Below are 84512 nucleotides of genomic sequence, written 5' to 3'. Positions count from 1 at the left end.
CGGGGCGGCTCCCCCCCCCCCCCCCCCCCCGCGGGGCGCCCCCCCCCCCCGGGCCCCCCCCCCCGCCCCGCCCGCCCGTCGTCCACCCCTCCCGTCGTCCACCCCGCAAGGAGCCCTGTCCTCGTGAACGCCCACCCGTCCTCGGCCATCGCGCCCTGGGCAGACGCAGCCAGCCGGCGGCGGCTGCACGAACTGGAGACCCTGCACCGCGAGGAGGGCGCGGCGGCGGTCGCCGACGCGGTGAACCGCGCCCAGAGCGCGCACCGCCACCGCATGGCCGCCGAGGGCCTCGTGCTGTACGCCGGGACGAACGTGCTGTCGCCGGCCGTGCGGGCCGCGCACGACAGTGCCCTCTCCACCCGCCCGGCGCTCGGCTGGCCGGGAGGAAAACTCCAGACCGGTGTCGAGGAGATCGAGGCCCTCGAAGTCATCGCCACCACTCAGGTCGCCCGCGCCATGCGCGCCGCCCACGCCGAGGTCCGCTTCCTGACCGCGACCATGGCCAACCTCGCCCTCTACAGCGCCTTCACCCGGCCCGGCGACACCATCGCCGTACTCTCCCCGGAGGCCGGCGGCCACGCCAGCCATCACGCCCACGCCACCGCCGGGGTACGCGGTCTGAACGTCGTCCACCTCCCCTACAGCAGTACCGACCTCGATGTCGACGCGGACGCCCTGGACGCGTTCCTCGCCGTCCACCGGCCCAGGCTGCTCCTCGTCGGCGGCAGTGTGACCCTCTTCCCCCACGACCTCGGTGTCCTGCGGGAGGCCGCCGAACGCGTCGGGGCGCTGCTCGCCTACGACGCCTCCCATGCCGCGGGGCTCATCGCCGCGGGGTACGTGCAGGACCCGCTCGCCGAGGGCGCCCACGTCGTCACCTTCTCCACCTACAAGACCTTCGCCGGACCCGCCGGAGGCGCCGCCGTGACCGACGATCCCCGGCTGGCCGAGAAGATCTCGCACGCCGCCCATCCGGTCCTCAGCTCCAACTACGACCCCGCCAGGCTGGGCCCCCTGGCCATCGCCGCCGCCGAGGCCGCCGAACAGAGTCCGGCCTGGGCCGCCGCCACCATCACCGCCGCCCAGCACCTGGCCGCGCACCTGGCCGGCCACGGCCACACCCTCGTCGGTGCCGGCCGCGGCTACACCCGCACCCATCAGGTCGTCATCGACGCCACCGCCCTGGGCGGCGGCACCGGGGCGGTCGCCCGCCTCGCCGCACACGGCGTCCACACCGGCACCTGCCGTCTGCCCTGGCAGCGGCCCGGCACCCCCGCCCTGGGCATCCGCCTCGGCACCCAGGAGGTCGTCCGCCGCGGGGCCGACGACGCCACCATGCCGCACGTCGCCGCCGTCATCCACCACGCGCTGACCGGCCGGGGGCCGGCCGGCACCGGGGCAGCCGCCGAACTGCGAGCGAGTCTCGGCCCCGGCCTGTGGGCGGCGCCCGCACACGGCGGCCGGACCTGACCCCGGCCCGCTCGCCACGGATCTAGAGTGACCCGCACGCCGGGCACCCCGCCCTTCTCCCGTACGCCGTCACCCGAGGAACAGCGAAGCATGGCAAGCAGCGAGATCCAGGACATCGTGGACGGGATCGCCGACGCCCTCCGCAAAGGGGTGTCCGTCGACGATCTCAGCGGCCGTCTGGTCACCTACAGCGCCCAGCAGGGCCGCGCCGACGAGGCCCGTATCCGCTCCCTGCTCACCCGTGCCGTCCCCGACGACATCCGCGCGTGGCAGGACAGGCACGGAGCCATCACCGCGACCGAGCCGGTGGAGGTGCCGCCCAACCCCGGCCTGGGCATGCTCGCCCGCCTGTGTGTTCCCCTGCTGCACCACGGCGTGAAGACCGGCACCTTGTGGATTCTCCAGTCCGACGCCGCCTGGTCCGTGCCCGCCCTCCTCGATCAGCTCGCCCGCCTCGGCGACCGGATCGACACCCTGGCCGCTCTCCAGTACGACAAGGCCAACCCGCAGCTGGACGAACGCGGGCAGCGCGAGACCACCTTCCAGCACGCCTGCCGGGCCGACGCCGCCGCCCTCGACAGCCTCAGGTCATGGCCCGCCCTGTACGCGCTCGACACCGTGCACGTCCTCGTGTGCCTGACCGCGTACGGCGCCGCCCGCCGCAGCGACACCGCGGCGGCTCAGTTGCGGGTGGCCCTGCATCAGACGCTGGCCGCCCACAGCCATGTGCTCGCCGGGTCCGTGCAGGAGACACACACCACGGTCCTGGCCCGCTCCAGCCACGGCGCCGACACCCCGCTGCGGCTGTACCACGACCTCGCCGCCGCCGTGGCGACCACGGCCGCCCACGCGGCGGAGCCACCGGCCGTGTTCATCGGCGTCAGCAGCCCGCTCAGCACGCTCGACCGTCTCCCCGCCGTCTACCAGCAGGCCGTCACCGCCGCTCAGGCCGCCGCGGTCGACCCCGCGCTCGGCCCCCTCGCCACCTGGGACGGCATCGGCCCGTACCGCTTCCTCGCCCAGAACCTCCGGCGGGACCCGCTGCACCCGTCCGAGCTGTACACCCGCCTCCAGGCGGCCGACGAGAGCGGCGACCTCCTCCACACCCTGGAGGTCTACTACGACAGCACCAGCGTCAACCAGGTGGCCCAACGCCTCCACCTGCACCGCACCAGCCTCTACTACCGTCTCGGCCGCATCAAGGACGCGATCGGCACCGATCCCCTCGACGGCCCCACGCGGCTGGAACTCCACATGGCCCTCAAGACCGCCCGCTGGTCTCGCCGCCCCCGCCTCTAGTTCCGTCGCCGCAAGGCATCCCCTCCACCCCAGAGAGGGCCAGGTTTCCCATGGCCATCAGCGTCTTCGACCTCTTCTCGATCGGCATCGGCCCCTCCTCGTCCCACACCGTGGGTCCCATGCGCGCGGCCCGTATGTTCGCCGAGCGCCTGAGCACCGGCGGTGTCCTCACCGACACGGCCGCCGTGCGCGCCCAGCTGTTCGGCTCGCTCGGCGCGACCGGTCACGGTCACGGCACGCCCAAAGCCGTCATGCTCGGCCTGGAAGGACACCACCCCGAAACCGTCGACGTGGACCAGGCCGAACGCGACGTCGAACGCGTCACCCGCTCCCACCGCCTGCGCCTGGCCGGCGTCCGTTCCATCGGCTTCGACCCGGCCACCGATCTGGTCCTGCACCGGCGCCGTTCGCTCCCCCACCACCCCAACGGCATGATCCTCACCGCGTTCGGCGCCGACGGGCGGACGGTGCTGGAGAAGACGTACTACTCGGTCGGCGGCGGATTCGTCATCGACGAGGAGGCCGCCGGCGCGGACCGCGTCACCCCCGACACCACCCTCCTCACCCACCCCTTCTCCACCGGCGACGAACTGCTGCGCCGCTGCCACGAGACGGGGCTGTCGATCTCCTCGCTGATGCTGGAGAACGAGAAGGCATGGCGTACCGAACAGGAGATACGCGACGGCCTGTTGCGCATCTGGGCCGTGATGCGTGACTGCGTCACCGCCGGTCTGTCCGCCGAGGGCATCCTGCCCGGTGGCCTCAAGGTCCGTCGCCGCGCCGCCGCCTCGGCCCGACTGCTGCGCACCCAGGGTGACCCGCGGCGCCACGCCATGGAATGGATCACCCTGTACGCGATGGCGGTGAACGAGGAGAACGCGGCGGGCAGGCGCGTGGTCACCGCCCCCACGAACGGCGCCGCCGGGATCATCCCCGCCGTCCTCCACTACTACCGTGATGTCGTCCCGGGCGCCGACGAGGACGGCGTGGTCCGCTTCCTGTTGGCCGCCGGCGCCATCGGCATGCTCTTCAAGGAGAACGCCTCCATCTCCGGCGCCGAGGTCGGCTGCCAGGGCGAGGTCGGCTCCGCCTGCTCCATGGCCGCGGGCGCCCTCGCCGAGATCCTCGGCGGCTCTCCCGAACAGGTCGAGAACGCCGCCGAGATCGGCATGGAACACAACCTCGGCCTCACCTGCGACCCCGTCGGCGGACTCGTCCAGATCCCCTGCATCGAACGCAACGGCATGGCCGCGGTCAAGGCGGTGACCGCCGCCCGGATGGCGATGCGGGGGGACGGGGCGCACATGGTGTCTCTCGACAAGGTCATCAAGACGATGAAGGAGACGGGGGCGGACATGAGCGTGAAGTACAAGGAGACGGCTCGGGGTGGGCTGGCGGTGAACATCATCGAGTGCTGAGGAACGGGCCCTGCACAGCGCGTTCGCATCCTTCAACGCTGTCAGAGCCGTCCCTCCAGTTGCCTGATCAGCGCCCCTGCGACGGCAGCGTGCCCCGTCGTGTTCGGATGCATGATGGTCGGGGACGCCTCGTAGCCGGTCGTCCAGGGATCGCTCGAACACACGTCGTGGTGCCGGCTCTCCTTCGACGCCGCGACGAACTCGACGCCCGTGTGCCGCGCGGCCGTCCTGGTGGCCAGGCTGAGTTCGCGTGCCACGTTCAGCAGGAACCTCTGGCGCTCCTCGGGGATCGGCAGAACGGCGCACGGCTCGCCGTTCGCGGGCAGGATCGTCAGGTAGTCGACGAGGACGATGCGGGCCTGGGGTGCCCGGGACCGAACGGCCCGGACCATTCCCACGAACTCGTCGCGCAGACCGCGCAGGGCGGTCTTCACCTCCGCGTCCGACGGGGCGTCGCACGCCCCCAGGCTCGACAGCAGGTTGCCGAACTCGCTCTGGGGGTTCGCGGCGAGGTCTCCGCGGCAAGCCTGGGCGATCAGGTTCGTGACGTACTTGACGTCGTTGCCGCCCACCGTCACGGTGACGAGACGCGTGTCGGTGTCGACTGCCTGGATCTGCGGGGCGAGGGAGTGGGTCCCGTTCTGGTCGGTGAGCTGCTGAGGGACGCTCACGATGTTGTCGATGGTGGCTCCCCCGCACGTCGCGTTCTTGAGGGCGAGGCCGAGACGCTCCGCGACGAGGTTCGGATAGGCGCTGAGCGAACGGCCGCACAGCGCCCCCGTGTCCGCCGGATCGACGGGGAGGAGCCCGGCGCCCGCGGCGAAGGAACTGCCCAGCGCGACGTATTCGGAACCGGGGGACGTCGTCGCGGCGGGTGCCGCCATCGCCGTCAGGCAGGCCGCGCCCAGTGCCGTCGCGGCGATCAGTGCCGCCGTCTTCCGGCGCAGGAGCACGCGGGAACCCGGTATCGCGATCCGGTGTCTGCGCAAAGACCCGTCGGGAGATTTCGTCGTCGTCATTCCGCTCTCCTGGATGTGCGGTGTCGTGTCACAGGCAACGGTTCAGAGTTCAGACCCGGCGGAGTGGACCTGGTCGAGCAGGTCGCGCACCACGTCGGCGGGGTCGAGCCCGGGCTGGAGCCCGAACGAGATCATGGTGTGCAGCGGCATGGATTCCATCATCCTGAGCGCTTCGTCCGTGATGGCGGTGCTCGATGAGCCGAGCCGCGAGAGCACGGGGCGGAGTACGGACCTCGCCGTCTCGTCGGCGAACCACTCGCCGACCGTGGAGTCGGGGGTGAGGGCGACCGGAAGCCGGGGGACCGCGAGGGTGACCGTGGCTTCGAGGGGGAGGTTGCGCGAACTGGTGCCCACGGCGATGTCGAACCGGCCCGGCTCCACCGTCCATCCCCGCGGCCCCCAGAAGGCGAAGGCACGGGCGTCGAGTTCGAGGCGCACGACGCGCCGCTCGCCCGGTTCGAGCCGTACCTTGGCGAAGCCCTTGAGTTCTCGCGGGGGACGGTCGACGGAGCTGCTCGGGTCGCTCACGTAGACCTGCACCACTTCGCAGCCGGAGCGTCGACCGGTGTTCTCGATCGTCACCCGGCATTCCCCGTAGGGGTGTGCCGGGTCGGGGACGGTCACCTCCAGGTCGCTGAGCGCGAAGGTGGTGTAGCTGAGGCCGTGCCCGAACGGGTACGCCACGTCCAGGTCGGTCACGTCGTACCAGCGATAGCCGATGTAGACGCCCTCGCCGTAGCGGACGACGCCGTGAGATCCGGGCCAGTTCACGTGCGACGGGGTGTGCGCGAGCGTGAGAGGGATCGTCTCGGCCAGTCTCCCCCCGGGTTCGGCGATCCCGAAGAGCACGTCGGCGGCGGCGGACCCGGAAGCCTGTCCGCCGAGCCAGGTCTCCAGGATGGCCGGCACCTCGCCCGCGATGCCCTCCAGCGTGACGACTCCGCCGTTGCTCAGCACGACGACGACATCGCGGTTGGCCGCGAGAACCTCCTCGACCAGTTCGCGTTGCGCGGCGGGGAGACGCAGATCGGTGCGATCGTAACCTTCGGACTCGGCCTGATCCGGCAGGCCGAGGAACAGCACGACCACCGTCGCGTCACCGGCGAGAGCCACGGCGTCCTGCCGGAGAGCGGCGTCGTCACCGCCGTCGAGCGTGAACCCCGGCGCGAAGACGATGTCGCGGTCGGTGCGGCTGCGCAGCGCGGTCAGGGCGTCGTCGACCTTGCTGGGATTCAGGTGAGAGCTGCCACCGCCCTGGTAGCGGGGCGACCGCGCGAACTCCCCGATCACGGCGATGGTCCCGCCGGTGCTCGGGTCCAGGGGAAGGAGGTTCCCGTCGTTGGCCAGCAGGACGGTGCTCTCGGTCGCCACGCGTCGAGCGAGTTCGTGATGGGCTCCGTGGTCCACGGCGTCGGCTTCGCGACGCGCGCCGCGCAGCCGGTCGTGTACGTCGAGTATCCGGGACACGGCGGTGTCGACGATGGTTTCGTCCAACCGTCCGTCCTGGACCGCCGCGACGATCCGCGTCGGGCTGAGCTCCCCTGTGGAGGGCATTTCGAGATCGAGCCCTCCGGCTGCCGCGGCGACGGGGTCGGCTACGGCTCCCCAGTCCGAGACGACGTATCCGTCGAAGCCCCACTCGGTGCGCAGCACGTCGGTGAGCAGCCACTTGTTCTCGCTGGCCCTGACGCCGTTGATCTTGTTGTAGGAGCACATCACGACCGCCGCCTCCGCCTCCCGGACCGTGCGTTCGAAGGCCGGGAGGTAGATCTCGCGCAACGAGCGTTCGTCGACCTGCGCGTCGATGCGCATGCGGTTGGTTTCCTGGTTGTTCGCGGCGAAGTGCTTCACGCAGGCACCGACGCCTTGCGACTGGACGCCCTTCACCCACGCGGCGCCGATCGCGCCGGAGAGCAGGGGGTCTTCGGAGAAGTACTCGAAGTTGCGCCCGCACAGCGGGGAGCGCTTCATGTTCACCCCTGGTCCCAGGAGCACGTCCACGCCGAGGGCCCGGGCTTCCCGGCCCAGCGCCCGTCCCATCTCCTCCACCAGGCCCGGGTCCCAGCTCGACCCGGTCGCGGACCCGGTGGGGAAACTGGTGGCCGGCTCGCTGTCGTTGATCCCGAGGTGGTCCGCGGTGGCGCGCTGCAACCGGACCCCGTGCGGACCGTCGGTGAGGGTCGCCGCGGGGATGCCGGCATGCGGGATCGCTCTGGTGGCCCAGAACGTCGCCCCGGACAGGAGGCTCGCCTTCTCCGCCAGCGTCAACGAGGGAACCGAGTGGTGCATGGCTGCCTTTCGAGAGGTGTCGAGACGTACGGGTGCTGTCACGGTTCGAGGGGTCACGGCCACGCGATGAGCCCCTCGTGCTCGATCTGCCATCCGCCTCCGGCGCCGAAGCCGGAGCCGGGGCTGTCCGTCCCCGCGAGGATCAGCGAAACGGCCGACAGCAGGCCGCCGTTGCCGGGGAGGTAGACGGGGAGGAAGGAACCCATCTGGGGGTTGTGGCCGGCGTCGTCGTACTGGTTCTTGGCGCCGTCGTGGAGGAGCAGGTCGAGGGCCGACTCCGGTTCGCCGAGCCGGGCCGCCGTCATCGCGAGCGCGGGGAAGTCCCATCCCCATGCCGAGTCCCAGTCCCAGTTCTTCCGTATCCAGTGGAGGGTGTCGCGCATGACGGCCTCGTCGATCATCGCGGTGGCCGGGACGAACCCGAGGGCGAGCGCCATCGACGGATGGTCGTCGGCGCGGGTCGTCTCCTCGCCTTCGACGGCGGCGTAGTGACCGTCCGTCACCGAGGGGCGGGTGAGACGGGTGAGGACGTCTTCCCAGGCCGGAACCGGTTCAAGACCGCGACGCCGCCGGAAGGTCTGCGCGACGCCGAGAGCGAACGACCAGTACGCGAGCTCGAACGTCGGGTCGGCCGTTTCGGCGGCGGCGTAGAACTCCTGCGCCGGCATCACCGGCGGGCCCAGGTGGAAGCTGCCGTCGACGTCGTCGGCGAAGTCGGCCATGAAGGCGGCCGTGTCGTCCAGGAGCGGGCCGAGACGGTGGGCGAGGGCGTTCTGCTTCGCGGGGGCGTCGCGGTGCGCGCGCCACAGCAGTTCCGCGAAGTACAGCAGGTGCGGTTGTTGCCAGATGAGGAGACTGCCGATGTCGGAGGGGGACTCCCGGCCGTCGGGGCCTACTTGCTTCGGCCAGCGGGCTCCGTCGTACCCTTGCGTGCCGGCGGTGGCTCTGGCGGTCTCGTGCACGCGTTCGTACCAGCTCAGGCTCCTCTCCAGGAGCTCCGGCCGGCCCCATGCCGCGAAATGCGCGGCATGCCACCAGTGCATTTCGAGATGGAACTTTCCGAGCCAGGAGTTGGTGACGAATCCGGTCTCCTGTGGGGGTGTGACCCCTGCGCCGTGTACGCGCGTCAGATACTGCGACCACACGATCCGGCGTTCCAGCTCTCCCGCCAGCGGATGCGTGCTGCTCGACACGTCGACCGCGGCGCCCGACCGCCAGAACCTCTCCCATCCGGCCACCGACGAGGCTTCCACCTCGGCGAAGGTCTCGGCCGGCGGACCCGCGAAGGCGACCAGATCGCTTCCCGGCCCGGAGACGGGTTCGAAATCGACAAGGACCTCGACGGTATCCGTATCGGCGCCCAGTTCGAACCGGTGGGCCGCGGTCTGTGTCCAGGTGCCTTCGTTCCAGCGCACGGCGACGGTGTACTCCGACGTCGCGAGCCGCCGGCGGACGACGGCCGCGCCCGCCTCGGACTCTTCCCACTCGCTGGTGTGCCGGTCGGGAGCATCCCAGTCGACGGGGAGGACGAAGTGCGTGCTTCCGGCCCCGAATCGCAGGGTGACGCCGACCTGCCCCGTCGACAGCAGCGGCGAGCTCACCCGTGTGGCGACGGTCGCCCGGCCGGCGTGCGCGACGGTGACCACCTCGACGGGCTGCCCGAGGTAGGAGAACGTGCTCGTGACCACTCCCGTCCACGGGTCGAGCCGGGCCCGGACGTCGGTGACGGCCCAGGGAGTGGTTTCCGGTTCGGCATCCGGCCGGGGGCGAAGGATCAGGCCCAGGCGTCCGAGGTCGATGCGGTGCGGGTTGTCGATGAGCCATCGGCCCGCCAGGTCCCGGTGCTCGGTGGCCGGGCTCATCAACGCGGCCAGCGGCGGCCGGTCCGGGTAGCGGACGCCTCCGCGTCGCGTCCGGTACTCCGTCGTCGCGTCGGCGAGAACGTATCCGGCGTCGTTCGGTTGCTCGTCCCAGCCCCAGCTGGTCATGGTGCTGGTGCCGGTCACCCGGGGCGTTCCCGGGCCGGGCGCGGTGTCCGGGACGGGCTCGTGGAAGGGGGTGAACGTCTGTAGACCTGTGACGTCGGCGGTGAAGCCGAAGTCGCCGTTGCCGACGCTGAGCACGACGCCCGCGTCCGGGGCGTCGAGCACCGCATGGTGCCGGTTGACCACGGCGTGACGGTCGATGGTCATGTGAGTTCCCTCAAGCGTTCGTGGAGAGTGGAACGGAGTCGTCCTGCTGTCGGTGGTCGTGCGCCGTCCTGCGCCGCTGGGCTCGGCGTTGCTCCTGGAGAAGGGGGTCGGCGACCGGTGCCGCGAGGAGCAGACGCCGCGTGTACGGGTGTCGCGGGTCGAGCGTGACCTGTGCGGCGGGTCCGGTCTCGACGAGGTCGCCGCGCAGGACGACGCCCACCCGGTGGCTGATGTGGCGGACCACGGCCAGGTCGTGCGAGATGAAGAGGTAGGCGACCCCGGTCTCTCGTTGCAGTTCGATGAGCAGGTCCAGCACGCGCGCCTGGGTGGAGAGGTCGAGTGCCGACACCGGTTCGTCGCAGACGATCAGCCGAGGTGCCGGCGCCAGCGCACGGGCGATCGCCACCCGCTGGCGCTGCCCGCCGCTGAACTCGCGCGACATCCGGTTCGGGGAGTCGGCGGGCAGCCCCACCCGGTCGAGCAGTTCCCGCACCCGCTGCCTCGCGTCGTGTGCGCTACGGCCGCCCTTCACGAGTGGTTCGGTGAGGATGTCGCCGATCGTCATGGCCGGATTCAGCGAGGTGTACGGGTCCTGGAACACCACTTGGATGTCGCGCGACAGGGTCCGGCGAACCCGCCGGTCCGCGCGTGTGATGTCCCGCCCGTCGAACTCGATGGTGCCCTCGGTGGGGGTGACCAGTCCGAGAACCGCGCGGCCGATCGTGGTCTTCCCCGAGCCCGACTCCCCTACGATGCCGAGCGTTTCGGCGGGGGCGATGTCGAACGACAGCCCGTGGAGCACTTCGACGGGTTTCGCTCGGAAGCCCCGTCCCGGAAAGGCGACGCGTAGGTCGGACACGTTCAGCAGCGTCATGAGCGGCTCTCCTCGATGGCGGTGACAGGAGCCGGCGCGGGAGGGTCGGTCCGGACGGTCATCTCGTCCAGGATCGAGTCGAGCAGCGAGCGCGTGTACGGCGCTCGGGGCTCCCTGAAGACCGTCCGGGTCTGCCCCGTCTCGACGATCTTCCCGTCGGACATGACGGCGATCCGGTCGCAGAGGTCCGCGACCACGCCGAAGTTGTGGGTGACGAGAAGGATGGCGACCCCGAGGTCGTCCCGGAGATCACGCAGCAGATCCAGGATCTCGGCCTGCACCGTCACGTCCAGCGCGGTGGTCGGCTCGTCGGCGATGAGGAGCTTCGGCTCGCCGGCGACGGCCGCGGCGATCAGGGCACGTTGCGCCATGCCTCCCGAGATCTGATGCGGGTAGGCGTGGAACACGCGGAGCGGCTCACGTATCCCGCACCGCTCCAGCAGTCGCAGGACGCGCTCGCGGGCCTGCCGTCGGCCGATGCCCGCGGAGTGGCGCAGGGTCTCGGTCAGTTGGCTGCCGATGGTGTACGACGGGTCGAGATTCGACATCGGTTCCTGCGGGATGTAGGCCATCACCGACCCGCGCAGGCGGGACAGTTCGCGTTCGGGCAGGTCGAGCACCTCGACACCGTCCAGCCGGATGGAGCCGCGGGTGACGAGCGCTTCCTGCGGGAGCACTCCGAGCGTCGCGAACGCCGTCTGTGTCTTGCCCGAGCCCGATTCACCGACCAGGCCCACGGTCTCTCCGCCGCTCACCGAGAGATCGATCCCGCGGACCACCTCGCGGAGCTCGCCCGACGGCGTCGGGTACGCGATGGCGAGATCCCGGATCTCCAGCAGACCCGTCGCGGGGCCGAGTTCGGGTACGGCGCGGTTCTCCTTCATCGCTCTTCTGCGGCGTGCGGAGATCCGCTGGGGGCGAGGTCCCTCGAAGGCGTCGCGGAGCGCGTTGCCGAACAGGACCAGCGACGCGGTGAGAATCCCCAGTCCGAGGCTCGGCCAGACGAACTGGATCGGCTGTGTGTAGAGGTTGGTGAATCCCTGGCTGATCATCGAGCCGAAGCTCGGCACCGTGTTGCTTCCCAGGCCGAGGAAGGCCAGCCCGGCTTGCAGCGCGATCGATGTCCCGACCATGAAGGCGGCTGCGATGGTGACCGGGCCGCGGATGACGAGGAACACGTGCTTGGAGAGGATGCGGACGTCGCTCAGTCCGGCGACCCGTGCGGCGTCGACGAAGAGCTCGTTCTTGACGCCGAGGACCAGGTTGCGAACGATGCGGTAGATCCCCGTGGACAGGAGCACGCCGAAGATCAGCATGGTGACGCGCAGATCGCCGCCGGTGACCGGGAACAGCACGATCAGGAGCAGCAGCCCGGGGAACGTCATGATCAGGTTGAAGAGCCACTCGGTGCCCACCCGGACGCGCCGCCCGAAGTAGCCTCCGACGAGCCCGGCGCTCACGCCGACGATCAGGGCGACACCGGCACCGATGGCACCGGCGACCAGGCTGGTCCGGACGGAGTAGAGCAGGCGGCTCAGAATGTCGCGGCCCGACGCGTCACCCCCCAGGAGATGGCCGGCAGTTCCGATCGGCGCGTTGACGGCGTCGAGGGACGCGGCGTTCGGCTCGTGCGGGGCGACGAGCGGGGCTATGAGGCCGGCGACGACGTAGGCCGCGACGACGAGAGCGGTGGCCACGGCCTGGGGGTCTCGCCGAAGGCGGTGGAGGAGGCCGCGGCGTGCCGCGCCGGAGACGTCGGCGGCGAGCTTTTCCGTAGTCAATGCAGTCGCGCCTTCGGTTTGAGGTAGCCGTTGACGATGTCGACGACGAGGTTGACGATCACGACGAGCAGCACTCCGAACAGCGTGATGCCGAGGATCATCGGAATGTCGCCGCGCAGCGAGGAATTGAAGGCGAGGGTGCCGTATCCGGGAAGCGCGAAGATCTTCTCCATGATGAGCGCGCCCCCGAGCATGCCGATGAACTCGATGGACAGCACCGTGAGGGCGGGGCCCGCCGCATTGCGCAGCACGTGTTTGAGCACGATGTCCCGGGAACGGAGCCCGCGGGTGCGGAGGGTACGGACGTAGTCCTTGCGCAACTCGTCGGCCACCGAGCCTCGTACCTGTGCGGTCAGGGCCGCGGTACTGCCGACGGACAGCGAGATCACCGGGATCGTGATCGAGGCGAGCCATCCGCTGAAGCTCTCGGTGAGCGGTGTGTATCCGCCGGCGGGGAGTATCCCCCACTGGACGGCGAGTACGGCGACGAGCGTGATCGCGATGAGCAGGTTCGGCACGACGTACCCGAACAGCGACGCGCCCTGGGCGAGCCGGTCGACGATGCCTCCGCGCGTCGCGGCGAGAACGCCCAGAGCGACACTCACGACCGTGCTGAGAACAAGTGCGGAGAGCACGACGGAGAGGGTGACTCCCAGTCTGGCGACGATCGCGTTGCCCACGGGTTCGCTGCCGAACAGCGACACTCCGAAGTCGCCGTGGAGGACGCCTCCGAGCCAGTCGAGGTACTGGACGACGACGGGGCGGTCGAAACCCAGCTCCGCCTTCATGGCGGTGATGGAACGGGGATCGGCGCCGCTGCCCAGGACGGCGCGGACGACGCTGTCGAAGGACAGGCTGAGGAGCAGGAAACTGATGAGGGTGACGAGCGCGGCGAGGACGAGTCCGGCGCCGACACGTCTGACGATGTAGGCGAGCAAGTGGTGCTCCAGGCGTCGTTGACGTGGATGGGTCCGGGAGTCGGTCAGTTCTCCGCGGCGTAGGCGCGGAGGGAGTTCAGCAGGGTGGTCCTGTTGCCGGTGGCCGTGAACTTCACCCCGTCCTTCGTCGCCTTGTAGGTGCCGAAGGAGAAGATCGGTGCGCTGTAGGCGTTCTCGGTCAGGAACCGGTTGATGTCCTGGTAGGCGGCCGGGGTGTCCTTCAGGGATGCGCGGGCCGCCTTCTTGAACAGGGCGTCGAGTCCGGGCTCCGAGGGGTTGAAGACGTTCATGTACCCGCCCGGCGCGAACAATCCCTCGAGGTCCCGCTGCACGAAGCCGGCTCCGAGCATCCAGAAGGCCATCGGATACTGCTTCGTGTAGAGCGAGCTCACGATCTCCTGTGCGGGAACCGTCTTCCACTTGACGGTGATTCCGATGTCCGCGAGCGACTGCGTGATCGACGGCTCGTAGGCCGTGGACAGGACGGTGGAGGGCATCTTGACGGTGAATCCGTCGGGATATCCCGCCTTCGCCAGGAGTTGCTTCGCCGCTGCGGGATCGTACGGATACTCGCCGGCCAGGTCGTCGAGGTAGGCCGGCGTGCCCTTGCCCACGATCTGGTCGTTCGCCTCCCCGGTGCCCTTGAGCAGCTTCGTGACGTACTGCTGACGGTCGAAGGCCATGTTGATCGCCCGCCGGACCCGGACGTCCCGCAGTTCGGGCTGGACGGTGCCGGCGCGATCGAGGAACAGCAGCTCACCCACCGCGACCAGCGGATTGAAAGTGGTCCTGAACCCGGCGGCCTTGACCGCGTCGACCTGGTCGACCCCGATGTCCCCGACGTTCAGCTCCCCGGCGCGCAGGGCGCTGTAGATGGCGGTCGGGTCGTCCATCACCCGAATCCTGACCTTCTTGAACGGGAACGCCTTCGGGTTCCAGTAGTCGTCGCGACGGTTGAGTACGTACGTACTGCCGGTCACGGTCTCCGTCGTGTCGAGCGTGTAGGGGCCGGACCCCACGGGGGTCAGCGCGATGTCCTTGCTCTTGAACGTCTTGGGATCTCCGATCACCCCCAGCGCCAGGGTGAAGTCGGGCAGCAGGGTGGCATCGGGTTCGGACAGTCTGAGCACGACGGTGTCCTTGCCCGTCGCCTCGATGGACGTCACCGACGACAGCTTGCCCTGGTTGGGGCCGGGTGTCCTCTTGGTTCGGTTCAGTGTCGCCGCGACGGCCTCCGCGTCTACGGCGTCGCCGTTGCTGAAGGTCATTCCCGACTGGATCGTGAGCGTCAGCGTGCGCTTGTCCTCGGAGTACGTGAAGGCACTCGCCGCGTTGGGAGCGAGCGCCCCGTTCTCGTCGACCGTGAGCAGAGTGTCGTACAGACCGGACCAGACGTTTTGTGACGCGCCTTCGTCCAGTGCGGACGGGTCGAACGTCGGCGGGGCGGCGTTGATGGCCAGAACGAGCTCGTGATCCTTCGACGCCGCCGGCCCTGCGGCTGAGCATGCGGCACCCGTGAACAGTACGGATGCCATGACGAACGCGGTCGGAACACGCCGAGGACGGCGTCCACGAAGAGGTTGCACCACGGAACTCCCTTGTCCTAAAAACGCTGCACGCCGGACAATGAATCACAAGGCACCCATGTTTTCAATCCTGTGAACGTCAGATTTTCTCGCATGTAGTGCACATATCGGGCGTGAAAACATGGATGGACCCATGTCACCCTCCCCCAATACATGGTGCTACCGTGTTTTCGTTCCGCTCTGCCTCATGGGCGGCCTGATCTCACGCAGGAGGGGTATGAGCGCCGTCGCACCGAAAACATGCGGGACAGTAGTTTCGGGAGTCCGCCCGCTAGGATCGCGCCATGGCAGGCATTTCACGCGGACCGTATGCGAAGACCCAGCGTCGGCGAGAAGCGATCGAGACGGCGGCCCACTCCCTCGTGATCGAGAGGGGCCACGGGGCCATCACGATCGCCGACGTGGCCGAACGCGCGAAGGTCACGGAGGCGACCGTCACCTACCATTTCCCGACGAAGGACCACCTCTTCGTCGGTGCGCTGCGCGCGGACGACCGAGCCACCGAGAAGCTGACGCAGAAGCTGGGCGATCTCGAACACGTCGACATCGAGGCACTCCTGATCACTGTCACCCGGGAGACCTCGACGCACCCCAACACACTGAGGCTGCGGATGGCTCTGGGCGCGGAAGCCGCCGACGAGGCGCACCCCGCCCACGAATACATCCTCAACCGCCAGAACAGCGCCGCCGACTACTTCGCCCTGCTCCTCGACGCCGCCAAGGCGAACGGGCTGGCCCACCCCGATCTCGATCGAGCCGCCGTCGGACGACAGCTCATCGCGCTGTGGGACGGCCTCCAGGCACAGTGGCTCGTCTCCCCCTCCTTCGATCTCACCCAAGAGCTCGTCCGGGGTTTTCGAGCGCTGACGCTTCGCGACGTGATGGAGACACGCAAGGCGATGCAGCAGTTCGTCTCGCAGCTCTGACGCCGATCACCGGAGAGCATCCCCTTCAGATACCGCCCTGTTTCTACGCTCTGGGACTTCGGGGCGGCGTGAATTCAGCGGCCTGACCCCGCCGCGCCCTCGTTGAAGGCGCCGCGCCCGCGGGCGTGAACAGCCCGCGTTCCCCAGGCCGGACCGGAAGCGGCGATCACTCTCGGCGGTGACGCCGACGCGTCCGGCCTCATGGAGATGGCCACCGCCGTCCCGGCCCGCCAGCACCTCCTCTTCCCCGCAGTTCCCCTGACACCGCCGTTCCGAACAAGATCCTGGAGGCGAGCCGATGAGCCGCACCCCCGACCTGCGCCCCGACTTCCTGTGGGGGGCTTCCACCTCACCGCACCAGATCGAGGGCAACAACACCAACAGCGACTGGTGGCGCGCGGAACACCAGAGCCAGGGTCACCTGGAGCTCAGCGGCGACGCCTGCGACAGCTACCACCGTTATCCGGAGGACATGCGACTGCTGGCCGAGGCCGGGCTGAACGCCTACCGGTTCGGCATCGAATGGGCTCGCATCGAGCCGGAGCCCGGCGAGTTCTCCCGAGCCGAACTCGCCCACTACCGGCGCATGATCGAAACCGCGCTCGGACTCGGCCTCGAACCGGTCGTCACCCTGCACCACTTCACCAGCCCCCGCTGGTTCGCCGAGGAGGGCGGCTGGACGTCCCCGACGGCAGTCGACCGGTTCTCCCGCTATGTGGAACAGGTCTGCCCGATCCTCGACGGCGTCACCTGGGTCTGCACCATCAACGAGCCCAACATCCTGTCCCTGATGAGCGGCATGTCGGCCGCCCTCTCCGACGGCGGCGGCGACTTCAACCTCGGCGCGGGCAGGCAGATGCCGATCCCCAGCACAGAGGTCGGAGAGGCGCTCGTGCGCGCCCACCGGGCGGCCGTGAACGTCCTGCGCGAGCACACCTCGGCGAAGGCCGGCTGGACGGTGGCCCAGCAGTCACTCATCGCCACCCCCGGCAACGAGAAGCTGCACGCCGAACTGCGCTACGCCTGGGAAGACCTCTACCACCAGGGCGCCCGCGGTGACGACTTCCTCGGCGTCCAGTCGTACACCAGCCAGCTGGTGGACGAGAACGGCGTCGTTCCCGTGACCGAGAGTCCGGACAACACCCTGACCGGCTGGGCCTACCGGCCCGACGCCCTCGGCATCGCGCTGCGGCAGGCATGGGAGGCGACAGAGGGCGAGATGCCCCTGCTCGTCACCGAGAACGGCATCGCCACCCCGGACGACACGCGCAGAATCGCCTACACGACCGAGGCCCTGAGTCATCTGCACGACGCGGTCGCCGAGGGGATCGACGTCCGCGGCTACCTGCACTGGTCGGCTCTGGACAACTTCGAGTGGGGCCACTGGGCGCCGACGTTCGGGCTCATAGCCGTCGACCGGGAGACGTTCGAGCGCACACCCAAGCCGAGCCTGGCGTGGCTCGGCGCGGTCGCCCGCAAGGGAGGGGCCCTGGAGGCGCGGGGCTGACGGCTGTGGCCGGCGAGGTCGGGCGCGAGCTTCGGATCGGTCGGCTCGTACGGCGCATCGGCGTTCGTCGGGCAAGCGGAAGGGGTGTGCGACCAGTACCGGCCGCACACCCCTCCGTATGCCCCTGCGCCCCGAGGCCGCTCCGGTTCAGCGGACCGTCACGTTGAACACGGGCGACGCGGTCGTGCCATTGACGATGCGCAGGTCGTTCTTGCCCTTCAGGCCGAGTTCGACGCGCAGCGAGTACCCGCCGGTCCGGTTGACGGGCGTGGCGGCGGGCAGGGTGACCCACTTGCCGCGCTGCTTCTGCTGGAGGGTGACCTTGCTGCCAGCTTTGATGCCGGTGGTCGTCCCGGTGACCCGGAACTGCTGCCAGGCGCGGACCGTGGTGACGGACGGCTTGGCGGTGATAGAGGGCTTGACAGCCGGGGCCTTCTGTACGACGGCCTGGGGCGCGGCCTGCGCGACCGACGTGGCCGACGTGGCCGAGGGTGCCGCCATCGCCGTACCCGCGAGGGCGAGGGAGGCGATGCCGAGGGTGGTGACGACGGCCGTGCGGAGAGAGCGACGCTTCGAGACGATCACCGATCGATCCCTTTCTGTGACGATGAGAGAGCTTCGCGCCAAAGGTGTGGTGCGTGGCGATTGGCGCAGTCACTGGGAATGACGGCTCTGTCGCGTCGGGGGTGCATCGGGAGTTGTCCCTGTCTTGTAACGGCCACCGCCTAAGGAAGAGGGGTCACTGGATGACCGACGTCAGGACGTCCACCCCCAGCCGCATCAGCCGGTCCGTGTCGAGGCGGTGGTAGACGAGGCGGCCGTCCCGGCGGGAGGTGAGGAGGCCGACCTCGCGGAGGCGGCCGAGGTGGCGGGAGACCTGGGGTGCGGTCATGCCGGTGCGGGCCGCGAGGTCGGAGGTGGTGATCGGTTCGTTGACGAGGTGGCGGCAGAGTTCGAGGCGCGCGGGTTCGGAGAGGATGGCGAGCCGTAGCCGCACCTGCGCGAGGGAGGCGCGTTCGGTGCCGCTCGCGGCCTCGACGGGGAAGTGGACGACGACGGGGTAGGGCGGGTCGTCCTTGACGATGAGGTGCGGCCGGGCGTGCGCGGACGGCACCAGCAGGCAGCGGCGTCCGCGCGGATCGGCGCGCAGGGACTGGAGCTTGTCGAAGACGACGGCCGGCGGATTGCGGCCGACGACGGCGTTCGGGCTGAGCGAGGCCAGCGCCTCGGGCAGCGGCAGCGCCTGGATACGGGACCGCACCCGCGCGCACTCGCTCTCCAGCCGGTGCCGCACCCGCGCCCACTCCGCGTCGAAGAACTCGGCGGCGCAGCGCCGCAGCAGCTCCAGGAGCCCGGCGCGCATCTCCTCGGGAGCCTGGAGGAGCCGACGGGCCAGCTCGCCCCGGCTGAAGGAGCGCCGTTCGCTGGACTGCACGTAGGCGGCGCGAACGCCCTCGTCGGTGAGCAGGTCACGGGTGTCGAAGAAACCGCCGTGGACCCCGGGCGCGACGACGGTGACGAACTCGTCCGTCGACAGCGCCTCGATCCGGTCGAGTTCCTGGTCCAGGGTTCTGCCGAGGGGCGGTTCCAGCGGCAGCAGCAGCCGGCAGCGGCGCCGGTTCCACAGGGGGGCGTACACCGCGAGGAGGCTCTTGGACTCGGGGGACAGCGCGTTGCTGACGTGCTCCAGCCACGGCCGTACATCGAGGTGGTGCTCGGGTTCGGCGACCGAGTGCAGGCACGCCATCAGTTCGGCGAGCGGGGACAGACCCACGGCGACGTCCGCCGGGACGACCCCCTGCAAGGTGATGACGACGGCCATGCCGCGCAGCGTACAGCGGATGCTTACCGCGCTCGCGGTAAGCGTCGGCGCCGGGGCCGGACGGCGGACCTAGGCTGCGTCCAATTCCGCTCCGAGCAGCGAGAGGCTCCGGCCGATGCACCTGTTTCTGCAAACGTTCTTCGACCCCGGCGAACTGGCCGAGGCGTTCCCTGTCCTGCTGACGGAGGGCCTGCGCAACACCCTGCTGATCGCCTCGCTGGCGATCGTGATGGGCGTCGTCCTGGGGGTGCTCCTCGCGATGCTGCTGCTGTCGCACCGCCGCTGGGTACGGCTCCCCGCGCGGGTCTACGTCGACGTGTTCCGGGGTCTGCCGGCGATCGTCACCGTGAGTCTCGTGGGCCTCGGTCTGCCGGCCGCCGGTGTCCGGCCGTTCGGCCGGGAGCCGCTCGGGTACGCGGTCCTCGCGATCGGCCTGATCTCGGCGGCGTACCTCGCGGAGATCTTCCGCTCCGGCATCCAGGCCGTGCCGTCCGGCCAGTTGAGCGCGGCGCGCAGTCTCGGCATGTCGTACCTGACGGCGATGCGGGTGATCGTCGTCCCGCAGGGGATACGCAACGTGCTCCCCGCGCTGGCCGGGCAGTTCATCATCGACGTCAAGGAGAGCGCGCTGGTGTACCTGCTGGGTCTCGGGGTGGGGCAGCGGGAGCTGTACTTCATCGCGCAGGAACGGCAGGCGGCGACGTACAACTCGTCCGCGCTGGTGGCGGCCGGCGTCTGCTACCTGATGCTGACGATCCCGCTCACCTATCTCGTGAACCGGCTGGACCTGCGGCTGCGCGGCGAAACCGTCCGCAAGGCGAAGAAGCCGACTCCCGTCCCGTCCCCCGTGGAGGTCTGAGCGATGTCCGACACCCTGTCCGAGCACGGCACCCGTACGGGTACGGCCGTCGGCGTCCGAGGGCTACGCAAGAGCTACGGCGACGTGGAGGTGCTGAGCGGCGTTGACCTGGACGTGGCCGTCGGGGAGACGGTGTGCGTCATCGGCCGCTCCGGCTCCGGGAAGTCGACGCTGCTGAAGTGTATGAACCTGCTGGAGGAGCCGACGGCGGGCGAGATCCGCCTCGGCGGCGACCTGATCACCGGTCCCGGTGTCGACGTGGACGCGGTCCGCACCAGGGTCGGCATGGTCTTCCAGCACTTCAACCTGTTCCCGCACCTGAGCGTGCTGGACAACGTGACCGTCGCGCCCCGCAAGGTGCTGCGGCTGGAGCGGACGGCCGCCGAGGAGCGGGCCGTCGCCCAGTTGGAGCGGCTGGGCCTCGCGCATCTCGCCCACTCCCGGCCCGGTCAGCTCTCCGGCGGCCAGCAGCAGCGGGTGGCGATCGCGCGGGCGCTGGCCATGGAACCCGAGGTCATGCTGTTCGACGAGGCGACATCCGCCCTCGACCCCGAGCTGGTCAAGGACGTCCTGGACGTCATGCGGCTGCTCGCCGGCTCGGGGATGACGATGATCGCCGTCACGCACGAGATCGGGTTCGCGCGCGAGGTCGCGGACCGGGTGGTGTTCATGGACGAGGGGCGTGTCGCGGAGTCGGGTCCGGCCCGGACGACGCTGGAACGTCCCCGTACGGCACGGCTGAGCGAGTTCCTCGCCCGCGTCCTCTGAACCTCTTCCCCTCAGGAGTCCGCCATGCGCCTTTCCCCCCGTCACTCGGCCGTCCTCGTCCCCGCTCTCCTCCTCACCGCCTGCGGCAGCGGCAACAGCGGCGAGGCCAACCCGTACGGCCTGATCGACCCCGGTGTCATCCGGTCCGCCACCCAGACCGGCCAGCCGCCGTTCGCGTACGCGGAGGACTCGGGCAGACCCACCGGCTTCGTCGTGGACGTCACCGACGAGATAGCGAAACGCCTGAAGCTGAAGGTCGACTACAAGTCCACGTCCGTCACCGGCTCCCTGTCCGGGCTGACCGCCGGCCAGTACGACCTGGCGTCGTCCGGCCTCGGCGTCACCGAACAGCGCGCGAAGAGCGTCGACTTCACGAAACCCCTGTTCTGGAGCACGGTCGTCGTCCTCACCACCGACAAGAGCACGACCTCGACGTTCGACGGCTTCAACGGCGAGCGCGTCGGCGTGGTGACCGGCTCCTCCCAGGAGGCGCAGCTCCCCACCCGTATCCCGAAGGCGAAGCCGGTCCGCTTCCAGACGCAGAACGCGGCCGTCAGCCAGCTCCTCAACGGCAGCATCGACGCCTTCCTCGTCGGCGGCCCGGACGCGACGGAGTTCGTGAAGCAGTACAAGGGACTGCGCAAGGCGGTCTCCGCCCCCATCGACCACCCGACATCGATGGCGGTCCCCAAGAACCACACCGCCTTCCTGACGGCGGTCGACAAGGAGATCGCCGCCATGGTCGCGGACGGCACGTACGCGAAGCTGTACCGCAAGTACTTCGACACGCTCCCGGAGCCCGAACTCGTCGCCGCCTGGCCCGCGTTGGCCGCCCAGTTCCCCGGAGCGAAGTGATGACCGACTGGGAGCGGCTGTCCTCTTCCTGCTGGCGGCGCGTACTGCGCGTCCCCGCGCGCGACGGCGTCGTCCTCGTCGCCGACGTCTACGCGGACCGCCCCGACCCCGGGCCCGGCCCGGTCGTCCTGGAGCGCACCCCGTACGGCCGCCGGGAGGCGCGCGGTTCGGACGGCGCGCTCGGCGGCGAGAACCCGCCCGCGCCGGAGACCGCCGCCGAGGTGTTCACGCGGGGCGGCTACCGCGTCGTACGGCAGGACTGCCGGGGCCGGGGGGACTCCGGGGGGACGTTCGTGAAGTACCTGAGCGAGGCGGCCGACGGTTACGACACCGTGGAGTGGCTGGCCGGGCAGGCGTGGTGCGACGGGCGGGTGGCGACGATGGGCGTCTCCTACTCCGCGCACGCGCAGGCCGCGCTCGCCTCCCTCGGCGCCCCGCACCTCGCCGCGATGTTCCTGGACTCCGGCGGCTTCGCGAGCGCCTACGAGACGGGCACCCGGATGGGCGGCGCGTTCGAACTCAAGCAGGCCACCTGGGCGTTCCACCGCGCCAAGGTCAGCGAGAGCGTCCGCGCCGACCCCGTCCTGCGCGCCACGCTGGAGTCGGAGGACCTGGCGGCCTGGTTCACCCGCATGCCGTGGCGGCGCGGCGCGAGCCCCCTGCGGTTCGTCCCCGAGTACGAGGACTACCTCCTGGAGCAGTGGGAGAACGGCGCGTTCGGCCCGTACTGGCGCCAGCCCGGCATCTACGCGCGCGGCTACTACGACGCCTTCCCGGACGTCCCCAGCCTGCACATGTCCAGCTGGTACGACCCCTACATCCGTACGGCGACGGAGAACTTCCGCGAGCTGGGCCGCAAGAAGGACAGCCCCGCCTATCTGGTCCTGGGGCCGTGGACGCACGGCAGGCGCAGCGACTCCTTCGCCGGGGACGTCGACTTCGGACCGGCCGCGCGGCTGGACGGGAGCCTCGCGGAGAACTACGCGGCGATGCGCCTTGACTGGTTCGACGCCCACCTCTCCCCCGGCGGCACGGCCCAACTCCCCCCTCCCGTCCGGTACTTCCTCATGGGCGGCGGCTCCGGCCGGCGTACCCCCGAGGGGCGGCTCGACCACGGCGGGCACTGGCGTACGGCGCTGACCTGGCCGCCGGAGGAGGCCCGGCTGCTCACCCTCGCGCTGGGCGCGGACGGGACGCTCGTCGAGCGGGCGCCGGACCCGGACGACGGTCCGGGCGGGTTCCTGGAGTACGACTTCGACCCCCGTGACCCCGTCCCGACCCTCGGTGGCCAAGTCACCTCCGGGGAGCCGGTGATGAGCGGCGGCGCCTTCCACCAGCACCCGGACGGACGGTTCTTCGGGGCCGCCGAACCCCATCTCCCGCTCGCCAGCAGGCCGGACGTCCTGGTCTTCGAGACGCCGCCGCTCACCGAGGACGTCGCCGTCGCCGGCCCGGTGAGCGTGCGGCTCACGGTCTCCTCCAGCGCTCCCGACACCGACTTCACGGTCAAGCTCGTCGACGTCCATCCGCCGAGCGCGGACTATCCGCAGGGGTTCGCGATGAACCTCACCGACGGGATTCTGCGCTGCCGTTACCGGGACTCGTTCAGCGATCCGGCACCGATGGTGCCGGGTGAGACGTACGAGATCACCGTCGAGGCGCCGGACACCGCGAACCTGTTCCTCACGGGGCACCGCATCCGGCTCGACGTCAGCTCCAGCAATTTCCCCCGCTTCGACGTCAATTCCAACACCGGGGGGCCGGAGGCGGGCGGGCGACGGAAGGCCGTCGCGGTCAACCGGGTCTGGGCGGGGGGCCGTTCGTGGCTGACGCTGGCGGTGCTCGGTGCGGGCGGCGGGGGGTCGGTGCTCGGCGGAGGCGGTGGGGCGGGGGCCGGAGGGACGGTGCTCGGCGGAGGCGACCAGGCAGGCGCCGGAAGGACGGTGCTCGACGGAGGCGACGAGGCAGGCGCCGACAAGAGCGCCGGAGAGGTGGCCCCTGATGCGTGACGGGACCCTCTCCCCCGCCTGGCGGGACGCGGGCGTCCGTGACGGCTTCACGCTCGCCGCCGTCGGTGACCTGGTCCTGGACGACGCGCTCGCGCCGCTCCTGGAGGCCCGCTCGCCCGACCTGCTGGCCCTGCTGCGCTCGGCGGACGTGACGTTCGGCAACTTCGAGAGCACCGCCGTCGACCTGGCCGGGTTCGGCGGCTGGCCGGAGGCGGAGTCGGGCGGCTCGTGGCTGATCAGCACCGCGCGCGTCCCCGCCGACCTGCGGCGCATCGGCTTCGACCTGGTCGCGCGGGCCAACAACCACACCACCGACTGGGGCGTCGCCGGGATGCGCTCCACCGACCGGCTGCTCACCGAGGCGGGGATCGTGCACGCCGGTACCGGCGAGACCCTCGCCGACGCCCGCGCCCCGCGTTTCCTCACCACCCCGGCCGGCCGGGTCTCCCTCGTCTCCGCCGCCTCCCGTTTCGAGGCGATGTCCCGCGCCGCCGACCCGCTGGGCCGCGTCCCCGGCCGGCCCGGCGTCAACGCGCTGCGCACCACCCGGCACGTCGCCGTCCCCGCCGCGCGCCTGCGTGAACTCGCACTGGTCCGGGACGGGTTGCCGCCGGGCTCCGTACGCGCCTCGGTCCTCGCGGCGGACGACCGCGACGGCACCGTCACCCTCTTCGGCACCCGCTACACCGCCAAGTCCGGCCCCGAACCCCACACGGACGACGTCGAGTTCCGCTTCACCGTCCACGAAGGGGACCGCCGGGAGATCCTGCGCTCGGTACGGCAGGCCAAGCAGACCTCCGACTTCACGATCGCCACCATGCACACCCACGAGCCGGGGAACTACAGCCGACAACCCCCGGACTTCTTCCCCGAGTTCGCCCGCGAGGCCGTCGACAACGGCGCCGACGCCTTCATCGGCCACGGCCCGCACCAGCTCCGGGGCATCGAGATCTACCAGGGCCGCCCGATCTTCCACTCCCTGGGCAACTTCTTCTTCATGGAGAACACCCAACAACCCCTCACTCCCGGCGCCTTCGACAAGGACCCCACTCAACCCGGCGAGACGGAGGCCGAGTTCCTGGAGCGCAAACGCGTCCACGGCGTCTTCGGCGAGCAGCTCTGGTACGAGTCCGTCGTCGCCGTCAGCCGCCACGCCGCCGACGGCACGCTCCTCGCCCTCGACCTCCACCCTGTCGAACTCCACTGGTCCGGCCCCCGCGACGCCGACCGAGGCATCCCCCGCCTGGCCTCCGGCCCCGACGCGAACCGCATCCTGCACCGGCTGCGCGAACTCTCGGCACCCTTCGGCACGGAGATCACCGTCGAGGAGGGGGTGGGTCACATCCGCCTCCGCTGTCAGATTCAATAATTCACCCATTAATCCATTGCGCGATACAAGCATTTCCCCTTAAAGAATCCGGCCGGCCTACAGATCCCATAAGTGATCAGTCGATCGAAGGGATTTCCCATGACCCGGTCAGACAGTCGAGAACCGCTTCCGGTCCACTTAATCGCCGGCCCCACCGGGGTCGGAAAGAGTGCCGTCGCCTCAGGTCTCGCGCAGCACATCGGGGCGCCGGTCGTCGTGGCGGACCGCATCCAGTGCTTCACCGATCTCGCCACCACCAGCGCCCGGGCGGGAGCGGACGTCCCGGGAGTGGAGCGGGTGCGGCTGGGCGACCGCACCGTCGCCGACGGCGACTACCCGGCGGACCAAGCGGCGCGGTGCCTGGTGGAGCAGGTGGAGCGACTGGGCCAGTCGGCGCCCGCGGTGATCATCGAAGGAGGGTCGATCTCCTTGGTCACCCTCCTGGTGCGCGGACTGCCCCGGCTCCCCTGGAGCGTCACGACGCAGTTCCTCGTCCCGCCCGCGGACCCCGGCCGCTACCTCAAGGCGCTCACCGAGCGGGCACACGCGATGCTCCGCCCCCGGCCCCGCAGCGCAGGAAGCGACACTCGACTGGTGCGCGCAATACTCTCTGGACCCGGCCTCCCCCTCGAACGAAGACGTTCCGGAATATCTCCTCGACAAGCTCGCGGCCATGATCGCGCAATGTCACGCGGAACACGCGGAGGACCAGCAGAGGGCATTCCAGAGGATAGTCCCGAGAATTCCGCCGAATCCCCTCTGGACGCTCTCGGCGTGAACGGGCGCCGATGAAAAGCGTCACCGTATTCTGCGGAGCGGCATCGGGCCGCGACCCCGCTTACACGTGTATGGGCGCGGTCGCGGACGCCGCCCTCGCCGCCGGCGGGACCGTCGTCGGCGTCATCCCCGGGGAGTTCCCCCGCGAGATCGCGCACACGGGGCTGAGCACGCTCCACATCGTCCCCGACATGCACAGCCGAAAGGCCCTCATGGCCGAACTGGGGGACGCGTTCGTGGCCCTCCCCGGCGGTCTCGGCACCGCCGAGGAACTCTTCGAAGTCCTCACCTGGGCCCAGATACGCCTGCACAGCAAACCGTGCTTCCTCCTCGACGACAGCGGCTACTACCGCCATCTGCTGGCGCACCTGCGCCACACCGCCCAGGAGGGCTTCGCCGACTCCACGGACATCGCACACCTCACCGTCTGCCGCGCCCCCCACGAAGTGGTCCGGCAGTTGCGCCTCATGAAGGGGACAGCCGTATGAACGTCCTCCTGATCGCGGGACTCGGACCCGAGTACCCGAACCGTTCGCTCCTCGCCGGCTCGGCCTTCGAAGCGCTCTGTGCCCCGGGTGGGTTCCCGGCCCGGTCCGCGGAGGTCGCCCAGCTCGCCGCGCTGCGGGCCGGGACGCCCGGCGGCTCGCTGCCTCTGCTCCGGCGGCGCGAGGCGGCGAGCGGCATCCGCGCCGTCTCCTCGGTCCGGCTCCAGCACGTCGAGAGGGACGACGAGTCGGCGACCGCGCCGCACCTCACCACGTTCACCGTCCCCGCCATCCTGGAGGCCGCGGGGGTCGACCACGACCACTTCCCCGCCGAGGGGATCTGGAACGGCTCGGACACGGAACCGTCCGGCCCCTACGACGTCGTCCTGCTGTCGACGACGTTCATGTGGGACCGGGCCACGCCGGCCAAGGCGGTCGGCTGGGTGGCGGAGCGCTTCCCCACGACGACGCTGGTCCTCGGCGGCCAGTACAGCAATCTCAAGTACCAGCAGATCCTGGACGCGCACCCGTTCGTCCGCTACGTGGTGCGCGGTGACGCGGAACCCGCTCTGGTGCCGCTCCTCGACGCCCTGCGCCGGGGCGAACCGGTGGGCGACGTGCCCAATCTGGTCCGGCGCGACCCGGACACCGGCCGCGTCCGCCTGACCGGTATCCGGTACGCCGACCTGGAGGCGCTTCCGTCGCCGGCGCCGTCGGGGAGGTTCCCCGTCATTCCGTACGAGTCGATGCGCGGCTGCCCCTTCACCTGCAAGTACTGCTCCTTCCCCGCCGCGTCCCCGAAGTGGCGGTACAAGTCCGCGCGGAAGGTCGCGGGGGACTTCGCGCGCTACCGTGACGAGCACGGGGCGCAGTACGTGAAGGCGCTCGACTCCACCTTCACCGTGCCGCCCACCCGGTTGCGCGCCCTGCTGCCGATGCTCAAGGAGACCGGGGTGGCCTGGGAGGCGTACACGCGCGCCAACTCCATCAGCGACCGGTCCGTCGTGGACGCGCTCGACGAGGCCCACTGCCGGGCGCTGGCCATCGGGTTCGAGTCGATGAACGACACGACGCTGACGTACATGAACAAGAAGGTCAAGGCGCGCGCGAACCGCACCGCGTTCGAACTGCTCGCGCGCAGTTCCCTGCACTACTTCACCTCGTTCATCGTCGGCTACCCCGGCGAGAGTCCCGAACTGTACGACGACACACGGAAGTTCCTCGTCGACGAGTACGAAGGCCCCTTCGCCCTCTACGTCTTCATGCTGAACGACGAGACGATGCCGGTATGGCAGGACGCCGAACGCTTCGGCCTGCGCGTCCGCGACGCGGACGGTGACGCCGGCCACTGGTCTCACGTGGGCATGGACAGCGACACCGCGCACCGGCTCCAGTTGGAGACCCTGCGCGAGGTCCGCTGGAAGAACGACCGCGCCATGCACCGCACATGGCAGCGCGACTACGAGCTTCCCCTCCTGCCGGACCGCTCCGTCGAGGAGAACTCCCGCGTCGAGAAGCTGGTCGACCGGCTCGGGATGGCGAGCGCCGACTTCCCGGACCCGGCGACCGCTGCGGACCGCCGCGCGGGCCTGCTCGCGGACCTCGCCGCACACGGGGTGACCGACCACAGGGAACCTTAGCGCCACTTATTGCATAAGTATCCGCGCCGAACATCAGACATACACCATAAGTACATTACCCTGGCGGTGATCGACGGAACCGAATCCCCTTCGACGCCAAGGACCCCCGCCATGAAAGTCCACCACCTCAACTGCGGCACGATGCGCGCCCCAGGAGCCCCCCTCGTCTGCCACGTCCTCCTGATCGAGACCGCGAACGGCCTGGTGCTGGCCGACTCCGGATACGGTCTCGACGACGTGGCCGACCCCGCGCGCCGTGTCGGTCCGTCCCGGTACTTCACCCGGCCGGTGCTCGACGCCGAGGAGACGGCCGCCCGGCAGGTGGAGGCGCTGGGCTTCCGGCGGGAGGAGGTCCGGCACATCGTCCTCACCCACTTCGACGCGGACCACATCGGCGGCCTGTCCGACTTCCCGTGGGCCGAGGTCCACCTCACCGCCGACGAGGCGCTCGGCGCCGTCCACTCCCCCTCCCGGCGGGAGCGGCTGCGCTACCGCAGCGCGCAGTGGCAGCACGGTCCGAAGCTGGTCGAGCACCGGCCCGACGGCGAGAAGTGGCGAGGTTTCGCGGCGGCCCGGGAACTCGACGCGATCGCCCCCGGCATCGTCCTGCTCGCCCTGCCCGGCCACACGCGCGGCCACGCCGCCGTGGCGGTCGACACCGGGCAACGCTGGCTGCTGCACACCGGGGACGCCTTCTACCACCACGGCACGCTCGACGGGCGCTCCCGGGTCCCCGCCGCCCTGCGCGGCATGGAGGCGCTCATCGCGTACGACGGCAAGCAGGTCCGCGACAACCACGCCCGCCTCGCCGAACTGCACCGGCGGGCCGACCCCGATCTCCTCGTCGTCAACGCGCACGACCCGGCGCTGCTGGAACGGGCGCGCGCCACCGCGTAGCCGCTGTGACCGCCGACATTGCGGTGATCCGGCCGGTCACCATACGTTGACCTGCGGATTTCCCTACGCCCGGCGAAAGGTGCGGCCCGGTGGGACGACAGGAGAAGCCGCTCGACCCCGAGGCCGGTCCCGTACAGCGGCTCGCGCACGACCTGCGGGTGCTGCGGGAGAAGGCCGGGAAGCCGACGTACCGGGAGATGGCCAAGCGGACCGGCTACTCGGCGGCGGCGCTGTCGCAGGCGGCGGCCGGGGCCCAGGTACCGTCGGCGGCGGTCGTCCGGGCGTACGCCGAGGCGCTGGACGCCGACCCCGGGGAGTGGGAGGAGCGGCGGCACGAGGCCGACGAAGCGGCTCGGGAGAGCACGGTCGAGGACGACGCCGCCGCGCCGCCGTACCGGGGGCTCGCGCGTTTCGAACCGGCCGACAGTGAGCTGTTCTTCGGGCGGAAGCGGCTGGTCGGCGAGGTGCTGACGCTGGTGCGCGAGCACCGGTTCGCGGCGGTGTTCGCTCCGTCGGGCGGCGGCAAGTCCTCGCTGCTGCGCGCCGGGCTCGTACCGGCGCTGCGGGAGGAGACCGGGGCCGGGCGGCCTGCGGTGATCCGGGTCCTCACGCCGGGCGAGCGGCCGGCCCGTACCCACGAGAAGGCGCTGGTGCCGCTGGCGGGTGACGGGGACACGTGGGTGGTCGTCGACCAGTTCGAGGAGGTGTTCACGCTGTGCCGGGACCGGGCGGAGCGGGACCGGTTCCTGGACCTGCTGCTCGCGGCCCGCGCACCCGGCGGCCGGCTGCGGGTCGTCGTCGCCGTACGCGGTGACTTCTACGGCCACTGCGCCGCCCACGAGGAACTCGCCGCCGCCGTGAGCCGTGCCGGTCTGCTCGTCGGGCCGATGAGCCGGGACGAGCTGCGGGAGGTCGTGACCGGTCCGGCGGGGGCCGTCGGCCTCAATGTCGAGCGGGCCCTCACCTCGCGGGTCGTCGAGGAGGTCGCCGGACGTACCGGTGCGCTGCCGATGCTGTCGCACGCGCTGCTGGAGACCTGGCGGCGGCGCCGGGGGCGGACGCTGACGCTGGCCGCGTACGAGGAGGCGGGCGGGGTGAGCGGCGCGATCGCCGCCACGGCCGAGCGGGAGTACGCCGCGCTCTCCCCGGCGCAGGCCCGCACCGCCCGCCGGGTCCTGCTGCGCCTGATCGCCCCCGGCGAGGGCACTGCGGACACCCGGCGCCCCGCCGAACGCGCCGAGCTGGAGACCGGCCCGGACGCCGGTGCCGTCGTGGAGCGGCTCGCCGCCGCCCGGCTGATCACCGTCGACGACGGCACCGTGGAACTCGTCCACGAAGCCCTCATCACCGGCTGGCCCCGGCTCGGCGCGTGGATCGACGAGGACCGCGAGCGTCTGCACGAACTGCGCAGGCTGCGGGAGGCGGCACGGGTCTGGGAGGGGCTGGGGCGGGACGCGGGGGCGGTGTTCCGGGGGACGCAGCTGGCGCGGGCGGAGGAGTTCTTCGCGGTGCCGGACCATCTGGACGACGCTGGGGCGAGCCACCCCGAGGACGCCGAGCCGGATCGCTCCGACGACGCCGAGCCGAGCCACTCCGACGACGCCGTGCCGGGCCGCCCCGGCATTGCCACGCCGGACCACACCGAAGGCCCCGCACCGACCCGCCCCGACGGCGCTGCGGCGAATCACTCCAGCCGCCCAGCTCCGGGCCACTCCGCCCCCGCCGCGCCGGCCCGCCCCGGCGGCGCCCCTACGGCACCCCACTCCGACAACCCCGCCCCGGGCCACCCCACCCCGCCCCCCGACGACGACCTCACCCCACCCGAACGCGCCTTCCTCACCGCCTCCCTCGCCGTCCGTGCCGCCGAGCGGCGCGCCGAGGCGCGGGCGGTGAAGCGGACCCGTGCCTTCACCACCGCGCTCTGCTCGCTCGTGGTGATCGCGCTGGCCGCCGGACTCCTCGCCTGGCAGCGCGACCGCAGCAGCCAGGAGGAGGCCGACAAGGCCGCCGCCCGCCGCATCGCCTCCGCCGCCGGCACCCTGCGCTCCACCGACCCCCGCACCGCCGCCCTCCTCGGCGTCGCCGCCTGGAAGCTCGCCCCGCTCACCGAGTCCCGGGCGGCCCTGCTCAGCGGCCTCGACCAGCCCGAACAGGACGCGTTCACCGACCCCCAGACCGGCAAGGACACCCGCCGCTACCTCGTCGACCAGGGACGCACCCTGGTCAGCGTGGCGGGACAGCAGGCCACCGTCTGGGACGTGACCGGCGCGAGACAGACCGGCTCGTACCGGCTGCCCGCCGACCTGGAGGCGGGCCGGCTGAGCCCGGACGGCGCCACCTTCGACCTCACCGGCTCGGACGGCGACCAGCTGTGGCGCCCCAAGGACGACCGGACCGCCGCGGACCTGCGCGGCTCCGACGTCTTCACCGGCTTCACCGACGACGGCACCGGCTACCTCCTCAGCCCCCTCGACGGCACCGGCACGGCCGAACTGCACCGCCTGAGCGACGGCAAGGCCGTCTTCCGTACGCCGTCGGGCCCCCTGTCGGCGGCTGCGGTCGCCCCCGGCAACCGGCTGATCGTGCTCTGCCCCGCCGGCGGCACCCCCCAGGTCTGGCGGGACGGCACCCGGCTGCCCGGCGCCTGGGACGACGCGAAGGTGTGCGGCACCGGCACCGGCGCGGACTCCGGCGTGCCGATGATCCGCCTCACCCCGGACGGCAAAAGGCTGGCGGTGCCCTCGGGCAGCGGCGTCACCGTCTGGGACGTGGCGAGCGGGCGTGCGGTCACCGACATGGCCGCCACCGCCCACCCGGGACTCACCGGCGCCGCGCTCTCCCCCGACGGCACGTTCCTCGCCCTCACGGACGCCTCGGACCTCCAGGTGTGGCGGCTCGACGGCGACCCGGTCCAGGTCCTGGCCCGCCCCCTGACCGGCACCGGCGCGGCCGACCTGACCTGGTCCCCGGGGACGTCGCGAACCCTGCGCCTCCTCGACGACGGCACCGTCCGCACCTACGACCTCACCACCGCCCTCAGCCCCGGACGACAGCCCGCCACGACCGACACCGCCGCCCTCGGCCCCGACGGCACCACCCTCGCCACGGCCACCCGCACAAGCACCGGCTACCGGCTCGACCTCCGCTCCACACACACCGGCGCCGTACTCCTGCACACCGCCCTGAACGCGTCCCCGTCCTCGACGGACCCGGCGCCCGTCCTGTCCTACAGCCCGGACGGCACGGCACTCATGGCCGCCGACGGCGGCGGTTCCTCGCACATCCGGTTCAGCGTGTGGGACGTACGTACCCGCAAACTGCGGACCTCCTTCGAAGTCCCCGGCGAGACCATGGACACGGCGGACGGGATCGCGCTCGGCCCCGGCGGCCGTACCCTCCTGGTCCCCCGGCTGAAGGACGGGGGCAGCGTCGTGGACGTGTGGGACACGAGCGGTTCCCGGGCCCGCCGGACGTCGACGCAGGCCGGTCCGGACGGCGGCGTCGCGGCGGTGCGGCCGGACGGACGGCTCGTGGTGGGCTCGTACGACGAGTACGCCCGGCTCCCTTCCGCCTCGGTCACGGGCCGGGCGCTCGCCGACGGCCGGAAGGTCACCGCACTCGCCTTCAGCCCCGACGGCGGCCGGCTGGCGGTCGGGGACGACAGCGGGCGCGTCACGCTCTGGGACGGGGACGTCGAGCACCGGCTCGGTGTGCTGTCCGGGATCTCCTCGGCGGGCTCGCACGAGACGGTCTCCGCGCTCGCCTTCGCCGCCGACGGCCGCACCCTCGCCGTCGGCGGCGACAGCGGAAGCCTCCAGCTGTGGGACACCGGCTCGCAGCAGCCACTCGTCACCACGCTGCCCGTCCCGGGGGACGCGATCCTGGCCGTCTCCTTCGCCCCGGACGGCGGGACGCTGTACGCGAGCGGTCCGCACGCGCCGCTCCAGAGCTACGACGTCGACCCCGGCAGAGCCGCCAAAATCATTTGCGAACGCAATGTCGGTGGGTTGAGCGAGGCGCAGTGGCGGGCGTACGTCCCGGACGCCCCGTACCGGGAGATCTGCGGCGGCTGACCGGCCTTGTTTTTTGTTCAGCAGGTCAGAGGCGGTCGCTAATCAAAGCGCCGCCGGGTGGGATCTGAACACGGCCTCGTCACGGGCCGCTCCACCATCCCGCTCACTGAGGTTCCACTCGCATGCGCAAACACACGATCGTCCCTTCGCTGCTGCTCCTCGGCTCGCTGGCCCTGGCGACGGCCTGCTCGGCCGGCTCGCCCGGGACGGGGGTGCGGGAGTCGCAGGCCGGCAGCGGCGCCTCCTCCTCGGCCTCCAGCGAGGGCTCCGGTGAGGGCCCCGGCGGAAGTGCCGGCGCCGCCGTCACGGGGGTCGAGCCGGCGCGGATCAAGGGCCTGGACATCGTCACCGACAGCAGCGAGCACAGCTCCTGCCGGTACGCGACCAGCTATCCGGCGGTCCCCGGCGCGGACGCGATGACGGCCTCGATGAAGCAGTACGTCACCGGGCGCCTCAAGGCGTTCGTCGACGCGGAGTGCGGCAGCTCCGGAGGCGGCGGCGCGGGCGAGCTGAACATCACCTACCAGTTCCTGGTCGCCTCCGGTGACGTCCTGGGCGTCCGGCTGACGACCCTGGACCGCGCCTCCGTCGGGGACGGTCTGGCGACGTCGACGTACTGGTACGACGGTTCGGCGGGCGCCGCCCGTACGCCGCTGGAGCTGGTCTCGGACCACGCGCGCAAGGCGCTGATCGCCGCCGTCGAGAAGCAGCTCACGGGACGTGAGGGCATCGACGCGACCCAGCTCCGCACGACCCTCGCCGGCTCCGCGGACCAGGCGAACGTGCTGGACGACATGGTGTTCACCCGGGACGGCGGGCTGCGGATCGACTTCGACCGGGACACCGTGGGCGTCGCCGCCGCCGGCCGGTACACCGTGACCCTGCCCAGGACCACCGTCACGCCGCTGCTGTCCGCCTTCGGCAAGCGTGCCCGGAACCAGACCGTCTCCCCGAGCGGCTCCCTCGACCTCGGCGCGCGCAGCACCCCCGAGGTGACCGCTCCGGCGCAGGCGGACCCGGGGACGGACACCACGGACTGCAAGCAGGTCAAGTGCGTCGCGCTGACCTTCGACGACGGTCCGGCCGTCCCGGAGACGGCCACCCTGCTGGGGTATCTCGCGCAGTACAAGGCCCGCGCCACCTTCTTCACCGTCGGCCAGAACGTCACCGCCCACCCCGATCTGGTGCGGGCGGAGGCGAAGGCGGGGCACGAGGTCGGCAACCACTCCTGGAGCCACCCCGACCTCACCAAGCTCACCTCGGACCAGGTCGCCTACCAGCTCAGCCGCACCAGCGCCGCCATCAAGGCCGCCACCGGCAAGGAGCCCACCCTCTTCCGCCCGCCCTACGGCGCGGTGAACGCCAAGGTCCGCTCGGCCACCACCCTCTCCCCGGTGCTGTGGGACATCGACACCGAGGACTGGAAGTACCGCGACGCCGCGAAGGTCGCCAACACGGTCATCACCAAGGCCCACCGCAACAGCGTCGTCCTGCTCCACGACATCCACCCCACCTCGGTCGCCGCCGTCCCGGAGATCCTTCGCACCCTCACGGCCCAGGGCTTCCACTTCGTCACGGTCAGCCACCTGCGGGCGAGCATCCGCTAACGCGGCCTCAGCCCCTCGAACACCGGAGAACCCTCTGTTGCACAACGATCCCCGCGCCGGCCTGCCCCACCGGCACCGGCTCAGAAGGCGCGGGAAAACGCTGGTGTACGGCTCGCTCGGCGCCGCCCTGCTGACGGTGGCCGGAATGGCTGTGAACGCCGACGTCTCCCTCGCCACCCCGATACCGGCGGGCCTCGCCGGGTCCACCGCCGACGTCACCCTGATCACCGGCGACACCATCGGCGTGGACGCCGCCGGCCGGGTCGTCGGGGTCACCCGGGGCAAGGGCCGCTCCGACGTCCCGGTGTCCGTGCGGCGCTACGGCGGCCACACCTACGCCGTCCCGGCCGACGCGGCGGCGCTGCTGGCGAGCGGGCGGCTGGACCGGCGGCTGTTCGACGTGACGCGCCTCGTCGCCGACGGCTACGACGACGCCCACCGCGCGACGCTGCCGCTGATCGTCTCCTACCGGGGCGCGGCGGCGGACCGTGCCCGGCAGTCCGTCGACGCGGCCGAGGGAACGGCGGCACGGGCCCTGCCCGCCGTGCGCGGCCAGGCCGTCACCGCCGACAAACCCGACGTCACCGGCGTGTGGCAGGCCCTCACCGAGAAGGCCGGCGACCAGGCCGGCGCCGCGCCCGGGGTGGACCGGGTCTGGCTGGACGCGAAGATTCCGGCCCCGGCACAGAGTTCCGCCTCGCCCGATCCCACTCAGGGCACCGCGCAGATCCACGCCCCCGCCGCCTGGCAGGCCGGCTACGACGGCAAGGGCGTCGAGGTCGCGGTCCTGGACAGCGGCATCGACGCCACGCACCCGGACGTGAGGAACTCCGTCGCCGCCGCGCAGGACTTCAGCGGTTCGGGCACCACCGACGACACGATGGGGCACGGCACACATGTCGCGGCCACGATCGCCGGGTCGGGGGCCGGGAGCGGCGGCCGGTACAAGGGGGTCGCGCCCGGCGCGAAGCTGCTGGTCGGCAAGGTGTTCAACCGGGGTGGCACGCAGGAGTCGTACCTCATCTCCGCGATGCAGTGGGCCGCGGGACGGGGCGCCAAGGTCGTCAACATGAGCCTCGGCGGCACCGACGCCCCGGGCTCCGACCCGGTGGAGAAGGCCGTGAACGCCCTCTCCGCCTCCTCCGGGGCGCTCTTCGTCATCGCCGCGGGGAACAGCGGACCCGACGCCGGCACCGTCAACTCCCCCGGTTCGGCGGCCTCCGCGCTCACCGTGGCCGCCGTGGACGGCGCCGACCGGCTGACGTCCTTCTCCAGCCGGGGCCCGACCGCCGACGGCGACCTCAAGCCCGACATCGCCGCACCGGGCCTGGACATCATCGCGGCCAAGGCCGTGCACGGCACGGAGGGCGACGCGGTCCCCGTCCCGGGCTACGTGAAGATGAGCGGCACCTCGATGGCCACCCCGCACGTCGCGGGCGCCGCCGCGATCCTCGCCCAGAAGCACCCGGACTGGACCGGCGCCCGGCTCAAGGCCGCGCTCATGGACTCCGCCGTACCCCTCAAGGACGCCTCCACGCCGTACGACGCGGGCGCGGGCCGTGTGGACGTGGCCGATGCGCTCGCCCAGACCGTCGTCACCGACACCGCCTCACTCGGCTTCGGCGTCCAGAAGTGGCCGCACACCGACGACAAGGCCGTCACCAGGACCCTCACCTACAGCAACACCGGCGACAAGCCGGTCACCCTCGGCCTGGCCGCGACCGGCACCGGCCCCGACGGCAAGGCGGCCCCGGCCGGCCTGTTCACCGTGTCGGCCGACCGCCTGACCGTCCCGGCGGGCGGCACCGCCCAGGTCACCGTGACCGCCGACACCCGCGCCGGAACCGTGGACGGCACCTACTGGGGCAGCGTCACGGCGAAGTCGGCCTCGGGCACGAACATCCACACCGTCCTGGGCGTCGTCCGCGAGGTGGAGTCGTACGACCTGGTCCTCACCTTCACCGGCCGCGACGGCAAGGCGACGGGACCGGCTCTCGCGACCGTCATGGGCCTGGACAACGGCAGGCAGTGGAGCTTCGGCGACGACGGGACCGGCACCCCGGCCGGCAAGGTCACCCTCCGTGTCCCCAAGGGCCGCTACCTGGTCGACGTCCAGCTCAAGGGCCGGGAGCACGGCCTCGACGTGATGACGGAACTCGTCTCACCGGGTCTGGCCGTCGGCAAGGACACCACTCTGGCGCTGGACGCCCGCACCGGCAGGCCGATCAAGGTCACCGCACCCGACGCCGGTGCCTCCCTGAAGGCCGGCGCGGTCGTCTACGGCGCTCGCGGGACCCGGCGCTCGTACGACTACGCGGGCGTCGTCCTGCTCGGCGCGAACAGCGCGTACGACCGGGTCCACCTCGCCCAGGCCGGTCCCGCCGCTGCCGCCTCGGCCTTCCTCTCCCAGATCGGCGGGGTCTGGCAGCGCGGCGCCACCGGCCCCCTGTACGACCTCGTCACCACCCGCAGGGGCTCCTTCTTCACCGGGCTGACGCGCGGCTTCACCAGCCGGGGTCTGGCCAAGGTGGTCACGCCGATCGGCTCCAACGCCAAGGGCGCCACGGCCACTCCGAGCGCCGCCTGGACCACACCGGGCTGGTCGGACGTCTCCGCCTTCGCCGGCAGTTCGTTCGGCGCCTTCCGCACGGTGCCCGACGCCTCGGTCGTGCACTACGTCTCCACCGAGGACGGCCTGCTCTGGAGCCTGGGCGCGAACGTCGGCGACGACACCTATCCCTACCTCGCGCTGCTGTCCCCGACCGCACCCCGGCGCTTCGAGGCGGGCCGCGCCTACCAGGAGACGTACAACACCGGCGTCTTCGCCCCGGTCATCACCCCGTACACCCGGGTCGGCAGTCCCGGCGCCTCGCACAGCGGCACCTTCTACGCCCTGTGCGTGCCGCTCCTGTCCGACGGCGCGGGGCACGTCAACGGCGCCGACGCCGACTGGCGCTTCCGCCTCACCGCCGACGGCAAGGCCGTCGCCGACCGGCGCAAGGACCCCTGCGGGCTCGACGCCGTGGACGGCCTGCCCAAGAAGCGGGCGGCGTACCGGCTCAGCCTGGACGCCTCCCACCCGGCCCGGGACGTCTCCGCCGGGTACCGGGTCTCGGCGGTGTGGACGTTCACGATGGACTACGCCCCGGACACCAGGCTGGCGGAAATGCCCCTGTCGGTCGTCCGGTTCACCCCGAGGCTGAGCCTGACCAGCACCGCGAAGGCGGGCGCCCGGCTGACCGTCCCGGTCGTCCTCCAGGGACCGGCCGCGAAGAAGGGCGCCGTCAGGTCCCTTTCCGTGCAGGTCTCCTACGACGGCGGACGCACCTGGAAGACGGCCCCCGTGCGCACCGGCGCCACCGGCGGGCGCTCCGTCACCCTCGACCACCCGACCACACCCGGCACGGTCAGCCTCCGGGCGACCCTCGTGGACACCAGCGGCAACACGGTGACCGAGACCCTGCCGACCGCCTATCGCACCACCAAGTAAAGGAAGACCCATGCACCTCCCCTCCTTCCGCGGCATCCGCGCCTCCTCGGTGCTCCCGGCCGTCCTCGCCGGAGCCGTCGCCGTCGCCGGCCTGACCGGTGTCACCGCGGAACACACCACCGCGCCCGGCCGTTCCTTCCAGCTGGTCAGCTCCACGACGCCGACCGACGGCATGAGCTACGACATGTCGGCCACCGACGCGAACCAGTTCAAGAGCCGGTACGACGCCATCATCAACGACATCCGCAACCGGGTGCGCGGCACCACTCTCTACGGCAACGTCGTCCTGGCCCAGAGCAACGACGACTACTTCCCCGTCACCCTGGCGATCGGCCGCAGCCAGATCACCATGGTGTTCAACGCGCGCAACCTGTACGTCGTCGGCTGGCGCAACGACGCCACGAACACGTACTACCGGCTCGGTGAGGGCCCCAACAGCCCCCTCGGCTCGACGAGCCAGGTGAACCTGAACTGGCTCAACTACACGCAGATGGAGAGCGCGGCGGCCGTCGGCCGGGGCAGCCTGCCCATCTCGCAGGGGAGCATCCAGGGTTCGATCCGTGACCTGGGGACCGCGACGACCGCCAACCGGGACCGGGCGCGCGCTCTGCTGGTCCTGGTGCAGGCGTTCGCCGAGGGTGCTCGCTTCGACTTCCTGTCGTACCGCGTCTCCGAGGCGATCAGGCTGAGCCACTCCTTCTACACGGGTGACTCCTCGCAGGTCAGCAGCAACGGGTCGAACTCGGGCGGCAGCATGATCGACGTGACGGGACTGGACTTCGAGAACAGCTGGTCCGCGATCTCCAGCGCGATGCTGCGCGCCACGCGGGACCGGTCCACGCCGCACGTCCGGGTCGGGGACGGCTACCTGGACACCCTGTCGGCCATCGACGCCCAGCTGGCCGTGGCGCTGCGTTCCTGACGCCGGGTCCCGGACAGCGGTGTGGCCCGCCGGGCGATCGCCCGGCGGGTCAGGGCCGTCCCCCCACGCGGCGGCGGATCGCGTCGAGGAGCATCTCCAGGCCGAACTCCATCTCCGCCTCGTGGTCGCAGACGGCGAGTTCCGTGGCCGCCGCGGCGACCGAGGGGAGTCCGCCGTCGACGAGTTCCTGGGCCCGCATGGCCGTCACGCCGGGGATGGCCCCGGCGTAGGTGGGTGCGAAGCCCACCTCGCGGGAGAGGGTTCCGATCAGGAAGGCGATGACGGCGCGCATGACGTGGACGGCGGCGGCGCCCTCCAGTCCGGCGCGGTGCAGGACCCGCAGCGCGGCCTCCACGACCGGCATGGCGGCGGGGGCGTTGAGGCGCCGGGTCAGTACGAGGGACGCGGAGCGGGGGTACTCCAGGGCGGCGGCGCGGAAGGAGCGGGCCAGCGCGCGCAGTCCGTCCTCCCACGGCATCGCGTCGACGTCCGGGATGCTGATCCCGTCGAGGATGACGTCGGCCATGGCGTCGAGGACGTCGGTCTTGTCGTCGACGTGGTTGTAGAGCGACATGGTGCGCACCCCGACCGCCGCCGCGATCTTGTGCAGCGAGAGCTTCTCGATGCCCTCGGTCTCGGCCAGGACCAGGGCCTGACGCACGATCTCCGTCCTGGTCAGCGGCCCACGACGGGTCATCCTCTGGGCCATCGCCCCTCCTCCGGTCGGCCGCGAACCCTGGCGGCGGCCTCAACTTATCTCACCGGACGCCGCCCTCCGCGAGCCCGGACCTTGACATCACTTATTCCATAAGCCTAGCTTGAAAATGCATTAAACATACGCCGTAAGTATTTATCGGAGAGCCACTGATGACCAGCACCATGCGCGCCCTCATGGGCGGTGCCGGACCCGAATGGGACGTCCGTGACGTCGCCGTCCCCGAGCCGGGTCCAGGACAGATCCGGGTGCGAGTGCGGGCCGCCGCGCTGAACCGGGCGGACCTGTACATGCTCCAGGGCACCTACAACCCCCGCGCGAGGACGAGCGACCTGTTCACCGCCGGCCTCGAACTGGCCGGGGAGGTCGACGCGGTCGGCGCGGGGGTGTCGGGTCCGGCCGTGGGCGACCGGGTCATGGGCGTCACCCTGGGCGCCTTCGCCCCGTACGCGCTGGTCGACCACCGGCATGTGATCGCCGTCCCGGAGTCCCTGCCGTGGACGGAGGCGGCGGCGCTGCCGGTGGCGCTGGCGACCGGGCACGACGCGCTCGCACAGGGCGGGTTCGCCCCGGGGCAGAGCGTGCTGGTCGTGGGCGGCACGTCGTCGGTCGGTCTGATCGCCGTGCAGCTCGCGAAGGCGCTCGGCGCGTCCAGGGTCGTCGCGACCACCACCTCGGCCGGCAAGGCGGGCGCGTTGAAGGCGGTCGGCGCGGACGCCGTCGTCGACACGTCGTCCGAGAGCCTCGCCGAGGCGGTGGCGGCGGCCACCGGCGGTACCGGCGTCGACCTCACCCTCGATCACGTGGGCGGCCGGCTCTTCGCGGACGCCTTCCTGGCCACCCGGATCGGCGGCACGGTCGTCAACGTCGGACGCCTCTCCGGGCCCGAGTCCACCGTCGACCTCAACCAGCTGGCCTTCCGCCGGCTGAAGGTGATCGGTACGACGTTCAGCGTCCGCACGCCCGACGAACTCGCCGGTGTCTGCGCCGCGTTGACGGCCGACGTCGTGCCCGCCGTGGCGACGGGCGGTGTCCGTGCCGTCGTGGACGGGGTGTTCGCCTTCGACGACGCCGAGGCGGCGGCCGGCCGTATGCGGTCCAACACGGCCGTCGGAAAGATCGTTCTGGAACTTCCGGAATCCTGAGAGAGAAGAGAGCCGCAGCATGAGCCGTGTCTTCGGGCAGATCGCGCAGATCGGGTACGTCGTCCGCGACCTGCACGCCGCGATGGACTTCTGGGTCGCCCAGGGAGTGGGCCCCTGGTTCTACCAGGAGCCGGTGCGGACGGACTGGTTCAGGTACCGGGGTGTGGAGTCCGGCATGCGGATGGCCGCCGCGATCGCCAACTCCGGTGACCTCCAGATCGAGTTGATCCAGCCGCTCGACGACGAACCGTCCCTGTACAAGGACTTCCTGGACGCCGGGCACGAGGGCGCCCAGCACGTCGCCTACTGGACGGACGACTACCAGGAGCTGTACGACCGCGCCCTGTCCCTCGGCTACACCGTCGCCCAGGAGGGCGCGATCCAGGGCGGCCGGTTCGCCTACCTGGACACCGAGACGCTGCCCGGCACGGTCATCGAGATCTCCGACATCGGCGGCGCCAAGGGCGAACTCTTCGCCGCGCTGCGGGAGATGGCGGCCACCTGGGACGGCACCAACCCCATCAACAAGGTCGGCTGACACCCCCGTACGCAGGAGGAACCATGGACTACCCCGACCTGACCGCGCTCCCCGCCGAGGCTCGGAAGATCGCCGCCGAGCGGTCCGCCGTCAACGTCTACCGGATGGTGTTCCACTCGCCCGCCCTCGCCCCCGCCTTCCTCCAGATGGCCGACGCGATCTTCCAGAGCGCCCTCCCGCACCCGCTGCGCGAACTCGCGATCCTGCGGGTGGGGCACGCCTACCGGGCGCCGTACGAGATCCACCACCACGAGAACATCGGCCGCCTCCTCGGTCTGGACGAGGCCGGGATCGCCGCCGCCGGGTCCGGTGCCGACGCCGGTCTGACGGCACAGCAGTCGACGGTGCTCGCCCTCACCGACCGGCTGTTGGAACAGCACACCCTCACCGAGGGCGACCGCGCCGAGGCGCTGGAGCACCTGACCGTGGGCGAGCTCTCCGACCTGGTGCTCACCGTCGGCTTCTACCAGCTGGTCTGCAACTTCCTGAACACCTTCGGCGTGACGACCGAGGGCGAGCAGGCCCCCTACTGACCCGCCCTCACCCGCACTCCAGGAGGATCGATGAAGCTCGCCTGGCAGGACTCCGACGTCCTCGACATGCCCACCCTCGGCACGCGCGTCCCCGCCTTCGACGGCCTGGACCAGGTCCCCGGCGGCTACGGCGCCAGACTCGCCTGGGCCCGCAGCCAGGCGGAGGTGTTCCGCGCCGAGTTCACCGCCACCGGCACCCCCGACACCGTCACCACCTGCGACCTGGTCACGCTGCCGTACCCCACCAAGTTCGGCCTGTTCCGGGCCGGTCGGGCGATCGCGCCGTTCCTCAGCATCACCAACCGGATGCTGGTCGTGCGGTGGACCGAGAGCGACGGACGCGCGAGGGTGCTGCTGTTCGAGCCCAGCGACCATGAACTCGGCGAGAACACGCCGTACTTCGCCGCCCTGGTCCGCCGCACACCTGGGCCGCTGCGGTCGCTGCTCACGACCCGGCACGGCACGGTCCTCAGCCATCTGGCCCGGCTCGGCATCGAGCCCGACGACGTGGACTACCTGCTCTTCGACCACCTCCACACGCAGGACCTGCGCCGCTGGGTGGGGACGACCCGGCCGCAGTCCGACCTCGGCGGCGCCACCGTCACCCCCGCGTTCCCGAACGCCAAGGTGATCGTGCAGCGGAACGAACTCCTCGCCATGTCCCAGCTCCACCCGCTCCAGCGGCCCTGGTACCAGCCGCAGACCTACCAGGACGTACGGCCGGACGCGTTCCTCGCCGTCGACGGCTCGCTGATCCTCGGGCCGGGCGTGGCCGTGGTCGAGACGCCGGGGCATGTGCTGGGCAACCAGACCCTGGTCCTCAACACCTCCACCGGCGTCTGGGCGTCCAGCGAGAACGCCATCGCCGCCGAGTGCCTGACCCCCGAGCACTCCCGCATACCGGGCCTCGCCCGCTGGTCCCGCGCCTGGGGCCAGGAGGTGGTGCTCAACGCCAACACGATCGAGACGACGGCCGAGCAGTACAACTCGCTGATCGTCGAGAAGACGCTCGTCGACCGCTCCCAGAGCGACCCCCGTTTCCTCCAGTTCTTCCCCTCCAGCGAACTCACCGCGTCCTGGGCGAACCCCGGAACCGCTCCGACGTTCACCCACAGGGCGATCACCCACTCATGACAGCAGGGTGGCGGCCCCGGCCCGCAGGAACTCCATCGCCGCGTCGATGTCCGCGTCCTCGGGGCGGTGGCACAGCTCGCTGACGACCGCCGCCGCCGTGACGGCCGCCATCCGGGGGCCGAACGCGTCCGGCGCGGCGCCGCACTCCTCGGCGAACATGCGGGTGCCCTCCTGGACGACGTCCGAGAGGCGGCCGTTGCTCACCGCCCTGAGTTCGGGGTTGAGGTCGAACATGCGCTCCGAGAGGTCGTCGAGGTCGCCGCGCCCGGCGATCTCGGCGCGCAGCCAGTGCTCCAGGGCGTCCAGCGTGAGCCAGCCCGGGGGCCGGTCGGTGAGGGCCGTGCGCAGGCGTTCGGCCAGGGCGTCGGAGCGGGCCAGGGCCAGTTCCAGCTTGGAGGGGAAGTACAGCGTGACCGTGCGCGGCGAGACCTCCGCCGCCTCGGCGATGTCCGCGATGGTCGTCGCCTCGAATCCCCGCTCGGCGAACAGCTCGTACGCCGACCGGAGGATCGCTTCCCTGCGCCGGGCCTTGCCGCGCTCCCGGAGCCCGTCCCTCGGCTCGTTGGTCACCATGCCAAGAGATTACCATCGAGAGCTAATTTACAGTCGGCTGTAATTATGCCGTACGGTGTAGTTCAGGACGGGTGCCGCCTCGGCATCCGGGAACGGCACGACGAAGGGACGGCGCTGGCATGGCGTCTCGCCTCTACACATGGGCTCTGCTGGCGGTACGCCGCCGGGGCAGGGTCATCGCGGTCTGGATGCTGCTGCTCACCGGCATCGGCGCCCTCGGCGTCACCGTCCACGGCGAGCCTGCCTCGGACTTCACGGTCCCGGGCATCGAGTCGCAGCGCGCCCAGGACCTCCTGGAGAAGAAGTTCCCGGAGGCCGCCGGCGGTGTGATCCGTGTGGTGTACGCGGCCCCCGAGGGCGGCACCGTCACGCGGGCGGCCGTCGAGGAGGGGCTGACGCGGGCCGCCGCGATACCGGGCGTCGTCCAGGTCACCGACCCGTTCACGACCGGCTCACTCTCCGCCGACAAGCGCATCGGCTACGCCGACGTCCGCTTCCGGCAGGCCGCCGCCGACGTCCCCCAGGACGCCAAGGACACCCTGCGCGAGGCGATGGCGCCCGCCCGGAAGGCGGGACTCGACGTCGAGTACGGCGGTACGGCCATGAAGGCACCGACCAGCGTCGGCGGCCCCGCCGAACTCGTCGGCGTCGTCCTCGCCCTCGTCGTCCTCGCCGTCACCCTCGGCTCGCTCGTCGCGGCCGGGCTGCCACTGCTGACGGCGGTCGTGGGGGTGGCCATCGGCGTGCTGGGGGTGAAGTTCGTGTCGACGTGGGTGCCGGTCACCGGTACGTCCACGGTGCTCGCCCTGATGATCGGCCTGGCGGTCGGCATCGACTACGCCCTGTTCATCATCGCGCGCCACCGCGAACAGCTCACCGACGACCCGGACATGGACGTCGAGGACTCGATCGCGCGGGCCGTGGCCACGGCGGGCAGCGCGGTCGTCTTCGCCGGGGCCACCGTCGTCATCGCCCTGGCCGCCCTGTGCGCGACCGGCATCCCCTTCCTCGCCGTCATGGGCCTGTCGGCGGCGGCGACCGTGCTGATCGCCGTCCTCATTGCCGTCAGTCTGGTCCCCGCCGTCCTCGGCCTGTTCGGTGAGCGGCTGCGCCCGAAGCCCCGGCGCCCGAAAGCCGGCCGCCGCGAACGCGCGCCCGGCGCCTGGGGCCTGGCCTGGGCCCGCGCGGTCACCCGGCGCCCGCTGGTCGTGCTCCTCACCGGCGTGATCGCGCTCCTCGCGCTCGCCCTGCCGGCCCGCGATCTGCGCCTGGGACTGCCGAGTTACGCCACCTCCCCCACCGAGAGCACCCAGCACAAGAGCTACGACCTTCTGACGGAGGGCTTCGGCGCGGGGTTCAACGCGACGCTCGTCGCCGTCGTCGAGACGAAGGGCATACCCGCCGCCGACCTCACGGCCACCGTCACCGGCCTGCGGACGTCACTGGCGAAGGACTCCGGCGTGGCCGCCGTCTCCAAGCCGGTCCCCAACAGCGACGACAGCCTCGTCGTGATGGCCGTCGTCCCGAGGACGGGACCCGACGCGCAGGCCACCACCGACCTGGTCCACCGGCTGCGCGAGAACGCGCCGGCCGTCGCGAAGGCGGACGGCACCCTCTACCTCGCCGGTCAGACGGCCGCCGCGATCGACGTCGCCGGGAAGCTCTCCGGCGCCCTCCCGCTCTTCGTCGCGATCATCGTCGTCCTGTCGCTGCTCCTGCTCACGCTCGCGTTCCGGTCGCTGCTGGTGCCGCTGAAGGCGACCCTCGGCTTCCTGCTGTCGATCGCGGCGTCCGTCGGCGCCACCGTCTGGGTCTTCCAGGACGGCCATCTCAACGGCCCGCTGGCCATCCCCTCGGCCGGTCCGGTCACCAGCTTCCTGCCGGTCCTGCTGATCGGCGTCCTGTTCGGACTGGCCATGGACTACGAGGTGTTCCTCGTCAGCCGGATGCGCGAGCACCACGAGAACACGCTGGACGCGCGGGAGGCCGTCGTCCAGGGCGTCGCCCGCAGCGGGCGCGTGGTGAGCGCCGCCGCGCTGATCATGGCCGCCGTGTTCGCCGGGTTCGTCTTCAACGAGGACCCCGTCATCAAGTCCATCGGCTTCGCGCTCGCCGTCGGTGTCCTCCTCGACGCCTTCGTCGTCCGCCTGACCCTCGTCCCCGCCGCCATGGCCCTCCTCGGCCGCAACGCCTGGCGGCTCCCCCGCCGGCTCGACCGGGTCCTGCCCGACGTCGACATCGAGGGCGCGGGGCTGCCCGAGCGCGGCACGCCGCGCGAGAAGGCGCCGGTCGGATGAGCCTGGTACAGCACGCCCCCTGCCCCACCTCCCACAGGAACCACCCATGAAGATCGCCGTCCTGGGCGCCACCGGAAACATCGGCACCCACCTCCTCGAACAGGCCCTCTCCGGCGGGCACGAAGTCGTCGCCCACGTCCGCCGCGCCGACGCCCTCGCCCCACGGGCCGGGCTGACGGTCGTCCAGGGAGCCCTGGACGACGAGGCCGGCCTCACCAAGGCGTTCGCCGGTGCCGACGCCGTCGTCTCCTGCGTCGGCGTCCCCCTGCGCGCGAAGAAGCCGGTCGACCTGATGCAGCGCGTCCTGCCGGTCATCACCCGCGCGGCACACGCCGCCGGCGTCCAGCGCTTCGTCCTCGTCTCGGCGTTCGGCGTCGGCGACACGGCGCACAAGGCGTCCCTCCCGGCCCGGCTCGTCTACCGCACGGTCGTCGCCCCCATCTTCCGCGACAAGGCACTCGCGGAGGAGATCCTCCCCGCGACCGGCCTGCACTGGACGACCGCCTACCCGGTCAACCTCAAGGAGGCACCGGCCACGGGCTCCGCCACCGTCAAACCCCTCGACCAGGTCGGCAAGGTCCCGGGCCTGCCCACTCTGCCGTTCGCGGACGCCGCGTCCGCCCTTCTCGGACTGGCGGCTTCCGGGGATCTGTCGGGGCAGCGGGTGCTGATCACGACGGAGAAGGGGTGGAGGCCCGCGCATCACGCCTGAGGCTCAGTGGCCGAACACTCTCAGTGCCTCGTGGACGAATCCCCGGTACGTCCTCGTCCTCGTGTCCAGGTGCTGGCCGCCCGCCAGGATGAGGTTGTGCTGGTAGAAGCCGCCCACGCGCAGGTCGTCCGGCAGGTACTTCGCCGAGAACACCCGGCGCACGATCGCCTCGTCGCTGAGGCCCGCCTTGCGGTACGCGGCGATCGACGCCTCGACCGCCGCCTCGCTCTGCGCTGTGGGGTCGTCGATGTGGGCGGGGTCGTCCGAGCCGAGGATCAGGTCGAGGGCCTTGTCCTGCTTGCCGTTCACGAGGCGTGAGTAGCGGAACGCGACGACGGGGTGCGCCGAGGCGAGCCGGCCGTCGGGAGGCAGCGGATAGTCCAGCAGGTGATAGTTGGCGGCGTCGGGGAAGACGGTCATGCCTCGCAGGATCTTGCCGCCGGGCAGGTAGTCGCGCGGGCGCTCGCGCCAGCGGCCGATCACGACGACCTTGACGTTCCCCTGGAGCAGCTTGGGGATGACGTCCTTGCCCAGCAGCAGCCGGTGGTTGGTCGCGTCGCGCGGGAACTCGTTGGTGTAGACGGTCTCGAACAGCACGAGGCCGCCGATCTTCCCGAGGTTGTTGCCGGCGCTGGTGAAGGCGTTGCCGCCCGCCTGGCTGTAGGCCATCACCACCGGCTTGTCGACGGCGAGGGTGTCGGCGTCCAGGGCCGTGCCATGGGTGTAGACGGTCGCGACGGCGCCGGCGGTCAGGTCGTCGAGTCCGGGTTTCAGGAGGACGCCGCCCTCGCCGCCGTTCATCACCGGCAGCAGCAGGACGTACTTCTCGTCGTGGACCGCCCGTTCGAAACCGAACGGGACGTCCCAGTACTGGGGTTCGGGGTCCTTGTCGGGGAGGTAGGACAGGACGCCGCGGAAGTGGTGCAGGGGTCCGGGCAGTGCGGCCGGGTCGCCGCGGAACGTCTTGCGCAGGGCGATGTAAGGGCCGAGGAGCTTCGCGTACCGGTCGTCCGTCAGCGGCTCGGTCAGCACCCTCGTGAGGATCTCCAGCCCCGACTGGATGTAGTTGCCCGGGTTGGCGGCGGAGACACGATGCCGTGCGGCCCGCAGTCCGGCCAGGCTGTTCTCGTAGTCGATCGCGCCGTAGTCGGCGGGCATGATCATGATGGCCGGTTTGATCCGGGGAAGGCGGTACGTGCTGGCGGGGACGACCGCGTACCAGACCAGCGGGTGGCCGCCCAGGCTCGCCAGGGCCCGGATCGTGCGGTCGGTGCCGCGCAGGAGGTTCAGGGTCTGCGCCCAGGCCGAGCGGCCGTGCAGGGCGTTGTAGAGGTCGGTGATGTCGACGAACCGCACGTTCAGCCCGACCGTGGAGCCGGTGACGTCCAGCAGCGGGTGGAGCGCCGGAATCCCCTTCGGGCGGCCGAGGGCGTCGTACGCCGGGCCCTTGCGCCAGCCGAGCGGGACGAGCCTGCCGTCCGGCGTGACCGTGAACTCCTGCTGGACACGGAGCAACGGGTAGGCCGTGCCGTCCACTTCGACGCTCGCGTCGATCACCAGGCGCAGCCAGCCGGCGTCTGGCGCGAGGTCGACGGTGAACCCGGCGGGCCCCACGGGCACCGGCACGGGCTGCCCCGCACCGGCGCCCCGGGCGCGCGTCTCGACGGTGGCGGTCCACTTCCGCAGCAGGAAGTGGGTCCACAGCGGTACGGCGGGGTTGGCGTTGACGACGGTCAGCCGCACGGCGTCACCGGGCCCGCGCGCACGCCGCCGCCGTCACAACTGCCGTCCCGTCCTGGGGTCGTAGGTGACCTCGACGGCCACCACCTGGTCGGTGGGGAGGACTTCGGTCCACTGGTCGAAGATCTGGTAGGGGTCGGCGGGACGGAAGCCGCCGTCCAGGGGGTCGAAGCCGGTCTCGAAGACCCTCTCGGCGGCGAGGGTACGGGTGATGTCGGTGTTGCGGGCCTGGAGTTCGGCGGCGAGCGCCTGGAGGACCCAGCCGATCGACTTGCCCTGCCAGTCGGCCGGGTCGCCGGTCTGCCAGGCGTAGTCCTTGTCGAGGGCGGCGTCGCCTTCGACGTGGGCACTGGACAGCCAGCCCAGGGCGTCGAGTTCGTGGCCGGGGCGGACCGGCAGTACGGCCTTGACCCAGGAGGCGTTGAGGAACTCGTTGCGCCGCTCGTCTCCGTCGGCCTGGATCAGCCAGCCCAGGGAGCTGCCGGTGGGGGCGGGCGGGGTGTTCTCGGTGATGAGGTAGTCGACCCGGTACTCCAGCTCGTCCGGGGGCGTCGAGGTGGTGGCGTGCGGCGGGTTGACCGCGCCGGTGTGGCTGAAGCGGCTGGTGACCGTGGCGCCGCCGACGGGATCGGCGGCGGTGGCCTCCCAGTCGTGCGGCGGCACCGGGTAACGGCCCGCGGAGTCGGCCGTCGGCCATGCGGCGGGGGTGCCGGGCGGGTCCGTGGTGGGCGCCGGGCGCCAGTAGTCCGGCTCGACGAAGTACAGCATCTGGTCGACGTCGAACATCCCGCGGATCAGTTCCGCCGACAGGTGCCGCTTCTCGTCCTGGCCCTGGAACAGGTCGAGTTGGCCGATCAGATCGGTGAAGACGCTGTGCCGCTCCTCTTTGCGGAGGTCCTCGGGGTCCCGCTGCCTGACCTTGGTGATCAGGTCGAGCCGGTCGTGCACCGCCTGCGCGTACGCCGCGCGCTGCACCTTGGCCACCTCGCGCTCGTACACGGCGAGTTCGGCGAGGTACTGCTGGAGTGCGGGGTCCTGCTCCGGGGGCGGCGGCTCCCAGACGAGCGCGACGGTGAACGCGATGTACGGGCCGCCCCCGAAGTGCACGTTGGTGCAGTTGATCCGGAACCGGCCGGAGGTGGCGTCCAGGACCTCGTAGCCGGCCAGGAACTTGGCGACCTGGCCGCCGCTGGTCGTCGCGGAGACCTTGCGGATCTCGTTGCCGGCCGCCGTGCTGAGTTTCCAGCCCGGTCCGGGCGGCGGCGCGGAGTACTCGAAGTGGGCGACGACGTACTCGTCCTCCTCGCCCCGCCACAGCCGGTCCCAGCCGTCCTGCTTGTACCAGTCGGCGTCCTGGTGCGGGGCGTTCTTGCTGTCCGTGGTCCGCTGGATCGGGTAGTTGTCCGAGTACGTGACGCGTGCCTGGGCGAGGGGCGGGGGTTTGACCGGCTGCTTGAGGGAGGTCAGGTCCGGGGCGGGCACCACGTGCACGAGTTCGCCGAGGCCCAGTGCGCGGCCCGGGTCGCCGACGAACACCTGCCAGCTCAGCTGGGTGCCGATGTGCTGGAGCTGGACCCCGACCTTGCGCATCTTGCGGCGCAGTTCGTAGTTGACGAGTTTGTCGGTGGTGTTCTGGACGACGTACCGGCGGCTCGATGTGTCGGTGGTCTCGGTGACCGTCTTGAAGGTGGTCTTGAAGTTCCGGGTGATCTCGCTGCTGGCCTTGGAGCTCTGGGTCCGGGAGTGCTTGTGGCTGACCTCGGATGACGTGTTCGTGGTGTTCTTGGTGCTGTAGCTGGCGCTGACGTCGGCGTGCACGATGCCGACGTAGTTGGCGCTCGCGTTCGAGGTGACGCCCAGGGAGGTCTCGTTGGCGTTGGACTCCTTGACCGCGTCGGCGAGGTCGGTCTGGTCGGTCAGCGCCTCCTCGGTCTTCTGGGTGGACGTCTCGGACTGCTCGGCGGTCCGCTCGACGAGGGTGCGCCGGGTGGAGGTCTCCACGACCTCGACGGTGCCGCCCGGACTGAGCCACAGGTGGCCGACCGGGGCGCCGAGGAAGGTGTCGAACTCGAAGAAGTACTCGCGGAAGAGGTTGACGAGGCCGACCGGCGACAGGATGCCGTCCGTCGGCGGCCGGTTGCCCCACACCGCCAGCGGGGCCAGCGGCGCCAGGGGTCCTTCGCCGAGCGTGAGCCGCCCCGGGCCGTCCCCGGCCGGTGCCCTCTTCGGCAGCGGTGCGCCGAGCGCTTCGGCGGCCCGCGCGGTGGAGGCGTGGCCGAGCCAGCCCGGCAGCGGCTGGTAGACGCCGAACAGTTCGCTCGCGTACGGGACCGTGCCCGCGAAGTCGCCGACCGGGCGGCCCGGACCGGGGCCGGGCGCCGGGGCGGGGGCCGGGAGTGTGCCAACGTTGTCGCTCGGCCCAGAAGCACTGGTCGCGAAGGGTTTCACCGACCAGGGCCGGCCCGCCTGGGACTGCGTGACGAGCATCAGTTCGCGGTTCCGCTGGGCCTGCGGGGCGACGAAGGAGACGGTCTGGGCGCCCGTGCCGCTCACCGCGCGCCCCACGTACTGGCGGCTGATCCCGTCGTCGCCTTCCAGGAAGGTACCGGTCAGCGCCGGCACTCCGGGGAACAGCGCGGGGTCACGGACATCCGCGTCCACGGGCAACGCCAGTGCGACCCGCTGCCCCGGCAGCAGTTCGGCGGGAGAGGTCGGTTGGATCGTGTACGACCAGACGTACAGCCAGGACCCGGACCCGGGTGTGGTGAGAGGGACTCGGCCCGTGAAGGTGACGACGAGTGTCATGACGTTTTCTCCCCGCTCGTCCGTCGCGGCCGATTACTCCACAAATCGGCCGTACATGAGAAGGAAGGCTAAGCGGGTCGAGAATTCCGCTACGGATCTCGCCTGAACCTTTGTGCTCACTTGGCCTCCCGTTCGAGACCGTCGACGGGGCTTCGCGCACGACCGAACAGGTATCCGCCGCTACCCGGAGTTCTCGTCCTCGGGACGCGGGTCCTCGCCGGACAGCAGCAGATGCAGCATCCGCTCGTCCTGCGTGGACAGTTCGGAGACGAAGCGGGCCAGTACGGCACGGCGGTCGGGGCTGGCCTCCAGCAGGGACCGCATGCGGTCGGCGGTGTGGGACGCCTCGTCGCGTGCGGGTTCGTAGGCGTAGCCGCGGCCCTCGGGGTGGCGGACGAGCATGCCCTTGTCGTACTCCGCGCGGCGCCACCTCGCTGCGGATCGCCGTCGGGTGCTGGGGTGTGCTGGTGGGGCTGTCCCGGGTCCATCTCGGCGTGCACTGGTTCAGCGACGTCATCGGGGGCTGGCTGTTCGCGACCGGGTGGCTCGGCGGGTGCCTGTACGCGGCGGCCCGGTGGCTGCCCGCCCCGTTCGTCCCGGACCTGTCCGGCACACCCGAAAACCAGGCGGAGGACCATGCGCCACAAGATCCTGGTCGTCGAGGACGATCACGCCCTGCGTGACGTGCTGCGGCGTGGACTGGCGGACGAGGACTTCGCCCCGGTGCTCGCCGCGGACGGCGCGACCGCGCTGCGGCTGGCCACCGGCGACGTCGCCGCGGTCGTCCTGGACGTCGGGCTGCCGGACGCGGACGGCCGGGACGTCTGCCAGGCGCTGCGCGCGGGCGGCTTCACCGCTCCGATCGTCTTCCTGACGGCACGCCATGACATCACCGACCGCCTGTCCGGGTTCTCCGCCGGCGGGGACGACTACCTGCCCAAGCCGTTCCATCTCGCCGAGCTCGTCGCCCGGCTGCGGGTCGCGCTCAGGCGTGCCGGGGCCACGGCCCCGGCCACGGCCGGTGATCTGGTGCTGGACCCGACCCGGCACACCGCGCGCGTCGGCGACGTCCACGTCGATCTCTCCCCCACGGAGTTCCGTCTGCTGGCCGCGCTCGCGGCGGCGGGCGGCACCCTCGTCTCCCGCCGCGAGCTGGCCAGGGCCGCCTGGCCGGACGGCGCGCAGGTCAGCGAGAACACGCTCGACCAGTACCTGACCCGGCTGCGCCGCAAACTGCGCGAGGTCGGCAGCGGTCTGACCCTGACGACCGCGCGCGGTGTCGGACACCGGCTGGCATGAAGCACCCCATGCACCCCCTGCGCCTCCCACGCCTGCCGGCGCCCCGCACGCTGCGCGGCCGGCTCTCGCTCGTGGCGCTGTCGACCGCCGCGCTCCTGATGACCGCGCTGACCGTCGCCTTCAACACCGTCACGGACCACCGCCTCCAGCACCAGGCGGACGACGAACTGCGCAACCGCGCCGCCGCCGTCGCCACCACCGTCGACACCAGCGGCCCCGAGGTACGGGTCCTGGAAACGGTCAACGACAGCCTGCTCGACGCGAACGTGTGGATCTACGCCGGTCCACGGCTGCTGGAGAAGCCCCCGTCCACCACCGACGACAGCGCCCTGACCCGCGCCGCCGACCGGCTCGCCGCCCGGGGCGGGGCGGCCTGCACGACCGTACGGACGACGAACCCCCGCTTCGTCCGCCTGTGTTCGCGGCCCGTGTCCCGCCGGCCCGGCACCGCCACCGTCGTCACGGCCGTCGACCTCGCGCCCTACCGCAACTCCGCGGACACCCTGCTGCTGGGCTCGCTCGTCCTGGACGCCGTCATGCTCGCCTGCACGTACGTGCTGACGCGGCTGGCCGTCGGGCGGGCGCTGCGTCCCGTGCGCGCCATGACCGACCAGGCCACCCGGTGGAGCGCCGTCGGCTCCGGCCAGCGTTTCGGCACCGCCGGCCAGCCGGCCGAACTCGCCCGCCTGGGCACCTCGTTGGACGCGCTGCTGGACCGTATCCGCACGGTGCTGCGCCACGAGCGGCAGCTGACCGGCGAGCTGTCCCACGAACTGCGCACCCCGCTCACCCGGATCGTCGTCGAGCTCGACTGGTGGCGGACCCGCCCCCGCTCCCCCGCCGAGACCCGCGCCACCCACGAGGTGATCGCGGAGGCCGCCCGGTCCATGAGCGTCATCTGCGAAACGCTCCTGGACGACGCCCGGGACCGGGCGCGCGGCAGCGGCGCGGCGGTCGGCGCCACCGCCGTCGCTCCCGTCCTGCGCCGGCTGGCCGAGACCCCCGTCCCACGTGAGCGGGTGACGACCGCAGTGGACGTGCCGGACGCGGATCTGGCGGCGGGCGTCGCTCCCGCCCTGCTCGAACGCATCGTCAGCCCGCTGCTGGCCAACGCCCTCCGCCACGCCCGCACCACGGTGACCGTGAGCGCGCGGCGGCGGCCCGGCGGCGGCCACGTCACGGTCACCGTCACGGACGACGGGCCCGGCGTTCCGGAGGGGTTCCTCGGCGACCTGTTCCAGCCCGGCCGCCGCGCCGACCCGGCCGACGGGCACGACGGCGCGGGCCTGGGCCTGCCGCTCGCCCGGCGCCTGGCCCGCGCCGTCGGCGGAGAGGTCTCCCACGACGCCGGGCACACCCCGGGAGCACGCTTCGTGATCGACCTGCCGGCCGGGTGAGCGGGCGCGCGCCCGTTCAGGCCGTGCGCTGGGCTTCCGTCACGTCCTTGCGGGTCACCGAGAGGTACACGACGAGACCGAGGACGACCGTGAGGAACAGCGCGCTGGTGACGACGGTCCCGAGGCCCAGGCCGCCGTCACCGGTCGGCTGGGAGAGGTAGTCGCCGACGGACGCGCCCAGCGGACGGGTGAGGACGTAGGCGATCCAGAAGCTCCACACCGCGTCGAGGCCGAGCTTGAGGTGGGCGAGGGTGACCGCCGCGATGGCGAGGGCGAACAGCACGGCGGAGAGCGGGTAGCCGAGGTCCAGGCGCTCGGAGACCAGGTCGCCGGCGGCGGTGCCGAGGGCGAAGGTGAACAGGACCGCCAGCCAGTAGTAGGACTCGCGGCTCACGGTGTCGACGTGGTGGATGGACAGGGTCCGCTCGCGCCGGTACCAGACCGTGAAGACGGCGGTGGTGATCGCCAACGGCACGCCCAGGTTGTCGGTGAGGTTGTCGCTGACCAGCGTGCCGACGACGCTGATCAGGGCGACGGCGAGCCAGTACACGCCCGCCCGGTAGGCGGCGGTGCGGAACTGCACGGCCAGGACGACGGCCAGCAGGGCACTCATCAGCACCGACACCCCGGTCAGACCGAGCCCGGCCTTCTCGTCGAGCAGGTCGGCGGCGGTCTCGCCGACCGTCGTGCACAGCACCTTGATGACCCAGAAGTAGACGGTGACTTCGGGCACCTTGTTCCAGCCCGCCGCCTGTCCGTCGGCCGCGGTGGCCGCCGGGGTCTGTGAGGTCTCGTATGTCATGAGGCCCGACCGTGCCACGGCACACCTGAACGCATCCTGACCGCCGTACGGCACCGGCGTGCGCACGCCTAGGCTGCGGGCGTGAACTACACCGAACTCGAAGCGGACCTGCTCCGGTTGATCGACGAAGCCCCCGAGAGCGGCATTCGTGCCTTCGCGCGGGAGACGGTCACCCGCCTCGTACGGCCGGAACTCCTCGACGGCGCGGCCGACGGCGAACTCACCGAAGCGGCCCTGGCCGCCCTGACGTCCGCCTGCGCGAACGTCCTGACGATCACCGCCGCCGAACTGAACGACGCGCTCGCGACGGTCGCCGCCGGCATCCTGGTCGAGGACGATCTCGACCTCGGAGTCCTCACCGCCGTCAACGCGTTGACGCACTGGCAGAACTACCTGGAGCGGCACCAGCGCGGCGAACTCCACGAACTCGCCATCCGGTCCGTCGAGGACATCGACTTCCAGGTCTCCGCCGACCTCGACGACATCCTCGCGACACCGGAGATGGCCGCCGAGTACGCGCGCATACGCCGCCTGCTTGCACCCGGCGCGGAAGAGGCAGTGCCGTCGTGAGCCGTCGCTGATGCCGCCGGAACGCCCTGCCTCGGGGTTCACAGCGCCGAGCGGCGGGCCAGCAGGCCCAGGACCAGCAGCCCCGGGAGCATCGGCAGCCAGCCGGTCAGGAGCCGGTAGCCGAGGACCGCGGAGACGGCGGTGTGCCCCGGCGCCCCCGAGGCGGTGAGCGCGAGGGCGAGGGCTGCGTCCAGTGATCCCAGGCCGCCGGGGGTGGGCAGCAGCGCCGCCGCGCCGCTCGCGACGAGGTAGGCCATGAGCACGTGGCTCGTGGACAGGCCGAGGCCGAGCGCGTGGACGACGGCGACCACCACCCCGGCGTGCAGCAGCGCGAACGCGACGGAGCCGCCCCACAGCGCGCAGGCCCGCGCCCGGGAGCGGTGCACGTCTCGCACGTCGGCCAGGGCCGAGACAGCCGCCTTCCTGAGCCGGCCGCTCACCACGACCGTCAGCGCGACGGCTGCCGCCGCCACCGGCACCAAGAGCATCACGTGCGGCACCCGCGCCGAGAGCCGGACCGTTCCCGGTGAGGCCACCAGCAGGGCCACGCCCAGCAGGCAGCGGACGGTGCCGCCGACGGCCGCCTTCACGGCCAGCGCCGTCGCCGAACGTCTCGTGGAGAGCCCGCACCGCTTCAGCGTGATCTAGCACAGAACCCCGGGCGTTCACGTCCGGGAGGAAGCGCTTCTTAACGCTGCTCTGACCTGTGCGGGTGCACGGTTCTGCACTGTTGACCTCAGCGGGGACGTTTCTGGTTCTCGATGTACTCCTTGATGACGGCGAGCGGGGCGCCCCCGCACGAGGCGGCGAAGTAGGACGGCAACCAGAAGTGCTCACCCCACAGGTACTTGCGGATGCGGCCGGGGAACTCCTGCCGCAGGCGCCGGGCGGAGACACTCTTGAGGGAGCCTACGAGTCGGGAGACGGCGACTTTGGGCGGGTAGTGCACGAGCAGGTGGACGTGATCGCGTTCGCCGTTGAACTCCCGCAGCTCCGCGCCGAAGCCGGCGCATACGTCGCGCATGACCTCTTCGCAGCGCCGAAGGATCTCGCCGGTGAATGGTCCGCGCCGGTACTTGGGGGTGAAGACCAAGTGAGCGTGGAGGGTGCGGACGACGCTACGGCCCCTGCGGATATCGGGATTCGGCTCCCAGCGTGGTGACACAGATCAACGCTACGATCACGTCCGTGAAGATCGTGACGCAGGTCAAACTCATGCCGGATGCCGTGCAGGCATCCGTGCTTGAGCGCACCCTGCGCACGGTCAACGACGCCGCGAACTGGGTGTCGGAGGTGGCGTTGGAGCACGGCGTGCCGCGCGAGTACGAGCTGCGTAAGCACACCTACGCCGAACTCAAAGCGCGGGGGCTGGGAGCGCAGGCCGCGCAACACGTCATCAAGAAGGTGCGCGACTCGTACACCACACTCAAGGCCAATATCCGGGCCGGGAACCTCGGCAAGGAAGGCTCTGAGCGTCGCCGTAAGGCCGAGTCCAAGCCGATCACCTTTCGCCCTGAGGCCGCCCAGCCGTATGACGACCGGTGCCTGAGCTGGCAGTACGACCAGCAGATCGTGTCCATCTGGACCGTGGACGGCCGGGTCAAGAACGTGCCGTTCGTGTGCTCCGCCAACGGGCTCAAGATGCTCCGGGCGCACCGGCAGGGCGAATCCGACCTGATCGAGCGCGGCGGAGTGTTCTACCTCGTCGCCACCTGTGACGTGCCCGAGGCCGAACAGTACGAGCCGGACGGATTCATCGGCGTGGACCTCGGCATCGAGAACATCGCCACCGCCTCCACCGGCTACCTCGCCGCCGGGCGAGGGCTCAACCGGTACCGCAAACGACAGCTTGCCCTGCGTGCCAAGCTCCAGAAGAAGCGGACCAAGAGCGCCAAACGGCGGCTGAAGGCACGTGCCCGCAAAGAAGCGCGCCACGCCGCGAACACCAACCACATCATCTCCAAGACGATCGTGACCGAGGCTGAACGCACCGGGCGCGGCCTGTCCCTCGAAGAACTGGGGGGCATCCGCAACCGGGTACGGCTCCGCAAGCCCCAACGGGTCGCACTCCACTCCTGGGCTTTCGCCCAGCTGGGATACTTCATCGTCTACAAGGCCAAGCGGGCCGGTGTTCCCCTGGTCCTCGTCGATCCCGCGTACACGTCGCAGACGTGCGCCGAGTGCGGCCACGTCGATAAACGCAACCGCGTCGACCAGGGGCTTTTCATCTGCCGGGGGTGCGGGGTAGTTGCCCACGCAGACCGGAATGCTTCCCACAACATCGCCACCCGTGGCGAGAGCGTGTGGAATGCGGGGCGTGAGTCACGCGTCCCTGCCACCCCATAACGGAGTGTCTGGACGGAGGAGTCCACCCCAGCAGCCAGCTGGGCACTACCTCCAAGCCCAGCCCTTCAGGGCCGGGTCAAGCTGACGCGCGGAGTGCCACCGCACGGATCATGACCGCAGAGCACGCCCTCGACGACCGTCCCCTCGACCCCGTACGCCGGGCGGCGAACAAGGTGCCGGAGGTGACCGTCTGCTTCTGGATCGTCAAGGTGCTGACGACCGGCACGGGAGAGACGGCGTCGGATCTGCTGGCCCGCGTGCTCGGGCCGGTGCCGGCGGTCGGGCTCGGCGCCCTCGGGCTGGTGGCCGCCCTGGCCGTGCAGTTCACCCTCCGCCGGTACGTGGCCTGGGCGTACTGGACCGCCGTCGTCATGGTCAGCGTCTTCGGCACCATGGCCGCCGACGTCCTGCACGTCGGCCTCGGCGTGCCGTACGCCGAGTCGACGCCCGCCTTCCTCGCCGTGCTGGCCGCGGTCTTCGTCCTCTGGTACGCGAGTGAGGGGACCCTGTCGATCCACACCGTCCGCACGCGCCGCCGCGAGGCGTTCTACTGGGCGGCCGTGCTCGCCACGTTCGCGCTCGGCACCGCGGCCGGTGACCTCACCGCCACCGCCGGCCTCGGTTACCTGGGCTCTGTCGTCCTCTTCGCGGCCGGCATCTGCGTCCCCGCCCTGGCCCACCGCTTCGGCACGCTCAACGCGGTGACCGCCTTCTGGACCGCGTACGTCGTCACCCGTCCCCTCGGCGCCTCCCTCGCCGACTGGATGGCCCTCGGGCAGGCCCGCGGCGGCCTCGGGCTCGGCCTTTCGCCGGTGACCTTCGCGTGGACGGCGGCGATCGTCGGGTTCGTCGGGTATCTGGCTGTGCCGAAGAGGGCGTGAGCGGATCTGTCGGCGGGGAGCCGTCCGCCAGGCGGGCGACCGGCGGAGCCGTGGGAGGCCCTCGGGTTCTTGTCGATCGCCAGGCCGGGCGACCGGCGGGGCCGCCCTCGGGTTCTTCCGCGACTGCGGCGGGGGGCGCCGGCGGCGGCGAAAGCCCTCGTCGCACCGGGATTCGGGCCGTCCGTATCCCAACCCATACGAACCACCCGGGCCTGGGCCTCGCGCGAGTGGTCCGTCCGCGTCGGGTCGGGTCGGGTCGGGTCGGGTCGGGTCGGGTCGGGTCGGGTCGGGTCGGGTCGCCGGGAACGCCGGTTGCCGGAACCGAGGTTCCCGGCGGGACGGCCGGTCACCTGTCGACGGCGTCGGTCACCCCGCTCCAGCCGTCCAGATCCGCGGTGCGGGCCTCCAGTGCGGCGCGCATACCGGTGGCGCTCGACGTGCCGAGGGCCAGGCGGAGCGGGGGGTTGGGGCTGTCGACGGCGGCGCGGATGCCTTCGGCGATGCGGGACGCGGCGGAGAAGGCGGACGGGGGAAGTTCCCCGATGCCCTTCTGGACCTCGCGGACGGTGCGGTCGTAGTCGTCGAGGCCGGCCGTGACGTCGAGGTTGTCCAGGAAGGAGGTCGCGGTCAGGCCGGGCTGGACGATCGTGACCTTGACGCCGAGCGGGGCGACCTCGGCCGCCAGCGCGTCCGACAGCCCCTCGACCGCGTACTTGGTCGCGGCCAGCAGGCCGACGCCGGGGTGGGCGGACTGCCCGTAGACCGAGGAGCCCTGGAGGACGTGCCCGGACCGCTGGGCGCGGAGCACGGGCAGCGTCGCGCGGAGCACGTTCAGCACGCCGAAGACGTTGGTGTCGAACACGGCGCGGGCCTGCGCGTCGGAGGCTTCCTCGACGGCGCCGAAGAGCCCGTAACCGGCGTTGTTGGCGACCACGTCGATGCGGCCGAACCGCACGATCGTGCGCTCCACCGCCTCCTTGACGGCCCGCTCGTCCCGTACGTCCGCCCGGACGACGAGCAGGCGGTCGCCGTACGCCTCGGTCAGTTCGTCGAGGGAGGCGGTGTCGCGGGCGAGCGCCGCGACGGCTTCGCCGTTCGCCAGGGCCTGGAGGGTCAGCTCGCGGCCGATGCCGGACGTGGCGCCGGTGATGAGCCAGGTGCGGGGGGTGGTGGTCTGCTGGTTCGTCGCTTCATTCATGTTGCGACCGTAAGCGGTTAGCTCGCAACACGTCAAGCGAGTCACCGCCGAGCGTTACTTGCTAGATGACTTAGCAAATCGCATCGCTGATGTAGGGTGGGCCGATGAGCAGTGGTACGGCGGGAGCCGCGAAACCCAGCCCTCGCGCGGTCGCACCGGTGGTGGGCACCGTGCTGGCGTTCGTGAACACGCGCGCGGACGGAGGGGGCAGACAGGAGCTGTTCGGCGACGGCGAGGCGTTCGCGGCGTGGCTCGCGGAGCACGAGGAGTTCGGCGGCGAGGGCGAGTTCGGCGGTAAGACCGTCGCCACGGACGCCGACGCCGCCGCCGCGCGCGAGCTGCGCGACGCCCTGGTGACCCTGCTGCTCGCCCACTCCGACGACGAGGAGGGCCGGGGCGAGCCGCTCCGCCAGGCCGAGCAGCACCTCCGCCGCGCCGGCGCCCTCTACCCGCTCGCGACGGTCGTCACGGCCGGCGGCGTCGAGCTGGCGTCCCCGCAGGCGGGAGTGGCGCGGGTGTTCGGGACCGTCCTGGCCGCCGTGACGACCTTCGCCCAGACCGGCGACTGGGAGCGCATCAAAGCCTGCCGCAACCCCCCGTGCCACTTCGGCTTCTTCGACCGCACCCGCAACGGGTCGGGGCTGTATTGCAGCACCGGCTGCGGGTCGCAGGTGTCGATGCGCAACTACCGGCGCCGGCAACGCGAGGAGACCGGCCAATAAATTTACACTCTTACATCTGAGTGTTAAATTTGTAGCCATGCCGAAGGTTCAGTCTTCCCAGGTCGTGCTCGACAGCGCCTACCGCTGCTTCTGCCGCAACGGTTTCCGCCGCACGACGATCTCCGACATCGTCGAGGAGGCGCAGCTCTCGCGCCCGACCGTCTATAAGTACGCCGGCACCAAGGACGAGGCGTTCGCCAAGGTCGTCCGGGTGAGGCTGGAGCAGGCCGCCACGGCGGCCGGGGAGGCGGCGGACGCCGCACGCTCGCCCGAGGCGAAGGTGCTGGGCGTGCTCACGGTGAAGCTGGAGGTCGCGATCCGGCTCTGGGACGACAGCCCCGCGCACGCCTACGAACTCCTCGCCGCGGCCTCGGCCCACACACCCGACCTGGTCGCCGCCTACACCGACCACCTGGCGCGGCTGCTGGCCTCCGCCCTGGACGAGGCCGCCCCGGACGCAGCGCGCCAAGCCGCCGACGTCCTGCTCACCTTCACCCGTGGCCTGGAGGACGACCTGCGCGACACCGAAGCGGCCCGCCTCGGCCTGAGAACCGGTGTCCGCATGATCACCAGCGGAGCGCTGAGCCGCCCCGTGATCCTCCCCGCCTGACCCGCCCCCGCAGGAAGGCTCCCGCCATGAACACCACCTCCACCCCCCTCCAATACCGCGACCAGCAGGCATGGCGCGACCTCCAACAGTTCCTGCCCACCCGGCTACGCCTCACCGACGACACGGCGCCCGAGGAGGAGTTCTGGGACTGGCACGGACACCGCGTCCACCTCGACCGCTACCGCAACCCCGACGCGAAGGCCAAGGTCGTCCTGCACCACGGCGTCGGCACCAACGGCCGTCAGATGTCCCTCATTCTCGGCGCGCCGCTCGCCCAGCGCGGCTTCGAGACCATCGCCCTGGACAACCTCGGGTACGGCCTCACCCAGGTCAAGCCGGGCACGACGCCCTCCTACGACGACTGGGTCGACCTCGTCGTCGACTTCCTCGCCCACGAGCGGTCGCGTGACGACCGTCCCCTCGTCCTCTACGGACTGAGCGCCGGCGGCATGCTCACCTACCACGTCGCCACCAAGGCCCCTCGCGGGACTCTCGCCGGGATCGTCGGCATGACCTTCCTCGACCAGCGCGTCCAGCAGGTCCGCGACGAGACCGCCCACGACCGGCTCACCTCGCGCGCCGGAGTCCCGCTCATGAGCCTGCTGGCGAAGACCCCGCTCGCCAAGGTGAGGTATCCTATGAGACTGGCCAGCAAGATGTCTGCGCTCGCCAACGACCCGGGCGCCATGAGGGTCTTCATGGCGGACCGCACATCAGCCGCGAACCGGGTCAGCGTCCGTTTCCTGGACAGCTACATGAACTACACCCCCGCCGTCGAGCCGACCGCGTTCGACGCCTGCCCCGTCCTCCTCACCCAGCCCGCCGAAGACCGCTGGAGCCCCCACCACCTCAGCCTCCCGGTCCTCTCCCCCATCACCAAAGTCCCCGTCGACACCGTCACCCTCGACAACGCCGGCCACTACCCCCTCGAAGAACCCGGCCTCCAGCAGATGCAGGACGCCATCGCCGCCTTCGTCACCCAGCACACCACCTGACCCCAGCGGGTCTGAACTCAAGCCCGGCCGAGGTCGATCTCCACGGCAAAGGGCACCGCAGCCTTGACGACCCCGGTGAACACGTCGCCGTCCCGGTAGGTCCTGGTCGCGGGGTCGAGCACGTACGTGTACACGAGCGGGACACCGGTCACACTCTGCTCGACCCTCCAGTAGAAGGCGATGGCCGCCTTGGCGTACTGGTCCGCCTTCACGACCCGGTCGGTCGTCTCCGACCCGGGTGAGACCACCTCCACCACCAGCAGTACGTGCTCGGGGCGGGTGGGGGTGATGTCGATCGTGTCCGCGCGGTACACCACCACGTCCGGGCGGCGGTTGGTGAGCGGGATGCCCTGAAGGCGGACGTCGAAGTCCGTATCAGCGTTCCAGTCCGGTCCGCCTGCGGCCTCCAGGGCGTTGGCCAGCAGGCGGGCCAGGCGATTGTGGCGCTTGGACGGACGGGGATTCACGACGACCATCCCGTCCACGATCTCGATCCCCGCACACCGTTCCTCGGGCCAGGAGTCGTACTGTTCCGCCGCGATCTGCTCGTGCATCCACGCTGGGGTTGTCATCCCGGCAGTCATGACACGCCTCCAGATCACCCCACGCGGGCGCGATCCCGCAGGGCTCAGCGTAGTTGTCACGTCTTCCGCATCAAGGTCCGGATGACGCCCGGCCGATAGCTCTTCCTCCACGACCGCCCAGGAGCGGCTCTCGCGGGCTGTCGGGGACGGCCACGGAAGCCGATCCCTCCGCGCAGAAGCCCTTGGGCCCCGTACGCGTCACACCGCCGCGTGCACACGGCCTTGATCGACGCCCGGCCGACCACCGCCTTGCCAGGACATGGCCCGATAGGTTGGTGAACAGCCTGCGGCCGGAGAGGAGTTGAGTGACCGTGGACCTCCCTACGCCGCGTCCACACCCCGGCAGTCCTCGGGGCGCCGCAGAGCGAATCGAGGCGTCTACCAGCCTACGGGCCGAGATCATCGGAGGCAGCCTCGTGACGTCCCCCATCGCATGCGGCAAGCACGCGGGCACCGTCCGTCGGCTGCGAGTGCAGATCGAATCGCGGCTGCCAGCCGGCCTCGCTCCGTACGCGATGTCCTCGGTAGCCATGCCGGAGGACCCGGACGACTACGCCACGCCTGATCTGACGGTCCTCCCGGTGTAGTGGGACGAGGACGACGCCTGGCTCGCGGACCCCGCTGACGTCGCTCTGGCGGTCGAGGTGATCTCTCAGTCCGAGAAGGCGAAGGACATCACGGACAAGAACGGCTGGTACGCGCGTGCCGGGGTCGCCGTGCTGCTGGTTCTGGACCCCCCGTACCGGGCGATGGACGCTGCACAGCAGGCCCAAGGACGGCGAATACCACGGGTTGGTGCACGGGGTGTACGGGGAGACGGTCGAGTTGCCCGCGCCCCTGCCGTCCCCGGTGGACACCGGTGTCCTGCCGCGCTACGGCCACTGACACGGGTTCACCCTGTACGGCGGGCCCCTCGGTTGCAGACACGGCAGACGGCTTCCGGGGCGGCGCCGTCCTCGGGGGACGGAAGCCGGGGACGGGATCGCCGTAGATGAGGCGGAAGCTCTCCGTGCAGACGTCGCCGATCAGCGCAGTGACCAGGCCGTCGCGGGTGGCGCAGTAGCCGTAGATGGCGTTGGCCGTCATGCCCATCGGAGTCATCGGGGCCACGGGCGGCACCGACAGCCGCGTCGTCACCGAAGCCCTCGAACGGGGCCACCACGTCACGGCGTTCAGCCGAGACGCCTCACGGATCGACGACGGCCGCGAGAACCTCGCCTGGAAGAGCCTCGACATCCTCGACCCCGCCAGTGGCGACCGACGCCGCTGCCGCCCGCGGCGTCAAGCTGGTTCGACCGCACCCGCAACGGGTCGGGACTGTATTGCAGCACCGCCTGCGGCTCCCAGGTATCGATGCGCAACTACCGGCGCCAGCAGCGCGAGGAGACCGGGCCGACGCCCGAGGCGTGAGTCCGAACCCTCACCCGCGCCATCGCACCACCCCTCCCCCGCCCGCGACGGCGCCCTGAAACATGGCCTCGACAGGCTTGCACAAAATGCTGTGCACATGGAATTGTGCATGTGTGGCAGAACCAAGACTGCGAAGAGAGATCGCCGATCTGGCCGCCCTGAAGACGCTCAGCCATCCAAGGCGGTACCAGATCTTCCAGCAGCTCTCGCTGCTCGGCTCGGCGACGTCGGCGATGCTTGCGCGAGAGCTCGACCTCAACACCGGTGCGACCAGTTATCACCTGCGTGAACTGGCGCGGTACGGGTTCATCGAAGAGGTCGCCAAGGACACGCGGGTGCACGGGCGGGAGCGGTGGTGGCGGGTGGTCCCCGTCGATCTGCGGTTCCCGGAACGGAGCCGGCAGAACGCGGAGATCCGCCCCGTCATCGACGAGATGAACCGCCGCGCCTACGCGGCGGACATCGAGTTGTTCGAGCAGTTGCAGCGGCGGAGCGACGATCTCGCCGAATGGGCGGACGCCTTCCTCCACTCGCGGGGTTCGATGCAGCTGACCCTCGACGAACTGCGCTCCTTCTTCGAGGAGTACATCGCTCTGATCAACCGCTACAAGCGGACCGGTGACGACGTTCCGCCCGGTGCGCGGACCGTACTGACCCGCTTCTTCGCGCTCCCGGCACCAGATCCGGAGCAGGCCGTGTCCGAGCCCATGTCAGAGAGGAACGAGAGTCCATGAGGATCAGAGGCAGGGGCAGGTCGAGCGAGCGCGGGAACATGATCGGCCAGGCGGTGCGGCTCGATGGTGTCACCAAGACCTACGGCCGCGGAGGCCAGGCCGTCACCGCGTTGAACAACGTGTCCGTCGAGATCCCGCGCGGGACCTTCACCGCGGTCATGGGCCCGTCGGGCTCGGGGAAGAGCACCTTTCTGCACTGCGCCGCGGGTCTCGACCAACCCACCTCCGGTGCCGTCAGAATCGCGGACGAAGAGCTGACGGGCATGGACGAGACGGCCCTGACGCACTTACGCCGCCGCCGGGTGGGGTTCGTGTTCCAGGCGTTCAACCTCGTGCCCGCGCTCACGGTCCGGCAGAACATCACCCTGCCGCTGCGGCTCGCAGGAGCACGCACCGACCGGCGCTGGCTCGACGAGATCGTCCAGCGGGTGGGCCTCACGGGGCGGGTCGACCACCGCCCGTCACAGCTGTCCGGTGGGCAGCAGCAGCGGGTCGCCATCGCACGGGCTCTCATCACGCGGCCCGACGTCATCTTCGGTGACGAACCGACCGGCGCGCTGGACACCGTCACGGCCAAGGAGATCCTGACGCTGCTGCGGGCCTGTGTCGACGAAGCCGGGCAGACCGTCGTGCTGGTGACTCATGACCCCGTGGCGGCCTCGTACTCGCACCGGGTGCTGTTCCTCGCCGACGGGCGGATCGTCGACCACACGGATCGCCCGACGGCGGACCAGATCGCCGAACGCATGACGCATCTGGGGGCGTGGTCCTCATGATCCGTTACGCCTTCAGCACACTGCGGTACCGCAAGGCGGGGTTCGTCGGGGCCTTCCTCGCGCTGCTGTGCGCGGCGGCCCTCATCACCGCCTGCGGCACACTGCTGGTGACGGGGCTGACCGGCAAGATCAAGACGGAACGCTACGCGGCGGCCTCGATCCTGGTGGCCGGGGACCAGAACGTCCACTCGGTGAAGGTGAAGGAGAAGAACGGCAAGAAGAAGGTCAAGCACAAGGCCAAGCCGCTGGACGAGCGGGTCTGGCTGCCGGCCGGTCTGACCGCGAAGGTCGCCGCCGTCCCCGGCGTCGGCAAGGTGGTGCCGGAGCTGGAGTTCCCCGCCTATGTCGTCACCCGGGAGGGCCGGATCGTCTCCGGGCCGGACGACGAGATGTCGCTCGGGCACTCCTGGGAGTCGGCCGCGCTGACGCCGTTCGCGCTGACCGACGGCACCGCCCCGACGTCCGCGGATCAGGTCGTGCTCGACCGGGACCTCGCGGCGCGGGCCGGCCTCAAGGTCGGTGACGAGGTGACCGCGCAGGCCACCGGGGCGCCGACCGTCTACCGGGTGTCCGGTGTCGCCGCCGCCGAGGGCGGTGATCTGCGGGAGCAGTCGTCGCTGTTCTTCTCCGGGCAGGAGGCCGAGCGGCTCAGCGGACGTCCGGAGCAGGTGGCCGTCATCGGAGTGATTCCCGACCGGGGCGCCGATCAGGAGAAGCTGAAGAGCGCCGTCGCCGACGCGCTAGACGGCACCACCGCCCAGGTCCACGGCGCCGACGACCGAGGAGCCGTGGAGTTCCTCGGGGCGAGCAAGGCACGGGTACAGCTGATCAGCATGGGGGGGTGCCATCGCGGCGGTCTCGCTGCTGGTGGCGGTCCTGGTGGTGGTCGGCACCTTCGCGCTCTCCATCCAGCAGCGGTTCCGGGAGCTCGCGCTCCTGCGTGCCGTCGCCGCCACGCCTCGGCAGGTCCGTGGGCTGATCGGCCGGGAGGCGGCCGTCATCGGCCTGGTCGCGGGTGGTGTCGGCGCGGTCGCCGGGCTTCCGATCGCCATCTGGCTGCACGGCAAGTTCGTGGACTTCGGGACGATTCCCGACGCGCTCGGGCTGACCCTCAGTCCGTATCCGATGCTCGCGGCGGTGGCGGTCACCGTGCTGGGCGCCTGGGCGGCGGCCCGGGTGTCGGCCAGGAGGGTGGCGCAGATCCGTCCGGCCGAGGCGCTGTCAGAAGCCGCGATGGAGACCCCGCCCTTCGTCGCCAAACGGCTCGTGCCGGGCATGATCTTCCTGGTCGTCGGGGTGGTGCTGCTGTTCGTGCTGAGCATCCTGCACACGGAGCCCGCCTCGGCGCCCGTCACCTATCTGTGCGTGATCATGCTCTCCGCGTCGGTGGCGCTGCTGGGACCGGTCATCGCACGGGCCGGGATCGCGGCCCTGGGCACACCGCTCAGGCTCTCGCGGATCAGTGGATATCTGGCGATGGCCAACAGCCGCACCAATCTGCGGCGGTTCTCCAGCGCGCTCACTCCGCTGACCCTGCTGGTGGGCATGACCTGCACCATCGTGTTCGTCCAGTCGACGCTGGGGCACGCCTCCCAGAGCCAGGCCCGGGACGGCAGCCTGGCGGACTACACCATCGCCTCGTCCGGGCCGGGAGTACCGGGGCAGGCGGCGGACAAGGTCCGTGACCTGTCCGGGGTGAGCGGTGTGACCGAGGTCGTGCGCAGCACGGTCCGGGTGGGCCTGGACAAGTTCCAGATCCAGGGGGTCACCCCTCAGGGTCTGGACAAGACCATGGACCCCGGGGTCGTGTCGGGGTCCTTGAAGGACCTGGGCGAAAAGACGATGGCCGTCAGCGAGGTCGCCGAAGGTCTGGTCGGCGGCGTCGGGAGCAAGGTCACGGTCACCATGGGCGACGGCACTCGGGTGCCGGTCACGGTGGTCGCGGTGTACGACCGCGGTCTGGGCTTCGGCGACCTCACCATGGCTCATGACCTGGTGGCCGCGCATGTCGACAACCCGCTCAGCTCGGCGGTGCTCGTACGGACCGACCGGGCGAGGGCGGACCTGGCCTCGGCGGTGAGCGGCTTCCCGGGCGTACGGGTGCTCGACGGGGACCAGGTCGACTCGCTCCGGGCCGACCAGCAGCAGTCCAACGCGGCGGTCAACTTCGTGGCGATGGGGCTGATCATCGCCTTCACGGCCATCGCGGTGGTCAACACCCTGGCCATGTCCATCACCGGCCGCACCCGTGAGTTCGCCCTGCTGCGGCTGGTGGGCACCACGCGGAGGCAGGTGCTGCGGATGCTGCGCCTGGAGTCCCTCGTGGTCGTGCTGCTCGCGGTCGTGGTGGGTACGGCGATCTCGGTGGCCACGCTCACCGCCTTCGCCATCGGCATGACCGGGAGCGCGGCTCCCTACCTCTCCGCGATCGTCTACGCGGGCATCGTGGGCATCGCCGCCTGCCTCGCCCTCGCGGCCACCATGCTCTCGGCCCGCGTCTCCCTCTCCGGCAAGCCGGCCGACGTGATCGGCGCCAGGGAGTAGTCCCGCCGCCCTGTTCGAGGTTGCCCCGCCCTGGAATCTGATGCCGGTATCCGCCCGCGCGGGTGAGTCAGCGGTCCTTCGGCATGATGTCCGACGAGCGGATGAGCCGGGCCAGTTCCTCGTGGAAGAGTTTCTCCGGGCTGAGGGTCTGGTGCTGGAGGTGGCCGTAGCTCTCCAGGGACACCAGGCCGTGCAGGCGGCTCCAGCTGCGCGGGGCGAGGGCGGCGGCGGTCTCGGGGAGCCGGACGCCGAGCCGGGGTACCCGCAGGCCGCGTACGGCTTCGTCGCCGGGCCCGGACGGGGGCAGGGACGGGGACTCGGCCCGCACGGCGTTCCCCTGCACCAGGCGTTCCCTTGCACTCGGCGATCCGCTTCACTGGGCGACCCGCCGTGTACGGCGCATCGCCCACCCCAGCAGCCCGGCGGAGACGAGCGTGAGGACGCCCCCGGAAACGGTCACCGCCTCCCGGAACTGACCGGTCTGCCCGGCGCTCCAGTGCCGATCCGTGACGTCCCCCGCGAACAGCACGGCGAGCACGGTGCCGACGACGGCGACGCCGACCGCGGCGGTGACCTCGGCGGCGGTGTCGATGAGGGCCGCGCCGGTGGAGGTGCGGTCGGCGGGCAGGCCGTTGAGGACGTTGACGCCGGCGGCGGCGCCGACGACGCGCATCCCGGCGGCGACGAACACCAGCGAGAGCGCGACCCAGGGATAGCCCAGGCGGCCGGTGAGGGTGTAGACGGCGAGCCCGGCCACGACCGACCCGGCGCTCATCCAGGCGGCCCGGTCGATGCCGACCCGCTGGACGAACCGGTGCACGAACGGCCCCCCGGCGATCAGCACGACGACCTGCGGCAGCATGCCCAGCGAGGCGAGCGCGGGCGGCCACCCCCAGTCGAGCTGCAACTGGAGCGTGACGAGGTAGGCGAGCCCGGCGTTGGCGAGCCCGGCCGCCGCCTTGTACGCGAGTCCGCCGGACACCTGGGGCCGGGCGACGAGCGAGAGGTCGAGCAGCGGATGCCGGACCGTCCGCTCGCGCACGACGAACAGGACCCCGGCGAGGACGGCCCCGGCGACCGCCGCCCAGGGCGCCCACGACCGTGCGCCGGTGGCCACGAACAGGGTCGGCGCGACGAGGGTGAGGACGACCGTCGCCGTACCGAGCACTCCCCCGGGCAGGTCGGCGGGCGCGCGGTGCAGGCCGGCGGGGTCGTCGGCGGGTACGCCGGTCCGGATGCCGGCGATCGCGAGCGCCACGATCGGTACGTTCACCAGCAGCAGGACCTGCCAGGGGGCGAAGGAGAGGACGAGGCCGCCGACGGTGGGGCCGATCGCGAGGCCGACCATGCCGACGGTCGAGATCAGCGTGATCGCGCGGACCCGCAGGCCCTCGTCCTCGAACAGCCGGAAGGCCATCGCCATGGTGCCCGGCGTGGTCATGGCCGCCGCGAGACCCATCACGGCGCGGACGGCGATCAGCTCGCCGGTGCTGGTGACGGCGGCCGTCGCGAGGCTCGCGGCGCCGAGCAGGACGAGTCCGGCGATCATCACGCGGCGCCGGCCGAGCCGGTCGGCGAGGACACCGAACACCAGCATGAGGCCGCCGAAGACGACGGAGTAGCCGTTCGTCACCCATTGCAGGGCGATGGTCGGGGCGTCCAGTTCGCGGCCGATGGTGGGCAGCGCGACGTTGAGGACGGTGTTGCTCATCATCTCGAACAGGAAGACCGCCGAGAGGCCCACGAGGGCCGTCCGCGCCTCGCGCAGGGAGCGGAAAGGCCGGGAGAGCGGGTGGTCCCGGGTGGTGGTGCCTGGGGATGCCATGAGGGCTCCTCTCCGAAGGGTTCGGCGCGGACCGGAGCCCAGCGACGAACAGTGTTCTATTGACGAACACCGTTCTACTCAGGGAACAGCGTTCGAGTCAAGCTATGCTGGGCCCGTGACGAACAAGAGCGCTCAGGACCGGGACGAGTGGGCCGCGAAGATCGCCGCCCTGGACGGGCCGGACCGAGCCCCGCGCGCCGGGAAGGCCCCGATCACCGTGGCCCGGATCGTGGACGCCGCGTTCCGGCTCGTCGAGACCGACGGCTTCGAGGCCCTGACGATGCGCAGGGTCGCCGCCGCGCTCCAGACCGGCCCGGCCTCGCTGTACGCCCACGTACGCAACAAGGCCGAGCTGGACGAGCTGCTGATCAGCGAGGTGTGCGCCCGCGTGCCGGTGCCGGAGCCGGACCCCGCGCGGTGGACCGAGCAGATGCTCGGCATCTGCCGGGCCCTGCGCGACGAGTACCTCCGCTACCCCGGCATCTCCCGCGCCGCCCTCGCCGCCGCCCCGAACAGCCTCGACGCGCTACGGCTCAGCGAGGGCATGCTGACGGTCCTCCTCGCCGCCAAAGTACCCCCGCAGTCCGCCGCCTGGGCGATCGACGCCGCGTTCCTCTACGTCTCCGCGTACTGCTTCGAGGTCTCTCTGCGGACCCACTCCGACACCGGCGTCGACCAGCGCGTCCTGGACCGCGACGACCTCGCCGAGCGCTACCGGATGCTCCCCGCCGACCGCTTCCCCAGCACGGTCGCCCACATCCGCGAACTGACCTCCGGCGAGGGCCACGAACGCTTCGAGTTCACGCTGACCGCGCTGCTCGGGGGGCTGGCGCCGGCTCGGTCATAGGACGGGCCGGCGTCCTCTCAGCCCACCTCCACGAAGTCCAGCTCGGCGTAGAGATCTCCCTTGGAAAAGGTGACCGTGTTCCAGCCGGCATCCAGCTCGACAGTCCGAGCGGCCGTCTGCCAGTGATCCCAGGCCGTATGCGGATAGCGCACGGAACCGACGCCCGCCCCGTTGACGGACAGCAGATGGGAGGCGGCGGCCGGGACGCCCGCCGAGTCCAGAGAGCCGTTCGCGAAGCGGACGGACAGGAGGTGGGTCCCCGGAGACGCGGCGAACACCCGGAACTCGACGGAGCTACCGGGAAGGTCGATCCGGCCGACCGCCCTGCCACCGGAGGCGGCGGAAGCCTCGCGGACGGTCGCGTCGGTCAGCCGGGCACCCTCCGCCTCGTACACCGCCTTGCTGCCACGCACCACCGGGCGCCCGTCGGCCCAGCCCAGGTCGGCCCGGTACATGACGCGAGCACGACCGCGCCGACCGTGGAAGACGATCCGGTCGCGGCCGTCGGGACCGGTGACCACGTCCTGCCCGCCGGGCCCGTGGACGGCGCCGGAGAAGGTGTCGGTCGTCATCAGGGGGCGCGGCGCCTTGGTGTAGGGGCCGGTGAGGTCCGGGGACACGGCGTAGCCGGTCGCGTAGGCGTCGGTGTCGTAGGCGTTCGCCGAGTAGAGGAGCACGTAGTGCCCGGCGCGTCGGACCAGGGTGGGGGCTTCGACGAGCCGGCCCTCCCAGGGCTGGTCCTGGCGGATCAGCCGGACCGGGTCGCCGGTGAGCCGGGTGCCGTCCCAGGAGGTGGGCTGGAGGTGCAGCCAGGTGTCCTTGCCGAGGCCGCAGCAGTTGCCGTCGTTCTTCCACAGGAGGTAGCGCCGTCCGTCCTCCGTGTAGGTCGAGGGGTCGATGGCGCCCCCCTCCCCCGCCGGACAGAGCAGCGGGGTCTCGCCGACCGGGCGGAACGGGCCGTCCGGTGAGCCGGCGCGGGCGACGCCGATGCACTGCCGGCCGCTCGCGCGGTCGCGGGCGGTGTACTGCATGGTGAAGCCGGTGCCGGTGTCGAACACCTCCGGCGCCCACACGAGGTCGGCTCGGGGGTCCGCCCAGGCGCCGGGCGCGGGCAGCGGGTCGCGGTCGTCGGCGGTCCAGTGCTCCAGGTCGGACGAGGTGGCGTGCTGGATGTGACGGCCGCCGCCGTTGGTGGCGTACGCGTGGTAGGTGGCGCCGGACTTGAGGACGTCCGGGTCCGGGAAGTCGCGGTCGAGTGCGATCGGGGAGGCGGTCGCCGGGTGGCCGGCGGCGAGGAGGAGGGCGGCCGTGAGGAGGGCGGTCAGCCGGCGGACCGGGGGTGGGAAGGGCATGCGGGACTCCTTGCGGATCGGGGAGCGGCCGGCCGTCGGCGCGGTGTCGGTCCCCGCGGCTACGCCAGCTCGATGCCGTCCAGTTCGGTGTAGAGGTCGCCTTTGGAGAAGCGGATCGTGTTGCGGCCTTCGCGCAGGACGACCGTCACGGGTTCGGTCCGCTGCCAGTTCTCCCAGCCGGTGTGCGGGTAGTGGACGGGGTTCGCGACGACTCCGTTGACGGCGAGGCCGTGGGAGGCGCAGGACGGGCCGCCGCCGCTGTCCTGGGAGCCGTTGCTGAACCGCACGCTCATGGACCGGGGGCCGGCCGTGGCGGCGTCGACGGTGAACTCGACATAGCTGTCGGGGTAGTCCATGTGGGCGATGGCCTTGCCGCTTCTGGCGCCGGTGGCCTCCCGGACGGTCACCTGGCGCGTGCGCGCCTTCTCCGCCTCGTGGAAGACGGGCCCGCTCTCCTGCGGGACGCTCCCGTGCGGGACGCCCTTGCCGACGGCGGCCGTGGTGGTGCCCTCGCCCGTGCGGCCGGCGAGCCGTGTCCCGTACACCGCGAGGCCCGTGCCGAGGAGCACGGCGGTGAGCGCGACGGCGAGGGCCCGCAGGTGTGCCGGTGTGAGGCGCCGCCGTGCGGGGGCGGGTGGCGTGGCGGTCGGGGGGTCGCCGGGGAGCTTCGCCGGGGACAGCCGGTCGGCCTCCTCCCACAGGGCGCGCAGTGCTCGCGGGTCGCCGTCCAGCCGTCGGCAGATCTCGGCGACGACGGACCAGGGCGCTACGCCGTCGCCGCGGAAGTAGCGCGACAGCGACGAGTCGCTGACAGGGACCAGTTTCTCCAGCTCCCGCAGGGTGAGCCCCGACCGCCGCTGCAACTCGCGCAGGGCCGCGCCGAGCCGACGCTGCGCCGTCTGACGGTCCCCCTGACCGCTGTCCGTCATGACGGACGTCTCCCGTGGGTCGGCAACGGTGTCCCGTTGGCTGCTTCATGGCTCGGGACAGGCCGTCCCAGCAGGTCAGGAATGTAGGGACGCGGAGAGCGACGCTGCAACCGGCTTGCGCGCAGGGTCGATTCACCAGCCGTCCGGTTCACCCGTCCGGCGGAGCGCCCGGCGGTGGCGGCCGGGCGCTCCGGACGGCGGGTCAGTCTCCGTACTGGACGGGCCGGTACGCCTTGTACTCGCTTCCCGCGTTCAGCCCGTACGTCAGCGTCCGGTGCGAGGTGCCGGGGCCACTGCGCTGTTCGTAGGCCGTGTACGAGGTGTGCGCGGCGTCGTTCCACCGTTCGAAGATGACGGCGTGCCGGGTGTTGCTGTTGCCGATGGCGTCGATGACGAGGTCGCCGGGCTGGAGTTCACCCATGCCGATGGGGCGGGTGATGTTCCGGTTGCCGGCGAGGCCGACGGTGGTCTCGCCGGGGGTGCGCAGGCCGAGCGCCATGGAGACGTAGCCGGAGCAGTCCTGCCGGTAGCCGTCGCTCCAGTGCGCGGTCTGGCTGTAGGGCACGGGACGTCCGCCGTTCGCGGTGAGCCAGGTCGCGGCGCGCTCCAGCGTCCGCTGCCGGGAGCCTGCCGGGGTACCGCCGCCGGGCGGGCCGCCCTGGACGGGGACGCCGGGGAGCCGGTCCTCGGGGATGTCGACGGCGACGACGGTCAGGTAGCCGGTCACCGGTGAGGTGATGTGGGCCATGAAGGTGGAGCAGGCGCTGCCCTCGCAGACCCGGTGGCCGGTGTCGACCTGGTGGTCGGCGGTGACGCGGTCCTCGCCGGCCCTGTTCCGGTTGATCATGCCGACCGACGGGGAGCCGATGTCCGGGGTGGCGTGGACGATCCACCGGGTGCCCCAGGTGGGGAAGGACGCCTCGGCGCGCGCGGGGGCCTGAAAGGAGTACGCCGGGGTCGTCGCGTGTGCGGGGAGCAGCAGGCCCGGGGAGGCCAGGCAGGCCAGGGTGAGTGCCGGCAGGACGCGGCGCAGCCGGGCGGAGCGGGAGGTGGGAGTGTGCATGACGGGTCTCGTTCCTCGGGTTCTCGGGGGTCGCTGACGGCGGGTCACTGCCACTGCTGGTTCGCCGATCCGGTCACGCACGGCAGGGCGATCAGCCGCCGGTTCTCCCCGGGGTCGGCGACGCACGCCCCCGTCTTCACGTTCTTGAACATGAGGCGGCTCTGGTTGAGCTTCTCGACCGTCCACTTCTGGTAGTCGAGTCCGTTGCAGGGCCAGGTGCGCAGGCCGGCGGGGCTGTCGTCCAGGCACCTGCCGGTCGCCATGTTGGAGAGCTGCCGGGTGCCGTCGGCGGAGTGCCGGGTGACCACCCACTTCTGGTGGTTGAGGCCGTTGCACTGCCAGCCGCGCAGGCCGCCGCCGTCGCTGTCGTCCATGCACAGGCCCGAGTGCACGTTGCGGTAGGTCTCCTCGGCCCGCACCTGGGCGTCGGCGGGCGCGGCGGCCAGCACGCCGAGCGCGGTCACGGCGACCGCGGTGAGGGCGGACAGGGCGGTGCGTACAGGATTCACGGGAAGTCCCTTCGGGGGTACGGGGATTCGGCGGCGCGAAAGGCCGCGGGAACCGGCGCGGGGTCTCGCTCGGAGGTGATCCGCCAGGGCCGGTGAGAGGAGGTTTGCGCGGCCTGACGCCTCTTCACAACCTGGTCCCGGCCGCTTCACGCAGGTCGGGACAGGGACGGTTCCGACCTGCCGGGACACGGCTGTCCCGGGACGTGAAGCAGGCCCCCACCCGGGTCGGGTGAGGGCCTGCGGGGGGTGCGGTCTAGGCGACTCGCTGCTCCCGGGCGTGGGTGTCGAGGCCGGCGAGTTCCCTGGCGTGGACGCGGTGCAGTCTGCGGGGCGCGACGATCCGTTCGACGAAGCCGGCGACGCCGCTCTCGCCGTGGAAGCGGGAGGTGATGTTCACCTGCGCCCGCTCGCCTCGCGGGGTCACGGTGAACGTCGTGACGAGGCCGGAGTCACCCGTGTCCGTGCGGACCAGGGTGCGGCCCGGCTCCGGTTCGGTGATCCGCATCCGCAGCTCCCGGACGCCCCCGGCGAAATCGATTTTGAATCGGACGACGCTGCCGGCGCCCCTGCCGCCCTCCTCGACCTGGAAGTCGTAGAAGGGGCGTGGCAGGAACCGGGCGTGCAGTTCCATGTCGGTCAGGTACTGGTAGACCTCGTGTGCGGGAGCGCCGATGGTGCGCTCGGCGGACGCGACGACGACGTGGGCCATGGGTCCGGCCTCCATGTTTCGTGGGTGTTCGTGGGTTTCGTGGGGTGACGTGCTGGGGTCGCGTGCGCCGCCGGGGCGGGTCCCGCTCTGGTTCAGACGGTTTTGATGGTGCCGCCGTCGATGACGTAGTCGGCGCCGGTGATGTTGCCGGCGACGTCGGAGAGGAGGAACGCGACGAGGGCGGCGACTTCGTCGGGCTCGCTCATGCGGCCGGTCGTGATGTTCTGGGATGCCGCGATCTGCCGGACGAAGTCGGTGAGGGTGAGTCCTGCGGCGGTGGCGAGCTGGGCGACGGGGCCGTCGGGGTCTTCGTAGACGGTGGTGCGGACCAGGCCCGGGGAGACGGTGTTCACGCGGACGCCCTGGGGGCCGAACTCCTCGGCGAGGGACTTGCCGAGCGCGGTGACCGCCGCTTTGACGGCGGCGTAGCTGGCCGGGACGCCGAGGGGCATGCGGGCGACGGCGGAGGAGATGTTGACGACCGCGCCGCGGCGCTGGACGAGGCTGGGGAGGGCGGCGCGGGTGGCGCGGACGGTGGCGAGGACGTTGATGTCGAACATGCGGGTCCACTGGGTGTCGGGGGCGTCGAGGAAGCCCATGACGGCTTCGTCGCCGCCGCCGACGTTGTTGACGAGGAGGTCGATGCCGCCGAGTTCGGCCAGTGCCGTGTCGATGAGGGCGGTGACGCCGTCCGCGGTGCTCAGGTCGGCGGCGAGGGTGAGTGCGCCGGTCTCCTTGAGTTCGGGGGTGATGGTCCGGGCGGCTCCTACGACGCGGACGCCTTCGCCGACGAGGGTGCGGGCGGTGGCGAGTCCGATGCCTCGGCCGGCGCCGGTGACGACGGCGGTCTTGCCTGTGAGGTTGAGGTCCATGGAACCCCTCCGATGCATATGGCTTGAATACTTAAAGTCATATCTATCATGGCTTTAAGTGGTGCGCTAGTCTGGACCCATGGCGATGACACGGGCACAGGCGGAAGCGGAGTGGGAACTGGGCAAGCTCCTGCACGACCTGGACATGCAGTGCAACGCCCGCATGCGCGAACGGGTGACCGGGCTCGGCCTGACCGTCGCCCAGGCGTCCGCCCTGCGCGAGATGACCGGCCCGATGACCATGCGCGAACTCGCCGCACGCATGAGCTGCGAACCCTCCAACGCCACCGTCGTCATCGACAAACTCGAAACCCTCCGCCTCATCGAACGCCGCCCCCACCCCACCGACCGCCGCGCCAAACAACTCGTCCTCACCCCCGAAGGCACCAACCTCCGGGAACGCCTGCTGAAGGCCCTCACCGAGGAGCCCCTGTTCGTCGGCCTCACACAGAGCGAGCAGGACGCCCTGGAGTCGCTGCTCAAGCGCGCCCTCCTCCGCGACGAGACCCCTGGGACCTGACGGCGCCGCTCCCCCGCCGGAGCGAAAGTTTTCGACCCCGGCGGTGGCCGGATCGCGTGGTAGAACCGGTGCAAGATCGTCGCCGTCGGCACCTGCTCGTTCCGGCCCGTGGGTGTCCGGCCCGTCCAGGAAGCGACCCGCCATGACCCGACCCGTACGCCCGCTCCCCGACCGCCGCCTGCGCCCGCCGATGGGCTGGAACAGCTGGGACTGCTACGGCACGACCGTCACCGAGGACGAGGTCCTCGCGAACGCGGCCTTCATGCACGACCACCTGCTGGCCCACGGCTGGGACACGGTCGTCGTGGACATCCAGTGGTACGACCCCACGGCCCGCTCGCACGGCTACAACGACGACCCGCCGGTGGTCCTCGACGCGTACGGCCGCCAACTGCCCGCGCCGAACCGGTTCCCGTCGGCGGCCGGGGGCGCGGGGTTCGCGCCGCTCGCGGAACGCGTGCATCGGCTGGGCCTGCGGTTCGGCCTGCACATCATGCGAGGCATACCGCGCCGCGCGGTGGCCGCCCGACTGCCCGTGGCGGGGACGGAGTTCACGGCCGACGAGATCGCCGACACCTCCTCCGTCTGCCCCTGGAACCCCGACAACTACGGTCTGGACCACGACCACCCCGGCGCGCAGGCGTACTACGACGCGCAGGTCGCCCAGTTCGCCGAGTGGGGCGTCGACTTCATCAAGGCCGACGACATGCTCTTCCCGTACCACGAGCGGGAGATCGCCGCCTACGCCCGTGCCATCGAGCGCAGCGGCCGGCCGATCGAGCTGAGCCTCTCCCCCGGTACGGACGTCTCGCTGGCCCGCCTGGAGCACCTGCGGGAGAACGCCGCGATGTGGCGGATCTGCGACGACCTGTGGGACCAGTGGGACCACGTCGAGGCCCAGTTCGCCCGGATGGCGCGGTGGGCCCCGGCCCAGGGCCCGGACGGCTGGGCGGACGCCGACATGCTGCCCCTCGGCCACATCGGCATCCGCGCCGAACGCGGCGAGGACCGCATGTCCCGGCTCACCCACGCCGAACAGGTCAGCCTCCTGACCCTGTGGTTCATCTCCCGCTCCCCCCTGATGATGGGCGGCGACCTCCCCACCAGCCCCCCGGAGACGATCGCCCTCCTCACCCACGCCGACGCCCTCGCCGTCCTCCTCCACAGCCGCAACAACCGCGAGGTCCTCCGCGAGAGGAACCTCGTCCTGTGGACCGCCGACGACGCCGACGAACGCACCCGCTACGCGGCGGTCTTCTCCCTCGCGGACACCCCGGAACGAATCTCCGTGCCCCTCGGCTCCCTCGCCGCCCGCCCCGACGACCACGTCCACGAACTGTGGACGGGCACGGACACCCCGCACGACGGCCGGGACCTGCACCTGGACCTCCCCGCGCACGGCGCCGCCCTCCTGCGCCTCACCCCCGCCGGGTGACCGGTCCGCGCCCGCCGTGTCCGCTCCAGATCCCGGGGTGTCGCCTGGGCACCTCGTAGCCGCCGGCCACCGCCCATAGCCTCGCAGAGAGCCCTTTTCCCCCACTGGTTCTCTGGAGTTGAACCCCCATGCGCAACACCCTGCTGGCGCTTCGAGCCGGGCATGTCTTCGACGGCACGGACGTCGGACGCTCGGGCACGGTCCTCGTCGAGGACGGCGTGATCCGCGACGTGGACCTCACCGGGGCGACGCCCCCGGAGCACGCGACGGTCCGGGACTTCGGCCCGGACGCGTGGCTGCTCCCCGGGCTGATCGACGCGCACGTCCATCTGTGCTGGGACGCCGGCCGGGACGCGGTGGCCCATGTGGCCTCGGACGACCGGGACACGGTGCTGGACACCGCGCGGGACGCCGCCGCGACGATGCTGCGGGCCGGCGTGACCACCGTCCGGGACCTCGGCGACCGCGACTTCCTGACCCTCGACCTGCGAGAGCGGGTCCCTGCGGAGCGGCGGCCCGACATCGTCGCCGCCGGTCCGCCGATCACCACCCGGGGCGGCCACTGCCACTTCCTCGGCGGGGCGGCCGAGGGAGCCGCCGAACTGCTGGCCGCCGTACGGCAGCGCGCCGAGCGCGGCTGCGAGGTGGTGAAGGTGATGGCCGCCGGCGGGAACATGACCCCCGGCTCCGACGCCCTGCACCAGCAGTACGGGCTCGCGGACCTGCGGCTGATCGTCGACGAGGCGCACCGGCTCGGGCTGCGGGCCGCCGCGCACGTCCATGCCGCCGACACGATCGGGGACGTCATCGAGGCGGGCTTCGACACCATCGAGCACTTCTCCTTCTTCACCGCCGAAGGCATCGCTCTGCGCCAGGAGTTGCTGGACGAGGTCGTGCGGCGAGGCATCTTCGTCAGCCTCACGGTGGGCGCGCTGCCGGGCATGGTCCCGCCCTCCCCGACCGCAGCCGCGCGCATCGGGGGCCTGCCGGACCTGGTGGCCAAGGTCGTCGCCTCGGGCGCCCGGGTCGTCCCGGGAACCGACGCCGGGATCGAACCCGCCAAGCCGCACGACATCCTCCCCCAGGCGCTGATCCAGCTCACCGAGTACGGGATGCCGGCGATCGACGTCCTGCGTTCCGCCACCTCGGTCGCCGCCGAAGCCGTGGGCCGAAGCGGACGCAAGGGCGTCCTGCGCGCGGGTGCGGACGCCGACGTCCTCGTCCTCGGTGACTCCCCGCTGGCCGACATGTCGGCCGTCACCGACATCCTCGCGGTGTACCGGGCGGGCCGCCGGGTTCGCTGAACCCGGAGGTGCTCCCCGTCCTCCTCGAGTTCAGACGGTTCCGAGCGCCGCGAGCCGCGCGTCCCTGATCTCCAGGAGGACCGTGCCGTCGGGGGCGTCCGCCCGGAACTCGCCGTCCGCGGTGCCGTGGAGTGTGATGCCGTCGCCGTGGTGTGCCGTGAGGGCGGTGTCGCCGAGGCCCGGGGTGAAGAGGTCGATGTGGCCCAGGTGTCGGGGGACGTAGAGGGTCTGCTCGCCGTGGGGGCCGGGTGGGAGGGCGGCGGTGCGGAGGGTGGCGCACAGGAGCAGGGAGGGGACGGTGAAGTGGCTCAGCCAGTCCGCTCGCGCGAGGTCCGGGGTCCAGCGGGCCGTGCGGTGGGTGGCCGTCACCCGGCCGTCGCGGGTGTTGTGGAAGACGCCGCGCAGCAGGACGGGTGAGTCGGGCCGGTAGTAGGGGTCCGTGACCGGGGCGCCGTCCGTGGCCGGGGGGTGTGGGGTGGGTGGTGGGCCGGGCGTGCCGATGAGCACGTCGGTGCGGAAGCAGGTGTGGTGGCGGGCGCGGGTGGCGTCTCCGCGCGGGAGGAGCCGGCGTTCCAGGGTGACGTGGACGCGGTGGGGGACGATCTGGGTGGCGTGGACGGTGAACTCGGTGTGCGCGCGGGCCGTCGGCGGTCTGACGAAGGTGGTGAACTCGGCGTCGCGGAAGCCGGTCGGGACACTGCCGGGGATCACACGTCGCGTGGCCTCCGCCGCGATCTCCAGCATGAACGTCCCCGGCAGGGTGGGTTCTCCCGCGACGAGGTGGTCGAGGAGATAGGGGTCGTCGTGCGGGGTGAGGCGTAGCCGCCACCGGCGCGGGGTGTCGTACGCGGCGAGGCCCGGCCCTCGATCGGCCGGCTCGTCGTCCGGCCCCGTCCGTGACAGGTACCAGTCCGCCCTCCCCCCGCTGCTCACAGCTCCCGCACCACCCCGGGCAGGCGTTCGCTCATCGTCCGGCGTTCGGCCTCGCCGAGGTTGAGGACGACCGGGTCGCCGGTGCGGCCGGTGGCGAGTTCGGCCAGGAAGAGGGCGCGGCCTTCGGCGGGGGTGATTCCGGAGAGTTGGGAGCGGCGGGCGCCCAGGGCCTGCCGGAGCTTGCCGGACCCCATGCCGACGTCCCGCCAGAGGGTCCAGGCGTAGGTGAACTCGTCGATTCCGGAGGTCTGTCGGTGGAGGGACCAGGCGGCCAGGTAGTCGTTCGCCGCCGCGTAGTCCGCCTCTCCCGGCTGGCCGAGCGTGCCGGAGATCGAGCCGAAGTTGCACCAGTGCTCGACATGGCCGTCGAAGGCGTCGCGGAGGTGGTGGTAGCCGGCCGTCTTGGGTGCCGAGACGGCGCGGAAGTCGGCGAGGGTCTTGTGTCCGGGGGCCGCGGAGTTGTTGATGCCGGCGCCGTGGATGAGGAGGGTGACGGCGGGGTGGGCGGACAGAACGCGGTCCGCCGCCGTGCGCACCTGGTCCGCGTCGGTCACGTCGCAGGTGAGGTGGTGGACCCGGTCGGGTCCCAGGGCGGTGCGCAGCCGGTGGAGGGTGCGGGTGGTCTCCGCACGGTGCAGGAGCCGTTCGTAGGAGTGGTTCGCCGCCAGCGGGAGTTCGCCGGGGTGTTCACGGAGCCAGGTGCGCAGGAAGTCGGGGCGGGCGGGCAGGGGGCGCGGCCGGTCGTCGGGGACCGAGCGTCCCAGGAGCCAGAGCGTGGGCCGCGCCACCTCCGCGAGGGCCTCCAGACAGGCCCCGGTGATCCCCCGGGCGCCACCGGTCGCGACCACAACGGAACCGTCCCCGATCACCAGCCCCCGCGCGGGCGGGCGGGGAGCCTCCTGGACGTGCGCGACGTACCGCACGCCCGCCCGGTGATGCACCCCCTGGACCGTGTCCGCGCACCGCGTCTCCTCCTCCAGCAGACCGAGCCCGGCCACGGGGTCGCGCAGGTCCGTGAGCAGGGTGACCGTCCGGCAGCCGGGCAGATCGAGGGCCAGGCTGCGCGCCATCCCCGTGAACAGCGCCGTACGGGGCTTCGGAACCGCCCCGGCGAACGCGTCCGGCAGCAGGGTCAGGAAACTCCCCCGGGCCTCCCCGCGCCACAGCCGCCTGGCCGCGAGAAAGGCCAGCTCCTGGAGGCGTACGGTCCGCCGCGCCGGCCGCGTGGAGTCCGGCGGGAGGCTCACGGTCCGTACGTGGCACAGGACCTGGTCCGTGAGGCGGTCCACGGTGTCGTCGTGCACCTGGGCGACGTGGACGACGCCCGGGGCCGTGCCGGGTTCGGTGCAGACGACCACGCCGCCGGGCGGGATGCGCGCGGCCAGCGTGCGGGCCACCTCCAGCGAGTCGGTGAGGACCAGGGCGCCGGGAGGCAACACGGGGATCGGTTCGCGGACCGGGGAGGGGGGTTGTGGGGTGTGGTGTACGACGTGGCGGGCCGTGCGTGGGGTCGGGGTTGGAGCGGCCGTCGTCTCCGGCGTGAGGTGTGTGGTGACGGGCCAGCCGTGGGTGCGGGCGATCTCGCGGGTGGTCAGGGCCATGAGGCAAGTGCCGGTGGTCGGCGGGTCGGTGGGGCCGGCCGTCCAGGGAATCGTGCCGCTGTGCACGGTGAGGACGAGCGCGAGGTCGAGGTCGCCGTCCCTGAGGTAGCGGTGTGCGGTGCGCAGGGCGGCCGGCAGCGGGTCGGGGCCGCCGCACACGGCCATGGACAGGCCGCGCAGGTTCTCGCGGACGGCGATCCGCGACGGGGTGACGTTGGGCATGGTGCCCGCGAGCGTGTCGGCGCCGACGGGGGCGGCGCGGCCGTGGACCTCGGCGACGGTCGCGGCGAGCGCTTCGGCCGCCGTCCCGGAGACCTCGGTGCGCAGATCGCCGGCGACGCGCGCGAGGACGTCCCGGTAGACGCGGACCGTGACGTCGGCGGACCTCGGCAGCGGCTCCCGGAACCCGGAGATCACCCCGGTGCGGTCTTCGAGTCCGGCCCAGATCCTGCCGTGCTCGGCGATGAACTGCCGGGTGAGCAGGAGCGCTTGGATCTGGCTGGGGTCGATCTCACGGAGGGTCGGCGGGACGAGGCGCACGGCGCGGGCGGTGACGGCGTCGGCGGGCGGCGGCGTGGTGTCGTGGGCGGTGGTGAGGGCGACGAGGACCATGTCGTGGTCCGTACTCGACCTCGCGGGAGCGGGTGCGCCGGGCGCGCCCGCAGGTGCCGGTGTCCCGGGTATGTCCCCAGCGGCCGGTGCTCCCGGCAGGTCCGCGAGGTGGAGGTGCGCGTTCGTCCCGCCGAACCCGAACGCCGAGACCCCGGCGAGCCTGCGTCGGCCGCCGCCGGGCCAGGGCACGTCCGACGCCGGGACCCTGACGGCGTCGGCGTGCGGGTCCGGAAGCCGCCCGAACCGGTGCTGAGCGGGGACGGTGCCGTGCCGCAGCGCCTCCAGGACATGGATGACGGAGACCGCGCCGGCCGCCCAACCCGTATGCCCGAGCAGGGACTTGTTCGCCGTCACCAGATGGGTCCCGCCGAGTTCCCGGAGCACGCCGAGCTCGACGGCGTCCCCCACCGGGGTGCCGGTGCCGTGCGCGACCACCCAGTCGACGTCGCCGGAACTCCGGCGGGCGCGGGTCACCGCGAGTCTCTGCCCGCCGGGGTTGGGTGCGTGGACGGCCTTCCCGGCGCCGTCGCAGGAGGCGCCGAAGCCGCTGAGGACGCCGAGCACGGGATCGCCGTCCGCGTGCGCCCGGCGCAGCGTCTTGAGGGCGACGACTGCGGCGCCGTCCGTGAAGAGGGTGCCGTCGGCGTGTTCGTCGAGGCTGCGGACGTCGCCCGAGGCCGACAGGCCCCGCACCTTGCTGAACAGCACGGAGTACTTCGGCGTCACCTGGTGGACGCCGCCGCACAGCGCGAGGTCGCACTCCCCCGAGGCCACGGCCCGAGCGCCGAGGTCGATCGTGTAGAGCGAGGACGAGCAGGCGGTGTCCACGACGAGTTGGTCCACGACGTGCGGGAACAGTCCGTCGAGGGCGGCGCGCAGCACGGCGTCGGGGAGCAGGGTGCGCGGGTCGTCGGTCAGCCGGGGCAGGTGGCGGCGCAGAACGCGGCGTACGCGGTGTTCGAGGGCGGTGTCCCAGGCGGTGCCGTGTGCGGTGCGCAGTCCGTCCAGGACGACGGCGGCGAGGAGGTTCTCCTCCAGGTCCTGGCTGCCGTCGACCCATTGGCCGTTGTAGCAGGCCACCCTGGTGTCGTCGGCGATGCGCAGGTCTCGGGTCGCGGACAGGAGGCAGTGCCGCAGCCAGCGTGCGCAGTCGCCGCCCGCCGTCAGGTTCCGGGCGTCGGGGTGCGGCGGGGTGTCGTGGAGGTAGCCGGCGAGGCGGGTGTACGTGCGGTCCTCGGCGGTGGGGTCGGCCGACCAGAAGTCGTCGGGCGAGAACCGGTCGCGTGGTTCGCCGAACACGGGACGGCCGTCGCGCAGGAGGTCCCAGAGTTCCTCGGGGGTGGCGGCTCCGGGGACGAGGACGCCGTAGCCCACGACGGCGACCGTGCTCAACGGACCGCTCCCCGTTCCGTCAGCAGGTCGGCGACGTCCTTGAGGGTGGCGTACCGGGTGATGCGGAAGGAGGCGGGCAGTTCGTCGAGTCCGAAGTGGGCGAAGACCCGGCCGAGCACCTCGGTCTGCTGCACGGAGTCGACGCCGAGTTCGGTTTCGAGGTGGGTGTCGGGTTCGAGGAACTCCTCCGGGTATTCGAGGGCCTCGGCGTACAGCCTGCGCAGTTCGGCGTGGAGGCCGTCGCGCACAGGCGCTTGCCGCGGGTCGCCCACGCCGGGGATACGGGTCAGCTCGGCCTCGAACTCCTCGTACGTGGGGGTGCCTTCGAGCGGTACGACGGTCCGGACCTGGCCGAGCGCGCCGCGCACGACCCCGGTGAGGGCCGTGCCGGCTCCCGCCTCGACGAAGACGTCGGCGCCCTGTTCTTGGAGTTCCCGCACGGCGGGGAGGAAGTCGACGGGGAGGACGAGGTGGCGGCACATCCGGGCGCCGATGTCGCCGTCGTCGGCGTAGAAGTCGAGGTGGAGCGTGGAGAACACCGGGAGCCGCAGCGGGTGGACGGTCAACTCCGCGACGGCGCGGGCCAGTTCGCGGGCGACCGGTTCCATGACACGGTTGTGGTAGGCGTACGGGGACAGCAGCCGTTTGTGGCGAACGCCGAGTTCCTCGGCCTCGGC

General features: G+C 71.5%; 70 protein-coding genes and 4 pseudogenes (1 of these 74 only partly in view). 44 read left to right on the top strand and 30 right to left on the bottom strand.

Annotated features, from left to right (window positions below; translation table 11 throughout):
- Window positions 1-123: 123 nt before the first annotated feature.
- From ABZX85_RS28160 to ABZX85_RS28150, 3 genes are all read left to right on the top strand, one after another.
- Window positions 124-1470: a DegT/DnrJ/EryC1/StrS family aminotransferase gene (locus tag ABZX85_RS28160; RefSeq protein WP_355874142.1), complete on the top strand. Its 1347-nt coding sequence runs from the start codon at window positions 124-126 to the stop codon at window positions 1468-1470.
- Window positions 1471-1560: 90 nt separating this feature from the next.
- A complete protein-coding gene (locus ABZX85_RS28155) occupies window positions 1561-2769 on the top strand; it encodes a helix-turn-helix domain-containing protein (RefSeq protein WP_355874139.1) in 1209 nt (402 codons plus the stop codon).
- Window positions 2770-2819: 50 nt separating this feature from the next.
- On the top strand, window positions 2820-4187 hold the full coding sequence (locus ABZX85_RS28150) for an L-serine ammonia-lyase (protein ID WP_355874136.1): 1368 nt from the start codon (window positions 2820-2822) through the stop codon (window positions 4185-4187).
- Window positions 4188-4228: 41 nt separating this feature from the next.
- Here the strand turns inward: ABZX85_RS28150 and ABZX85_RS28145 are convergent, their stop codons facing one another.
- Genes ABZX85_RS28145 through ABZX85_RS28115 form a run of 7 tightly spaced genes read right to left on the bottom strand, consistent with a single transcriptional unit; the run spans window position 4229 to window position 14815 of the window.
- On the bottom strand, window positions 4229-5206 hold the full coding sequence (locus ABZX85_RS28145; RefSeq protein WP_355874133.1) for an SGNH/GDSL hydrolase family protein: 978 nt from the start codon (window positions 5204-5206) through the stop codon (window positions 4229-4231).
- A gap of 42 nt (window positions 5207-5248) precedes the next feature.
- The gene (locus ABZX85_RS28140; protein WP_355874131.1) at window positions 5249-7495 is read right to left on the bottom strand and encodes a glycoside hydrolase family 3 C-terminal domain-containing protein; all 2247 of its coding nucleotides are present in this window, start codon (window positions 7493-7495) and stop codon (window positions 5249-5251) included.
- A gap of 53 nt (window positions 7496-7548) precedes the next feature.
- Window positions 7549-9687: a hypothetical protein gene (locus ABZX85_RS28135; protein WP_355874128.1), complete on the bottom strand. Its 2139-nt coding sequence runs from the start codon at window positions 9685-9687 to the stop codon at window positions 7549-7551.
- A 10-nt stretch (window positions 9688-9697) separates the two neighbouring features.
- Window positions 9698-10561 (bottom strand): ATP-binding cassette domain-containing protein, encoded by an 864-nt coding sequence (locus ABZX85_RS28130; protein ID WP_355874125.1) that lies wholly within the window; start codon window positions 10559-10561, stop codon window positions 9698-9700.
- Window positions 10558-12342 carry a dipeptide/oligopeptide/nickel ABC transporter permease/ATP-binding protein gene (locus tag ABZX85_RS28125; RefSeq protein WP_355874123.1) on the bottom strand — a complete coding sequence of 595 codons (1785 nt, stop codon included), beginning with the start codon at window positions 12340-12342 and terminating at the stop codon, window positions 10558-10560. The genes ABZX85_RS28130 and ABZX85_RS28125 overlap by 4 nt, the downstream gene beginning before the upstream one ends.
- Complete coding sequence (locus tag ABZX85_RS28120; RefSeq protein ID WP_355874120.1) at window positions 12339-13280, bottom strand: ABC transporter permease; 942 nt, start codon at window positions 13278-13280, stop codon at window positions 12339-12341. Before ABZX85_RS28120 ends, ABZX85_RS28125 begins: the two co-directional genes overlap by 4 nt.
- Window positions 13281-13324: 44 nt before the next feature.
- The gene (locus ABZX85_RS28115) at window positions 13325-14815 is read right to left on the bottom strand and encodes an ABC transporter substrate-binding protein (protein ID WP_355874118.1); all 1491 of its coding nucleotides are present in this window, start codon (window positions 14813-14815) and stop codon (window positions 13325-13327) included.
- Window positions 14816-15150: 335 nt separating this feature from the next.
- On the opposite strand from ABZX85_RS28115, the gene ABZX85_RS28110 reads away from it, so the two are divergent.
- A complete protein-coding gene (locus ABZX85_RS28110) occupies window positions 15151-15792 on the top strand; it encodes a TetR/AcrR family transcriptional regulator (RefSeq protein ID WP_355874115.1) in 642 nt (213 codons plus the stop codon).
- A 298-nt stretch (window positions 15793-16090) separates the two neighbouring features.
- A complete protein-coding gene (locus tag ABZX85_RS28105; protein ID WP_355874112.1) occupies window positions 16091-17299 on the top strand; it encodes a family 1 glycosylhydrolase in 1209 nt (402 codons plus the stop codon).
- 147 nt (window positions 17300-17446) lie between these two features.
- Here the strand turns inward: ABZX85_RS28105 and ABZX85_RS28100 are convergent, their stop codons facing one another.
- Together ABZX85_RS28100 and ABZX85_RS28095 are read right to left on the bottom strand one after the other, a co-directional pair.
- Window positions 17447-17884 (bottom strand): hypothetical protein, encoded by a 438-nt coding sequence (locus ABZX85_RS28100; protein ID WP_355874109.1) that lies wholly within the window; start codon window positions 17882-17884, stop codon window positions 17447-17449.
- Between the two features lie 154 nt (window positions 17885-18038).
- Window positions 18039-19121, bottom strand: coding sequence for a DUF5937 family protein (locus tag ABZX85_RS28095; RefSeq protein ID WP_355874106.1), 1083 nt, complete (start codon window positions 19119-19121; stop codon window positions 18039-18041).
- Between the two features lie 115 nt (window positions 19122-19236).
- Here ABZX85_RS28095 and ABZX85_RS28090 point away from each other — a divergent pair, with 115 nt between their 5' ends.
- The 13 genes from ABZX85_RS28090 (at window position 19237) to ABZX85_RS28030 (ending at window position 38872) form a co-directional block, all read left to right on the top strand.
- Window positions 19237-19980 carry an amino acid ABC transporter permease gene (locus tag ABZX85_RS28090; protein ID WP_355874103.1) on the top strand — a complete coding sequence of 248 codons (744 nt, stop codon included), beginning with the start codon at window positions 19237-19239 and terminating at the stop codon, window positions 19978-19980.
- A 3-nt stretch (window positions 19981-19983) separates the two neighbouring features.
- On the top strand, window positions 19984-20748 hold the full coding sequence (locus tag ABZX85_RS28085) for an amino acid ABC transporter ATP-binding protein (RefSeq protein ID WP_355874100.1): 765 nt from the start codon (window positions 19984-19986) through the stop codon (window positions 20746-20748).
- Window positions 20749-20772: 24 nt separating this feature from the next.
- Entirely contained in the window at window positions 20773-21603 is an 831-nt protein-coding gene (locus ABZX85_RS28080; RefSeq protein ID WP_355874097.1) for a transporter substrate-binding domain-containing protein, read from the top strand.
- Window positions 21603-23612, top strand: coding sequence for a CocE/NonD family hydrolase (locus ABZX85_RS28075; RefSeq protein ID WP_355874094.1), 2010 nt, complete (start codon window positions 21603-21605; stop codon window positions 23610-23612). Before ABZX85_RS28080 ends, ABZX85_RS28075 begins: the two co-directional genes overlap by 1 nt.
- The gene (locus ABZX85_RS28070; protein WP_355874092.1) at window positions 23605-24981 is read left to right on the top strand and encodes a CapA family protein; all 1377 of its coding nucleotides are present in this window, start codon (window positions 23605-23607) and stop codon (window positions 24979-24981) included. Before ABZX85_RS28075 ends, ABZX85_RS28070 begins: the two co-directional genes overlap by 8 nt.
- A gap of 99 nt (window positions 24982-25080) precedes the next feature.
- A complete protein-coding gene (locus tag ABZX85_RS28065) occupies window positions 25081-25773 on the top strand; it encodes an isopentenyl transferase family protein (protein ID WP_355874090.1) in 693 nt (230 codons plus the stop codon).
- On the top strand, window positions 25770-26246 hold the full coding sequence (locus ABZX85_RS28060; RefSeq protein ID WP_355874087.1) for a TIGR00730 family Rossman fold protein: 477 nt from the start codon (window positions 25770-25772) through the stop codon (window positions 26244-26246). The genes ABZX85_RS28065 and ABZX85_RS28060 overlap by 4 nt, the downstream gene beginning before the upstream one ends.
- On the top strand, window positions 26243-27883 hold the full coding sequence (locus ABZX85_RS28055; RefSeq protein ID WP_355874084.1) for a radical SAM protein: 1641 nt from the start codon (window positions 26243-26245) through the stop codon (window positions 27881-27883). The genes ABZX85_RS28060 and ABZX85_RS28055 overlap by 4 nt, the downstream gene beginning before the upstream one ends.
- A gap of 111 nt (window positions 27884-27994) precedes the next feature.
- Window positions 27995-28780, top strand: a complete 786-nt coding sequence (locus ABZX85_RS28050; RefSeq protein ID WP_355874082.1) for an MBL fold metallo-hydrolase — start codon at window positions 27995-27997, stop codon at window positions 28778-28780.
- 89 nt (window positions 28781-28869) lie between these two features.
- Window positions 28870-32853 carry a hypothetical protein gene (locus ABZX85_RS28045; RefSeq protein WP_355874079.1) on the top strand — a complete coding sequence of 1328 codons (3984 nt, stop codon included), beginning with the start codon at window positions 28870-28872 and terminating at the stop codon, window positions 32851-32853.
- Between the two features lie 122 nt (window positions 32854-32975).
- Window positions 32976-34460, top strand: coding sequence for a polysaccharide deacetylase family protein (locus ABZX85_RS28040; RefSeq protein ID WP_355874077.1), 1485 nt, complete (start codon window positions 32976-32978; stop codon window positions 34458-34460).
- A gap of 37 nt (window positions 34461-34497) precedes the next feature.
- Complete coding sequence (locus ABZX85_RS28035; RefSeq protein ID WP_355874074.1) at window positions 34498-37950, top strand: S8 family serine peptidase; 3453 nt, start codon at window positions 34498-34500, stop codon at window positions 37948-37950.
- A gap of 10 nt (window positions 37951-37960) precedes the next feature.
- A complete protein-coding gene (locus ABZX85_RS28030) occupies window positions 37961-38872 on the top strand; it encodes a ribosome-inactivating family protein (RefSeq protein ID WP_355874071.1) in 912 nt (303 codons plus the stop codon).
- 49 nt (window positions 38873-38921) lie between these two features.
- Here ABZX85_RS28030 and ABZX85_RS28025 read toward each other — a convergent pair whose 3' ends face one another.
- Complete coding sequence (locus ABZX85_RS28025; protein WP_355874068.1) at window positions 38922-39581, bottom strand: TetR/AcrR family transcriptional regulator C-terminal domain-containing protein; 660 nt, start codon at window positions 39579-39581, stop codon at window positions 38922-38924.
- 158 nt (window positions 39582-39739) lie between these two features.
- Here ABZX85_RS28025 and ABZX85_RS28020 point away from each other — a divergent pair, with 158 nt between their 5' ends.
- Genes ABZX85_RS28020 through ABZX85_RS28005 form a run of 4 tightly spaced genes read left to right on the top strand, consistent with a single transcriptional unit; the run spans window position 39740 to window position 42937 of the window.
- Window positions 39740-40732, top strand: coding sequence for a zinc-binding dehydrogenase (locus tag ABZX85_RS28020; protein ID WP_355874065.1), 993 nt, complete (start codon window positions 39740-39742; stop codon window positions 40730-40732).
- 19 nt (window positions 40733-40751) lie between these two features.
- Entirely contained in the window at window positions 40752-41270 is a 519-nt protein-coding gene (locus ABZX85_RS28015) for a VOC family protein (RefSeq protein ID WP_355874062.1), read from the top strand.
- Between the two features lie 23 nt (window positions 41271-41293).
- Window positions 41294-41803, top strand: a complete 510-nt coding sequence (locus tag ABZX85_RS28010; protein ID WP_355874059.1) for a carboxymuconolactone decarboxylase family protein — start codon at window positions 41294-41296, stop codon at window positions 41801-41803.
- A 30-nt stretch (window positions 41804-41833) separates the two neighbouring features.
- A complete protein-coding gene (locus tag ABZX85_RS28005) occupies window positions 41834-42937 on the top strand; it encodes a hypothetical protein (RefSeq protein WP_355874057.1) in 1104 nt (367 codons plus the stop codon).
- On the opposite strand, the gene ABZX85_RS28000 is transcribed toward ABZX85_RS28005, so the two are convergent.
- Window positions 42932-43510: a TetR family transcriptional regulator gene (locus ABZX85_RS28000; protein WP_355874054.1), complete on the bottom strand. Its 579-nt coding sequence runs from the start codon at window positions 43508-43510 to the stop codon at window positions 42932-42934. The genes ABZX85_RS28005 and ABZX85_RS28000 overlap by 6 nt on opposite strands.
- Window positions 43511-43629: 119 nt before the next feature.
- Between ABZX85_RS28000 and ABZX85_RS27995 the strand changes: the two genes are divergently transcribed.
- A complete protein-coding gene (locus tag ABZX85_RS27995) occupies window positions 43630-45807 on the top strand; it encodes an MMPL family transporter (protein WP_355874051.1) in 2178 nt (725 codons plus the stop codon).
- A 46-nt stretch (window positions 45808-45853) separates the two neighbouring features.
- Window positions 45854-46519: an NAD(P)-binding oxidoreductase gene (locus ABZX85_RS27990; protein ID WP_355874049.1), complete on the top strand. Its 666-nt coding sequence runs from the start codon at window positions 45854-45856 to the stop codon at window positions 46517-46519.
- Window positions 46520-46522: 3 nt separating this feature from the next.
- Here the strand turns inward: ABZX85_RS27990 and ABZX85_RS27985 are convergent, their stop codons facing one another.
- From ABZX85_RS27985 to ABZX85_RS27975, 3 genes are all read right to left on the bottom strand, one after another.
- Complete coding sequence (locus ABZX85_RS27985; protein ID WP_355874046.1) at window positions 46523-48262, bottom strand: hypothetical protein; 1740 nt, start codon at window positions 48260-48262, stop codon at window positions 46523-46525.
- A 33-nt stretch (window positions 48263-48295) separates the two neighbouring features.
- A complete protein-coding gene (locus ABZX85_RS27980) occupies window positions 48296-51064 on the bottom strand; it encodes a hypothetical protein (protein ID WP_355874044.1) in 2769 nt (922 codons plus the stop codon).
- 180 nt (window positions 51065-51244) lie between these two features.
- Window positions 51245-51466 (bottom strand): hypothetical protein, encoded by a 222-nt coding sequence (locus tag ABZX85_RS27975; protein WP_355874041.1) that lies wholly within the window; start codon window positions 51464-51466, stop codon window positions 51245-51247.
- Window positions 51467-51474: 8 nt separating this feature from the next.
- On the opposite strand from ABZX85_RS27975, the pseudogene ABZX85_RS27970 reads away from it, so the two are divergent.
- The 3 genes and pseudogenes from ABZX85_RS27970 to ABZX85_RS27960 all read left to right on the top strand — a co-directional run.
- A pseudogene (locus ABZX85_RS27970) lies at window positions 51475-51747 on the top strand (phosphatase PAP2 family protein); the annotation flags it as partial.
- The gene (locus ABZX85_RS27965) at window positions 51701-52363 is read left to right on the top strand and encodes a response regulator transcription factor (protein WP_355874038.1); all 663 of its coding nucleotides are present in this window, start codon (window positions 51701-51703) and stop codon (window positions 52361-52363) included. The pseudogene ABZX85_RS27970 and the gene ABZX85_RS27965, both read left to right, overlap by 47 nt.
- On the top strand, window positions 52360-53760 hold the full coding sequence (locus tag ABZX85_RS27960; protein ID WP_355874035.1) for a HAMP domain-containing sensor histidine kinase: 1401 nt from the start codon (window positions 52360-52362) through the stop codon (window positions 53758-53760). Before ABZX85_RS27965 ends, ABZX85_RS27960 begins: the two co-directional genes overlap by 4 nt.
- 16 nt (window positions 53761-53776) lie before the next feature.
- Here ABZX85_RS27960 and ABZX85_RS27955 read toward each other — a convergent pair whose 3' ends face one another.
- Entirely contained in the window at window positions 53777-54562 is a 786-nt protein-coding gene (locus ABZX85_RS27955) for a hypothetical protein (protein ID WP_355874032.1), read from the bottom strand.
- A gap of 81 nt (window positions 54563-54643) precedes the next feature.
- Here ABZX85_RS27955 and ABZX85_RS27950 point away from each other — a divergent pair, with 81 nt between their 5' ends.
- Window positions 54644-55132: a hypothetical protein gene (locus tag ABZX85_RS27950; protein WP_355874029.1), complete on the top strand. Its 489-nt coding sequence runs from the start codon at window positions 54644-54646 to the stop codon at window positions 55130-55132.
- Between the two features lie 38 nt (window positions 55133-55170).
- On the opposite strand, the gene ABZX85_RS27945 is transcribed toward ABZX85_RS27950, so the two are convergent.
- Window positions 55171-55770, bottom strand: a complete 600-nt coding sequence (locus ABZX85_RS27945) for a lysylphosphatidylglycerol synthase domain-containing protein (protein ID WP_355874172.1) — start codon at window positions 55768-55770, stop codon at window positions 55171-55173.
- Between the two features lie 98 nt (window positions 55771-55868).
- Window positions 55869-56297: an IS200/IS605 family transposase gene (tnpA, locus tag ABZX85_RS27940; RefSeq protein ID WP_355874027.1), complete on the bottom strand. Its 429-nt coding sequence runs from the start codon at window positions 56295-56297 to the stop codon at window positions 55869-55871.
- Window positions 56298-56347: 50 nt separating this feature from the next.
- Between tnpA and ABZX85_RS27935 the strand changes: the two genes are divergently transcribed.
- Both ABZX85_RS27935 and ABZX85_RS27930 read left to right on the top strand, forming a co-directional pair.
- The gene (locus ABZX85_RS27935; RefSeq protein ID WP_355874169.1) at window positions 56348-57478 is read left to right on the top strand and encodes a transposase; all 1131 of its coding nucleotides are present in this window, start codon (window positions 56348-56350) and stop codon (window positions 57476-57478) included.
- A 110-nt stretch (window positions 57479-57588) separates the two neighbouring features.
- Window positions 57589-58359 (top strand): hypothetical protein, encoded by a 771-nt coding sequence (locus ABZX85_RS27930; protein ID WP_355874024.1) that lies wholly within the window; start codon window positions 57589-57591, stop codon window positions 58357-58359.
- A gap of 346 nt (window positions 58360-58705) precedes the next feature.
- Here ABZX85_RS27930 and ABZX85_RS27925 read toward each other — a convergent pair whose 3' ends face one another.
- Window positions 58706-59557, bottom strand: a complete 852-nt coding sequence (locus ABZX85_RS27925; protein WP_355874021.1) for an SDR family NAD(P)-dependent oxidoreductase — start codon at window positions 59555-59557, stop codon at window positions 58706-58708.
- 104 nt (window positions 59558-59661) lie between these two features.
- Between ABZX85_RS27925 and ABZX85_RS27920 the strand changes: the two genes are divergently transcribed.
- From ABZX85_RS27920 to ABZX85_RS27910, 3 genes are read left to right on the top strand one after another with little or no spacing between them, the layout of a single operon-like run.
- Entirely contained in the window at window positions 59662-60279 is a 618-nt protein-coding gene (locus ABZX85_RS27920) for a CGNR zinc finger domain-containing protein (protein ID WP_355874019.1), read from the top strand.
- Window positions 60280-60316: 37 nt separating this feature from the next.
- Window positions 60317-60889: a helix-turn-helix domain-containing protein gene (locus tag ABZX85_RS27915; protein WP_355874016.1), complete on the top strand. Its 573-nt coding sequence runs from the start codon at window positions 60317-60319 to the stop codon at window positions 60887-60889.
- 26 nt (window positions 60890-60915) lie between these two features.
- A complete protein-coding gene (locus ABZX85_RS27910; RefSeq protein WP_355874013.1) occupies window positions 60916-61884 on the top strand; it encodes an alpha/beta hydrolase in 969 nt (322 codons plus the stop codon).
- Window positions 61885-61901: 17 nt separating this feature from the next.
- Here the strand turns inward: ABZX85_RS27910 and ABZX85_RS27905 are convergent, their stop codons facing one another.
- On the bottom strand, window positions 61902-62468 hold the full coding sequence (locus ABZX85_RS27905; RefSeq protein ID WP_355874010.1) for a Uma2 family endonuclease: 567 nt from the start codon (window positions 62466-62468) through the stop codon (window positions 61902-61904).
- 416 nt (window positions 62469-62884) lie between these two features.
- On the opposite strand from ABZX85_RS27905, the gene ABZX85_RS27900 reads away from it, so the two are divergent.
- The 7 genes and pseudogenes from ABZX85_RS27900 to ABZX85_RS27870 all read left to right on the top strand — a co-directional run bounded on the left by ABZX85_RS27900 (window position 62885) and on the right by ABZX85_RS27870 (window position 67932).
- Window positions 62885-63055 (top strand): hypothetical protein, encoded by a 171-nt coding sequence (locus ABZX85_RS27900; RefSeq protein ID WP_355874007.1) that lies wholly within the window; start codon window positions 62885-62887, stop codon window positions 63053-63055.
- Window positions 63056-63112: 57 nt separating this feature from the next.
- Window positions 63113-63190 (top strand): annotated as a pseudogene (locus ABZX85_RS27895) (Uma2 family endonuclease); the annotation flags it as partial.
- Window positions 63191-63537: 347 nt separating this feature from the next.
- Window positions 63538-63705, top strand: a pseudogene (locus ABZX85_RS27890) (NAD(P)H-binding protein); the annotation flags it as partial.
- Complete coding sequence (locus ABZX85_RS27885; protein ID WP_355874166.1) at window positions 63687-63878, top strand: CGNR zinc finger domain-containing protein; 192 nt, start codon at window positions 63687-63689, stop codon at window positions 63876-63878. The pseudogene ABZX85_RS27890 and the gene ABZX85_RS27885, both read left to right, overlap by 19 nt.
- 113 nt (window positions 63879-63991) lie before the next feature.
- Window positions 63992-64612, top strand: coding sequence for a helix-turn-helix domain-containing protein (locus ABZX85_RS27880; protein ID WP_355874164.1), 621 nt, complete (start codon window positions 63992-63994; stop codon window positions 64610-64612).
- Window positions 64609-65388 (top strand): ABC transporter ATP-binding protein, encoded by a 780-nt coding sequence (locus ABZX85_RS27875; protein WP_355874004.1) that lies wholly within the window; start codon window positions 64609-64611, stop codon window positions 65386-65388. Before ABZX85_RS27880 ends, ABZX85_RS27875 begins: the two co-directional genes overlap by 4 nt.
- A pseudogene (locus ABZX85_RS27870) lies at window positions 65385-67932 on the top strand (FtsX-like permease family protein). Before ABZX85_RS27875 ends, ABZX85_RS27870 begins: the two are co-directional and overlap by 4 nt.
- A 67-nt stretch (window positions 67933-67999) precedes the next feature.
- Here the strand turns inward: ABZX85_RS27870 and ABZX85_RS27865 are convergent.
- A complete protein-coding gene (locus ABZX85_RS27865; protein WP_355874002.1) occupies window positions 68000-68275 on the bottom strand; it encodes a TetR-like C-terminal domain-containing protein in 276 nt (91 codons plus the stop codon).
- Window positions 68276-68305: 30 nt separating this feature from the next.
- Window positions 68306-69757, bottom strand: coding sequence for an MFS transporter (locus ABZX85_RS27860; protein WP_355874000.1), 1452 nt, complete (start codon window positions 69755-69757; stop codon window positions 68306-68308).
- Between the two features lie 115 nt (window positions 69758-69872).
- On the opposite strand from ABZX85_RS27860, the gene ABZX85_RS27855 reads away from it, so the two are divergent.
- On the top strand, window positions 69873-70604 hold the full coding sequence (locus ABZX85_RS27855; RefSeq protein ID WP_355873998.1) for a TetR/AcrR family transcriptional regulator: 732 nt from the start codon (window positions 69873-69875) through the stop codon (window positions 70602-70604).
- Window positions 70605-70621: 17 nt separating this feature from the next.
- Here ABZX85_RS27855 and ABZX85_RS27850 read toward each other — a convergent pair whose 3' ends face one another.
- The 6 genes from ABZX85_RS27850 to ABZX85_RS27825 all read right to left on the bottom strand — a co-directional run bounded on the left by ABZX85_RS27850 (window position 70622) and on the right by ABZX85_RS27825 (window position 76038).
- Window positions 70622-71956, bottom strand: a complete 1335-nt coding sequence (locus ABZX85_RS27850) for a family 43 glycosylhydrolase (protein ID WP_355873996.1) — start codon at window positions 71954-71956, stop codon at window positions 70622-70624.
- A 59-nt stretch (window positions 71957-72015) separates the two neighbouring features.
- Window positions 72016-72885: a helix-turn-helix domain-containing protein gene (locus ABZX85_RS27845; RefSeq protein WP_355873994.1), complete on the bottom strand. Its 870-nt coding sequence runs from the start codon at window positions 72883-72885 to the stop codon at window positions 72016-72018.
- Between the two features lie 202 nt (window positions 72886-73087).
- Window positions 73088-73948: a hypothetical protein gene (locus ABZX85_RS27840; protein ID WP_355873992.1), complete on the bottom strand. Its 861-nt coding sequence runs from the start codon at window positions 73946-73948 to the stop codon at window positions 73088-73090.
- 44 nt (window positions 73949-73992) lie between these two features.
- Window positions 73993-74457, bottom strand: coding sequence for an RICIN domain-containing protein (locus ABZX85_RS27835; RefSeq protein WP_355873990.1), 465 nt, complete (start codon window positions 74455-74457; stop codon window positions 73993-73995).
- Between the two features lie 253 nt (window positions 74458-74710).
- Window positions 74711-75181 (bottom strand): SRPBCC family protein, encoded by a 471-nt coding sequence (locus ABZX85_RS27830; protein WP_355873988.1) that lies wholly within the window; start codon window positions 75179-75181, stop codon window positions 74711-74713.
- A gap of 77 nt (window positions 75182-75258) precedes the next feature.
- Window positions 75259-76038 carry an oxidoreductase gene (locus ABZX85_RS27825; RefSeq protein WP_355873985.1) on the bottom strand — a complete coding sequence of 260 codons (780 nt, stop codon included), beginning with the start codon at window positions 76036-76038 and terminating at the stop codon, window positions 75259-75261.
- Window positions 76039-76123: 85 nt separating this feature from the next.
- Between ABZX85_RS27825 and ABZX85_RS27820 the strand changes: the two genes are divergently transcribed.
- The 3 genes from ABZX85_RS27820 to ABZX85_RS27810 all read left to right on the top strand — a co-directional run bounded on the left by ABZX85_RS27820 (window position 76124) and on the right by ABZX85_RS27810 (window position 79297).
- Window positions 76124-76558 (top strand): MarR family transcriptional regulator, encoded by a 435-nt coding sequence (locus ABZX85_RS27820; RefSeq protein WP_355874161.1) that lies wholly within the window; start codon window positions 76124-76126, stop codon window positions 76556-76558.
- Window positions 76559-76700: 142 nt separating this feature from the next.
- Window positions 76701-77993 (top strand): glycoside hydrolase family 27 protein, encoded by a 1293-nt coding sequence (locus ABZX85_RS27815; RefSeq protein ID WP_355873982.1) that lies wholly within the window; start codon window positions 76701-76703, stop codon window positions 77991-77993.
- Between the two features lie 128 nt (window positions 77994-78121).
- A complete protein-coding gene (locus ABZX85_RS27810; protein WP_355873979.1) occupies window positions 78122-79297 on the top strand; it encodes an amidohydrolase family protein in 1176 nt (391 codons plus the stop codon).
- 30 nt (window positions 79298-79327) lie between these two features.
- Here ABZX85_RS27810 and ABZX85_RS27805 read toward each other — a convergent pair whose 3' ends face one another.
- The 3 genes in view from ABZX85_RS27805 to ABZX85_RS27795 are tightly spaced (each overlapping or abutting the next) and all read right to left on the bottom strand, a layout consistent with a single transcriptional unit that may run on beyond the window.
- Window positions 79328-80230 (bottom strand): hypothetical protein, encoded by a 903-nt coding sequence (locus ABZX85_RS27805; RefSeq protein WP_355873977.1) that lies wholly within the window; start codon window positions 80228-80230, stop codon window positions 79328-79330.
- A complete protein-coding gene (locus ABZX85_RS27800; RefSeq protein ID WP_355873974.1) occupies window positions 80227-83835 on the bottom strand; it encodes a beta-ketoacyl synthase N-terminal-like domain-containing protein in 3609 nt (1202 codons plus the stop codon). Before ABZX85_RS27800 ends, ABZX85_RS27805 begins: the two co-directional genes overlap by 4 nt.
- On the bottom strand, window positions 83832-84512 hold the 3' portion of the coding sequence (locus ABZX85_RS27795) for an acyltransferase domain-containing protein (protein ID WP_355873972.1). It continues 555 nt past the right edge of the window; only the last 681 of its 1236 coding nucleotides appear in the window; its start codon lies beyond the right edge, outside the window — the gene reads right to left on this strand; the stop codon is at window positions 83832-83834. Before ABZX85_RS27795 ends, ABZX85_RS27800 begins: the two co-directional genes overlap by 4 nt.

The sequence above is a fragment of the Streptomyces sp. NPDC004539 genome (assembly GCF_040610055.1).
Classification (GTDB): domain Bacteria; phylum Actinomycetota; class Actinomycetes; order Streptomycetales; family Streptomycetaceae; genus Streptomyces.
The sequence above is the reverse complement of the archived record's forward strand: the minus strand, read 5'-3'. Positions and strand labels throughout refer to the sequence as shown.

Bases quoted from the DNA above. Each gene is read 5' to 3' on its own strand.
- ABZX85_RS28155 (WP_355874139.1), top strand. From the start codon at position 1,561: ATGGCAAGCAGCGAGATCCAGGACATCGTGGACGGGATCGCCGACGCC.
- ABZX85_RS28150 (WP_355874136.1), top strand. From the start codon at position 2,820: ATGGCCATCAGCGTCTTCGACCTCTTCTCGATCGGCATCGGCCCCTCC.
- ABZX85_RS28145 (WP_355874133.1), bottom strand. From the start codon at position 5,206: ATGACGACGACGAAATCTCCCGACGGGTCTTTGCGCAGACACCGGATC.
- ABZX85_RS28140 (WP_355874131.1), bottom strand. From the start codon at position 7,495: ATGCACCACTCGGTTCCCTCGTTGACGCTGGCGGAGAAGGCGAGCCTC.
- ABZX85_RS28135 (WP_355874128.1), bottom strand. From the start codon at position 9,687: ATGACCATCGACCGTCACGCCGTGGTCAACCGGCACCATGCGGTGCTC.
- ABZX85_RS28130 (WP_355874125.1), bottom strand. From the start codon at position 10,561: ATGACGCTGCTGAACGTGTCCGACCTACGCGTCGCCTTTCCGGGACGG.
- ABZX85_RS28115 (WP_355874118.1), bottom strand. From the start codon at position 14,815: ATGGCATCCGTACTGTTCACGGGTGCCGCATGCTCAGCCGCAGGGCCG.
- ABZX85_RS28110 (WP_355874115.1), top strand. From the start codon at position 15,151: ATGGCAGGCATTTCACGCGGACCGTATGCGAAGACCCAGCGTCGGCGA.
- ABZX85_RS28105 (WP_355874112.1), top strand. From the start codon at position 16,091: ATGAGCCGCACCCCCGACCTGCGCCCCGACTTCCTGTGGGGGGCTTCC.
- ABZX85_RS28095 (WP_355874106.1), bottom strand. From the start codon at position 19,121: ATGGCCGTCGTCATCACCTTGCAGGGGGTCGTCCCGGCGGACGTCGCC.
- ABZX85_RS28090 (WP_355874103.1), top strand. From the start codon at position 19,237: ATGCACCTGTTTCTGCAAACGTTCTTCGACCCCGGCGAACTGGCCGAG.
- ABZX85_RS28085 (WP_355874100.1), top strand. From the start codon at position 19,984: ATGTCCGACACCCTGTCCGAGCACGGCACCCGTACGGGTACGGCCGTC.
- ABZX85_RS28080 (WP_355874097.1), top strand. From the start codon at position 20,773: ATGCGCCTTTCCCCCCGTCACTCGGCCGTCCTCGTCCCCGCTCTCCTC.
- ABZX85_RS28075 (WP_355874094.1), top strand. From the start codon at position 21,603: ATGACCGACTGGGAGCGGCTGTCCTCTTCCTGCTGGCGGCGCGTACTG.
- ABZX85_RS28070 (WP_355874092.1), top strand. From the start codon at position 23,605: ATGCGTGACGGGACCCTCTCCCCCGCCTGGCGGGACGCGGGCGTCCGT.
- ABZX85_RS28065 (WP_355874090.1), top strand. From the start codon at position 25,081: ATGACCCGGTCAGACAGTCGAGAACCGCTTCCGGTCCACTTAATCGCC.
- ABZX85_RS28060 (WP_355874087.1), top strand. From the start codon at position 25,770: ATGAAAAGCGTCACCGTATTCTGCGGAGCGGCATCGGGCCGCGACCCC.
- ABZX85_RS28055 (WP_355874084.1), top strand. From the start codon at position 26,243: ATGAACGTCCTCCTGATCGCGGGACTCGGACCCGAGTACCCGAACCGT.
- ABZX85_RS28050 (WP_355874082.1), top strand. From the start codon at position 27,995: ATGAAAGTCCACCACCTCAACTGCGGCACGATGCGCGCCCCAGGAGCC.
- ABZX85_RS28040 (WP_355874077.1), top strand. From the start codon at position 32,976: ATGCGCAAACACACGATCGTCCCTTCGCTGCTGCTCCTCGGCTCGCTG.
- ABZX85_RS28030 (WP_355874071.1), top strand. From the start codon at position 37,961: ATGCACCTCCCCTCCTTCCGCGGCATCCGCGCCTCCTCGGTGCTCCCG.
- ABZX85_RS28025 (WP_355874068.1), bottom strand. From the start codon at position 39,581: ATGGCCCAGAGGATGACCCGTCGTGGGCCGCTGACCAGGACGGAGATC.
- ABZX85_RS28020 (WP_355874065.1), top strand. From the start codon at position 39,740: ATGACCAGCACCATGCGCGCCCTCATGGGCGGTGCCGGACCCGAATGG.
- ABZX85_RS28015 (WP_355874062.1), top strand. From the start codon at position 40,752: ATGAGCCGTGTCTTCGGGCAGATCGCGCAGATCGGGTACGTCGTCCGC.
- ABZX85_RS28010 (WP_355874059.1), top strand. From the start codon at position 41,294: ATGGACTACCCCGACCTGACCGCGCTCCCCGCCGAGGCTCGGAAGATC.
- ABZX85_RS28005 (WP_355874057.1), top strand. From the start codon at position 41,834: ATGAAGCTCGCCTGGCAGGACTCCGACGTCCTCGACATGCCCACCCTC.
- ABZX85_RS28000 (WP_355874054.1), bottom strand. From the start codon at position 43,510: ATGGTGACCAACGAGCCGAGGGACGGGCTCCGGGAGCGCGGCAAGGCC.
- ABZX85_RS27995 (WP_355874051.1), top strand. From the start codon at position 43,630: ATGGCGTCTCGCCTCTACACATGGGCTCTGCTGGCGGTACGCCGCCGG.
- ABZX85_RS27990 (WP_355874049.1), top strand. From the start codon at position 45,854: ATGAAGATCGCCGTCCTGGGCGCCACCGGAAACATCGGCACCCACCTC.
- ABZX85_RS27980 (WP_355874044.1), bottom strand. From the start codon at position 51,064: ATGACACTCGTCGTCACCTTCACGGGCCGAGTCCCTCTCACCACACCC.
- ABZX85_RS27975 (WP_355874041.1), bottom strand. From the start codon at position 51,466: ATGCTCGTCCGCCACCCCGAGGGCCGCGGCTACGCCTACGAACCCGCA.
- ABZX85_RS27965 (WP_355874038.1), top strand. From the start codon at position 51,701: ATGCGCCACAAGATCCTGGTCGTCGAGGACGATCACGCCCTGCGTGAC.
- ABZX85_RS27960 (WP_355874035.1), top strand. From the start codon at position 52,360: ATGAAGCACCCCATGCACCCCCTGCGCCTCCCACGCCTGCCGGCGCCC.
- ABZX85_RS27955 (WP_355874032.1), bottom strand. From the start codon at position 54,562: ATGACATACGAGACCTCACAGACCCCGGCGGCCACCGCGGCCGACGGA.
- ABZX85_RS27935 (WP_355874169.1), top strand. From the start codon at position 56,348: ATGCCGGATGCCGTGCAGGCATCCGTGCTTGAGCGCACCCTGCGCACG.
- ABZX85_RS27930 (WP_355874024.1), top strand. From the start codon at position 57,589: ATGACCGCAGAGCACGCCCTCGACGACCGTCCCCTCGACCCCGTACGC.
- ABZX85_RS27925 (WP_355874021.1), bottom strand. From the start codon at position 59,557: ATGAATGAAGCGACGAACCAGCAGACCACCACCCCCCGCACCTGGCTC.
- ABZX85_RS27920 (WP_355874019.1), top strand. From the start codon at position 59,662: ATGAGCAGTGGTACGGCGGGAGCCGCGAAACCCAGCCCTCGCGCGGTC.
- ABZX85_RS27915 (WP_355874016.1), top strand. From the start codon at position 60,317: ATGCCGAAGGTTCAGTCTTCCCAGGTCGTGCTCGACAGCGCCTACCGC.
- ABZX85_RS27910 (WP_355874013.1), top strand. From the start codon at position 60,916: ATGAACACCACCTCCACCCCCCTCCAATACCGCGACCAGCAGGCATGG.
- ABZX85_RS27905 (WP_355874010.1), bottom strand. From the start codon at position 62,468: ATGACTGCCGGGATGACAACCCCAGCGTGGATGCACGAGCAGATCGCG.
- ABZX85_RS27875 (WP_355874004.1), top strand. From the start codon at position 64,609: ATGAGGATCAGAGGCAGGGGCAGGTCGAGCGAGCGCGGGAACATGATC.
- ABZX85_RS27860 (WP_355874000.1), bottom strand. From the start codon at position 69,757: ATGGCATCCCCAGGCACCACCACCCGGGACCACCCGCTCTCCCGGCCT.
- ABZX85_RS27850 (WP_355873996.1), bottom strand. From the start codon at position 71,956: ATGCCCTTCCCACCCCCGGTCCGCCGGCTGACCGCCCTCCTCACGGCC.
- ABZX85_RS27845 (WP_355873994.1), bottom strand. From the start codon at position 72,885: ATGACGGACAGCGGTCAGGGGGACCGTCAGACGGCGCAGCGTCGGCTC.
- ABZX85_RS27840 (WP_355873992.1), bottom strand. From the start codon at position 73,948: ATGCACACTCCCACCTCCCGCTCCGCCCGGCTGCGCCGCGTCCTGCCG.
- ABZX85_RS27830 (WP_355873988.1), bottom strand. From the start codon at position 75,181: ATGGAGGCCGGACCCATGGCCCACGTCGTCGTCGCGTCCGCCGAGCGC.
- ABZX85_RS27825 (WP_355873985.1), bottom strand. From the start codon at position 76,038: ATGGACCTCAACCTCACAGGCAAGACCGCCGTCGTCACCGGCGCCGGC.
- ABZX85_RS27820 (WP_355874161.1), top strand. From the start codon at position 76,124: ATGACACGGGCACAGGCGGAAGCGGAGTGGGAACTGGGCAAGCTCCTG.
- ABZX85_RS27815 (WP_355873982.1), top strand. From the start codon at position 76,701: ATGACCCGACCCGTACGCCCGCTCCCCGACCGCCGCCTGCGCCCGCCG.
- ABZX85_RS27810 (WP_355873979.1), top strand. From the start codon at position 78,122: ATGCGCAACACCCTGCTGGCGCTTCGAGCCGGGCATGTCTTCGACGGC.